Here is a 111,950-nt window from a genome sequence, read left to right as displayed (position 1 = left end):
CGGTGTGCAGGAGGACGTCCGGCAGACCGTCCGGTCGCTGCGCGAGGAGCTGACGCAGGCCGCCCGGACGATGCGGGACCAGGGCAAGACCACGTCCAAGGAGGCGTGGAAGGAGACCACCGAGCGCCAGAAGGACGAGTGGCGCCGGCAGAAGGAGTACTGGCGCGAGCAGAAGCAGGCGTGGAAGGAGGAGTGGCGGCAGAACTGGGACGACGCGTGGAAGACGGCGACCGGCACCCGCGAGGACGTCGCCCGCCTCAAGCTGGAGCGCCTGCTCCGCGGGTTCGTCGAGGACGTCCGCAAGGGCGCGAAGAAGGCCCGGCTGGACGACGACGACCTCGCCGCCGCGGAGGCCCTTCTGAACGAGACCCGCGACCGGCTGAAGAACGAGATCTTCCGCAGGGACGAGCCGTGACCGGAGACCCGGCCACGGCTCCCGGCCTCACGGCGTAAAGACGATCTTGCCGAAGAGGTCGCCCTCGTCCATCGCGGCGAAACCCTCGCGTGCCCGGCTCAGCGGCAGCGTGCGGTCGATCAGCGGCCGGGTGCCCGTTTTGACCAGAAACCGCGCGAGCCGCTCCAGCTGGTCCCGCGTCCCCATGGTGGAGCCGACGACCTGGAGCTGCAGGAAGAACACCCGGTTCAGCTCCGCCGGCGGCACCTGCCCGCTGGTCGCGCCCGACACCACGACGCGCCCGCCGGGCCGCAGCGACTTCAGCGAGTGCGACCAGGTCGCCTCCCCGACGGTCTCGATGACGGCGTCCACCCGCTCCGGCAGCCGCGCGCCCGTCTCGAACGCGGCGTCCGCGCCCAGCTCCTCGGCCCGCTTGCGTTTGGCCTCGCTGCGGCTGGTCGCGTAGACGCGGTAGCCGGCCGCGGCCGCCAGCGCGATCGCGGCGCTCGCGACACCGCCGCCCGCGCCCTGCACCAGCACGGACGCACCGGGCTGCAGCCCGGCCTTGTCGAACAGCATCCGGTACGCGGTGAGCCATGCGGTCGGCAGGCAGGCCGCCTCGGCGAACGACAGCCCGGCGGGCTTCGGGACGAGGTTGCGGCGCGGCACCGCGACCTTCTCCGCGAGCGTCCCGGGGTGGATCTCCGACAGCAGCGACCGCTTCGGGTCGAGGGTCTCGTCGCCGCCGCCCCGCGCCGGGTCACCGATGACCGAGTGGACGATGACCTCGTTGCCGTCCTCGTCCACTCCGGCCGCGTCGCAGCCGAGGATCATCGGGAGCCGCTCGGCGGGCAGGCCGACGCCCTTCAGCGACCACAGGTCGTGGTGGTTGAGCGCGGCGGCCTTCACCGTGACGGTCGTCCAGCCGTCCGGTACCTCGGGATCGGGCCGCTCCCCCAGCGTCAGCCCGTTCAGCGGATTGTCTGCGTCGATCTGTGTGGCCGTGACAGCGAACATGAACGCACACTAACCGTCCGCCGGAACGGCACGCGGCCCGCCCCCCGGACCGGGGGGCGGGCCGCGTGCTCCGATCTCACAGGACCTTGGACAGGAAGTCCTGCGTGCGCGGGTGCTGCGGGTTGGTCAGGACGTCCCGCGGCGTGCCCTCCTCGACGACGACGCCGCCGTCCATGAAGACCAGCGAGTCGCCGACCTCACGGGCGAAGCCCATCTCGTGGGTGACCACGACCATGGTCATGCCGTCGAGGGCGAGCTGCTTCATGACCTCCAGGACCTCGCCGACCAGCTCGGGGTCGAGCGCGGACGTCGGCTCGTCGAAGAGCATCAGCGCGGGCTCCATGGCCAGTGCCCGGGCGATCGCCACCCGCTGCTGCTGCCCGCCGGACAGCTGCGCCGGGTAGCTCTGCACCTTGTCGCCGAGCCCGACCCGCGTCAGCAGGGCGAGGGCCCGCTCCCTGACCTCCGCCTTGGGTTGCTTCTTCACCCGGCAGGGGGCCTCCATGACGTTCTCCAGCGCCGTCATGTGCGGGAACAGGTTGAACCGCTGGAACACCATGCCGATCTCGCGGCGCTGCGCCGCGACCTCCCGGTCGCGCAGCTCGTACAGCTTGCCGCCCGACTCCCGGTAGCCGACCAGGTGGCCGTTCACCCAGAGCCGGCCACCGTTGATCTTCTCCAGGTGGTTGATGCAGCGCAGGAACGTCGACTTGCCGGACCCGGACGGCCCGACGACGCACATCACCTCGCCGGGCTTCACCTCCAGGTCGATGCCCTTCAGCACCTCCAGCCGGCCGAACGACTTGTGCACACGCTCGGCCTTGACCATCAGGCCGCCGCTCGCGGCCGCGGCCGCGGGCTCCTCGGGCTCCTCGGGCTCCTTGGAGAGGGAGTCGCTCACGATGTCCTCGTCTCCGCTCACTGGCCACCTCCTCCGCCGCGGAAGCGGAGCCGCAGCCTGACCTCGGCCCCCTTGGTGGTGCCCCTGCTGTAGTGCCGCTCCAGGTAGTACTGCCCGATCATCATGACCGAGGAGATGAGCAGGTACCACAGGCAGGCCATCACCAGCATCGGGATGATCTTGTAGGTGCTGGCGTAGATCGTCTGCGCGGTGAAGGTGAGCTCGGAGTAGGGGACGGCCGCGACCAGCGAGGTGTTCTTCAGCATCGAGATCGCCTCGTTGCCGGTCGGCGGGACGATGACGCGCATCGCCTGCGGCAGCACGATCCGCCGCATCGTCTGCATCCGGGACATGCCGAGCGCGCTCGCGGCCTCCTGCTGTCCCTCGTCCACGGACAGGATCCCCGCACGGACGATCTCGGCCATGTACGCGGCCTCGTTGAGGATCAGTCCCAGCGACGCCGCGATCGCGGCGTTGACCAGTTCCTGCGTCTTCCACGTCTCGAACTCGGGCCCGAAGGGGATGCCGATCCCGACCGTCGGGAACAGCGTGCCGATCGCGCCCCAGATGAGCAGCTGCGTGTAGAGCGGCGTGCCGCGGAAGAACCACAGGTACACCCACGCCGCGCCGCTCAGCAGCGGGTTGGCCGACAACCGCATCAGCGCGAGCACGATGCCGAGCACCACGCCGCCTGCCATCGCGGCGAGGGTCAGCCAGACCGTGTTGCGGACGCCCTTGAGCACCGCGTCGGAGAACAGGAACTTCCACTGCTCCGACCATTCGAGCGCCTTGCTGGTCAGCAGGAAGTGCACGAACATCGCGACCAGCACGACGATGACGGCCGCGCCGAGCCACCGGCCCGGGTGCCGGACGGGGACGGCCTTGATCGCCTCCGGCCGTCCCTTCTCGACGTCGTTGTCGACCGTCATGCGATCAGCCCTGCGCGGCGTTGATCGCCGGCTGGGTCACAGCACCGCTTTCCACGCCGTTCTCCTCCAGGATCTTCTTGTAGGTGCCGTCGGCGATGAGCGCCTGGAGGGCTCCGAGCACGGCGTCCTTGAACTGGCCGGAGTTCTTGCCGAACGCGTAGCCGTACGGGGCGGTGTCGTAGACCTGGCCGATGATCTGCAGCTTGCCGGTCTTCTTGACCGCGCCGCCGACGATCGGCGAGTCGGCCGCCATCCCGTCCACCTTGCCGGCGACCAGGTCGTTGTTGACCTCGGTCTGCTGCTTGCGGACGACCGGCTTGATGGCCGGCTTGCCCGCCTCGGTGCACTTCTTGCTGCGCGCTGCGAGGTCGTCGACCTGCACGGTGCCCTGCTGGACGCCGATGCTCTTGCCGCACGCGTCGTCGGGGTTGACGCCCTTGGGGTTGCCCTTGAGGGCCGCCCACGCCGTCCCCGCCGAGTAGTAGCTGACGAAGTCGACGGCCTTCTCGCGCTCCTTGTTGTCGGTGAAGGAGGAGACGCCCGCCTCGTACTTGCCGGACTGGACGCCGGGGATGATCGTGTCGAAGCCGGCGTTGTGGTACTCGGTCTTCAGGCCGAGCTTGGCCGCGACGGCGTTGAAGAGGTCGACGTCCCACCCGACGATCTTCTGCGAGGCCGGGTCGACGGACTCGTTGGGCGGGTACGACGCGTCCGTGCCGATCGATATCTTGCCATCGCTCTTGATGGCGGCCGGGACCATCGCCGCGAGCTTGCTGTCCACGCTCGTGTTCGAGGCCGCGGAGCCGCCCGAGTCGTTGCTGTCGCCGCATGCGGACAGCGCGAGGGCGCCCGTCAGCACGAGCGCGCTCGCCGCGACGGCGCGGCGGCGCAGAGAACCGGTGGTCACTGGTCCCCCTCCAGGTGGTTTGGTCGGATCCGCGTAGATCCGAAGGCTAGGTGCATAGTTTGGCGTATAACGTCCCTGATCTGGATAAAGGGTCCGAAACAATCACGCAACGACGAAGCTCCAGATCAGTACGCGGTCCCCGGATGTCCTCCACGTAGCGCGACCGACCCGCTACCGTTCGGGCACGGTCACGTGACGGTCACCACCACCCCGTCCCCCGGGCGCGCAGAATCCCGTGTGGCACAATCGGACAACGGGTGACCCCCGTGCGTCGCGAGATGACCACCAGGTGACCGGCCACCAGACCACCACCACCGCGGCGGCATCGCAAGAAAGCCAACTTTCACTGACAGGGGTCGCTGTGGCTGCTGAGCCCATTCATACCGAACCGCCCTCACTGGAGGACGATCCGGCCTTCCCGCTGCACCGCGGCGGCAAGCTGGAGATGCGGTCGACCATCCCGGTCCGCAACAAGGACGATCTTTCGCTGGCCTACACCCCGGGCGTCGCCCGGGTGTGCACCGCGATCGCCGACAACCCCGAACTCGCCTACGACTACACCTGGACGTCCAAGGTCGTCGCCGTCGTCACCGACGGCACCGCCGTGCTCGGGCTCGGCGACATCGGCCCCGCCGCCTCCATGCCGGTCATGGAGGGCAAGTCCCTGCTGTTCAAGGAGTTCGCCAACGTCGACTCCGTGCCGATCGCGCTGAGCTGCACGGACGTCGACGAGATCGTCGACACGGTGATCCGGATGGCGCCGAGCTTCGGCGGCATCAACCTGGAGGACATCAGCGCGCCCCGCTGCTTCGAGATCGAGGACCGGCTGCGCGCCGCGCTCGACATCCCCGTCTTCCACGACGACCAGCACGGCACCGCGATCGTGGCGCTCGCCGCGCTCACCAACGCGGCCCGCTTCATCGGCAAGCCGCTGTCGGAGCTGCGCGCGGTCGTGGCCGGGGCGGGCGCGTCCGGCATCGCGGTCTCGCAGATCCTGATCGAGGCCGGCATCGGCGACATCGCACTGTCCGACAGCAAGGGCCTCATCCACGAGGGGCGGGACGGCCTGAACCCGGTCAAGGAGCGCATCGCCGCGATCACCAACCGGTCGCATCTGAAGGGCTCCACGGAGGAGGCGCTGCGCGGCGCCGACGTGTTCATCGGCCTGTCCGGCAGCACCGTCCACGAGTCGTGCGTCGCGACGATGTCGGAGAACGCGATCGTCTTCGCCCTCTCCAACCCCACCCCGGAGGTCCACCCGGAGATCGCCCGGCGGCACGCCACGGTGGTCGCGACCGGCCGCAGCGACTTCCCGAACCAGATCAACAACGTGCTGGCGTTCCCCGGCATCTTCCGCGGCGCGCTGGACGTCCGCGCCCACTCGATCACCGAGGGCATGAAGCTGGCGGCGGCGAACGCCCTCGCCGGCATCGTCGGCGACGACCTGACCGCCGACTACGTCGTCCCCGGCCCGTTCGACGATCGCGTCGCCCCGGCGGTCAGCGCCGCCGTCGCCGCCCAGGCCCGCAAGGAAGGCGTCGCCCGCATCTGACCACCGGCGGCCCGTGTTCCACACCCCGGAACACGGGCCACGGCGGCTCGTCAGGCACCGCGTTTGAAGAGTGCCGCCGGAAGGGGCCAGTAGCGGGCCACGACGCGGCCCACCACGAGGGCGTCGGGGACGGGCCCGAAGTCCCAGCTGTCACGGTTGCCGGGGGCGCGCTGGTTGTCGCTCTCCAACCACCAGCCGCCTTCGGCGCGGTAGGCCGCCCGCTTGACGATCAGGAGTTCGGCACGCTCCGGATGCCGCGCTACGAGGAGGTCGCCGGGCGCGGGGCGGACCCCGGTGCGGACGATGAGCCAGTCCCCCGGCCGCAGACCCGGCAGCATCGAGTCCCCCGTGACCTCCACGGTCCGCGGCTTCGGCGCTGCGCCCAGCGCGAGAACGGCCGCGCCGGCAAGGGCCCACGGCACCGGGTGGCGCGGCCTCCGGATCCGCATGATCCTCCTCGTTCGCCCGCATACTTCGGCGGGCGGCGGTCACAACTCTGCTGGAAGGGTTCCGGACCGGGTGCGGTCCGGGTCTTAGGCCGAAATACCGAGCGCCCTGCCCGGACGGGCCCAGGGCTACAACGGTAATGTCGGTGACCTGAGCATGATCCGCAACGAGGGAAGGGATTCGCAGGTGTTGCTCAAGCTTCTGCGCCCGAAGACCATGGTGTCTGCGCACTGCGACCTGCCGTGCGGCGTCTACGACCCGGCGCAGGCCCGGATCGAGGCCGAGTCGGTCAAGGCGATCTGTGAGAAGTACGCGGCGAACGAGGACCCGGAGTTCCGCGCCCGGGCGATCTTGATCAAGGAACAGCGCTCCCAGCTGGTCAAGGAGCACCTGTGGGTGCTGTGGACCGACTACTTCAAGCCGCCGCACTTCGAGAAGTACCCCCAGCTCCACCAGCTGTTCAACGAGGCGACCAAGCTCGCCGGCGCCACCGGCACCAAGGGCAGCATGGACCCCAAGGTCGCCGATGACCTGCTGAGCAAGATCGCGGAGATCGACAAGATCTTCTGGGAGACCAAGCAGGCCTGACCGGCCCGAACGCCGAGGCCCAGCCCGAAACGGGCTGGGCCTCTGCCATGTGCTAGGAGCGGGCCGCCTTGGTGAGGGCGTCGCCGGCGAGGCGGTAGACCATCCACTCTTCCTGGGGACGGGCGCCCAGGGCCTTGTAGAAGCCGATGGCGGGTTCGTTCCACGCCAGCACCGACCATTCGACGCGTTCGTAGCCCCGGTCGTCGGCGATGCGGGTGAGTTCGGTGAGGAGGAGCTTGCCGTAGCCGTGGCCGCGGACGTCCGGCTCGACGAACAGGTCCTCCAGGTAGATGCCGTGTGTACCGTTCCACGTCGAGAACGTGAGGAACCACACGGCGAAGCCCACGACGCGGCCTTCGTGCTCGGCGACGAGCGCGAAGACCTTGGGGTCGTCGCCGAAGAGACGGTCGAGCAGCTGATCCTCGGTGGCCTTCACCTCGTGGAGGGCACGCTCGTAGTCGGCGAGCTCGTGGATCAGCCGCAGGATGGCCGGGACATCGTCGGGGGTCGCGTAACGGATCACAGGTGGCAGGCTATTCGAGCGATGCAAGTGGCACGTCCGGGTCGGCCCACCGGTCGTTGGGGACGATCGGGTACCAGCCGGGCCGCCCCGGGTCGCGGTCGTAGGGGTAGCCGCCGAGTTCCTTGTACAGCTCGGCGTACTCGGCGAGCTTGTCACGATCCAACCGGACACCGAGGCCGGGACCGGTGGGAACGGGAATCCGGCCGCCGGTGTACCGCATCAGCCCGCCCTCGATCACGTCGTCGGCGAGGTGGTGGTAGTGCGCGTCGGCGGCGTAGGTGAGGTTGGGCAGGACGGCGCCGAGGTGCAGCATCGTGGCGAGCTGGATGCCGAGTTCGCCGGAGGAGTGCACGGCCACGCCGATCTGGAACGTCTCGCACACGCCGGCGGCCTTCACGCAGGGCCGGATCCCGCCCCAGAAGGTGGTGTCGAGCAGGACGACGTCCGCGCTGCGGCGCAGCACGTTGGCGGCGAGCTGCTCGAAGTTGACGACGACGGTGTTCGTGGCGAGCGGGATGTTCACGCGTTCGCGGACGAGCCGGAGCCCCTCCAGGCCGAGGACGGGGTCTTCGAGGTAGTCGTTGGGGAGGTCCTCGATCGCCTTCCCGAACCGCAGGCCCTCCTCCAGGCTGAGGACGGAGTTCGGGTCGTAGCGGAACCGGTCGCCGGGGAACGCCTCCGCGAGCGCCTTGTAGCACTCCAGTTCGTGGCCCGGCGGGAACACGCCGCCCTTGAGCTTGTGGACGCCGAAGCCGTGCTGCGCCTTGAGGGCGCGGGCGTGCTCCACGAGCTGCTCGGGCGTGCGGACCTCCGTCGATCCGCCGGCGCCCGGGTAGCGGTAGAAGAGGTAGGACGCGAACGGGACCGAGTCGCGGATGCGGCCGCCGAGCAGGTCGTACACCGGGACGCCGAGGTGCTGGCCGACGAGGTCCAGGCAGGCGAACTCGATGGCGGCGAGCATCTGGGTGCGGTTGTTGTAGAGGCTCGCGGTCGGGTTGGCGATCTTGAAACGGAGGGTCTCCAGCTCGAACGGGTCGTGCCCCTCCAGATGCGGGGCGAGGGCCTGGAACGCGGCCTCGGCGCTCTGCCCGCCGCCGCCCATCTCGCCGAGCCCGACCAGGCCGTTGTCGGCCTCGACCTCCACGATCGTCCGCACGAAACGGCCCCAGTGCGCGCCGTTGCTGTGCAGCAGCGGCGCCTCCAGCGGCACGGTGACCGTGGTGGCGCGGATATCTGTGATCTTCATGTGTCCCCGATTCGTCCTCATCGCCGAACGGTGACGGTGACGACGCCGCACGCGGGCAGCCGTACCGTCATCGTGCCGTCCCGGACGGGCAGTTCCGCCGGGTCACGCTCCGATCCACCGCTCAGCAGGGCGCCGGTGGCGCCCGGCACGTGCAGGCTCGTCTCCACCGCGGCGGCGGCGAGCGACTGGAGCCGGACGGCCAGCCCGTCGCCGTCGCGGGCGCGGCCCAGCGAGGTCACGAGGACGTCCGGGTCGTCCACGCGCAGGAACGTCCCGGACTCCGTCGCGGGCGCGTCGCCGGTGGCGAGGGTCGCGACGAACTGGTCGGTGATCCCGGATGCCGTGCGGGCGCCGAGCCTGCGTCCCGACCCGGCGGGGCCGGACGCGAACGCGTACCGGAAGGTGGTCTCGCCCTGCTGCTGGGACGGGAAGTTGGTGTCCCAGATGTTGTTGAGCGCCCACGAGTAGACGGTGCCGTCCTCGTTGTCGAGCGTCGGCGGGAACGGCGCGTACGGCATGTGGATGGAGCCGAACTGGACGAGCGGCGCCTCCAGCGTCGCCCATGCGACGGTCAGCTCGGGGTCCTCGAACGCGACCCAGTGCCGGATCGGGCGCATGTGCTCCGCCGATCCCGGGACGCTCGGGACGGCGGTGCCGCCGACGCCGCCGGTCAGCTCCCAGGCGGCGGGCGGGCCGTCCACGGCGAACGGGAACGCGAAGAACACCGCCTCCTTGGCCGCGGTCGGCTGCTTGCCGAGCTGGTACCGGACGTCCACGCGCGGCACGCCCGCGTACAGGTCGATCGTCGTGCGCAGCCAGTCGACGCCCTTGCCGTGGAGTTCGACGACGAGCCGCTCACCGGCAGGGGTGCGCTCGCACGTTGCGACGGTCGCGTGCGTGGCGACGGCCCTGTCTCCGAGCATCGTCTTGTCATGGACGAGCATGTGCCCGGACATGTGGTTGAAATGCGGCGCGGTCGCGTACCGGTCGTAGACGTACTGCCCGAACCCGGCGACGGCGTCGGCGTTCACCAGTTCGCGGCCGGTGACCTTGTCGAAGACCGAGCCGATGTGGCCTTCCTTGAGGTCGTAGGTGACGCGGTAGAACTCGTTCTCGATCGTGCCTTCGGTGCCGAGGTCGACGGGCTCCGGCGTCTCCGTCCCGGCCCGGACGACGTCGACGCGCACGTGCCCGTGGCCGGGGACGTCGGGCACGACGGCCTCGAGGTGGCGGCCGATGGGACGGGTGGGCCACTCGTCCGGGTCGACCTCCTCCTCGCGGTGCGGGACGGGCTCGCCGGTGCGGGCGTCCACGAGCGTGATCGGGACGTCCACGGAGACGATGTCGCGGGGCAGGAACGCGCGGGCGACGTCGGTGCGGGCGGCCGTGCCCGGGTTGACCACGAGGAACGAGGCGAGCGCGTCCGGCGCCGCCCCGAAGGTCGCGCCGAGGCGCCGCGCGCCGGCCTGCAGCAGGTCGAGAGCGTCGTCGTGGGCCTGGTAGCCGACCTGCGACTTGCGGGTCCACTGCAGGCCGCCGGAGTCGCCGCCCTCCTCGGCGTCCTCCCACGGGTTCGCGGCGCCCCAGGTGTGCTCGTCGAACAGCGCGGCCCGGTCGTAGGCCTCGTCGATCGCCGCCGGGGCCCCTGTCCGGTCACCGCTGCGGTCGTCGGCGAGGGCGTGCAGCGTCTCGGCGGACCGCAGGACGTTCTGGGCCCGCCGGACGTAGCCGAGCGGGCGGGCGCCCGAGCCGAGGCCGTCGGCCCACCAGTCGGTCCAGTCGCCCTCGTGGGTCTGGAGCCGGTCGCCGTGGTGCTCCTCGACGTACTCGAAGAAGTCGGCGTTGGTCGCCATCCGCAGCCGCGGGTAGGCCCAGGTCTCGTTCCAGCGGTGCGCGATGTCGGCGGGGACGATCGACGGCCCGGCGTTGTCGGCGTGCGCACCCTGGACGCGCAGGTGGACGGCGTCCAGGAAGTCGGGGTCCTTGGCCGCGCCGACCTGGCCCGGCGCGGCGTACCAGCCGAACGTGCCGGGCCCGTACGGGTAGGGCCGGTCGGCGAGGGAGCCGAGGTAGCGAGGCAGCAGGTCCTCGGCGAGGTCATAGCCGTCGACGAGCCCGACCGTGTTGCCCTCCATGTAGGCCATGCCGTGCGGGGTGTCGGTGAACCAGACGATCAGCTCCCCGCCGCCCGGCGACCGCCACCGGAACGGCCTGGCGAGCCGGTCGCCGCCCGTGATGTACGGGACGGACCGTCCGGCCCAGTTGTGCGCGGCGGCGAGGTACCGGACGCCGGCCGAGTTCAGGGCGTCCACCGTCCCGGCGACCGCGCCCGGGATGTCGGTGTGCATGGCGGAGCGGACCTCGATGCCGTACTTGCGCCGCAGGTCCTCGACGAAGCGGAGCTGCCGGTACAGCTCTTCCGTCGAGCACGCCTCCGTGTGCAGTTGCATCGGGAACGCGGTCACCTCGATGTTGCCCGCGCGGACCCGCTCGGTGAACTCGGCGACCTGGTCGTCGGGGCGGGTCGCGAGCCAGCGCAGCGCCGGCATCGACGACTCCACCGACCAGCGGAACCGCGCGTCGTCCGGCCGCCCGTCTGTCTCCCGCGTCAGCCGGAGCGCCGCGTCGAGGTAGTCGAGGTGGTGGCGCAGGACGGTGCCCTGCGTGTCGGTGTAGCCGATGTCGAGATGCGAGTGGTGGACGACGAAGACGTTCCACCTGCGCTGCGGGGTGATGTCGAGCGGGGCGGCGCCGACCAGCCCGTCCGCGTCCCGGACCTCCAGGGTGACGCGGCGCGGGCCGTCCACCTCGGGGACCAGCAGGGTCAGCGTCTCGCCCTCGCCGGTCGCGGAGGCCACCTCGGCGTCCCCGTCCTTGAGGGCGACCTCGACCCGGCCGCCGCCGGAGAGCGTCACCCGGACGGCCTGCCGGAGCGCGCCGTCCTCACCTCGCTTGAACAGCGGCAGCACGGCGGCTCGGACGCACAGCCCCCGCACCGCGAGGACCTCGGTGGACGTGTCCTCGCGCAGCGCGGCGCGGATCCCGTCATAGTCAGGGGAGCCGAGGCTCGCCTGAAGCAGACGACTGGTCATTGTTATGCGTCAATCTTTCTCTGGGCGAGCACTAGAACTGGGCGAGGGTCAGGCCGCGGGCGAAAAGCCGCTGTGTCGCGAGGAACAGCACGACGGTCGGCAGCGAGACCACCAGGCCGGCGGCCAGCGCGATCGGAACGGGCGTCCCGGCGTACACGTCGGTGGTCAGCGCGGACAGCTCGGCCCACACCGGCCGGACGGTCTGCGACTGCGAGAGCGTCAGGCCGAACAGCAGGTCGTTCCAGACGAAGGTGAACTCCAGGATGAACACGGCGGCGAGGGCCGCCGCCGACAGCGGCAGGTAGATCCGCCAGAAGATGCGGAACGTGGACGCGCCGTCCAGCCGCGCCGCCTCGAAGATCGAGACGGCGACGTTGCCGAAGAAGTTGCGCATCACCAGCGCGGCCAGCGGCACGTTGATCGCCGAGTAGATGACGATCAGCCCGAGCCGGTTGTCGTAGAGCGACACCTTGCTGTAGCCGACGAACAGCGGGACGAGCAGCATCTGGAACGGCACCACGGTCCCGGCGAAGATCACCACGAACCAGGCGAAGCCGTGCCTGAGCCGCAGCACCACGATCGCGTACCCGGCGAGCGCACCCATGAGCACCGCCAGCGCTGGGGAGACGATGCTGTACAGCAGCGTGCTCAGCAGCGTGTCGCCCACGGCCGTGCGGTCCCATGCCTCCGCGATGTTGCCGAACAGGCCGATCGACGACGGCGGCTTCACCGCGTCCGACGGGTCGTAGTCGCCCGCCGGCCGGATCGCGTTCGCGATGATCAGATACGTGGGGAACAGCCACGCCACCCCCAGCACGGCCAGCACCCCGCGCCGCACGTTCAAGCTCACACGGTTCATGGGGCTTCCTCCCTCCCGACCTGACGCCGCAGATAGATGTACGAGGCCAGGCCGGTGATGGTGGTGAGCAGCACCGCGACCGCCGACCCGTAGCCGTACTCGTTGGCGACGAACACGTCCCGGTACATGGTCACGGCCAGCGTCTCGGACGAGCGGCCGGGCCCGCCCTGCGTCATCACCCACACGATGTCGAAGTTCTTCAGCCCGGCGACGAGCGCGAGGCCGAGGACGACGGTGGTGATCGGCCGCATCAGCGGCCAGGTGACGTGGCGGAACATCGACCAGCCGGACGCGCCGTCGATGCGCGCGGCCTCGATCGGGGCCCGCGGGATCGACTGCAGGCCGACGACGAACAGCAGCATGTTGACGCCGAGCTGCTGCCACGTCCACACGACGATCATCGCCATGGTGTTGCCGGGGCCGTCCTGCAGGAAGGCGGTGTCACCGCCCGGCATGCCGAGCAGCGTGAGGATCTGGTTCGCCATCCCGTCGGGCTGCAGGATGAAGCCCCAGATCACGCCGAGACCGGCGCCCGACATCGCGTACGGCAGCAGGAACGGCAGCCGGAACCACGCGCCGCGCTTGAGGTCGTAGGACAGGACGGCGACGAGCAGCCCCAGCCCCACCGGCAGGACGATCGTCCCGACGACCCACAGCAGCGTGTTCCGGATCGAGGTGAGGAGGGCGTCGTCCTCGAAGAGCCGCCGGTAGTTGTCCAGGCCGCTGAACTCGGGCGACGCGAGCCCGTCGTAGCTGGTGAAGCTCAGGTACGCCGTCCACAGGAAGGGCAGGTACAGCAGGACGGCGACGAACAGCAGGGCCGGCGAGATGTAGAGGTGCCGGAACGTGCCGTGCAGCGCGAACCCCTGACGGCGCCGGCCGCGCGCCTTGCGGCGGCCGGCGCCCGGGGGCGGCACCACCGTCAGCTTCGGACGGTCGGTGGTGGCCTTGTGCATGCTCATTTCGGAGGATCAGCTTCCGGCCTTGTGCGACTTCCAGTAGTCCTCGTTCACCTTCTGGATGCTCTTGAGGACGTCCATGTAGGTCTCCGGCTTGTTGAGGAACTTGTCGAACCCGCTGAGCGCCTCGGTGAGCACGGGCGCGGGCGCGGCCTCGAAGTAGCGCAGGACGAGCCGGTTCCCGTTCGACGCGGCCTCCTTGGTGACCGCGGTCAGCTCGGGGTCGGCGACCTTCACCTTCGGGTTGCCGGACACGTCGCCGCGCGCGTTCGCCCACTTCTCCTGCGCGGCGGGCGTGATCCACCACTTGAGGTACTTGCTGCTGGCGGCCGGGTCGGGGGCCTTGCGCAGCGAGCACAGCGGGCCGCTCTCGAAGATCAGCGACCGCTTCGGCAGCGCCGGGTTCGTGTTCGGGACGAAGAAGAACCCGTAGTCCTTCCCCTGCTTGAGGCCGCGCTGGGTCATGCTCGTGTTGAACCACGTCCCGCTGATGACCATGGCGGCGTCGCCCGACTTGAAGTGGTCGGCGGGGTCGGCCTTGTCGCCCGGCTTGGAGAACCAGCCCTTGTCGATCATCGACTTCCAGCGCTCCATCACCTGCACGACGCCGGGGTCGGTGTAGGACGCCTGGCCCTTCGACAGCCGCTCGTACAGATCGGGGTCGGTGCCGGCGAGGAGCTGCTCGAACCAGGCGAACGAGAACAGCGAGGTCGGGGTGGTGTGGTTGAAGGGCACCTGGCCCTTCGACTTGAGCGTCTGCGCGACCTTCTCCAGCTCCGCCCACGTCTTCGGCGGCTGCAGGTCGTACTTGGCGAAGATCTTCTTGTTGTAGAACATGCCCCAGTAGGCGGTGTTCAGCGGGACGCAGTACTGCTTGCCGCCGACCGTGTAGTACGTCTTCAGGTCCTCGGTCAGGTCGCCGCTCTTGATGGCGTCCTGCCAGATCTTCGTGGTCTCGGCGACCTGGTTCTGCTTGACGATCTCCTCCAGGCGTCCGCCGGTCGACCAGGTGAACAGGTCGGGCTTGACGTTCGTGCGGAAGGAGGTCTTGATGAACGCGGTGTAGGTCGGCTCGTCGGTGTAGCCGACCGGCGTCATGTCGAGCCCGGTCTCCTGCTTGCCGAGGGCTCCCATCTGCTCGAAGAAGGGCTTCCAGGCGCCCTTGTCGTTGTAGAGCTTGAGCTCGGACTTGCTCCCGCCCGAGTCGCCGGACCCGCAGCCGGCGGCGAGCAGGACCGCACTCGCGGTGAGCGCGGTCACCCGGAGTCGCGTGGACGGCACCATGGTGAGCCTCCTTCATCGGGCGCCGATGCCCGATCGGGGTGGTCGAAGGACTGAATCAGGGAATGGTGAACCGGCCGCACGGCGCGCGCCGGGCGGCGGGGGTGCGGCCGCTCAGGCCAGCCGCTGCTCTATCACTTGCTTGATGTCGGCGAGGTGCGACCGCATGAGGGACTCGGCGTCCCGCTCCGCGCCCGACTCGATGGCGGCGAGGATCGCCGTGTGCTCCTCGAAGTCGCGGACGCGGTCGTCGAAGATGCGCTGTATCTCCCGCTGCTCGGACGCGTGCACCGACAGCAGCGAGTCGATGACCTCGCAGAGCACGGAGTTGCCGGCGACGCCGGCGACCTCCCGGTGGAAGGTCATGTTGGCCCTGTGCAGGCGTACTTCCGCGTCCTGCGCGTCGCCGCCGAGGTCCGCGCTCGCCTGGTCGAGGATGGCGTGGAGGAGTTCGACGTCGGCGGGCCCCGACAGCCGTGCCGCCCGGCCGGCCAGCGGCGGTTCGATCAGCAGCCGGGCGTCCAGCAGCTGGAGCAGCCGGTCGGCCTCCAGCTCCCGGACGTTGGGGTTGGGGATGACCACGCGTTCGAGGTCGGCGCCCACATAGATCCCGGAGCCGTGCCGGAGCTGGATGGCCCCGGTCGCCTCCAGCCGGCGCAGCGCCTCCCGCAGCGTCGGCGTGGTCACCGCGAAGCGCTGCGACAGCTCGCGCGCCGACGGCAGCCGGTCACCGGCGCGCAGGCCGTCCGACCTGATGAGATCCAGCATCCGCTCCGTGAGCGCGTCCGCCAGGCTCGGCCGGGCCACATCCTGTGACATCGCCACCTCGTTCCGCCAAAGAAGTAAAGTCATCTAATCACTTAGCGACTGCGCTGTCCAGCCTCCCGGTGAGACATCGCCGCAGGACGGCACGCTGTTCCTCGAACGCGAGCCGTCCCAGCCGCGCCGACAGGATGCCGTCGAAACCGTGGCAGGCGCCGGGCACATGGTGAAGCTCGGTGGGGACGCCCGACACGATCAGCCGGTGCGCGTAGCCGAGCCCCTCGTCCCGCAGCGGGTCGTACTCGGCGACCAGCACGTAGGCGCGCGGCAGCCCGGACAGGTCACCGGCCCGCGCGGGGGCCGCATAGGCGGGGACGTCGGCCCGTCCGCCCAGATAATGCCGCCACATGTGCCGGACATCGGTGCGGTTGAACAGCGGCGGCTCGGTGAAAGCCCGCATCGAGGGGGTCTCCATCCGGTCGTCCAGGACGGGATAGAGCAGCATCTGGAACACCAGCGGCGGGCCGCCCTCGTCCCGCGCGCGCAGCGCCACGGCCGCCGCCAGCGCGCCGCCCGCGCTCCCCCCGCCGACCGCCACCCGCTCCGGATCGCCGCCGAACCCGCTCGCGTGCTCGTGCGCCCACACCGTCGCGGCGTAGCAGTCCTCGAACCCCGCCGGGTACGGATGCTCCGGCGCGAGCCTGTAGCCGACCGACACGACCGCGATCCCGTCTTCGGCGAACTCCAGGCATCGCCCGTGCTCGTTTTCCAGTTCTCCGGTCACGAAGCCGCCGCCGTGGAAGTACACGAGCACGGGCGCCGGACGCGCCGCCTCACGCGGCCGGTAGATCCGCACCCGGACGGGTCTCCTGTGGGGGGACGACCCCCCACACCCCCCGGAAGGGCCCTCAGGCGCACCGGGCGGACCCGGGATCGTCCGCTCCTCGACGCCGGAACCGTCTCCGGCGGGGGGTTCGGCCAGCGCGGCGGCGAGGTCGCGCATGGACGCGCGGGCCTTGATCGGGTCCGCCAGGCCGACGTACGGCAGGCCGTCGAGGGCGGCGGCCAGTTCGGGGTCCAGGGTCATGGTCCGGGCCTCCTGGGGTCGTGGACGGGACGCGCCCCCGGGCGGGAGGTCACCCGGGGGCGCGTGGGAGCGGTACCGCCGTGGACGGAACGGCGATGCCGCGGCTCGGGGGGACGGGCTCAGCCGGAGACCGGGAGGCTGATGTACCGCGCCCGGTAGATGCTCACGTCCCGGTAGTTGTCGTTGGTCGGGCCCTTGGTGGCGTCCAGGCTGTTCACGTTGTAGGAGATGACCAGGCTGCCGTTGGACGACAGCGACGCGTGCTGGTGGGCGTTGTAGGTGAAGATGTCCGGGTCGCCGTACGAGCCGAACTGGCCGGTCTCGGGCGTCTGGTAGACCGTCTGCTCACCGGTGAAGGGGCCGTGCGCCGCGCACGACAGCAGGACGTCGATCTCGGCGCCGAACGCGATGTTCGCGTCCTGGTTGACCATGATGTAGTGCGAGCCGCGCTTGGCCACGCTGAACTCGTTGGACACGCCGCTCATCAGCCGCGCCGAGTCCGTCTCCACGGCAGACCAGCCGCCGGCCGTCCGGTACTGCCACGTTCCGCGCAGGTCCGTGCCGCTGACGCGCGCGATGTGCAGGTACTTCGTGTTCACCTGCGTCTCGGGATCGATGTAGTCCTCGGTGCCGTAGATGTAGGTGAAGCCGCCGTCCCGCAGGAGCGCCGACCCCCACTGGGTACCGGACGCCGACGGCATCGCCTTGACCTGCGTGGGCGTGGACAGGTTGCCGCTGGGGAAGCGGGCGAGGACGTTGTCCTTGAACTTCATGTCCCACCCGGTGCCGTTGTCCGGATCGGGGTCGTAGTACTCGCGGTAGAGCTGCTGGACCTCCGAGCCGTTCTGGGTGAGGTCGCCGGCCCAGTACCAGTGGGCGGACTGCGCGGGCGGCATGACGGCCTTCGGCGCGGAGGCCGTCCCGCCGTGCACGGTGGTGAGCGCGCCGCCCGTCGCCTGGACGACGAACGAGTTGTTGATGAACGGCGTCGTCCCGCCCTCTTCGATGACGACCGGGCGTGAGCCGTTCGCGTTCACCTGGCCGAGGAAGGTGTCGGAGTAGGCGTAGACGATGCGTCCGTCCGAGAGCTTCAGCGAGTAGGTCGTGTCCGCGCCCGTCCAGTCGTCCAGGAGTGTGTTGCTGTTGCCGTACGAGGTGAACTTGCCGTTCAGCGAAGTGTTCTGCGTGGCCGTGCCGAACGTCGGCGGGGCGTGCCCGGAACAGGTCGGCGCGGCCGCCTGCTCATTGGAATGGGCCGTGTGGCCCTGGCCGCGGGCCTTCTCGTGGCCCTTTCCGATGAACGGGCCGCGCCCGTTCGACGGGCCGTGGCCGTGCGTGTCGGCGATCGCCGGCACGGCGGGGGCGGCCGCGAGACCGGCGCCGAGCAGCAGCGCGGAGGCGAGGGCCGCGGCGCGCGTGCGGCGCCGTCCCGCGTGAACGGATGAGGGCCGATCGGGTGATGAAGGACGGGACTCCTGCATGGAAACCTCCGCGAGGTCGCTGTCACACGCCGCTCGTGCGCCCCACATCATGAGTCATCAAATGACTTGGTGTCTAGATCTTCGAGAAATCAGGTCCGGGTTTCCGGCAGCGCGGCGGGGTTGCGGGCCAGCAGGCCCCCGTCGACGCGATGCTCGGCCCCGGTCACGAAGGACGAGCGCGGCCCTGCGAGGAACGCCACCACCTCGGCGACCTCCGCCGCGGTCGCCACCCGGCCGAGCGGATGCGCCCGCCCCCACTCGGCGACCTGCGCGTCCTGGCCCGTCTCCCCGCGGAACAGGTCGGCGGCCCAGCGCAGCATCGGGGTGTCCACCGAGCCCGGGCAGACCACGTTCGCGCGGATCCCGTCGGCCGCGTGGTCCAGCGCCATCGCCCTGGTCAGCGCGTTGATCGCGGCCTTGCTCGCGCTGTAGGCGGCGACCCGGTCCTGGGACACGAACGCCTGCACCGAGGACATCGTGACGATCGTCCCGCCGCCCCGGCGGCGCAGCTCGGGCACGGCGGCGCGGCAGGCGAGGAAGACGCCCTTGACGTTCACGCCGAGCACCTCGTCCCACAGCTCCTCGGACGTCTCCTCGACCGTCCCGTACCGCTGGACGCCCGCGCAGGTCACCACCACGTCGAGGCCCCCGTGCCGGGACACCGCCGTCCCGACGAGGTCGTCCATCCGCGCGGCGTCGGTCACATCGGCCTGGACGCCGGTGACCTCCAGGCCGTCCGCGCGCAGTTCCTCCTCGGCCCGCCGGACCTCGTCCTCGCCGAGGCCGCAGAAGACCACGGCGGCGCCGTCCCGCGCGAGCCGTTCCACCACGGCCCGGCCGATGCCCAGCGACCCTCCGGTCACCACGGCGACCCTGCCCTCGAACTCCGTCATTGATCTCCTCCGATGACGCCCGCGCGCAGCCACAGGCTCCTCGTGGCGTGCGGGCCGAGCCTGAGCGCGGTGCCGTTGGCGACCGCCGCCGCCAGGCCGTCCGTCGGGTGTCCGGCGAACGGCTCCAGGCCCATCACGTACGCGCGCCCCCACCACGGATGGCCGGTGGTCGCTCCGGACTCCTGCCACAGCCACAGGTGCGGGAGGACCGCCGCGTCCCAGCGCACCCGCATCCCGAGCCCGCCGTCCGGATCGACGACCTCGTAGCGGCCCTCGTCCAGGCCGGTGAGGTAGACGATCTCACTCGGCGCACCGTACTCGGGGACGACGCCGAGATCGACGACCCCGCCGCCGTCCGCCGGAACGCGCGGCCACGCGTGCGGCCCTCCCGCCCGGACCCGTCGTCCGCCGGGGGCGATCGCGGTCTCGTGCGGGACGACCCGGACGCCGTCCGGGAGCCTGATCCGGTGCCCGGGACGCAGGAAGGGCGCGCCGAACACGATGTGGTGCCCCCACATCGCGCGCAGTTCCACCCCGGACTCGTTGGCCAGCTCCTCCTCGACGACGAGCTCGGCCTCTCCCGACCGCAGCCGGAGCGTCTTGGTCACCCGGAGCGGCATCCGGCGCGCCCGCACGGTCAGCCGGACGGCGACCTCCCCGGCGCCGTCGGCCACGATGTCGGCGTCCCAGGGCAGGCCCGCCACCTCGCCGTGCTGAGCGAACGCGGCTCCCTCGTAGGTGCTCGGCGCGCCGCCGTTCGGCAGGACCTCCTGCCATCCGCCCTCATAGCCGTCGAGGAACGCGGCGACATCGTCGGTGGCACCGCCGGCGACGTCCCGCGGGTTGCGCAGGCCGTCCGGCGAAAGCCACACGAAGTCCATGTCGCGCGGCTTGTAGCAGAACTCGGCGATGTCGCCGCCCTTGCCCGCGAGGACGGTCACCCGCAGCAGCTCGTTCTCCAGCACCAGGGCGTCCAGGCCCGACCAGGTGATCTCGTGGACCCGGGCGCCCCAGTTGCGGGACGGCCGGTGCCGGCGGTAGCCCATCAGCTCCAGTGCTCCGCGCCGTGGAAGGCGAAGTCCTGGCCGGGGACGTACATGGGGCGCGGCTGGTACTCGTTCACGCCCGGATCGCCGCGCAGCAGCAGCGCCGACGGGAACGGCAGCGGCTCCTGGGTGATCCTCGTCGACGTCGGGATGTACCGGATGGTCAGCCCGCAGCGCCGGTAGGGCGAGTCGTTGGCGTTGCTGCCGTGCATGATGTTCGGGTGGTGCACCTCGACGTCGCCGGGTTCGAGGACGAGGTCCACGGCATCCGACTCGTCCACGCCGACCGCGCTCTCCACACCGAAGACGGCCTCGGCGTCGTCACGTTCGCGGACCTCGTGCAGCTCCTCCTTGTGACTGCCCGGAATGACGCGCAGGCAGCCGTTCTCCGGAGTCGAGCGGTCGATGGCGAGCCAGAGCGTCACGACGCGCATCGGGTCGAGCGGCCAGAACGCGCCGTCCTGATGCCAGAGGACGGCCTTGCCCGTGAAGGGCGGCTTCGAGATGTAGGCAGAGGCGAACAGGGCGATGTCGGGTCCGACGAACCGCTCGGCGACGTCCAGGAGGCGGTCGTCGGAGACCAGCCGCACCCAGAACGGGTCCTGTGCGACCAGTTCGGTGGACAGGTCCTCGCCGGTCCGCTCCGGGTAACGCCGCTGCAGCCAGCGGACGTGCTGGTCCGCCTCGGCGATCAGCGCCGGGTCCAGCACGTTTCTGAAGATCGCGTACCCGTCGTCGGCGTAGCCTCGCATCGGATCGTCCATGGGCGTCCCTTCTCCGTCGGCGCGACACCCCGAAGTCTTAGTCATCAGATCACTTGCTGTCTAGATGTATCGTCTCCTCTGGCCGACCGAGGAGAGGAGCCGCCGTGCGCACACCGGACGACCGTCCCGCCCGGATCGCCCTGATCGGCGAATGCATGATCGAACTGAGCCATGTCGCCCGGGACCGGCTCGCGGTCGGCTACGCCGGGGACGCCTTCAACGTCGCCGCCTACCTCGCGCGCAGCGCGGCCCCCGGCACGGCCGACGTCCAGTTCGTCACCCTCGTCGGCGACGACCCGTACAGCACGGAGATGCGGGAGTCCTGGGCCGCCCGCGGCGTCGGATCGGAGCACACCCGCGCCGTCCCCGGCGGCCAGGCCGGCCTCTACCTGATCCGCACCGACGCGCACGGCGAGCGGACGTTCCACTACTACCGCTCCCGGTCGGCCGCCCGCGGCCTGTTCGGCCCCGCCCAGCCGGCCGAGATCGACGAGGCCGTCGCGGCGCACGACGTCGTCTACCTGTCCGGGATCACCCTGTCGATCATGACCCCCGGCGCCCGCGCCCGTCTCCTCGCGGTGCTGGACGAGACCCGCCGCCGCGGCGGGCTGGTCGCGTTCGACGGCAACTACCGTCCCGCCGGCTGGCCCTCCCCCGAGGCCGCCGCCTCCGCCATGTCCACCGTCCTGGCCCGGACCGACATCGCCCTCCCCACCCTCACCGACGACCGGGCCGTCTTCGGAGACCGGACCGCCGCCGACACCGTCGGGCGGCTGCGCTCCGCCGGAGTCGGCGAGATCGCCGTCAAGATCGGCGCCGACGGCTGCATGATCGCCGACCGCACGACCGCGGAGGCCGTCCCGGCCCTCCCGGACGTGACCGTGATCGACACCACGGCGGCGGGCGACGCGTTCAACGGCGGCTACCTCGCGGCCCGCCTGGCCGGCGCCGGCCGCCGCCGGGCGGCCGAGGCCGCGAGCGCCCTGGCCGCCGAGGTGATCACCCATCGCGGCGCCCTCCTCCCGGCCGATGCGGAACACCTCCTTCCCCCCGCCGCGGACATTGGTGAGAAAGCCACGCGCGGCGGAGTCTCGTTGCACGCCTCGCAGGCGGTAGTTTCGAATGCAGCGGGACCATCCTGCGAGGGAGTGACGTGACAGAGGAAACCGCTGCAATGCCGGCCAGTACGAAGTTGTCCGTCCGCGACGTGGTGACGGTGAAGCTGCCCGCCGCGAGCGCCTACCTGTCCGTTCTGCGGACCGCCACCGCGGGTCTCGCGGCCAGGCTGGACTTCACGCTGGACGAGATAGAAGACCTGCGCATCGCCGTCGACGAGGCGTGCGCGATGCTGCTCGCCCAGGCCCTGCCGGGAACCGATCTGACGTGCGAGTTCGAGCTGACCGGGGACGCCATGCGCATCTCCGTGTCGGTCCTCACGGTGGACGGCGAGGAGCCCAGCCGCGACACGTTCGCCTGGACCGTCCTGTCGTCCCTGGCGGGCGAGGTGGACGCCCGGGTGGGCTCCGACGACCGGGTCACCGTGACGCTGCAGAAGCGGCGCGGTGCGGCGGGGGCCCCGTGACGGAGAAGACGACGACGGAGCAGACGACGGTCGCCGGGGCGAGTACCGAGCGGTCGGAGAGCGCCGTGCCCGACCGCGCGCGGGCCCGCGCCCTGTTCGAGCGGCTCGCCGTGCTGCCGGAGGGCGACCCGGAGCGCCAGCGCATCCGCGACCAGCTCGTGGAGCTGCATCTGCCGCTGGTGGAGTACCTCGCCCGCCGGTTCCGCAACCGCGGCGAATGGCTGGACGACCTGATCCAGGTGGCCACCATCGGCCTGATCAAGTCCATCGACCGGTTCGACCTGGAGCGCGGCGTGGAGTTCTCCACCTACGCCACGCCCACGATCGTCGGCGAGATCAAGCGGCACTTCCGCGACAAGGGCTGGGCCGTGCGCGTCCCGCGCCGGCTGCAGGAGCTGAAGCTGTCGCTGACGAAGGCGATCAGCGACCTCGCCCAGCGCGAGGGCCGGGCGCCGACCGTCAGCGAGCTGGCCGCGCACCTGCAGATGAGCGAGGAGGAGGTGCTGGAGGGCCTGGAGTCGGCGAACGCCTACTCCACCGTGTCCCTCGACGCCCCCGACTCCGGCGACGAGGACGCCCCCGCGGTCGCCGACTCGCTCGGCATGGTGGACGAGTCGCTGGAGGGCGTGGAGTACCGCGAGTCGCTCAAGCCGCTGCTGGAGAAGCTCCCGGCGCGGGAGAAGAAGATCCTTCTGCTGCGGTTCTTCGGCAACATGACGCAGTCGCAGATCGCAGCCGAGCTCGGCATCTCCCAGATGCACGTGTCCCGGCTGCTCGCCCGCACCCTCGCACAGCTCCGCGAGGGTCTGACCGCCGACGAGTGAGAACGTCAGGGCCCCGGGTCCGTTCCGGGGCCTCGGCCTGCCCGGTCAGTCCTTGGTGGGCTGTTCGTTCAGGCGGTCCTTGAGCCGCCGCCCGAGGGAGCGCGGCTCCTTGCCGGCCGGTTCACCGGCCGCGGCGGTCTTCGCGGGTACGGCTTCCTCCCGCACGTCGCCGTCACCGTCGTCCTGCCCATCGTCCTGGCCATCGTCCTCGTCGTGGTCCTCGACGAGCCACGCGGTGCTCGGCGGGCTGAGCACCGCGATCAGCGCGAGGATCGCGACCACGCCCATCGGGATCGCGATCCCGGGACGCTCGCTCTGCCACAGCGACCAGGCGACCGGCAGCGCGAACAGCTGGGTCAGCACCGCGGGCGCGCGGCTCCACTGGTCGGCGCGCAGCAGCCCGCGGGCGCAGGCCAGCATGCCGAGGCCGCCGGCGAGGGCGAGCACGGTGACCCCGATGGCGCTCGCCGGGTCGACGGCCGCGCCGGTGGCCGTCTCGACGCCGGTGTAGGCGCCGAATCCGACGGCGGCGAGGCCCTCCGCGGCTTCGAGGGCGGCGGCGGCCTGCACGGTGATGGGACGCTTGGTCACACCCCGAAACCCTACTCGCACGGTGCCGCGGCCCGTCCCCCGGGCAAACCGCCGGAGAACGCATCCGGAACGATCGATACCCTGACGCCGTGCGCGCCATGCTCATCGCCAACCCCAAGGCGACCTCCACCTCCCGGCGGGCCCGCGACATCCTCATGCGGGCGTTCACCGGCGACCTCGACCTCGTCCTCGCCGAGACCGGCCACCGCGGCCACGCGACCGAACTGGCCCGGCAGGCGGCCGTGGACGGCTACGACGTCGTGATCGCGCTCGGCGGGGACGGGACGGTCAACGAGGCCGTCAACGGCCTCCTCGCCGACGGCCCCTCCCCCGACCTGCCGGCACTGGCGGTGCTGCCGTCCGGGAGCGCGAACGTGTTCGCCCGCGCGCTCGGCCTGCCCGACGACCCGATCGGCGCGACGAAGGCCGTGCTGGAGGCCCTGCGGGCCGGACGGCACCGCACGGTCGGGCTCGGCACGGCCTGCCACCCGGGCGGCACCGAGCGGTACTTCACGTTCTGCGCTGGCGTCGGGCTGGACGCGGAGGTCGTCCGGGAGGTCGAACGGCGGCGCGAGGCCGGAGTCCGCGCCGACCCGTCGCTGTATGTGCGGACGGCGGTCCGGCATTTCTTCTCCGGAACGGACCGGCGGCGTCCCGCGCTCACTTTGGAACAGCCCGGCCGCCCGCCGAAATCAGGCTTGTTCCTGGCGTTCATCTCCAATACGTCGCCGTGGACTTTCATGGGTCGGCTTCCCGTGAATCCGAGTCCGAAGGCGACCTTCGGGCGCGGCCTCGACGTGTTCGGAATACGTTCCCTGGAGGTCGGCCCGACGCTCGGCGCGCTGGCCCAGATGCTGACGGCGCGCACCCGCCCCCTGCAGGGCAGGCACGTGGTGAACGTGCACGACGCGGCGGAGGTCACGCTGCGCGCGGAGCGTCCGGTGGCCTTCCAGCTGGACGGCGACTACCTGGGCGAGCAGCACAGCGTGACGTTCCGCTCGGTGCCGAAGGCGATCCGCATCGTCATTTGAGGACGCTCGGGCCGCCAGGTGAGAGCCAAGCAACACGTTCGTCTCGCGGGTGTGACACATGCGACACCCATACTTTGAGAATCCTTTCTCAAAGGTCTTGCGTCGACCCTGCCCTCCTGAAACGCTCAAAGTGCGCCAGCCGACAGAGGCCCCAACGCCGCCGGTCGTCTGCTCGCGGCGCCGCCGAACAATCACCCCTGGACCTGGCCACCGCCACCCTGGGCGTTCGCGACATGTGAAACCGTTCACAAAAGTGGAGTGTCTCCACCACCTGACGAAGGAGTGGACCGCATGGACTGGCGCCACCGCGCAGCCTGCCGTGACGTGGACCCCGAGCTGTTCTTCCCGATCGGCAACACCGGGCCCGCGATCCTGCAGATCGAAGAGGCCAAGCAGGTATGCCGGCGCTGCGACGTCAGCGACGCCTGCCTCCGCTGGGCACTGGAGTCCGGCCAGGAATCCGGCGTCTGGGGCGGCATGGGTGAAGACGAGCGCCGCGCCCTGAAGCGTCGCGCCTCCCGCGCTCGCGCCCGCGCCCGCATCTGAACCGCCCCCGCACCCGCCCGCGGCACCGCCTCCGAACCTCCCGGCCGGAGAGCACGACGCCGCGACCGCGACACGAAAGTGCCCGCCGCCCCCGAGGCCGCGGGCACTTCGCGTTTCCCGGCTAGATCCTCCCCGGGCGGTGGTTGTGGTCCAGGGGGATGTCGACGACGACCTCGGTGCCGCCGCCGTCGCGGGGGCTGAATTCCAGGCGGCCGCCCAGTTCCCCGACGATCAGCGTCCGGACGATCTGGAGCCCGAGGCTGTTGCTGCTCTCCACGTCGAAGTCCTCGGGGAGCCCCACGCCGTCGTCGGCGACGACGGCCACGAGCCGCCGGCCGGACGGCGGCTCGCCGCCGCTCTCGTCCGCGGGCGTCCGGGGCTCGTCGGCGCCGGGCGCGGACCACTCGCCCCAGAGCGGCACGCCGCCCGGCTCACGGGGCGGCTCGCCCTCGCCGTAGCGGTGCGCGACGACCTCCAGCGTTCCGAACCGGTGCGCGAGGCCGTGCTCCAGGGCGTTCTGCAGCAGCTCGGTCAGGGCCATCGCCAGCGGCGTGGCGATCTCCGCGGGCAGGACGCCGAAGCTGCCGGTCCGCTTGGGCTCGACCTTCGTCTCCGGTGTGGACACCTCGCCCGCCATCGTGATCACCCGGTCCGCGATGTCGTCGAAGTCGATCAGCTCGTCCGGGGTGTGCGACAGCGTCTCGTGCACGATCGCGATGGATCCCACGCGCCGGACGGCCTCGTCCAGCGCGGCCCGGCCCTCCGGGATGCGCAGCCGCCGGGCCTGCAGCCGCAGCAGCGCCGCGACCGTCTGCAGGTTGTTCTTCACCCGGTGGTGGATCTCCCGGATGGTGGCGTCCTTGGTCATCAGCTCCCGGTCCCGCCAGCGCAGCTCCGTCACGTCCCGGCACAGGACGATCGCGCCGATCCGCGTCCCGCCGACGACCAGCGGGATCGTGCGCAGCTGCATGATCGAGCCGCGCGACTCGACCTCGACCTCGCGCGGGGCGCGGCCGGACAGCACGACGCTGAGCGCCTCCTCCCGCGGCTCGCCGGTGTCGCACAGATCCGCGGTGACCTGGCCGAGCGCCTCGCCGACCAGGTCGGCCGGGAAGCCGAGCCGCCGGTACGCCGACTGCGCGTTCGGGCTGGCGTAGGTGACCTTGCCGGAGCGGTCCAGCCGCATCAGCCCGTCGCCGACCCGCGGCGAGCGGACCATGTTCGGCTCCTCGCCCGGCACCGGGAACCGTCCCTCGGAGATCATCGTGGCGAGGTCGCTGGCGCTCTGCAGGTAGGTCAGCTCCAGCCGGGACGGGGTGCGCGCCGAGCTGAGGTTCGTGCTGCGCTGGATCACCCCGAGGATCTTGGCGCCGCGCCGCACCGGGATCGACTCCTCCCGGACGGGGATGCCGCTGCCCCACTCGGGGTCGCCCTCCCGGACGATCCGGCGCTCCCGCCACGCCACGTCGATCAGCCCGCGCCGGCCCGTCCGGACGACCTTGCCGACGAGGTCCTGCGGGTAGGCGGTGGGCCCGGTCGTCGGCCGCATCTGCGCGATCGCGACCCAGCCGGGGACGGTCGCGCCGGTGTCCAGCGCGCCCCGCTTGCCGCGGTCCGCGCGGGACGTCCCGCCGGCGGGCAGCGTGTCCGCGGACCGCAGCGGCACCCACAGCAGCAGGTCCGCGAACGACAGGTCGGCCAGCAGCTGCCAGTCGGACACCAGCGCGTGCAGCCACTCCAGATCCGTCTCGGTGAGGTCGGTGTGGTCGCGGACCAAATCGGTCAATGTAGGCACGCGACCATCATCGCCCATCGGCTTTGGAGCGGGGGCCGCTGCCCCGCACCCTGCGCGACCTGGCAGGATTCCCGCATGACCGGAGAAGGAGACCCCCTGGCCCGGCTCCGGCACGCGGCCGCCCTGCGCGCCGAGGCCGGGCTGCGCAGGACGCTGCGGCCCCGTCCCGACGGGCTCACCGACCTGGCGTCCAACGACTATCTCGGGCTCGCCGGCGATCCGCGGCTGGTCGAGGGCGCGGTCGCCGCCGCCCGCGCATGGGGCACCGGCTCCACCGGCTCACGCCTCGTCACCGGGACGACCGGCCTGCACGCCGAACTGGACCGGCGGCTCGCCGCGTTCACCGGCAGCGCCGCCGGCCTGGTGTTCTCCTCCGGCTTCCTCGCCAACCTCGGCGCCGTCACGGCCCTCGCCGGACCCGGCACGCTCGTGCTGTCCGACCAGGTCAACCACGCCTCGATCGTGGACGCGTGCCGGCTGTCGCGGGCCCGCGTGGTGATCGTCCCGCACCGGGACACCGCCGCCGTCGAGCAGGCCCTCGCCGAGCGCGAGGAGGACCACGCCCTCATCGTCACCGACGCCGTGTTCTCCGTGGACGGCGATCTCGCGCCGCTGCGCGCCCTGCACGCGGCCGCCCGGGCACACGGCGCGCTGCTGGTGATCGACGAGGCGCACGCGCTCGGCGTCGTCGGCGACCACGGAAGGGGCGCCGCGCACGCCGCGGGCCTCGCGGGCGAGCCGGACGTCGTCCTCACCCTCACGCTGTCGAAGTCGCTGGCCTCCCAGGGTGGCGCGGTGCTCGGCGCGCCCGAGGTGATCGAAACGCTGGTCGACACCGGGCGGTCGTTCATCTTCGACACCGGGCTGAACCCGCCCGCCGCCGGCGCCGCCCTCGCCGCCCTGGAGATCCTGGAATCCGACCCGGAACTCCCCGGCCGGGCCCGCGAGCGGGCACTCCGGCTGGCAAACCTCGCGGCCGGTTCCGGCCTGGAGACCACCGACCCCGCGGCGGCCGTCGTCCCCGTCTTCCTCGGCGAGCCGCACGCCGCCGTCCGGGCCGCCGAGATCTGCGCTGAGCACGGCCTCCGCGTCGGCTGCTTCCGTCCGCCGTCCGTCCCGAAGGGCCGCGCGTGCCTGCGCCTCACCGCCCGCGCGACGCTGGACGAGTCGGACCTCACACGGCTCCGGGCGGCCCTGGCGGAGGTGGCCTCTTCTACCGGCCGTAGTCTTCACACATAACATCGGGGAGAACCCGTGATGAACGTGAGGAGATGCCGTGACGGAGGTCAGGGGCGGGCCCCGGCACGGGGGCGGATTCGAGCACGGATTCGACCGGGCCTCGCTCGGCGACATCGGCAGGCGCCACCCTAACCAGGCGCCCCGGATTCCCAAGTACTACAAGCTCAAAGAGCTGCTCGTCGAGCTGATCCTCTCCCTGCCGGCCGGCAGCCCGCTCCCGCCCGAGCGCACGCTCGCCGAGAAGTACGAGACCTCTCGCACCACCGTCCGCCAGGCGCTCGCCGAACTCGTCGTCGAGGGACGCCTCCAGCGCATCCAGGGCAAGGGCACCTTCGTCGCCAAGCCGAAGGTCGCGCAGGAGCTCCAGCTCGTCAGCTACACCGAGGACATGCGGCACCACGGGCTGCGCCCCGAGACCCGCATCCTGGAGGCCGGCTACGTCAGCGCCGACGAGCGCCTCGCCGCACTCCTCGGCATCCGCCCGGGCGGACGGGTCCTGCGCGTCCACCGGCTCCGCCTCGCCGACGGCGAGCCCATGTCGATCGACACCTCCCACCTCCCGGCCCGCCGCTTCCCCGGCCTGCGCCGCGAACTCCCCCGCCACCACTCCCTGTACGAGACGCTCGCCACCGCCTACGAGGTCCACCTGACCGAGGCCGAAGAGACGATCGAGACCGTCCTCGCCACCCCCCACGACGCGCAGCTCCTGGGCGTGGACGTCGGCCTCCCGATGCTCCTCCTCTCCCGCCACGCCTTCGACGCGACAGGCCAGCCCGTCGAATGGGCCCAGTCCCTCTACCGAGGCGACCGCTACAAATTCACCACCCGCCTCAGCCGCTGACCCCCCGCGCAGCCCCAGGTCACGCGGCATCTAAGGGTCTTCGACCACAAGTTCGAAGGATCTGACTACGCTGGGTACGAACCTTCTCTACGATGACCGGGAGCAGATCGTGAGGGAAAGGTCGCAGAACGTGACAAAGACCGTGGTTTCCAGCCTCGACGGCCTGTCCAACGACACGCTGTTCGGCATGTGGGCGCGCGGCGAAGTCGAGGACCTTCTCGATCTTCCGTACGAGGGAATACGGGTCGAGATCATCGGGGGTCAGATCGTCGTGTCACCGGCACCCAGCTTGGCGCACGCCGGCGTCCTGAGCGACATTGGCGAGGCGTTCACGGTGGCCTCGGTGAAGGAGCCCGACTTCCCATGGGTGACCAGGCAGGTCGTCAACCTCTACCGGGAGACAGCGGGCAAGGGCTGTATCCCGGATCTCATAGTGCTGGACGCGGACGTCCTGGGCGCGACCGTAGAAGCCGACGCCTTCGGAGTGGCACCCGATGAGATCGAGATGGTGGTCGAAGTCACCTCCCGCAGCAATTCCGAGCAGGACCGCCCGCCGATCACCGGACGTCGGCTCGCGGACCCCAACAAATGGTCGCGCTACGCCAAGGTCGAGATCCCTTACTACCTTCTCGTGGATCGATCGCCGAAGGAGGCCAAGACGACCCTCTTCTCCGTCCCGGACCGGTCCACCGGCGCCTACCTGCTCCGGGAGTCGTGGAAGTTCGGAGAGACGATCCGGCTGCCGGAGCCGTTCAACATCGAGATCGAGACCAGCCGTTGGCGGCCATGGAAGTAGAGAACGAACCCGAAACCACGACTCCGCCCATGGCGACGACCGTCGACCAGCGGACGCGGATCGTGATTCACGGAGTGGCCTACCCTCAGGATCCCCGGGGCATGACCACCGAGGAAATTCGGGAACACCTCTTCCTGCCGGAGGAGGCAGCCATTGAAGTCCTCGACCACGAGGATGAGGGAGCCCTCACCGAGGTCGGCATTTCCTGGGCGAAAAGCGTCGACGGCAAGGTCGTCCAGGACCACATTCGCCGAATCATCCGGGAACGAATGATTCACATCGTGTGAACGGGTGGCCGCGTGGGCACACGTTCACCTCCAGTGTCACAGGGTCCCTTCAGGCTCACAGGGTCTGGCTCAGGGCCTTGATGGGCATGTGGAGGTCGGTGAGGAGGTCCAGGTCCTTCTGGGCGGGGCGGCCCAGGGTGGTCAGGTAGTTGCCGACGATGATGGCGTTGATGCCGCCGAGCATGCCGTCGCGGGTGCCGAGGTCGCCGAGGGTGAGTTCGCGGCCGCCCGCGTAGCGCAGGATGGTGCGGGGCAGGGCCAGGCGGAAAGCGGCGATCGTCTTGAGCGCCTCCGTGCCCTCGACCAGCGGGTAGCCGGCGAACGGGGTGCCGGGACGGGGCGCGAGGAAGTTCAGTGGTACCTCGTCGGGCTCCAGCTCGGCGAGCTGCGCGGCGAACTCGGCGCGCTGCTCAATGGTCTCGCCCATGCCGACGATGCCGCCGCAGCACACCTCCATGCCGGCGTCCTTGACCATGCGGAGCGTGTCCCAGCGCTCCTCCCACGAGTGGGTGGTGACCACGTTCGGGAAGTGGGAGCGGGCCGTCTCAAGGTTGTGGTTGTAGCGGTGGACGCCCATCGCGGCCAGCTCGTCCACCTGCTCCTGGGTGAGCATGCCGAGCGAACAGGCGATGTTGATCTCGACGGCGTCGTTGATCGCCTTGACGCCCTCGCGGACCTGCGACATCAACCGCTCGTCCGGGCCGCGGACGGCGGCGACGATGCAGAACTCGGTCGCGCCGGTCTTCGCGGTCTCCTTCGCGGCCTCGACCAGCTCGGGGATGTTCAGCCACACCGACCGGACGGGCGACTCGAACTTGCCGGACTGCGAGCAGAAGTGGCAGTCCTCCGGGCAGCCGCCGGTCTTCAGCGACACGATGCCCTCGACCTCGACCTCCGGCCCGCACCAGCGCATCCGGACGTCGTGGGCGACCGCGAGCAGGTCCTCCAGCCGGTCGTCCGGCAGGGTCAGCACCTCCAGGACCTGGTCTCGCGACAGGCCCTGGCCCTCGTCCAGTACCTGGCGGCGGGCGATGTCGAGGATGTCCGTCACGTGTTCTCCTTGTCGGGGCCGAAGCTGTCGCGGAAGGCGGCGGCGTCGAAACCACCGCCGAACGAGGGGGCCAGGCCGCGGTGCGCGGCCAGCAGGAACTCCGCCGGGTCCAGGGCGCCCGCACCGGCGGGCAGCGCGCCCGACAGCGGCCGGGCCGCGATGGTCTCCAGGTCGCGGATGTTGCTGCGCATGGCGAGGTCCGGGTCGTCCGGCCAGGCGCCGATCACCACCCCGGCGAGCTGCACCCCGCGGTGCGCCATCGCCTCCAGGGTGAGCGCGGTGTGGTTGAGCGTGCCGAGGTCGGGGCGGGCCACGACGACGACGGCGGCGCCGAGCCAGCGCGCCAGGTCCGCGATCGTGGTGCCCTCCTCGTCGTAGCGGACGAGCAGCCCGCCCGCGCCCTCGACCAGCACCAGGCGCCGGCTGCTCGCCAGTTCCTGGACGCGTTCGGCGACGTCCGGCAGCCGGACGGGCGGGACCCCGGCGCGGCGCGCGGCGGCGGCCGGGGACAGCGGGTCCGGGAACCGCGCGAACTCGTGCACGTCGTCCAGCCCGGCGAGGCGGCGCACCTCCGCGAGGTCACCGGGCTCCCCGGCGCGGGCGCCCGTCTGGCCGGGCTTGACGACGGCGACCGGTGCGCCGCGCACGGCGGCGACCGCGGCCAGTGCCGCGGTGACGACGGTCTTCCCGACACCCGTGCAGGTCCCGGTGACGATGAGCACGCTCACAAGGCGGCACACTAGCGCGGGCCCTCGACCCGGTCCGCCGCCGGACCCCACAGTCTTCGCCCGGGAGATTTTGTAACCGGCGGAACCCGGGCAGGCGCCGTGGCGTCCAAGCGTCATGGCCGGTCCGCACACACGCTCCCGCCGGGTGCCGGCACTCGCCTGCGCCGCCATGGCCGCCGCGGCCCTGACCGCGTGCGGCGACGACTCCGGCACGGCGGCGCCCGCGTCCCCCGCACCCACCACGTCCACGACGTCGTCGCCCCCCAAGGACTCCCCCACGGGCGAGAAGCTCGTCCTGCGCTGGCGCAAGACCGGCGGCATCGCCGGTCTCGGCCGCCCGGGAAGCCTCCCCGAGTTCTCCCTCTACTCCACGGGACGCGCGGTGGCCGCGTCCCAGAACACCGCGTCCCGGAACCCCCAAGGCAAGCCGACCGAGTACCGGCTGAAGCCGGACGCGGTGCGGCGCCTCCTGGACGAGGCCCGCGCCGCCGGCCTCGGCCGCTCCCACACGGTGGGCTCCGGCCAGGTCGCCGATGCGATCACCACGGTCGTCACCGTGGGAGACGCGACGACCCGGGTCGTCCAGCCCGAGTCGCAGGCGGGCCCGGAGGCGCGTTTCCTCAAGAGGCTCGACCCGGCCGCCTGGTCCGCATCCGACCAGGCGGCCAAGCCGAGGCCGTACACGCCGGCGAAGACGGCCGTGCTGGCGGGCCCGGCCACGGGGGGCACCGTCAAGAACTGGCCGCTGGAGCCGCTCGGCAAGGGCTCCCAGGTGGGGGCCGCCATCTGCACTGTCGCCCAGCCCAAGAAGATCCCGGCGACCGGCGGCGACGTCGCCTGGCGCAGCGAGGGCAAGACCTACTCCGTCCGCCTCCGCCCCTTCCTCCCCGGCGAGTCGTCCTGCCAGGACCTCACCTGACCTGGTTACCGACCACCGAGCCGCAGGGCGAGGTACACCGAAATGCTCGACGCGGCCGTCGACGACCCTTCGTCGGAGGAGACCGCATACCTGCTCAAGAGCCCTGAGAACGCGCTTCGTATGCTGGCGTCCTTCAAACACCTGGAACTGGGCGGCGGGGAGTGAGACTGTGATCGTTCGGGTGGCTCGGACGGACGAGTACGAGCTGGTCGGCGAGCTGACCGTCGAGGTCTACGTCCACGGCGGGCTGGTGAATCCCGCGTCGCCGTACGTGAGCACGTTGCGGAACGCCGCCGACCGGGCCGCCAACGCCGAGTTGCTCGTCGCCGAGGTCGAGGGCGAGGTGGTCGGCGCGGTCGCGTACTGCCCGCCGGGAAGCCCCTACGCGGAGCTGGCCGGGCCGGACGAGGCGGAGTTCCGGATGCTCGCCGTCCGGAAGACGGCGCGTGCCAGTGGCGTCGGACGTGCCATGGTCCGTGCCTGCGCCGAGCGGGCCCGGACGGCGGGGCTCGCCGGGCTGCGCTTGTCGACACAGCGGAACATGGACTCCGCCCAGCGTCTCTATGAGCGCATGGGGTTCGTCCGCACCCCCGACCGGGACTGGGCGCCCGCCCCCGGCGTGGACCTGCTGACCTACGCGCTGTCCTTCTAGGAAGCGTTCGCCATCGCACCGTGGACGGAGCAGCGGGCCGTCCAGCCCAGCGGCGTGACCTGGACGATCATGCGGCGGCGGCAGTGCGCGCAGTAGCGGGGCGGTTCCATCTCGCGGGCGGCGCGGCAGGACGCGTGGTCGCCCTCGGGGGCCGGGTCGCCGCAGCGGTCGCAGTAGATCGGGTCGTTCGGAGGCACGGCGTCACCCTACGCGGGCGCGCATGCGCCCGACGATCCCGGTGTCGTAGCCGCCGTCCGCGAACTCGGGACGGTCGAGGAGTTCGCGCAGGAAGCGCAGGTTAGTCGGCGGCCCCTCGATGCGGAACGCGTCGAGGGCGGCGCGGGCGCGTGCCAGCGCGTGGGCGCGGTCGTCGCCGTGGACGCACAGCTGGGCGAGCAGCGGGTCATAGGAGGAGGTGACGGTGTTGCCCTCGGCGTATCCGGCGTCGATGCGGATGCCGTCGCCGACGGGCTCCTCCCACACCGTGATCTCGCCGGTGCCGGGCAGGAACCGCCGCGGGTCCTCCGCGTGGATGCGGAACGCGATCGCGTGGCCGCGCGGCGCCGCCTCGGTGAAGGAGACGGGCTCGCCGGCGGCGACGCGGAACTGCTGCTCCACGAGGTCGATGCCGGTGACCGTTTCCGTGAGGGGGTGCCCGGCGTCCAGGCGGGTGTTCATCTCCAGGAAGAAGAAGTTCTGCGTGACCGGGTCGACGAGGCATTCCACGGTTCCGGCGCCGCGGTAGCCGACCGCCTCGCCCGCGCGGACGGCGGCGGCCAGCATCCGTTCGCGCAACTCCGGGGTGATGCCCGGTGACGGTGTCTCCTCGACGACCTTCTGGTGGCGGCGCTGGACGGAGCAGTCGCGCTCGCCCAGCGCGAGGACGGTGCCGTCGGCGAGGCCGAGGATCTGCACCTCCACGTGCCGGGCGCCCTCCACGAACCGCTCCAGCAGGATGTCCCCCTGCCCGAAGAGCCGCTCGGCGCGGGTGCGGGCGGTCTCGAACGCCTCGCGCAGCGACTCCGCTTCGTGCGCGGCGGCCAGGCCGATGCCGCCGCCTCCCAAGGCGGGCTTCACCATGACGGGGTAGCCGATGCGCTCGGCCTCCTCGACCGCCGTCGCGGCGTCCGGGACGGGCTCCCAGACGCCGGGCGCGACCGGGACGCCCGCCTCCTTCATCAGGTTCCGGGCGTTGATCTTGTCGCTCATCCGCGCGATGGCGAGCGGCGGCGGGCCGACCCAGACGAGGCCGTTCCCGGCCACCTGCCGGGCGAACACGGCGCTCTCGGCGAGGAACCCGTAGCCGGGGTGGACGGCCTGCGCGTTCGTCCGGCGCGCGGCCTCCAGCATCGCGGCGGTGTTCAGGTAGCCGCGGGACGGGTCGGCGGGTCCGATCAGGACGGCCTCGTCCGCCTCCGCCACGAAGGGCAGGCCGTCGTCGGCCTCCGAGTACACCGCGATGGCCTTGAGCCCCATCGAGCGGGCGGTGTGCACGATCCGTCCGGCGATCTCCCCGCGGTTCGCCACGAGCACGGACTCGAACACCTGCGGACCCCCTCGGGAATCGGGCGGGACCGGGCGTCCCGACCCGGCCGAGACTAGTGGGGGCGGCCCCGTCGTGTCCGGCCGTGGGGCCCACAAGTGCCGGTCCGTTGGTTGTGGCGGCTCACCCCCGCGTTACGCGGGGGTGAGGAGGCCGGCGTCCACGACGGCCCTGCCGAAGGGCCGGGCCAGTTCGGCGAGGCGCTCGCAGCCGTCCTCGCCGAGGGCCGAGTAGGCGGGGAGTGCCAGCGCGTCGGTGCGGTCCTCGATGTGCCGGCGGAAATCCTCGCCCTCGGTGGTGAGGGATTCGCCGTCCAGCAGGCCTCGGCCGCGAAGACGCTCGACGGTCGCGTCCCATTCGGCGGCGGGCCACGCCCGGGTGGCCTTCAGGAACGGCGTGGGGATGGTGCCGGTGGCGGCGTGCAGGACGAGGGCCTCCAGCGGGGTTACGCCCTCGGCGGTCAGGACGGCGACGTGCCCGTCGCCGCGGAACTCACGCAGCAGGGTCTGGGCCCACCAGAGCCGGAGGATCGGCTCGTCCGGCCAGGGCAGGGCCGCGTGCGCCGCGTAGAGGGGCCGGCCCTGGGCGTGGTCGCGGGCGCCCTCGGCGGCGCGGCGGGCCAGGGCGAGCGTCTCCTCCAGGCCGGAGAGCCGGTCGACGCCGGCGCGGCGGAGGGCGGCGCCCGCCGCCTCCGCCCGCGCGGCGAGCAGCTGCTCCGGGGTCGCCTTCTCCCAGGCCGCCGGGAGTGCGCGGCGGACGACGGCGGGGTTGAAGTTGTAGAACGTCGCGATGACGACCTCGGCCGAGGCGCGTCCGAAGGCCGCCGCGCGGGACGCGAAGTAGCCGGCCCGTGCGTCCAGGCCGAGTGCGGCGTACCGCTCGGGCGCCTCCGGCACGAAATAGATCATGCCGTGCACCGGTTCCAGCCGCCGCCATGCCTGCCGTGCAGCTCGCATCCGCCGCCTCCGTGTCGCCATGTCGCGGTGTCGCCGCGCGCTGTGGTCGACCGGACGGCGGGGGAGCATACCGACCGGTCGGGATGCGAATCTAATTCTAGTCGCGACCGCCGTCAACACTCAGTGGCAGTGCCCCGCCTCCGCCCCGGTGGAAGGCGCGGGCCCGACCCCATGGGCCGGGCGCGGGCGCAGCGAGAGGATCTCCGCACCACCGACAGCGCGATCTTCGCGCAGGCACGGGTTGCTCGCCGTGACCAGCCCGTCGAGGGGGAGTCCGGGCGGCGCAGTGGCCGCCGACGAACCGTTCCTAAACAGTGTTCGGGAGTGGGTCTTGGGTCCACAGCCCGGTACTGCGCGCGTCCCGAACGGTGTTGGACGCGCTGGTTGCCCGCGTTCGTTGAGCATGGCCCGCCCGGCGGCGCGCATCGTGTGCACGGTCCGTGGCAGGGTGGCGGGTTCCCTGACGTCCCGAGGCGCCGGTCGGGCCTGGACGGTCCGATGCCCCTGCTCATCACTCCGGTGAACAGGGGGCGGTGCCGTCCGTCGCCGGATCGGATGTCCCTGGGCGCGTCGCCCGATCGCGATGCTCGCCGCATCGTGCCGGGTGGTCTTTCGGGTCGTACTGGTGAGCGGTCTCTGCCAGTGCTGGGCGCCCCACTTACTGGTGTAGGCGGGGTCGACGGCGATTATCGTGATGCCTGTGGCGTCGGCCATCGAGGTCAGCCGGGCCCGCAGCCGCCCGGTCGGCATGCCGCAGATCAGCTGCCTGAACCGTTTGCGGCGGCCGTGCTTCTCCCGCGTCTTTTCCTTGGCAAAGTCCAGGTCCTCGACCGCGATCGCGCGCACACCGCAGGTTCTGGCCCAGCGCAGCAGCCTCGTGAGGGTGTGCCGGACCTGCGCGTCACGATGGCCGGACGAGCCGGACAGGTCATAGCCGAAACGGCGCGGATCGCCGACGGGATTGCCGTGTACGTCCAGCCGCCAGGCAGCCAGATGGTCGGCATTGGTATCCACCCCGATCACCCCCTCGGCCAGTGCGGCGGCCATGGGGACGGGCGGGGTTCGGGGGATCTGCCAGGAGGCGGTAAGGTACCAGCGGCCCCGGGACACACCCAGATGGATGCGGTAGGCAACCGCCCGGTCGTCCGCCACCCGGTCGGCCCACTCGGTACCCCGATGCGCGAAGGCGACGCGGGCGGCCAACACGTACCGGCCGTGCGGGACGTTGGCCAAGTGCGCCAGCGGGGCCGGAAGCCTGATGGACACCTCGCCGCCGGGAGTGACGCGGATGGTCTCGTTGCCGTACCGCTTGCCCGACTCCCCGTCGGCCTGCAAGAACCAGCGTTCGGCCTCCCATCTCTCGCGCCACTGGTTCTCGGTGAGTTGCGCATCATCCAGATGATGCCGGTTGCGGGCCAGGCGTTTACCGCCCCGCACCACGTGCACCACACCGGCCTCGAAGTCGGCGCGCTCGGCCGCCAGCCGTTCGCGCAGCACCCGCAGGCGGCGGGACTTGGCGAACCACTCCTGCCGGGACCGGTAGCCGCCCGGCGCCCGTTTGGTGCCCTTCTCGCCGACCGGCAGTGACAACCGGCGCTCGATCGTCTGCACACCCGCCTGCAGGGACTGGAGGTGGGCGTACTGGCAGCGGCGGGCCAGCGCCCACTGATCATGGGACGCCTTGGTGATCGACCCGGCCCACCGCGCCGACGACGCGCCCGTCAGCCCCCGCTTGCGGACCGCCCAGGTAGCATTGCAGTGCTCCACCCCATCGGTGCACCTGGCCTTGAGGTCACGCGAAGCCAACGACCCCAGATGGCCGCCGACCAGCCGCAGCACCTGTTCGTCACGCGCGGTCACGCCCTTGAGCCGGTCCCGGACCGCCACCCCGCATGGCCCAGCGGCAACGAAGGGCGGATCGATCGCACGCAACCCCGACTCAGCCACACCCGGCCGCCTTCGGCGAGGTCCGACCGGACCGCCCTTGCGGTGCGGCGGCCACCTCATTGGACAATCCCGGACAGTGACATGGCGGCTACTTTATGTTCTGGACATCGAACACGCAATCGACCACGCGGCAAACGACGAACCCGCCCGCTTCCGGCCGCCGGTCTACGTGACCATCTGGAGCTGACCGGGGCCGCACGGTGTCGTGCGGCCCCGGTGCCCCGGATCAGCCCGCCGCGATGATCTTCTCGGCGACCTGCGCCGGGACCTCCGCGTAGGCGGCGAACTGCATGGTGAAGACGCCGCGGCCGGACGTCATGCCGCGGAGGTGCCCGACATAGCCGAACATCTCCGACAGCGGGACGAGGGCCTGGACGATCCACGCGCCCGCGCGTTCGCCCGTCCCCTCGATCCGGCCCCGGCGGGCGTTCAGGTCGCCGATCACCGAGCCGAGGTACTCCTCGGGGGTGGTGACCTCGACGGTCATCACCGGTTCGAGCAGCACCGGGGACGCGCGGCGGACCGCCTCCCGGAACGCCAGCGAGCCGGCGATCTTGAAGGCGAGCTCGGACGAGTCGACGGGGTGGAAGTCACCGTCCAGCAGGGTGACCCGCACACCCGTCATCTCGTGCCCGGCGAGGACGCCGGTCTGCATCGCCTCCTGGCAGCCCGCGTCCACGGACGGGATGAACTCCTTCGGGATCCGCCCGCCGGTGACCTGGTTGACGAACTCGTACCCGTCCTCGATGGGTTCGAGGGAGATCTGCACCTTCGCGAACTGGCCCTTGCCCCCGGTCTGCTTGCGGTGCGTGACGTCGACCCGCTCCACCGCCGACCGGACCGTCTCCCGGTAGGCGACGCGCGGCCGGCCGACGTTCGCCTCGACGCGGAACTCCTCCTTCATCCGGTCGATGAGGATCTCCAGGTGGAGTTCGCCCATGCCGCCGATGACGGTCTGCCCGTTCTCGTCGTGGACCTGGAACGACGGGTCCTCCTCCGAGAGCCGCTGGATGGCGACGCTCAGCTTCTCCATGTCGCCCTTGGACCTCGGCTCGATCGCGACCTCGATGACCGGGGCCGGGAAGTCCATGGACTCCAGGATCACGGGATGGGCGTCGTCGCACAGCGTCTCGCCGGTGGTGGTCTGCTTCAGGCCCATGACGGCGACGATGTCGCCCGCGCCCGCCGACTCGATCTCCTCCCGCGTGTCCGCGTGGATGCGGTAGATCTTGCCGATCCGCTCCTTCCTCGACTTGACGCTGTTCAGCACCGGCGCGCCCGACTCCAGCCGCCCGGAGTAGATCCGGACGAAGGTGAGCCGGCCCAGATGCCGATCGCTCATGATCTTGAACGCGAGCGCGGCCAGCGGCGCGTCGTCCGGCACGTCGGCGACGTCCAGCGGCGACGGCAGGTACCGCACGACCGCGTCCAGCAAGGGCTGGACGCCCTTGTTCTTGAACGCGCTGCCGCAGAGCACCGGGGTGACGGCGGACGCGACCGTGAGCCGCCGGATCGCCGCGTGCAGCTGCTCCTGCGACGGCTCCGCACCGCCCAGGTACAGCTCCATGACCTCCTCGTCGTGCTCGGCGACCGTCTCGACGAGCGCGGCCCGCCATCGGCGGACGTCCTCGGCCATGCCGGACGTAACGTCCACGACCGCGTGGCCGTCGTCCGACCAGACGTGCGCGCGCCTGGACACGAGGTCGACGACGCCCGCGAACCCGGCCTCCGCCCCGATCGGCAGCTGCGTGACCAGCGGAACGGCCCCGAGCCGTTCCCGGATCATGTCCACGCACCGCAGGAAGTCGGCGCCGGCCCGGTCGAGCTTGTTCACGAAGCAGATCCGCGGCACGCCGTAACGGTCGGCCTGCCGCCACACCGTCTCCGACTGCGGCTCGACGCCCGCGACACCGTCGAACACGGCCACGGCCCCGTCGAGCACCCGCAGGCACCGCTCGACCTCGATGGTGAAGTCGACGTGCCCGGGCGTGTCGATCAGATTGATCGTGTGCTCCATCCCATTGACGGCCCAATGGCATGTCGTGGCCGCCGACGTGATGGTGATGCCCCGGTCGCGTTCCTGCTTGGTGTAGTCGAGCGCGGTGTTCCCGTCGTGCACCTCGCCGATCCGGTGCGACACACCGGTGAAGAAAAGGATCCGCTCGGCGGTCGTCGTCTTACCGGCGTCGATGTGCGCCATGATCCCGATGTTGCGGACCTTGGTCAGTGCAAGGGTCGAGGTTGTCATCGGGGATCCTCCTCATCTCTCTGATGACGACCGCCGCCGGACAAGATCGTCCCTTAACGGCAAGGTGACGGTAACGGCAGGAAGGGGAGGACCGCGACGGGTTTTCCGGCTATGTGGCGATCTCGCGGAGGGTCCGGATGACGCTCTGGAGGTGGGCCCGGGCGGCCCGTTCGGCGGCGGGCGGGTCGTGCGCCGCTATGGCGTTGATGATCTCCAGATGCTGCGGGAGGGAGACCTGGGGGCGGCCCGGGTGCATGGCCAGCCGGAACTGGTGGCGGACGTTCTGGGCGCGGAGGCGTTCGAGGACGCCGGAGGCGGTCCCCTGACCGCTGATCTCGCGGACGCGGCTGTGGAGGCGCTCGTTCAGCCGGGAGTAGCCCATGACGTCTCCGGAGGAGACGGCGGCGCGCATCTCATCGCCGATCGCCTGGAGGCCGGCGATGTCGGACGGGGTGGCGTGTTCGGCGGCCTTGGCGGCGCACAGGCCCTCGATCACCATCCGGACCTCGGAGATCTCGACGGCCTCCGTGAGCGAGACGGCGCGGACGCGGGCGCCGCGGTTCTGGACGCGCTCGATGAGGCCCTCGTTGGCGAGCTCGACGAGGGCCGCGCGGACCCCGGCGCGGCTCGCGCCGAACCGCTCGGACAGGTCGGCCTCGATCAGCCGCTGGTTCGGGACGAACTCGCCGGTCAGGATCGCCTCCCGGATCCCGGCCACCACGTCGCTCACGGGCTCCCCCAGATTGTCGCCAATTTTGTCGCTGATCTAGGGTAGCCCGTGGCAGGGGGATCCCGGTCGCGGAGGAGGGACGATATGGCGGTTGTCGCCGTTCTGGGGCTCGGTGAGGCGGGCGGCGCGATCGCGCGCGACCTCGTCGCGGCGGGAGCGGTGGTGCGCGGATACGATCCGGCCGTCGCGGCGTCCGGCGGGATGGTCCAGGCCGGGAGCGAGGCGGAGGCCGCGGAAAGCGCCGGTCTGGTGCTGAGCGTCAACAGCGCGCACGACGCGGTGGCGGCGCTGAAGGCCGGGATCGGCGGGGTCGGGGACGGCGTCGTGTGGGCCGATCTGAACACCGGGTCGCCGGGGTTGAAGCGGGAGCTGGACGCGATCGCGGGGCAGGGCGGGGTCCGGTTCGCGGACGTGGCGATCATGGCGCCGGTACCGGGCCGCGGGCTGCGCACGCCGATGCTGGCCTGCGGGGAGGGCGCCCGCGACGTCGCCGCGATCCTCACCCCGTCCGGTGCGGAGATCGACGTGCTGGACGCGGAGGCCGGCGTGGCCGCCGGACGCAAACTGCTCCGCAGCGTGTTCTTCAAAGGGCTGGCCGGCTCGGTGGTGGAGGCGCTGGAGGCCGCGCGGGCGGCGGGCTGCGAGGACTGGCTGCGCGAGAACATCGTCGCCGAGCTGGCGGCGGCCGGTGAGCACACCGTGGACCGGCTCGTCGGCGGGACGTACAAGCACGCCGTCCGCCGCGCCGCCGAGATGGAGGCGGCGGCGACCATGCTGGACGAGCTGGACGTCCCGCCGGCGATGGCCGCCGCCAGCCGCGACCTGCTGAGGCGCCTCTCCGGCTGACCTGCCTCCAGCCGGCTCCCTAGCCGACCGGCGGGGTTCCGTGGGTGTGGAACGACTCGATGGTCTTCAGGCCCCATGCCTGCCCCTTGGCGCGTTCCGCCTCCGTCCAGGTGATCGTCTTCCAGTCGGGTGCGAGGACCAGCCGGGCGCACGGGTTGCACAGCTCGACGCGGTTGCCGCCCGGCTCGTAGACGTAGAGGAAGAACGTCTGCTGGATGGCGTGCTTGTGCGGTCCCGTCTCGATGAAGACGCCGTTGTCGAGGAAGATGTCGGCAGCGCGGAGGATGTCCTCACGGGTGTCTGTGGCGAACGCGATGTGGTGCAGGCGGCCGTTGCTGCGCGTCCGGTCGCGGGTGTAGACGAGGTCGTAGGACTTGTTGGTGAAGGTGACCCAGCGCCCGGCGATGGTGCCGTCGTCCAGCCGGATCTGCTCGGTGGGATGCCCGCCCAGGACGTCCCGCAGGAAATCGGTGCTGGGCTCGACCTCGGCGGCCAGGAAGTTCACGTGGTCGAGGCGGCGGACGCAGACGCCGAGCGCCGGGTACGCCTGCGCCTGGTTCTTCAGGGCCGGCGCCAGCTCGGGCGGCGCCTGGTACCACTCCGACTCCCAGTAGATCTCCAGCTCGTGTCCGTCGGGGTCGCGGAAGATATAGGTCGGGCCGATGCCGGGGTCGCCGTCCCGCCAGCCGATGCCGAGCCCGGCCGCCTCGATCGCCGCGACGCGCCGGTCCAGGGCCTCCTGCGAGGACGCCCGCAGGCCCGTCCGCCGGATTCCGGACGTGCTGTGCGCGGTGAGCTTGAGGGTGTGGTGTTCGTAGTCGTCCCACGTCCGCAGGTACACCGAGTCGCCCTCGGCGCCGACCTCGGTGAGGCCCATGACGCGGGTGAAGAACCACAGGCTCCGGTCCGGTTCGGGCGTCAGCAGCTCGACGTGGCCGACGTGCGCGATCTCGTGCTTGATGGTCACAGGGAACTCCGGGGGAAGACGGTGCCGTCGAAGAGCTTGCGGGCCGTCCGGACGATTCCGGCCCGCCGGACAGTCGTGCCGTCGAGCTCGACCGTCACGTCGAGCCGTCCGGTGGGGTGCTCGATGCTCATCGGCGCGCCGGGCGGCGGAGGCTCGGCGAGGTCGTGGCCGACGGCGCCGCCGATCAGCGCGGCGGTCGCGACGGTGACGGCGCCGAGCACGCCGATCGAGGTGTGCGTGCGCAGCGGGATGAAAGTGCGGGTGCAGATCGTCCCGCCGTCGCGGGGCGGCGCGACCAGCGTCGTCTTGGGCACCGAGGAGGCCGAGACGTCGCCGAGGCCCATCAGCTCACCGGCCTGGAGCCGCAGCGACTGGATCCTGTCCCGCAGATGGGACAGGTCGGTCTCGTACCCGGTGACGCCGAACGAGGACGCGGCGGCGACCACGACCGGCATCCCGTTGTCGGCGCACGTGACCTCGACGCCGTCGATCACATCGCGGAGACGCCCGGTGGGCAGCAGCGCCCCGCAGGACGACCCTTCCGTCCCCGCGAAGTCGAGGTCGATCCGTGCGGCCGTGCCGGGCACCCCGGAGATCTCGGTGCCGCCCTCGTAGCCGACGGCTCCGCCGGGTGTCGGGAACGTCGCGGTCGCGACGCTTCCGGAGTTGAGCATCCTGATCCGGACGCTCGTCTCGTCCGGCTTCGCCGCGACCAGGCCGCGCTCGACCGCGAACGGGCCGACGCCCGCGAGCAGGTTCCCGCAGTTCTGCCGGTCGGAGACCGTCGCCTCCTCCACGCCGGGCTGCAGGAACAGGTAGTCGATGTCGGCGGCGCCGTCGGCGCTCGCCGAAACGACCGCGACCTTGCTCGTCAGCGGGTGCGCCCCGCCGACCCCGTCGATCTGCCGGGGGTCCGGGCTGCCCATGATCCGCAGCAGCAGGTCGTCGCGCTCGGGGGCGGCGGACGGCAGGTCCCCGCCCAGGAAGTAGGCCCCCTTGGACGTCCCACCGCGCATCAGCATGCAGCGCACGCCGTTCACGCGTCGTACTCGCCGTACTCGACGTACTCGATGCCCATCCCGGGCAGCCGGTCCCGCAGCCCGTACCGGTCGAGGCCGAGTTCGCCCTTCCGGAACGCCGCCCGGGTGGCGGCCTCCTTCTCCTCGCGGGCGCGTGCGGCGCCGGCGGCCTCCCGGACCGACGCGCGCGGGACGCACATCACCCCGTCGTCGTCGGCGAGGATCGCGTCGCCCGGCCGGATCACCTGCCCGCCGATCGTCACCGGGACGTTCACCGCGCCCGGTGTCGCCTTCACCGTCCCCTGCGCGCTGACGGCCGCCGACCACACGGGGAAGCCCATCGCGCGCAGGTCGGCGACGTCCCGCACCCCGGCGTCGATGACGAGCCCGCGCACTCCCCGGTACTGCAGCGCGGTCGCGAACAGCTCGCCGAACATCCCGTCGGTTGACGGCGACGTGGTCGTCACCACCAGCACGTCGCCCGGACGGCACTGCTCGACCGCGAGGTGGATCATCAGGTTGTCGCCCGGCCAGGACAGCACCGTCACGGCGGAGCCGGCGATCCGCGTTCCCGCCTGCACCGGGCGCAGGGACGGGCCGAGATACCCCGTGCGTCCGGTCGCCTCGTGGACGGTCGCGACCCCGTACGTGCCCAGCTCGTCCAGCGCGGCGGCCTCGGCCCGCGGAGGGTTCGTGACGACGACCGTCCTCACGCCAGCACCCCCGTCGTCTGCGGGTACAGCCGGACGTACGCCTCGGCCATCGTGTCGTGCGGCAGGCCCAGGTTCGGGCCCGCGTTCCGCTTCAGCTGGACGCCCCGCCGCTTCGCCAGATCGGTGTAGTAGTCCCACATGTGCACCTGCGCCGGAAGGCGCTCCATCGCCTTGCGCTTGCGCTCGAACACCGGCGTGATGTCCAGCAGGACGTCCGGTTTGAAGTCGCACTGCTCCGGCTGGTGCGGCTCGAAGAAGAACACCGGCGGGGCGCCCAGCGGCTCGCCCGGCGCCTCGTACCCGATGGCCTGCGCGAGCACCCGCGCCTGCAACGCCATCCGCGCCGCGGCCGGATGGTCGCCGTTGTACGGGTCGGCGAGCGTGTGCGTCAGGACGACGGCCGGCTCGAACTCCCGGTACACCCGGACGAGACGGTCGACCAGCTCGGGCGTCTCGCGCAGCGGGTAGTCCCCGGCGTCCAGGAACTCGATCTCGGCGCCCAGTTCCGCCGCCGCGGCCTCCGCCTCGCCCCGGCGCAGCTCCTTGATCTCCTCCAGGCCCTTGCCCTCCCGCCAGGCGCGGGCCGACTCGCCGCGCTCGCCGTAGCTCAGGCACACGACCTTCGCCCGGTCACCGCGCGAGGCGGCCAGGGCGATCGCGCCGGCGGCGCGCCACACGAAGTCGCCCGCATGGGCGCTCACGACGAGCAGGGGGCTGGGCGGGGCAGAAGTACTCATGGCCCCACCCTCCAGCCTTGTAACCCAAATTGTCAACAATTCTGCAAACATTAGGGCGGCGGGTGCGGGCGTCGAACACGGAAGCCACCGCGCGGCTCGGCGGGGGATGTGACGAGCCGCGCGGTGGCCGGTTCCGGGGGCTTACCCCTTGGCGGGGTTCAGCGCGGCCAGAGCCGCGGGGGTGAGCTTGGCGGCGCGTTCCCGTTGCGGGAAGCGGCCGACGTCGATGCGGGCGACCTCCTTGGCCGTCCGGTAGTCGATCACGGAGATCTGGTCGTCCTCGGCCAGCGAGACGAAGCAGTCGTGGCCGTTCGGGCTCGTCTGCGTCCAGTACGGCAGGGCGTCGGTGGCGTAGTGGACGGTGCCGTCCGTGGTCAGGCCGGGACGGGACACGATGGAGACGTAGTCGTCGATCGTCCCCGCCATGCACAGCTTGGTCTCGTCGGCGTTCATGGCCATGCCGTGGTGCGCGGAGTTCTGCGGGTAGTCGTCCGGCTTCATCTTGGCGGCCTTGTCGCTGAACGGCATCTGCACCGTCCGTGTGGTCTTCCCCGCGGTCAGGTCGTACTCGATGAAGCCGTTGAGGTAGGACAGCTGCGCGAACATCGTCTTGTTGTCGCGCGTGAACACCGCCGGGCGGATCCCGTAGTCGAAGGTGTAGGTGCGCAGCGGCTTGAAGGTCGCCGCGTCCACCGCCGTCACGGCCTTCGACCCTTTGAGCGCGTTGAGGAGTTTCGGCAGAGAGGTGATGCCGATGCTGGAGTTGTAGAGGATCCGGCCGTCCGGCGAGTAGTCGTTGGCGTGCGGGTAGGTCCCGGTGGCGAAACTCGTTTCCAGCGACCCGGTGGCGGTGTCGATGACCTCGGCCTTGCTCGCGGTGGTGGCGCTGACGACGAACCGTTTCCCGTCCGGGGAGAGGGCGGCGTGGTCGGCCTTGAACCCCTCGGTCTTGTGCCGCCACAGCATCCGCTTCGTGGCGATGTCGAACGCGACGGCGTCCGACAGCGCGCCTCTGGACACGTAGATGGTGGCGCCGTCCGGTGACACGGCCATGTCGTCGACGAGCTTGCGGTAGCCCTGCGCGGCGTTGACGGCCTCGTAGCCGATGCGCTCGGCGGGCGTCATCGCGTCCAGGCGTTCCTGCAGATCGGGGACGACGTTGATGGAGCCGAGGTTCGCGTAGGTGCCGGTGTCGATGAAGCTGACGGTGCCGCCCTGGCCGTTGCCGACGGCCATGACGTCCCGGAGCGCGGCGGCCTTCGCGGGCACCGCACCGGTCATCGCGGTCGCTGCCAGGACGGCGCAGCCGAGCAGCGCGGTACGCCTCCGGAGACTTCTGGAAGGCATGTCGTCCTCCTGGGGGTGGGGTCTCCAGTTTGAAAACGGCCGTGTTCAACCTTGTGGTTACTGGACAGTAAGCCAGGGTGATGTGCGGCACAAGACCCAGTTGCGGGAAAATGCCGTCCGGGCGAGCGGAGGGAACGACGTGGCGGGCAGGCGCGCGACACCGACCGGCAGGTACGGCGGCCGGTCGGCGGCCGAGCGGCGCGCCGAGCGCCGCCGCCGGTTCCTGGACGCCGGGCTGGAGATGTTCGGCCGCGGGCCCGGCTACCGGGGCACCACCGTGGCCGCGCTGAGCGAGGCGGCGGGGCTGTCCACCCGCCAGTTCTACGAGGAGTTCAGCACCCTGGAGGACCTGCTCGCCGAGCTGCATCTGGAGGTCAACGACGCGGCCGAACGGGACGTCGTCGCCGCGCTCCCGTCCGTCGAGGGCCTCGGCCTCGCCGAGCGCACGGCCCGCCTCTTCCGCGCCTACGCCGCCAGCATCACCGGCGACCGGGCCCGGATCCGGATCGCGTTCGTCGAGATCGTCGGCGTCAGCCCGCGGATGGACCGGCAGCGGCTCACCCGCCGCGCCCGCTGGGTCGAGTTCATCTGCGCCGAGGCGGCCGCCGCCGCCGGCCGCGGCGAGATCGCCGACCGCGACTACCGGATCGCCGCCACCGCGTTCATCGGCAGCATCAACGGACTCCTGCACGACTGGAGCGCCGGCTGGGTCGACGCGACCCTCGACGAGGTCATCGACGAGCTCGTCCTGATGCTTCTCGGCCGGCTTCGCGCACCGGGGTGACGATGCCGAGGCGTGCGCCGGCGGGGTCGGTCATGACGGCGAACCGCCCGGGCCTGATGTCGGTCGGCGGAAGGTGGATGCGCGCTCCCAGGCCGGCGGCCCGCGCGGCGATGGCGTCGCAGTCGGACACCCAGAAGAACGGGACCCAGTGGGGCTCGAAGCCGGCCGGCCCCAACTCCGCCAGGGGGACCATGCCCGCCACGGTCCAGTCACCGATCTTCCAGTTGGTGTACGTGGGCGTGTAGTAGGAGCGGTCCACGGCCTTCCAGCCGAAGACGGCGCCGTAGAAGCGGCGGGCGCCCTCGGTGTCGTGGGCGGCGAGTTCGACCCAGCACATGGCGGACGGTTCGTCGACGACATCGGCGCCCTGGAAGTCGTACGGCAGCCAGAGCGCGAAGTCGGCGCCCTCCGGGTCGCAGCAGTGGGCCATCCGCCCGAGGTTGGCGGCGTCGCCGGGTTCGCTCAGCTCCTGGCCCCCCATCGCGCGCACGGTCTCCAGCGTGGCCTCCATGTCGTCGGTCCGGAAGTAGCAGGTCCAGGTCGGCTGCATGGAGTCGTCCGCGAGCGGCTGCATGCCGGCGACCGCCGGACCGCCCACGTCGCGCAGGGTGAAGACGTAGTACTCGCCGAGCGAACCGGTCAGCGTGTAGGCGTACCAGCCGAACACTTCGCAGTAGAAGCGCTTGGACGCGCGCACGTCAGGGCTGGCCAGTTCGGCCCATGTCGGGTAGCCGGGGGCGTGTGCGGTCACCTCGGGCATCGCCGGATCCTCGAAGCTCGCATACCACCACGCTAAGGACGCGGACGCAATCTACGGCCACGCAAATCACCAAGATCACCCAAACGTTGGACCTGCGCGGACGCTCACCACGGTCTGCAGGAGACCCCAGACGAAATGGGCGGCGTAGGTGGCTCCGTCCGGCCCGGTGAGGGTCGCGTGCCAGCGGCTCGGCACCTCGCCGTCCTGGTGCGCCACGGCACCGAACCGCTCGTCGACGTCCCCGACGACGCAGGACCAGGGGACGAGGTCGTGGACGCTCTTCAACCGCGGCACGGGGACGCCGTCGTCCCGGACGAGCCACTCGTGCATGACAGCGCCGTCCGGGCCCATCATGATCTCGAAGCGCAGGCCGGGCCAGAGGGACAGCGGCGGCCACCACGCCACCTCGCAGGCGACGTCGCCGATCGGCCGCTCCTCGACGGCGGCGGGCGGGCCGAGGACGGCCTCGTAACGGCGGCGTCCGCGCGGAAACGTCCGGGACCGCACGATGCGCTGCCAGCGCGCGTTGACGCTCCGCATCTCCGTGCGGGACGCATCGAGCGAACGCATCGCGTCCTCGACGAGACCCGGCTGGTAGTCGGCCATCCGGCGGAGCAGCACGAGCTGGAACTCCCGCCGCGCGAATCCCTTCATCTCCGGTCACGCTACCGGGCGTCCGCGACGCCGCCCGGTTCAGGACTTGCGGGCGCCGATGGCCTTGGCGATGGCGGGCCAGCTGCGGGACAGCTCGACGCGCCAGTACTTCCAGTTGTGCATGCCGGGCCCGTACAGGTGGGACGTGACCGGGACGCCCGCCCGCTTCGCGGCCGCGACGAAGTTGTCGTTCATGATCCCGGCCAGCTGCTCGCCGATGCGTCCCGCGTCCTGCGGCGGGGTGTTCGGGTTGTCGTAGGGGCCAGGCTGACCGTTGCCGGACGAGACGTAGACGCCGACGCCCTTCAGCTTGGACACCATGACGGCCGCGTCGTGCGCCCGCCAGTTCCCGCGCGCGGTGATCGGGTCACCCCAGATCGCGGTGCCCGCCTGCCGGTTCACCGAGGTCAGGATGAGCGGCATGCCGGGGGCGGTGATGTTGAGGGCGCCGCTGTAGGACGCGGCGTACTTGAACAGGCGGTGCCGTTCGGCGTAGGTGATGGAGCCCTGCCCGCCGGACGACAGGCCGATCGCGGCGCGCACCGATCCCGCGTGGAAGTTGCGCTCCATCAGCGGGATGACCTCGCGGATGTGGAAGGTCTCCCACTCGGGGATGCCGCCCTTCCCGCCGTTGTACCAGTTGGTGTACGACCCGTTGGAGCCGCCTTCAGGCATCACGACCATCGCGTTGTACGGGCCGACGACCTGCTCGATGTTGGAGTCCTTCGTCCAGGACGTGTAGTTGTTGTTGCCGCCGTGGTAGGCGTACACGGTCGGCCACGTCTTGCTGGTGTTGGACTTCCAGCTCTTCGGCACCATCACCCGGGTCTTCACCGCGGCACCCAGCGCCGGCGAGGCGATCGTCACGTCGAAGATCCGCGAGCTGATCTTCTTCACGCCGGTGATGGCGGCGCCGTCCGGCGCCTTGGCGTACTTGCCGGACGCGGCACCGCCGGGCATGTGCGGCTTCTTGCCGTGGCTGCCGGTGTCGGTGTCGGGGTCGCCGGAGCTCGGCGTCCCGCCCGTCCCGAACGGGTTGCTGTTCAGCGGAACGTTCGGAAGCTTCGCCGCGGCCGGCGACTTCGTCGGCGACGCGGAGGTCGCGCCGGGCGCCGACGGCTGCGTCGCGGGGCCGAACGAGGGGATCGGCTTGGAGTTGCCGGAAGCCTCCGACCTGCCCTTCGGCACGCCCACGCCCGCCTGCGCGAGCCCGACCATGACGGCGGGCAGGAGCACGGCCGCCGCAGCGGTTCCGAAGATGGCGATCTTCCGGTCGGTACGCTTTTTCATGGACTCCCCAGCCGTCCGGGCCGCCCCGGCCCGGCGCTCCGTTCGCCCGACGAAACTACTGTCCCGGACGTCACACCCGCAAGTATTGGCATCGAATGCAATAAAGGCGAGATGATCCGTGACGCTGCGCTACCGGACCCGTACTACTTTTTCGCCTGCACGGAACGGATCGACTGGGCGTGCCGGAACACATCGCGCGGGTCCCAGTGCCGTTTGACCTCCTGGAGTTTCGCGTAGGCGTCCTTGTAATAGAGGGTCTCCCACGACTGGCCGGACCCGTTCCAGCGTCCGTCGTTCAGATCGGCGTCGGGATAGCCGATGTAGCAGCCGTCCGTGGTGTCGCCGTCCGCGACGGGCACTCCGCCGGTCGCGGCGAACGTCGCCTTGTAGATGTCGCGGATCCAGGCGATGTGCGTGTCCTCGTGGACGTCATTCTGCGTCCAGTACACCTGGTACTGCAGTTTCAGAATGGAATCGCGCTGCCGCGACGCCGTCTGACGCAGCGGCTTGTTGACGGCGCCGCCGTACGAGTCGACCTGGATGAGCGCCTGTTTGTTCACGTAGTCGCTGTACTTCTCTTTGCCGAGATAGGCCCACATCGCATTGATCTGCTGATCGGTGAACGGTTTCCGCAGGTAGGCGGACTTGTACTTTCCGCAGCGGATCTCGCCGCTGGAGTTCAGCGCCTGTGTCGCGGTCAGCCACGGCATCGTGCGCGGAATGTCCATGTGCACGAAGTGCTCGCCCATCACCGACCGCATCCTCGTCGCCGCCGGGCCGATCCGCCCGTCGAGCGCGGCGACGAAGTCGGTCATCACCTGCGGCCCGTCCGGGTCGTCGGCGTCCACCTGCGCGAGAAGCCCGATCTGCTCGTTGCTGACGTGGTTGAGCTTCAGCATCGCGAACAGTTTCCCGGACGCGGTGGACGGATTCTGGTGGTCGCGGAAGTACTCCCCGTAGGACCTCACGAGCATGGCGAACTCGTCCTTGGTGAAGTCCTTCCAGTCCCACGCCAGCCCGGACAGCAGAACGTGTTCCGGCGGCTGCGGCAGCCCCCGGAACCAGAACCGGGTGACGAGCCCGAAGTTCCCGCCACCGCCTCCGGTGTGCGCCCACCACAGGTCGCGGAGCACCTGTTCCTTGGAGTCGCGTTTCGCCACCACGAGCTCGACGTTCCCGTCCTTGTCGACGACCGCGACCTCGACCGCATAGAGGTAGTCGACGGTGAGCCCGTGCTGCCGCGACAGCAGCCCGAACCCGCCCGCCGGAACGTGGCCGCCGAGCCCCACCGAGTAGCACGAACCACCCGGCAGCGCTTTGCCGCTGATCGGATACAGATGGCTGTAGACGTGCCAGTTCGTCGCCCCGGCCTCCACGCAGTACGCCCGCATCGCGCCGTCATAGGACACGTCGCACATCGGGCTGACGTCCAGGATCACCCGCACGTCGTCGCCGCAGACGAAGTCCTCGTAGCAGTGCCCGCCGGACTTCACGGTGATCCGCGTCCGGGCCGGGTTCGCCGGCTTCTCGTGCACCGCCTCTGCGAGCGCGGCCCGCGCCTCCTCGGGCGTCCGCAGCAGCCGCACGTACTCCGGCTCGGCGATCCACCGCTGGTTGAACCCGCGGCTCAGCGCCGGATACCGCTTGTCACCACACCGGACGACCGTGCTGGGCAGCGCCGAGATCTCACTCATACGGCCAACGTCTCCGCACCTCGGGAAGATACCCGCAGAACCCTTCCCGCCCATCCCGCGTGTAGTCGACCAGTGACACTGCGATGACGAATGGTCCTCGCGGGTCATGGGTCGAGGTGGGGGGCGTCGTCGCCGGGGAGCGGGAGGCCGGTGCGCCAGAGGGCCTCGAAGAGGGGCGTCCAGCAGGGGTTCCTCGCGGGCGCCCTGCAGCAGTTGCAGGTAGCGGCGGGCGACGGCCGCCCGTCCGCTGACCACCTCGACGAGTTCCTCCGGGTGCGGAGCGGCTTCAGCGAGGAGCGGGCCTATGGCGGCGCGGCTCCGCGCGATCTCCTCTTGGCGGCTTGCGACAAGGGCCTCGACGGCCACATGGGGCGGTGTGGCGAGAAGGCGCAGCGGGCGGCCGGCGAGGCGGGTCACGAGGCCGAGTTCTTCGAGGCGCGGCAGCAGGCGGCGCAGACCGGGGCCTATGAGGTCACGTTGCCCACCGGGGACGCGGTGCACGTCGCGGACGGCGGCACGACGGTGACGCCCGGGCCGGGGCGCGACCCCGCGTTCTCGGTCAGGCACAGCGGCGGCGACCTCTATGTCGTCCCGGACGACAGGCTGGCGGACGACCCGGAGCGCTACAACGTGACGGCGCTGCACGAGCACCGCCGTCCCGCCGCACCGGAACCGAAGGCGTCCGGTGGGCTCGTCACCGTCCACGTGAAGAGCATCGCGCGGGACGGGCGGCCGGGGCTCCAGACGTCCTTCGACGACGGCGCGACCTGGGCGGACGTCCCGCTGAAGGCCGGCATCGCCCACCTCCGCGGACAGGGAACAGTGCCACTCAGGATCGGCGCCGAGGACACGAACGGCAACAAGGTCGCCCCAGGAGATCATTCGCGCCTACGAGCTCCACTGACCCCCGCGACCGGGCTCGGATGCCGGCGCGGTCAGCCGAAGCGTTCCCGGAGGGCGGGGAGCAGATCCGCCTCGGCCCACGTCCGGAAGTCCTTCTGGTGGTCCGGCCCGGACTGGCAGAACGAGATGTGGGTGAAGCCCGCGTCCGCCCACTGCTGGACGGCCCGGAGGTAGTCCTCCACGTCGTTCCCGCACGGGACGGACTCGGCGACGTCGTCGGGGCGGACGGTCTTCGTCGCGGCCTCGAAGTTCACCGGCCCGGGAAGCTCCGCCATCACCTTCCACGCCGACGCGGAGAACTTCCAGACCCGGTGCGCGCGTTCCTTGCACTCGTCGTAGTCGTCGCCGTACGAGACGGGGATCTGGCCATAGACGGGCTTCCCGGCTCCCCCGCCGTCCCGGAAGACGCCGACGGTCTCCGCGACGGGCTGGTCGGAGATGAGCAGGTCGGCGTGTTCGGCGGCGAGCCGCCCGGCGCGCGGGCCGTAGGCGGCCATGCCGATCCGGACGGGCTCGGCCGGCAGGTCGTACAGCTTCGCGGAGTCGACGCCGAAGTGCCGGCCCCGGTAGTTGACGTAGTCGCCGGAGAACAGCGCGCGGATGATCTCGACGGCCTCGGCGAACATCTCGTGCCGGACGTCCACCGACGGCCAGCCGCGCCCGACGACGTGCTCGTTGAGGTTCTCCCCCGAGCCGAGGCCGAGCGTGAACCGGCCGTCCGACAGCACACCCATCGTGGCCGCCTTCTGCGCCACCACGGCCGGGTGGTACCGCATGATCGGGCAGGTCACGAACGTCATCAGCGGGATGCGGTGGGTGGCCTGCGCGAGCGCGCCGAGCACCGACCAGGCGTAGGCGGAGTGGCCCTGGCTCTCCAGCCACGGGAAGTAGTGGTCGGAGATGACCGAGTAGCCGAACCCGGCCTCCTCCGCCTCGACGAGGTCGGTGACGAGCTGTTTGGGCGGTGTCTGCTCGCAGAGCAGCGTGTATCCGAACTCCATGTCAGTTCCCCAGCAGGTCCATGAGGTCGTCGGCGTGCTCTTCCTCCTCGGCGAGGATCTGCTCCATCAGCCGGCGCGTGGTGACGTCGCCGTCGCCGAGCCACCGGATGATCTCCTGGTAGGACTCGATGACGATCCGTTCGGCGACGAGGTTCTCCCGGAGCATGCCCTTCAGGTCGTTGTCGTCGAAGGTCTCGTAGGTGGTGTGGGCGCGTTCGGCGATCGTCTTCGGGTCGAAGTCGGGGTCGCCGCCGAGCTGGCTGATGCGTTCCGCCGCGCGCATCGCGTGGTCGCGCTCCTCGTCCGCGTGCTCGCCGAACTCCGCCGCGACCTGCGCGCGGTCGATCCCGGTCGCGCTGATCGCGTGCCGCGAGTACCGCATCCAGCAGACGATCTCGGTGGCGAGGACGTCGTTGAGGACGCCGATGACCTCCTCGGCGCTCCTGCGGTAGCCCTCGGTCACCGGGCCGTCGGTCATCTTCTGGCGTGCGCGGTCCCGGATCGCGGCGACGTCGATGCTGAAGCTGTTGCCGGCCATGCTCTCCTCCTGATCAGCGCGGACGTAGCCCTCCTACCCAGCAGGGGCCGCTCATGCGTCCGGGCCCCCGGCGGAGGGCCCCGCGGAGGCGACGCGAAGGAACCGCTGATCAGCCCACACTTGGCCACAGTCCGTCACATCTGCTATACGTAGAGCTACCTCGCTTCGACCTGGGGCGAGGGAAGGGACATCCGGTATCCACCTTGAGATCCGGGCGTGACAAGGAAGAAAAGGAACCACATGAAGTCCTTCAGCTACACCGAACTGGACAAGCTGGCCGGCGAGGTTCTGCCGGAGCGCGCCGTGCTGTCCACCCTGCTCGTGGCCAACGGCGGCAACGACAACGACAACCTCAACCTGAACCACGGCGGCGGCCACGGCGACGGCACCACTGCGGTCGTGAGCACCTGCCAGAGCCAGCAGACCCGCGCCGACAGCGGCCTGCTGCAGCTCATCGGTCTGCACGCGCAGAACGACGCCAGCTCGCTCACCTGCACGCCGAGCACCGCGATCTCCGGCCACTGAGCCGAGCGCATGTAACCGCGGGCTTCGGCCCGTGATCGGAAGGGCTGGCGGTCTCTCGCCAGCCCTTCCCCCTTCCACCACACGTGAAAGCGAACAAATGAGCGCTTCCAACCCACAACACCTCACCTACGCGGAACTCGACCGGCTGACCGCGGAGGTCCTGCCGCGGCGGCTCCTGCTGTCCGCCGTCATGGGCGGCGGCCACCGCGGCCACGGCGGCGAGTCGGAGGTGTACTACGCGTGCCAGGCAACGCAGTCCGCCGGCACCACCGGGCTGCTCGGCACCGGCCTGCTCGCCGAGGCGCCGCACTCCACGATGACGTGCGTGCCCGCCGTGGTGATCACCCACGACTCATGACCGCGCCCGCCGCCCTCACACTGCCCTCCCTCGTGGAGGGCGCCGAACTCGTCGGCGAGTTCAAGAACTCCGGCTACCGCGAACCGCCGCAGCTCGTCTGCCTGCCCAACCGGCAGCTCGTCCGGCTGCCGCCGCTGCTGTTCCTGGTCGTCAGAACGCTGCACGAGCACCGGGACCTGACCGCGACGCAGGACACCGTCACGGCGCTCGACACCGTCGCCGACGCCGTCAGCCAGGAGGCCGGCGCAAGGCTGTCCGCCGAGCAGATCGTCTATCTGGTGGACCGCAAGCTCGCCCCGCTCGGCGTCACCACCTACAGCGACGGCTCCGCGCCGCCCATCGTCAAGGCGGACCCGTTCCTGGGGCTGAAGTTCAAGCTCGCCGTGTTCCCCGAGTCGGTGACGTGGGTGCTCGGCGGCCTGTTCTCCTGGCTGTTCCGCCCCCCGGTGATGGTCCTCATGATCGCCGCGTTCCTGGTCAGCGAGGGGTGGATCCTCACCTCCCGGTCGATCGCGGACGCGCTGTCGTTCGCGATCCTCACCCCGGTCAGCATCCTGCTGGTCATGGCCCTCGGGATCGCGTCGTGCGCGTTCCACGAGATCGGGCACGCCACGGCCTGCCGGTACGGCGGCGTCCGTCCGGGCGTCATGGGCTGCGGCATCTACCTCGTGTGGCCCGCCTTCTACACCGACATCACCGAGTCGTACCGGCTCGGGCGGGCGGGGCGGCTCCGCACCGACCTCGCGGGCGTCTATTTCAACGCCATCTTCGTCGTCGCGTTGACCCTGCTGTACCTGCAGACGGGATTCGAGCCGCTGCTCGCCGCCGTCCTTTACGTCAATCTTGAGATGATGCAGCAGTTGCTGCCGACGTTGCGGTTCGACGGGTACTACATCATGTCGGACCTGATCGGCATCCCGGATCTGTTCAAGTACATCGGGCCGATCCTGCGCCGCACCCTGCTGCGGCGCCCCGCCGACGTCCGGCTGGACGACCTGAAGCGCTGGCCGCAGATCTTCGTCACGTTCTGGGTGCTGACGGTGATCCCGCTGCTGGTGTTCCAGCTCGGGCTCATCATCACGCAGGTCCCCGCCCTGGTGGCCAAGGACTGGGGGATGATGCGCAGGCTCGCGTCCGCCGCCTCGGACGGGGCGGGCCCGCTCACGCTGGTCACCTCCGGGCTGCAGATCGTCCTGCTCGTGCTCCCGCTGATCGGCGTGGCGTTCATCCTGTACAGCGTGGGCCGTCAGCTGGTGCGGCGGGCCGTGCGCTACGTGAACGCGCCCGTCCGCGAGGCCGCGCCCGGGGCCTGAGCCCCCACGCTCGGACGCGCCGGGTGCCGCACAACGGCACCCGGCGCGTTCCCATACTCCCGGAAATGCATTTTATAAACTTTTGCGGTAACGCTTCGAAGGGCCCGTGAACGGGGATCCACGCGGTGTAGGGAGAGAATGGCCGTATCACGGCGCTCCCCCCTTTTCGAGGGCCGGCCCACCCATGGCCGGTGTTCCCGGAAGGCCCCGCGTTGCTCCATCGCCTCACCCCCGCCGCATGGCTGGGGGCCTTCGTGCTGCTCCTCCCCCTCGTGTTCGCGGATCGCTCCACGGCGTCCGCCGAGGCCCGCGCCGAGGTCGTCGCCGAGACGGCCGTCGCGTCCCGGACCGTGGATCTCACCGTCGCCTCACCGGCCATGGACGGCCGCGAGAAGGTGCGCCTGCTGCTCCCGCCCGGCTGGTCGCGGCACGCCGGCCGCACCTGGCCCACGCTGTGGCTGCTGCACGGCGGCGTCGACGACTACACCGCCTGGACGCGTGACACCGACGTCGCCGAGCTCACCGCCCGCAGCGGCGTCATCGTCGTGATGCCCGACGGCGGCCGCTGCGGCAATTACTCCGACTGGTGGAACTACGGGCGCGGCGGATCGCCGCGCTGGGAGACGTTCCACATGACCGAACTGCTGCGCATTCTCGAACGGGACTACCGCGCCGGGAGCGAACGCGTGATCGCCGGAAATTCCATGGGCGGGCTCGGCGCCATGCTCTACGCGGCCCGTTTCCCCGGGATGTTCGAGGCCGCGGCGGCCTTCAGCGGATACGTGGACACCCTGCACGACCACCGGCCGGGCGACAGCTCGACCGGCTGGGGGCCGTCCTTCGCGTGCCCCGGCACCGACTGGCGGCGGGTGTGGGGCGACCCCGACGCGCAGGCCGCGATCTGGCACGCGCACAACCCGACCGATCTCGCCGGGCGGCTGCGCGGCGTCCGGCTGTGGGTGGCGAGCGGCAACGGCAGGCCCGGGTCCCTCGGCGGACTGCCGATCACCGACCCGGTGGAGGCCGCGGCGAACGACCACGCGCACGCGTTCGTGGACCGGCTGCACGCCCTCGATATCCCGGTGACCGCCCGGTTCTTCGACGGGCAGCACGACTGGCCGTACTGGCAGCGCGACCTGCACGAGGCGTACCCGATGCTCATGGACGCCCTCGGCGGGCGGGGCTGATCAGGTCTGCCGCACCACCTGCTCCGCGTCCGTGCGCGCGGACGTCCCGTGCCATTCGAGGACGAGAACGGTCGCGTCGTCGTCCAGGCGTCCCGCGTGGTGCTCCAGGATGCTGTGGACGAGGCGCCGGAGCGTCTCGGGGACGGCCATTCCGGCTGCGTTGTGGCGGATGATGAAGTCGACGAACCGGTCGAGGCCGAACTCCGCCTTCTCCGGGTCCCGGGCCTCCACGATGCCGTCGGTGTAGAGCAGGACGCGGTCACCCGGTTCGAGCTGCTCCTCGCAGACCCTGGCGGGGACTCCGAGATCGGTGCCGAGGGGGTGGCCCGGCTCGCATTGAAACGTGGTCACCCACCGCCCTCTGCGGATGACCACCGGCGCGGGATGCCCGTGCAGGACCCATGAGAGCATGCCGGTCCGCAGGTTCAGGTCCGCCAGCACGGCGGTGACGAACCTGCCGGACGCGTCGCGCTCCAGCAGCACCTCCTCGATCCGCCGGCCCACGTCCCCGAGGACCGTCCCCTGCAGCCGGCTGTTGCGGCCCGTCGCCACGGCCAGGTTGGACGTCAGGCCGGCCGCGGTGTCGTGGCCCATGGCGTCGAAGACGCTGAGATGGACGATGTCGCCGGCCAGGGCGTAGTCGAAGGCGTCGCCGCCGAGCCGGTACGCCGGTTCCAGGGCCGCGCCGATCGCCACCTGGTCGTTGGCGAAGGTCAGCGGCGGCATCATCCGCCATTGCATCTCGGCCGACACGCTCATCTCGCGTGTCCGCACCAGCCGCGCGTAGCCGTCGCTGTACGGCCCCTTGCTGACGATCAGCAGTGCCACCAGGCTCGCGAGATACTCGGTCTCCTGCCGGGCCTTCTGGTCCTCCCGGGGGATGGTGACCCGGAGCACGCCCATCCGCTCGGTGCCGTCGAGGATCGGCGTCCAGTACTGGCAGGTCCCGTCGTCGAACACCTGTCCCATCACCGGCCGCACGGTCTGGAACGCGCGGCCCGCCACGGTCCGGTCGATCTTGAGCTCCGCCTCGGCCCCGGCGTCCGGGCCCCTGCCCGGCAGCGACCGGAGCACCGTCTGCTGCAGGTCCACGACGTAGATCACCACGTCCTGGAGGCCCGCCTTCGCGGCGGGACCGGCCACCGCATCCGGCAGTTGCTCCATCGACATCAGATGGCTGGCCGCCAGCAACTCTCTCAGCATCGGCTCGCCGCCCCACGGTCTCGGCGCTCTGGGCCCCGTCGCGGTATCTCCAGGTCACGGGCCTACCCGGTACGTCCCCCGATATGTCGGACGGCCGCCGATGCTAGGAACGGGCCGGGGACGGCGTCTTGGGCAGCATCGCGGCGATCTCGGGCTTCAGCAGGGCCCGGACGCTCGCGTAGGAGGCGCCGAAGTCCAGGTCGCCGCAACCGTCACTGCCGGCGGCCAGGTAGGAAAGCTGGAACTCCCCAGATGTGAAGAACGCGCTCAGGCGGGGCGGATCGTACTCGGCTCCACCGATGCCGCCCTTGCGGGGGGAGAAGTCGGCCAGTTCGAACCGCCCGTCGGGTGAGCAGTCGGTCCACTGCCGCTGGCCTTCCTGGAACGGGTGCTGCTTCATGAGCGTCTGGAGCCGGGCCAGGCCGCCGGCGGTGAGCGTCCCGGGCAGGAAGACGTCGGCGGCGGTGAGCCTGCGGCCCGTGCGCAGGTCCACGGTGACGACCTCGCCTCCGGGCGACCCGTCCGCCTGCTGGCACCAGTCGGAGAGCATGAAGTAGCGGACGGACACCAGCCGCGGGCCGCGCAGCCCGAGCCTTGTCTCCGTGCCCACCTTGATGGGCTTCCCCTGGCAGTTGGCGTCGCTTCCCTTCGCCATCGCGATGAGGCGGTCCAGGGGTCCGCGAAGCTCGGTGTTGATCCGGCGTTCCAGCGCCGGGTTCTTCAGCCCGCTGACCATCGGGTACTGCGCGTTCTGGATCTGGATCGCCGGGTTGGTGAGCGTCCGGTTGTCGGAGACGAGCTTCACGACGGCGACCCGGGCGGGCGGCGGCGGCGACTTGTGGTCCTGGACGGCGTAGACGGCCCCGCCCGCCGTCGCGGCGACCACGGCGGTGCCGGCGACGGCCATCGTCCCCTTGCCGGCCGCCGTGGCGAGGAAGCCCTTGCCGACGGCCGTTCCGGCGGTCCCGGCGCCCGACCCGGCGCCCCCGGCGCCGGCTCCCCCGGCGCCGGCTCCGGAGGCGCCCACAGCGCCCGCGCCGCCCGCACCCGCCGCCGCGGACGCGCCCGGGGTGACGGCGAGCGCTCCCAGCGGGAAAAGCGCGGCCAGGGCGACCGCGGCGGTGGCCAGGGCGCGGACGCCCCGCTGCTCCCAGTCGCTCCCGTAGGCGCCGACGGCGGTCGATTCGAGCCACGTCACGAACGCCGCCGCGCCGGGCGGCCGCTCCCCCGGGTCCTTGGCCATCCCCTGCAGGACGAGCGTGCGCAGCGGCTCGGGCACGTCCTGGACCTCGACCGCCGCGCTGAGGTGCTGGTTCATCAGGACCGCGCGCTCGGACGTCGTGAACGGCCGCCGCCCGGTGACGCATTCCAGGAACACGCAGGTCGCGGCGTACACGTCGGTGGCGGGGGTCGCGGGCTCGCCGCGCCACTGCTCCGGCGCCATGTAGACGGGGGTGCCCGCGAACGACCCCTCTCCGGCGAGAACGGCGACGCCGAAGTCGACCAGCTTGCTGAGCCCGTCGGAGCGCACCACGACGTTCGCCGGCTTGTAGTCGCGGTGGACGACCCCGACGGCGTGCGCCGCCGCGAGCCCGAGCAGCGACCCTTTCAGGACGATCAGCGCCGCCTCCGGCGTCAGCGCGCCGTGCTCGAGCAGCACCTCCTTGAGGGACACGCCGTTGACCGCCTCCATCACGATCGCGGCGCCCTGCTCGCCTTCCACGAACTGGAAGAGGCGCGCCACGTACGGGCTGGTCAGCCGGCCGAGCATCTGCGCCTCGGCCCGCAGTCCCGCGACCGCCGCGGTGTCCCCGCCGGCGAGGTACTTGATCGCGACCGGCGTCCCGGACTCGTCGTGGTGGGCCAGGACCACCCGTCCCTGCGCCCCGCGCCCGAGCTCACGGTCCTCGGTGAACCCCGTCAGCCGCCATTCCATCCCGTGCTCCCGCCGCTCCTCGATCACGCTTCACAGGACGGTGACGCCGCTGCGTACCGAAAGGTTCGCGCAAGGTGCGGACTACCGCCACCCCCGGCGCGGCCAGGGCCCGGGAGGGCCGCGCGGTGAGATGGGACACATCGCCGCCGGCGCGGGCTCCGGCCCGGGACCGTTCGAAGGCACAGGTCACGGGCCGGGCTTATCGTTTTCTGACAAACCGCAACGGAAAAGCACGGTCATGAATTCGCCGGAGGAATGTGCTAAAACCCGTCTGAGGTTCGCCGACGCGAAGGGATCTTCATGGGCGCAGCGGAGGCTCTCGTCCAGGTCGTCGACACGGAGTGCTATCCGCTGGCCGCGCCGGACGGCGCCGGATGGGAGTCCGTCGTTTCCCGCACCCGGGCCGAGCTGGCGAAAACCGGATGCTGCGTGCTGCCCGACTTCATTCGCCCCGCATTGCTCGACGCGTTGCGCACCGAATGCGCGACGATCGCGCCGCATGCTCATTACGACGTCGAAACGGTGAACGCCTACAACATCGATGTTCGCACTCCATTGCCCGACGGCCATCCGGGGCGGATCACCGTCGAGCGCGGCAACGCGTTCGTCGCCCGCGACCGCATCCCCGCGGACTTCATCGTCCACCGGCTTTATGCGAGCGGGCTCTTCCAGCGCTTCGTGGCGAGCTGCTTCGGGCTGCCGAGGGTGCACGAGCTGGCCGACCCGCTGTCGGGGCTGTGCCTCAACGTGGTCAACCCGGGGATGGGGCATCCCTGGCATTTCGACACCAACGAGTTCACGGTCAGCCTGCTGACGCAGGAGCCGGAGGACGGGGGCGTCTTCGAGTACTGCCCGAACATCCGGTCGGCGGAGGCGGAGAACTTCGGCGACGTACGGCGGGTGCTGACCGGAGGCGGCGGGGATCTCGTCCGCCGGCTGACGCTCCGGCCGGGTGACCTGCAGCTTTTCAAGGGGCGGTACTCGCTGCACCGGGTCGGCACGGTCCGGGGGGACACGGCGCGGCACACGGCGATCTTCGCCTACAGCGAGCGCCCGGGGGTCATCGGCAGCGTCGCGCGCACGAGGCAGCTCTTCGGCCGCGTCCTGCCCGAACACCGGGCGGCGGAGGGCCGCGCCGTCCGGGTCGACCGGCTGCTCGACTAGGAGGCCGCTGTTGCGCGTCGACGCGACTGGGAAGATCTCACTCGACCACATCTACACCCGCCCCGATCCGCGCGACTACTTCGGCACGCTGCGGGAACTCGACTACAACATCCCGGACCTGGCCAAACCGCACTTCCAGCGGCTCATCGCCGAATACCGGGAGGTGCACCGGGTTCCGGCCCCGACCGTTCTGGATATCGGCTGCTCCTATGGCATCAATGCGGCCCTGGTGAAATACGGCCTCACCATGGGCGATCTGTACGACCGCTACGGTGGTCCCGACGCCGTCCGGCACACGCGCGCCACGCTGCTGGCCCGAGACCGGGAGTTGGTCGGTTCCCGTGCACGTACGAACCAGGTGCGTTTCCTGGGCCTGGACGCCTCGGAGAACGCCCTTTCCTACGGACTCGAAGCGGGCTTCCTCGACGGCGCCGTCCACGCCGATCTGGAGAGCGGCGAGCCGACCGAGGAGCAGCGCGCGCAGCTCGCCGCAACGGACCTGGTCATTTCGACGGGCTGCCTCGGATACGTCACCGAGCGCACCATTTCCCGCGTCGCCGGGGCGCACCCGGAGCGCAGGCCGTGGATGGCGCACTTCATCCTGCGCATGTTCCCGTTCGACCCCGTCGCCGAGGCCCTCGCCGCCGCCGGGTACGAGTCCGTCAGGCGCGGCGGCCTGTTCAGGCAGCGCCGGTTCGCGACCCGGGAGGAGCAGGCCCTCGTCCTCGACCGGCTCTCCGACGCCGGCGTCGATCCGAGCGGTCTGGAGACCGGCGGCTGGTACTACGCGCAGCTCTACATCTCCCGCCCACGTGGCCGACCATCGAACGCGAGGAACGACTTGAACGCCCGTGAAGAACTCTCGTCCCGCACCTTCGGCAACGAGGAGCGCCTGCCGCGGGTGCCGCTGCCCACGCTCGACGCGACCTGCGAGCGGTTCATGGAGTGGTGCGGGCCGCTGCTGACCGAGGACGAGCGGGAGCGGACGGAGTCCGCGCTGGCCGCCTTCGCCCGTCCGGACGGGCCGGGCCGCACGTTGCACGCGGCGCTCGAACGCTACGAGGCGAGCGAGGGCGTGCACAGCTGGCTGGACACGTTCTGGCCGTACCGGTACCTGGGCCGCCGCGACCGGATCGCACTGAACGCGAACTTCTTCTTCTTGTTCAAGGACTCCCCCGAGGGGCAGGTCGAGCGCGCGGCGGGGCTGATCGCCGGAGCGCTCGACTACAAGCTGCGGCTGGACCGGGAGGAGGTCCCGCCGGTCGTCCAGCGCGGCCGGCCGCTGTCGATGGTGCAGAACAAGTTCCTGTTCTCGGCGACGCGGATCCCCGGCACCGGGCAGGACACCGTCCGCGTGCCCTACACGGACGAGTGGCCCGGCCCGTCGGACGCCCGCCACATCGTGGTGTTCTTCCGCAGCAACATGATCCGGATGGACGTGCTGGGCCCGGACGGGCGCCCGCACACGCTGGACGAGCTGCGCACGGGCCTCGGCACGATCATGAAGGCGGAGGCCGCGCTGGAGCCGTCCGCCGGGCATCTCACCACCAGGGCCCGCGCCGAGTGGGCGGCGAGCCGCGCGGCGCTCCTCGCCCTCGGCAACGAGAAGGCGCTCGACGACGTCGAGACCGCGCTGTTCTGCGTGTGCCTGGAGGACTTCGTCCCCGAGAACACCCTCGACGCCTGCGACCAGCTGCTCCACGGCGACAGCGGAAACCGCTGGTTCGACAAGGCCGTGTCGTTCGTCGTGTTCGGCGACGGCACCGCCGGCATCAACGTGGAGCACTGCGGCCTGGACGGCACCACGATCCTCAGCTTCGTGGACGCGCTGCTTAGCGCACCCCCCGAGAAGCCGTCGCAGCGGTCGGGCGCCAGGTCGCAGGGCCTCCCGGCCATCGAGCCGATCGACTTCGTCCTGGACGACTCCGTGCGGGGCGACATCCAGGACGCCGCGTCGTCCTTCGCCGCCTACGGCGCCGCGACGGCAACGACGACGGTGTCGTTCGACGGCTTCGGCACGGATGAGATCAAGCGGCTGAAGATGTCGCCGGACGCGTTCGTCCAGATGGCCTACCAGCTCGCCCACAAGCGCGCGAAGGGCCACGCCGGCGCCACCTACGAGTCGATCGCCACCCGCCAGTACCGGCACGGACGCACCGAGGCCATGCGCGTCGTCACCCCCGAGGTGCTCCGCTTCGTCGAGATCATGGACGATCCGGCGGCCGGTCCCGCGCCTCGCCGGGACGCGTTCCGCGCCGCCGCCGACGCCCACGTCCGCCGCGCGAAGGAGTGCCAGGCCGGGCAGGCGCCGGAGCAGCACCTGTGGGAGCTGCAGCTGATCCAGAAGCGGCGCGGCGCCGAACTCGGCGTGACCGAGCAGCCGTCACTGTTCGAGACGCCGGGCTGGACGGTCATGCGGGACGACTACCTGAGCACCAGCTCGGCGCCGTCGGTCAACATCCAGTACTTCGGCTTCGGATCGACCAGCGAGCAGTGCATCGGCGTCGCCTACGTCCTCCTGCCCGACCGCTTCAACGTCTACCTCAGCACCCCGCAGGCGGTCGCGGACGCGATGCGGGTGTTCGCCGCCGGCCTCCGCGAGGCCGTCCGCGAGCTGCGCGAGCTGCTGCGATGATCAGCGGCCGGGCCGCGCCGGCCGCTGCGCCCGCCCGATCGGGTACAGCCAGCGCCGGAAGGCCCGGCTCAGCGCCGGCATGACGAAGAAGGTGATCAGCGGGATCACGACGACCGGGAACACCAGCGCCTTCAGCGGCAGCGGCCACGGCTTCGTCAGCGGCGTGACGAACGCCTGCAGGAGCAGGCTGAGCGGGTAGACCGCGCAGAACGTCACCGCGATCATCTTGACCTTGGACGGCGGCGGGACCGACTCGCCGGGCAGGTCGAACCATGTCTCCAGCCCGGTCGTGTCCTGCCGGTGCTCTTGGGCGATTCCGCGGACCCGCTCGATCCACGCCGCGCGTTCGTCGGAGCCCAGCCAGTCGTCCAGCCGCGCCTGGCCGGAGAAGTTCACCACGGTGTAGTACCGGTACCGCGACCCCTCGGCGCGCAGCCACGTCGCGCCCTGATGCCCGGAGTACCGGGTCGCGACCTCATGGAGCCCCTCGGCCCACTCCTCGAAGTCGCGTTCCCGGCCGGGCCTGACGTCCCAGGTGAACACGATGGTGACGGGCTCAGTCGCCGTTTCTCCCATACACGCCTTTTCACCGGCTCAGCCCGTTCCATGCGGAACCGCCGAGTGTGCAAGGCCACGAACAGGGCCATCGGGCGAGGCCGTCGAACGGGCCGTCGAACAGGGCCGCCGAACGCGGGACCCGGCCGCCGCGGGAGCCGCCGGGTCCGCGTCAGGTGGTGGCCAGGGCCTCGGTGGGGCTGAGGCGGGACGCCCTGATCGCCGGGTACAGTCCGGCGACCGCGCCGATGAGCAGGGTCGCGGCGACGCCCCCGAGGACCGCCCAGGCCGGGATGACGACGGGCCACCCCTGATAGAGGGCGTAGATCGAGGTCACGATCATGCCGATCACCGCGCCGCCGAGCCCGCCGAGCGCCGAGAGCAGCAGCGACTCGGAGAGGAACTGGGCGCGGATCTGGCCCCGGGTCGCGCCGAGGGAACGGCGCAGCCCGATCTCCGACCGGCGCTCCAGCACCGAGATGACCATCGTGTTGGCGACCCCCACGCCGCCGACCAGCAGCGCGACCGCGCCGAGGCCGAGCAGCAGCCCGGTGAACGCCTCGCCCGCGGCCTTCTTCGCCGCCAGCGCGTCCGACGGGCGGGACACCTGCACCTCGTTCGGCGCCTCCGGGTTCACGGTCGCGCCCAGCACGTCCCGGACGTCCTCGACGCTCGCGTCCTCCAACCGGGTGTAGATGGTGGTCGGATGCCCGTCGAAGCCCAGCCGGGCCTGCGCGGCGGGCCAGCCGACCAGCGCGGCGGTGTCCAGCTCGGGGGCCAGCGCCGCCGGTTTCAGGATGCCGATCACGGTGAACCAGCGTCCGCCGATGAGCACCTGGACGTCCGGCGCCGCGTGCCCGATCCCGAGGCGTTGCGCGGCCGTCGAGCCGAGGACGGTCGCCGGGAAGCTGCCGGTCGCGGCGTTCAGCCAGACGCCGTTGCCGAGCTCGGCACCCGTCGCGGACCGCAGGTCGGTGCGGGCGGCGTAGGTCGCGATCCCGTTGGTCTCGGTCTCGGGGATCTTGCCCGTCCGGTAGACCTTCGCGTCGTCCAGCAGGCCGATCGACGACACCTGCCGGACCGGGGCGATCCGCGACACCATGGCCTCGGACTCGAACGGCAGCTGCGCCTCCTCACCGGTCAGGGTGCTGCCGGGCGAGACGGTCAGCAGGTTGGTGCCGAGCGAGGCCAGGGCGCGGTCGAGGTCGGCGCGGGACGAGGACGACACCCCGACGACCGCGACCATCGCGGCGATCCCGATCGCGATGCCGAGCGCGGACAGGAACGCCCGCATCGGCCGGGTCCGCAGGCCGACGGCGCCGACCTTGACCACGTCGCCCGGCCACAGCCGGGCGGGCTGAAGCGTCCCGGCCGTCATCGCGCCGCCCCGGTGAGGCGTGAGTCGTCCACCACGAGGCCGTCGCGCATCCGGACCCGGCGGGGCAGGCCCGCCGCGATCTCCCGGTCGTGCGTGATGATCACGACGGTGGTGCCGGCCGTGTTCAGCTCGCGGAGCAGCGTCATCACCCCGTCCCCGGACGCCGAGTCGAGGGCGCCGGTCGGCTCGTCCGCGAGGAGCAGGGCGGGCTCCCCGGCGACCGCCCGCGCGATCGCGACCCGCTGCCGCTCCCCGCCGGACAGCTCGTGCGGCTCGTGGTCCAGCCGGTGGCCGAGCCCGACCCGCTCCAGCGCCACCGCCGCCAGCCGCCGCCGCGCCGCCGGGCGCAGCCCGGAGTACAGCAGGCCGTCCGCGACGTTGTCGATCGCCCGGGTCCCGGCCGCCAGGTGGAAGTGCTGGAAGACGAAGCCGATGCGGCTCGCGCGGAGCGCCGACAGCTTCGCGTCCGGCAGCCGTCCGACGTCGTGGCCGTCGATGCTGATGTCGCCCGAGGTCGGACGGTCCAGGGTGCCCAGCATGTTCAGCATGGTCGTCTTCCCCGAGCCGGACGGGCCGACGATCGCGACCAGCTCGCCCGCGTCGACGTGCAGCGACACCCCGGCGAGCGCGTGCACGCCGCCGGGATACGACTTCGTCACGTCCCGCAGTGTGATCATTTCGGCACCCCCACGAGCGTGCCCTCGGCGATCCCCGCGCCGGTGATCTCGACCTTCCCGTCCGCGAACATGCCCGTCTCCACCGCGACGTAGGACGACGTGGCGCCCTTGACGACCTCCACGCCGAAGCCGCCCTCACTCAGCGCGACCAGCGCGGAGACCGGCACTGTCAGGACGTCCTTCCGCTCGCCCGCGGTGAACTCGACGTCCACCGAGGCGAGGGCGTAGGCGGCGGCCGCCTTCTTCGCCTTGGCGGAGTCGAGCCAGATGGTGACCTCCACCTTCGTCGTCGGATCCGCGCCCTGCTCGGCGGGCTCGATCACGGTCGTGACCTCGTCGATCTCGGCCGTGATCGTCCTGTTCTGGGGCAGCGTCACCTCGACGCGGGCACCCTTCTTCGCCAGCCGCTGGTCGGCGGTGTCCAGCTCGACGGTGACGGCCTGCGTCGTCCCCGTGTATTCGAGCATCTTCTTGCCGGGTGCGGCCGGCTCCCCCGGATTCGCCGCGACCGACTCGATCCGGACGGGACCGTTCGCGTAGGCGACCCGTCCGACGTCCACGATGCCGGTCTCGGCCACGCCGATGTCGTCCTGCCATTCCCGGACGGCCTCGGCGGTGTCGGACGTGTACTCGTCGTCCACGGTGAAGCCGTCGTAGCCGAGCGCGCTGAGGTTCTTCTCGAACCGCTCCACGTCCGACCCCTCGGTCCCGGCCTGCAGCGGCCGGTAGGACGGCTTGGACCCGTACATCAGCACGACCGGGTCGCCGTCCACCTCGTACAGCCGGTGGCCCCGGGTGATCACGTCCCCGCTCTCGGGAAGCTTGGTGATCGTGCCCTTCGTCTGGTTGGTCGCGGTCAGCGTCGGGCCGTAGCCGAGCTGCCCGTCCTCGGTCTGGGCGTCGCTGAGCGTCTGCTTCGCCACCTTCGTCGTGCTGGGCGGCAGGCCCGTCGCCCGGCCGCCGCCGTCGCCGCCGCCGCTGCCGAACGCCGCCACGGTCGCGACGCCGCCGACCGCGATGATCGCGGCGACGGCCAGGGCGATCTTGAAGCGCGGCCGGCGGCGGCGCGCCCGGCGTCCCTCCTCCTTGGCCGGCGCGCGTTCCGCGGTGGTCTCCCCCATCACTTCCCGCCGCCCTGCAGGACCTTCTGGCACGCCTCCTGCGCCTTCTCCAGGTCGGGGTCGTTGCCGACGGTGTTCCTGTCGATCCGGATGCCGGGCTGGTTCGGGTCGGGGTCCGGGAACTTCTCCACGCCGTTCTGGCGCATGCACTTGGCGAACTCGCGGGCGCGCTCCTGCTGCTTCGGGTCGGGCGCGCCGGTGCGGTTGGCCATGGGGTTGTACTGCCGGCACGCCTCCATGGCCTTGTCGATGTCCTCCTTCTTGCCCTTGGTCTTGATCTGGATGCCCCCGCCGGGCTTCGGGTCCTCCATGTCGACGCCGTGCTCGCGCATGCACTGGGCGAACTTGACGCCCATCTCGTCCTGGCTCAGCTTCGGGCCGCCGCTCGCGCCGCCGTTCTTCGCGCCGCCCACCGAGGCCACCCCGCCGTCGCCCTTGTCGTCCGACCCGCAGCCGGTCAGCGCCAGTGTCAGCGCGAGCGGCAGCGCCGCCAGAATCTGCAGTCGCATGTCTTCCTCCTCGTCGCCGGCCGGAGACGTTCCGGCCGCACGAGGAGTGATGCAACCGGGCGAAGCGTTTCCCCTGTGTTTCCGCTTCCGGGCGGGCTGCCCCTTACGGAAACGAAACACCGAGCCCGGCACCATCGGCGATCGGAGGAGGCTTCATGAGAGTGCTGGTGGTGGAGGACGAACGGCTGCTCGCCGACGCGATCGCCGAGTGGCTGCGGGACGACGCGCACGCGGTCGACCTCGCCTACGACGGGGCCGCGGCCCTGGAGCGCGTCTGCGTCAACGACTACGACGTGGTCGTCCTGGACCGCGATCTGCCGCTCGTCCACGGCGACGAGGTGTGCCGGGAGATCGTGCGGGACGGGACGACGGCGCGGGTCCTGATGCTCACCGCCGCGGCGGAGGTCACCGACCGCGTCGACGGTCTCGGCCTCGGCGCCGACGACTACCTCACCAAGCCGTTCGCGTTCCCCGAGCTGGCCGCCCGCGTCCTCGCGCTCGGCCGCCGGTCCCGTCCCGCCGCGCCGCCCACCCTGCACCGCGCGGGCATCACGCTCGACCCGGCGCGCCGCGAGGTCTTCCGGGACGGGCGGTACGTGCCCCTCGCGAAGAAGGAGTTCGCCGTCCTCACCGAGCTGCTCCGCGCCGACGGCGCCGTCGTGTCCGCCGAGCAGCTCCTGGAGAAGGCGTGGGACGAGCACGCCGACCCGTTCACCGGGGCCGTCCGCCTCACCGTCCTCAAGCTGCGCCGCAAGCTCGCCGACCCGCCCGTCGTCGAGACCGTCAAGGGAGCGGGGTACCGGATTCCATGAGGCTGTCGCTCCGCGCGAGGCTGACCTTCACCTACGCCGGCGTGTTCCTCGTCGCCGGCCTGGTCCTCCTCGGCGTCACCTACGCCCTGTTCAACCAGCAGCTCTCCCGTACGGGCACCACCAAGGTCCTCGCGACCCGGCTGAACCCCGGGCCCGCGTCCACCGGCGCCCCGCAGAACGTCCAGGCCGCCCCGAAGGACGCCCAGTCCGCCGCGGAGGCCCGGCTGCTGGCGGACTCCGAGCACTGGATGAAGAAGCAGCGCGAGGAGCTGCACGACGCCGCCGTCACGTCCCTCGTCACCCAGGGCTCCATCGCGCTGCTGGTCGTCGGCGGCGCCGCCGCGGGCTTCGGCTGGCTCATCGCCGGCCGGGTCCTGACCCCGCTGCACCGCGTCACCGAGACGGCCCGCCGCATCGCCGGCTCCCCCGCCGCGGACCGCGGCCTGCACGAGCGCATCGCCCTCCGCGGGCCCCGCGACGAGGTCAAGGAGCTCGCCGACACCTTCGACTCGATGGTCGAGCGCCTCGACCGCTCCTTCGACGGGCAGCGCCGCTTCGTCGCCAACGCCTCCCACGAGCTCCGCACCCCGCTCACCCTGGGCCGTGCCCTGGTCGAGGTCGCGATGCACCGCGAGTCGGCGTCCCCGGACGTCCGGCAGCTCGGCGAGACCCTCCTGCAGATCAACTCGCGCCACGAGCGCCTCATCACCGGCCTGCTGCTGCTGGCCCGCTCGGAGAACGAGATCACCGCGCGGGCCCCCGTCGATCTCGCGGACGTCGTCGGGCACGTCGCGTCCCAGACCGCCGCCGAGGCCAAGGACGCCGGCGTCACCGTCAGGACGGCCACCGCCGAGGCCATGACGATGGGCGACGCCCTCCTCCTCGAACGCGTGGTGCAGAACCTCCTGGAGAACGGCGTGCGCCACAACACCGAATCCGGCTGGGTCAGCCTGTCCTGCCGCACCGAGGACGACCACGCCGTCCTGGAGGTGGCCAACTCGGGCCCGGCCGTCCCGCCCTACGAGATCCCGGCCCTGTTCGAACCCTTCCGGCGGCTGGACAACGACCGCATCGTCACCGCCAAGGGCGCGGGACTGGGCCTCTCGATCGTCCAGTCCATCGTCCGCGCCCACGACGGCACCGTGACCGCCGAACCCCGCAAGACCGGCGGCCTCCACATCACCGTCACCCTCCCCGCGGCCCATGCGGGGAGGGCGGACACCGGGGAGCTCAGCAGGTCCCGAGCATCGTGGTGAGGGCGCTCTTCTCGGCGCTGTCGACGGTGAGGTCGTAGTACCACTTCACCTGGATCCAGGCGCGGGCGTAGACGCAGCGGAAGGAGCTCACGGACGGCTGCCACTCGGCGGGGTCCTTGTCGCTCTTCGCCTGGTTGACGTTGTCGGTGACGGCCCACAGCTCGGGCCCGCCGAGGTCGTTGGCGTAGGTGCGGCGGCGGTCCGTGGTCCAGGCCCAGGCGCCGGACGCCCATGCCTCGGCGAGCGGCACCATGTGGTCGATGTCCAGATCGGACGCGGCCGTCCAGGTGGCGCCGTCGTAGGGCGAGTACCAGGAGCCGGACGTCGCGGCGCAGGACGAGTCGGTGACGACGTTGGTCCCGTCCCGCTTCAGGACGGTCTCGCGCGTGTTGCACGACCCGGAGATCGTGATCCAGTGCGGGAACAGGTCGCGGTCGTAGGTGCTCTGGTGCGATTCGGCGGCGACCGTGAGCGTGGAGAGCCGGGACGTGGCCGTGGCGGCGGACGGGATGTTGGGCGGGGTGGCGGACGCCGGCGTCTCCAGGACGCCGATCAGTGCCGCGCCCAGGAGGGCCGGAAGCGAGAACAGGAGCAGACGTCGCATCGGGGGGAGCCCTTCTGCGGCCGTTCCCGGCCAGGGCCGGGGGCGCCCTGCGGGGGCGGGAACGGTGGCACTGCGACAGTGTCATTTACGGCAAATGCCAATAAATGTCACAATTCCCCAGCCGTGGCCCGGGCATTGGTCGGAAGCTGCCGTACGCCCCCACGGCCCTTTTCCTGACCTGCGGCGACCCTCACTCGGGCGGGAACAGCGCGGCCACGAAGGCGTTCCGGAACTTCCCCGCCGGATCGATTTTGCTCGCCAGCCGAGCAAAATCGCCGGCCCGCTCGTAGCGGGCGATGATCTCCGCGGCGGGCATGGTTGTGATCTTGCCCCAGTGCGGCCGGGCGCCCAGCGGCACGAGCCTCTTCTCCAGCTCCGCGACCACGGGCAGCACCCCGCCGGGGTCGTCGCGCCACGTGAAATGGAGGGTCACCGTGTCCCGGCCGTACGCCGGGCTCAGCCATAGATCGTCGCCGCGGACGGTGCGGATCTCGGAGATGTGCAGAACCGGCGCGACCCGCCCGGCGATCGCGCGGACCGCGGCGAGGGCCGCCGGCGCCGCGTCCCGGGGCAGGAACCATTCGGACTGGAGCTCGTCGCCCGCACTCGGGGTCATCTGCGGGCGGAAATGGGGAAGGCGCTCGTGCCACGGGCCGGGAATTCCCAGCTGGACGGTGCAGAACGCCGGCGCCATGCCCGGCACCGGATGCTCCGGCCCGGGGGCCTCACGCCCACCGGCCCAGGCCGGCTCGGGACGGCCGGTGCGGCGCTTGAGCCACACCCTGGCCTCGCCGCTGCGCCAGTCGGTGAACGCGCTGACGCTGTAGGCGGCGCCGAAGACCTCGTCGAACCGCGCCGCCAGATCGTCGAGCGGCACCTCCAGCCGGACGCTCTGCTCCACCTCGAACGCGGGCTCGACGTCCAGCGTCAGCCGGGTCACGACCCCGAGCGCGCCGAGCGAGACGACCGCGCCCGGAAAGGCGTCGTCGGTGCCGCGGCGGAGCTCGAAGAGGTCGCCGTCCGGGCCGGCGAGCTCCAGCGCGGTCACGGCCGCGGCCAGGGAGCGGAGGCCGTCGCCGGACCCGTGCGTGCCGGTGGCACACGACCCGGCGACGGAGATGTGCGGCAACGACGCCATGTTCGCCAGCGCGAGCCCGTTCCGGTGCAGCTCGGCGGCGACGTCCGCGTAGCGCATCCCGGCCCCGACGGTCACCCTCGAACGCGCCGTGTCGATCTCGACCATGGGCGGCAGCCCGTCGAGGAGGACGAGATCCCCCGTGGTGGCGGCGACGCGGCTGAACGAGTGCCCGCTCCCCAGCGCCCGCACCCGCCCGCTTCGCGCGACGACACGGCGCAGTTCGTCCACGGACTCCGGCCGATACGTCCGCGCGGCCCCGTACACGACGTTCCCCGCCCAGTTGGCAAGGCGCTCATGCGTCATCGGCTCCGCCTCCCGGCCGGCCCGGCCGGGCGACACGCCACGGCCTCACGGTGATCCACACCGGCACCGTACGTCCCCGCTCGGCCCGTGTGTGCATTTGTCCGCAGTGCTAGCAGATCGTCCCAGGTTACGGTGAGCTCAGGTCGATCTAACCGCGGAGGGCCCGGCATGACGACCTATCTCGGCGGGGCGAGAGCCGGAGGCGACCTGGTCTCGGGCGACAAGCACGTTCACATGGCCGCGGCGCCCGACGTGGAGGAACCGCCTCGGCAGCTTCCCCTCGACGTTCCCGGATTCGCCGGGCGGCACGCGGTCCTCGCCCAGCTCAACGCCCTCGTGCGAACGGCCGGCCCGGCCCCGGTGATCATCGCGCTCACCGGCATGCCCGGCATCGGCAAGACGGCGCTGGCGGTGCACTGGGCGCACCTGGTCTCCGACCACTTCCCCGACGGGCAGCTCTTCATCGATCTGCGCGGCCACTCCAGACGGGGCGCGCTCCCACCGCGCGAGGCGCTCGGCCAGGCGCTGCGGACGCTGCGGGTGCCGTCCAGCCGGCTGCCGGTCGACGAGGACGAACTCGCCGCGCTCTACCGCTCGCGGCTGGCCGACAAGCACGTGCTGATCGTCTTGGACGACGCCGCGAACGCGCAGCAGGTCCACCCGCTGCTGCCCGGCACGTCGTCCTGCGTCGTCGTGGTGACCGCCCGGCGGAAACTCACCGCCCTCGTGGCGAGAAGCGGCGCCCGGGCGACGGCACTGGACCTTCTGTCGGAAGAGGAGGCGTTCGAACTGGTCGGCGAGGTCGCCGGGCACAAGCGGACCCTGGAGGAGCCGGACGCCACCGCGGAACTCGTCCAGATGTGCGCACGGCTTCCGCTGGCACTCCGCGTGGCCGCCGCGAACCTCGCCACCCGCCCCCAGCAGTCGGTGGCCGACACCGTGCACGCCCTGGCCGAAGGCGACCGGCTGTCGAAGCTGGCCCTGGGCGAGGACCCGGGCGAGGCCGTCGGCGCCGCCTTCGACCTGTCCTACCGAAGCCTTGCCCGGGAGTTGCAGCGCGCCTTCCGGCTCCTCGGGCTGGTGGAGGGGCCGAACGTCGCGCCGCAGGCGGTGGGGGCGCTGCTGGGCACCACACCGGAGGCCGCCCAGCGTCTGCTCGACCGGCTGGAGACCGCCGGGCTCGTCCAGGAGATCGAGCGCGGCCGCTACCACCTTCACGACCTCCTTCGCGAGTACGCGCACAGCAGGGCGTTCAAGGAGGACTCCTCCCTCGTCCGGACGGCGGCGATACAGCGGCTCGCGATGTGCTACCTCACCACCGCCCAGCAGGCCGGGCGGTTCCTCGACAGGTACCGCCGGACGATCCGCCAGGAGCTGACCGCGCCGCCGGTGGACCCGGACCCTGCCGAACGGGCCCGCCACCTCGAATGGTTCGCCGCCGAACAGCAGAACCTGACCGAGCTCGTCCGGCAGGTCGCCCGCCTCGAATGGAACCAGCTGACCTGGGAACTGGCCGACGCCGTCTACGACTTCTTCGAGCTGCGCCGGTACTGCCACGAGAACCTGGAGGTCCACCGTCTCGGCCTGGAGGCCGCCCAACGGGGAGCCAACCCGCTCGCCCGCTTCTTCATGCATCACCACATCGCGGTCATCTATCGAGAGCTCGGCCAGACCCAGGAGGCGCTCCTGGAGGCCGCGTCATCGCTGCGGCTCACCATCGAGACCGAGGACCGCTACGGCGAGTCGGCCGTTCTGGACAACATGGCGCGGACGCACCTCCAGCTCAGCGACTACAGGATGGCCCTGGAACTCGGCAGGCAGGCACTGGACATCCGCCGGGAGATCAGCGACCGGCATGCCGAGGCGACCACGCTCGACACCCTGGCCCGGGGCTACCAGGGTCTCAGCGAGTACGACGAGGCCTACGGGTGCGCCACGGAGGCCCTGGAGATCCGTAAGGAGATCGGGGACCTGCGGGGCGAGGCCGAGACGCTCGACAACCTGGCCAGGATCTACTACGGACCGGGCCGGACCAGCGAGTCGCTCGCGTCCGCCGAACGCGCCCTCAAGATCCGCAGAGAGATCGGGGACCGGCACGGCGAGGCCAATGTCCTGAACGCCCTCGGGCTCATCGAACTCAACACCGGCCGGCTCGACGGGGCGCGTCGCGCGGCGAAGCGTTCGCTCCGGCTCTGCTACATGATCGGTGACAGGCGCGGCAGCGCCGGGTCCCTCGACCTGCTCAGCAAGGTGTACCTCCAGATGGGCCTGGCCGAGAAGGCGCTGCGGACGGCCGATCGCGGCCTGAGCCTGGAGGACGATGTCGGGCACCGCTTCGGGAAGGTCGTCACGCTGCGCAACCTGGGCGAGATCCTCCTGCGCCTGGACCGGCCGGCCGAGGCGATGATCCAGGCCCGGCGCGCGAGGGACCTCGCCGCGCAGATCGGCGTCCGGCACGAGGAGATCAAGGCGCTCAGCCTGCTGGCCCGGATCTGCGACGCGGTCGACGCGCCGGACGAGGCCGCGGCCGCCCGCACCGAGGCCAAGACGATCACCCACGAGGTTGAGAAGCTTCTTGGGAACTCTTAGCCGCGGGGATATTTGGGTTCTGCACAATCAATGGGGCCGGTGTGGTGAAATTGCCGTCCGGGCCTAAGCGAGGCACGGACGCAATCACCTGGGACGTGCCTTGCTCGATCCGAATGACCGTTTTCTCACTTGTCGTGGGATTCTCAGATGGCATTACGGCCACCAGAACCCCGAGTTCGACGGTCCTCCGCGCCGGCACTACAGCCTGCACTATACGTATCGGAATGGCGACCGGATGTATGTGGCATCAAAGGTGCGCAAGGAGCGTGGGCGGGTTCCATTCCACCGCCAGTTCGCCATCCTGCGCGCACTGGGAGACGGCGACCCGCAATCAGTGGTGCGGCCACCGGTCCGCCCTCGCCGGGGTGGCCGTGACTGGGTGACGGGGCTGGGCAATCGCTGGTTCGTCCGCTCCTATACCGAACACGATCAAAGCCCCGACTGGCTTTCGTCATCACTGGTCAGGGACACCGCCCGGAAGCTGGCGATCGTCCATCGGACATCGAGCACCATGGATGCCGCCGTCCTGCGCACTCCCGCGCACAACCTGCGGGTTTACGACTGGCCGCTCTTGGACGTCCTCGGGCAGAGCGACGCCGTGGTCAGCGATATGCGGACACGAGACCGCATTCCCAGACACATCGACATGGTCAGTGCCGGGCTCGACCGGCTGCGGGCCGAGCGGCGGAGCCTGGATCTCGGACCCGAGGGGCTCACGCACCACGATCTGCGGACCGAGAACATCCTGGTGCGGGACGGTGGGGTCGTGGAGATCGTCGATTGGGACCGGGCGCACTGGGACGTCCAGTGGTATGACGTGACCTTGGCGGCCCTTCATCTGGCCAACGGGTGGCCGGACGCTCCGCGCTGGGATCTGACGGACGTTTTCCTTGACGCCTATCGGTCCGAGTCCGGCACCGGGCTCTCGGCGGACGCACTGGCATGGCTGTTCCGCTTCACGGCCATCCGGAATCTCGCCGTTTCGCGTTCGCCGGACAAGTGGGCCCGGCTTTTGCCCGGAGTCGAGGAACGGTGGGGGGACGGCGGCCTAGCGTTCGTGAATGATTTTGTCGCCGAGGACCAGGTCGCCCCGGACCTGAACGTCGCCGCTGAAGATGGTGGCGCCGTTGGGGCCGTCACCGTCGGGTGAGCGCGGCGCGGGGGCGGCGGGACGGTCGCCTGCGCCGGCCAGGTACATCCAGGCGTCGGTGGTGGTCTCCTTGACCGTTACCGAGACGCGTTCGAAGGCTCGCGGATCGATCGGGCCGTGCAGGTGCGCGACGAAGGCGTCGTAGACGAACGGTGAGACGATGAAGCCCAGGTCGGCGCCCGAGGCGGCGAGCGCCGTCTTCAGGACGGGGGCCTCCAGCAGGCGGGCCGTCTGGATGATGACCTGGCCGCCCAGGCCCTCGGCGTCCGGGATGACCGGGCCGACGTGCAGGGCGACGCGGAGCTGGACGCGGACGGCGTGGCTCGCGCGGTAGTTGTGCCCGCGGAGCGCCGCGGCCAGGTGGCCGGCGAGCGGGTCGACGAGGGACGCGGTGGGGACGGCGGGCGAGACGACGACCAGCGCTCCGTCGCCGCGGTCCTCGCGGTAGAGGTCCGCGGACGCGACGCCCGAGGCGTCCAGCGCGGACAGCAGGACACCGTAGGTGACGTCGCGGACGACCCTGCGGTCGTCGTCATCGCGGGAGGGGTCGCCGAACCCGGCGACGTCGCAGAAGAGGACGGAGCAGTTCAGCCCCGACCAGGTCGCGAGGGCGCCCGCGGGGGCGCGGTCGAGCGGTGCGTCCACGGTACGAGTGAACGCCTCAACGGGCCCGCCGTCCATGTCATGGGACACACATGGGGAGTACGGAACGCCCGGCTAGTGGGACACGCCGCGGGCGCCGTGACGGCGGAGTTCGCGCGGGCTGACGCCGAAGCGCTGCCGGAACGCGTGGCTGAGCGCGCTGGCGGAGGAGAACCCGGTGGCGTGCGCGAGGTCGGTGATGGTGACGTGCCGGTCGAGCGGGTTGCGCAGCCGGTCCCGGACGAGCCGCAGCCGCTCCTCGCGGATCAGCTCGCGCGGCGTGGTCCCGGCCCGCTGCAGCGCGAGCTGCACCTGGCGCAGCGACCAGCCGAGGTCCTGCGCCATCGCGGCGCCGGTGAGGCCGGGGTCGGTGGCGTGCTCGCGGACGTAGCGGCGCACGACCGCCTCCACCTCGGCGAGATGGCCGGGCGCGGGCGGATGCTCGCCGCCGCCGAGGAGCAGGCACAGCAGCTCGGTGATCCGGTCGCAGGCGGCGTCGAACTGCGGCTCGGTGAGCGCCCCGCGTTCCTCGCCGACGGCCCGCACCATGTCGGCGACGACGCGGCCGAGGCCAGTGGACAGGTCGAGCCCGGTCACCGGGAGGGACGGGGCGCTCAGCCGGCCGTCCATCTCGTGCGCGGGGATCGTCATGACGAGCGCGCGGGCGGGCCGCGGCTGGACGACCCGGAACGGGGCCGCCGGTGCGATGAGACCGCCCGTCCCCGGCCGGAGCCGGGCCTCCCGGCCGTCCTGGAGCATCAGCATCTCGCCGTGCAGCGGCAGCAGGAACCGGTAGCCGCGGTCGCGGCGCGCCTGCCCCGCGGTGCGGACGTACTCGGCCTTGTCCGCCAGGTAGAGGACGAGCCGGTAGGCGGCGCCCTGCCAGGCCGGCCCGCCGAGCACGTCGTCCACCGCAGGCCTCCGTCCGCGGCCGGGCAGGCCCGGCGTGAAGATCGCTCTCGCGTGAGAGTAGTACGATCGCCGTCGCCGAATCAGCCGAATACCCCGGAAAGTAGTGCGATTCAGACGGTGGGTGATCTTCCAATGCGCTCGGCGGCAAGTTCTCTGCGCGCGGGCACAAGCACCGCACCGGACACCCGTCCTACGGTGCCGAAACTGCGGCGTATCCGCGCCGTCCGAAACCCCCCACCAGCCACGAGACGGGCCGCCGGGTGTCGTGGAAACCGGCCGGTCCACCTCACCCGAATCCCTGCAGGGAGGATCTGATGGAGCAATTCCTCCTGGCGGCGGCGTTCGTCGTCGTGGCGGCCGCCGGCATCGCGGCCGCCGTCCAGCTGGTACGGCAGCGGCAGGAGACGGCCGGGCTCCGCGCGCAGAACGCCGTCCTGGCCCGCGGTCTCGACCTGCGCGAAAGGGAGCTGCGGCACCTGGCGGACGTCCGGCTGCCCGAGCTCATGGAGTCCCTGCACAACCCCGGCGTGCGCGTCGCCGGCCCGCTGCACGACCTGGACCGCGAGGCGCCCGCCTACGGTCAGGCGCTGCGGACCGTGATGGAGCTGTTCGCCGGCTCGGCCGCGCGGGTCCGTGAGCGGGCCGACCTGTCCGCCAAGTCGACGCTGCGGGCGATGATGCGCGCCGTGCAGAGCCTCGCCAACGAGCAGCAGCTCGCCATCTCGCACATGCAGGAGCGCCACGACGACCCGGACGTCCTGGAGGGCCTGCTCCGCATCGACCACATGAACGCCCAGCTCGGGCGGCGCGCCCAGGCCACCGCGGTGCTGTGCGGGTCGTGGCCGGGCCAGCAGCGCTCGGCGTCCTCGATGAGCGACGTGGTGCGCGGCGCGACCGGCCGCATCCGCGACTATCTGCGCGTCAACCTGCAGGGACCGCTGAACACCGCGGTGACCAGCCGGGCCGTGGAGCCGATCGTGCTGACCCTCGCCGAGCTGCTGGACAACGCGGCCCGGCACTCGCGTCCCGACACCACCGTCGAGGTCAACTTCCAGGCCACGCACAACGGCGTCGCCATCATGATCGACGACGCGGGCGTCGCGATGGACGTCGAGGAGATGCAGCGCGCGTCCGAGCTGCTGTCCGGCGACGCCTCGGTCGACATCCACCGGCTCGGCGACCCGCCCCGCGTCGGGTTCGCGGTCGCGGGCGTCCTCGCCGCCCGGTACGGGTTCCGGGTGTCGGTCGACACCCGCTCCCCCTACGGCGGCGTCCGCGCCGTCGTGTTCGTGCCGACCGCGCTGCTCGCCGCCGTCCCGGACCAGCGCAGGGCCGAACCGTCCGCCGCGCCCCGCCCGGCGGAGGAGCAGTCCGCGTCCACCGGGGCCGAGGCCCCCTCCACCCCGGGCGGCCTGCCCAAGCGGAGTCGTGTCGCGGTCGCCGAACGTCCCGCCGGGACGGCCGGCGAGGACGCCGGCACCGGCACGCGGGACACCGGGGAGCATCCGGCGGCCAGGCCGGCCCGTGACACCGCCGCCGGCCTCGGCGCCTGGCAGCGCGGAACCCGGTCCGGCCGCGCCGCCGCATCGCCCGACGACGACGGCCCGGGCATCGAGAGCAAGGATCTGCGGCCATGAACGAGGGATGGAACGGCGCGATGGACCACGGTACGAACCGGCTCGGCTGGATGCTGGACGACGCGCTGCGGATGCCGGAGACCCGCTACGCGATCCTGCTGTCGGCCGACGGCCTGCTCATGGCGCACTCCGAACGGATCAGCCGGGACGAGGCGGAACGGCAGGCCGCGGGCATGGCGGGCCTGCAGTCGCTCGCCCGCAGCACCGCCGAGTTCTGCGGGGACGCCGACACGACCTGGCGGCAGACGGTGAACGAGTTCGACGACGGGTACGTGTTCCTCGTCGCCGCCGGGCCCGGCGCGTACCTGGCGGTGTCGGCGACACAGCACGTGGACATGGAGACCGTGTCGTTCCGGCTCCAGGAACTCGTGCAACGGCTGGGCAAGGAGATGACCAGCCCGCCGCGTCCCGGGGCGGGCCGTCCCGCATGACTCCGCGCCGGAATGAGCGGTCCCTCGTCCGCCCGCACGTCGTCACCGGCGGGCGCGCGCACCCGACCCGCAACGTGTTCGACCTCGTCACCCTCGTGATCGCCACCGGCGACCTGCCGCGCACCGGCCTGTCCCCCGAGAAGCTCCGCATCGTCGAGCTGTGCCGCGGCGGCGCGCTGTCGGTCGTCGAGATCTCCGGGCATCTGAGCCTGCCCGTCGGGGTCACCAAGGTGCTGCTCTCCGATCTCGTCGACAGCGGGCACCTCACCACCCGGGCCGCCGCGCCCGCCGCCCAGCAGTCGAAGGTCCGGCTCCTTCAGGAGGTGCTCGATGGACTCCGCGCTCGCCTCTGACTCGCGCTATCTGCGGGAGAGCGTCCGGACGGCCGTCAAGATCCTCATCGTGGGGCACTTCGCCGTCGGCAAGACCACCTACGTCGGGACGCTGTCGGAGATCCGCCCGCTGCGCACCGAGGAGCGAATGACGCAGGCCGGCGCGTCCGTGGACGACCTCGCCGGCCTCAGGGACAAGACGACCACCACCGTCGCGATGGACTTCGGCCGCCTCACCCTCAGCGACGACCTCGTCCTGTACCTGTTCGGCGCGCCGGGGCAGCAGCGCTTCACCCGGCTGTGGGACGACCTGGCGCGCGGCGCCCTCGGCGCGCTGATCCTGGTGGACACCACCCGGCTCAAGGAGTCGTTCGCCGTCATGGACATCGTGGAGAAGCAGGGCCTCCCGTACGCGGTGGCCGTCAACCACTTCGACGGCTCGCCGGTGTTCCCGGACGCGGAGATCCGCGAGGCCCTCGACCTCGCCCCGGCGACACCGCTCGTCACCTGCGACGCCCGCGACCGCAGATCGTCCACCAAGGCGCTGATCTCGCTCGTCGACCACCTGCTCACCCTGGACGAGGGAGAGACGCCATGACCACCGGCCACGTGCGCACCGAACCCGAGCGGATCGCGCTGTACGGCCAGGAGTTCGCCAGGGACCCGCAGCGCGCCTACGCCCGGATGCGCGCCTACGGCGACCTCGCGCCCGTCGAACTGTCGCCGGGCGTCCCGGCCACGCTCGTCCTCGGCTACGACGCCGCGCTGGAGATCCTGCGCGACCCCGGCACGTTCCCGCGCACCAGCGAGGTGTGGGAGGCGGCGGTCGGCCCCGAGTGCCCGGTGCTGCCGATGATGATGGCGCGGCCCAACGCCCTGTTCACCAACGGCGCCGTCCACGCCCGGCTGCGGTCGGTGATCGTCGACAGCCTGGACCGGGTCGACCCGGTGTCGCTGCGCGAGTACGTCCAGCGCAACGCCGACACCCTCATCGACCGGTTCGCCGGCGACGGCAAGGCCGACCTCATCGGCCAGTACTCCCGGACGCTGCCGCTGCTGGTCTTCAACGAGATGTTCGGCTGCCCGCACGACATCGGCGACAAGCTCGTCCGGGGCATGAGCGCCATCTTCGACACCGTCTCCGCCGAAGAGGGCAACGCGCTGCTCGGGGAGGCCACCGGCGAACTGGTGGCGTACAAGCGCCGGAAGCCGGGCGCGGACGTGACGTCCTGGATGATGAGCCACCCCGCCGGGCTCGACGACCTGGAGATGGTCCACCAGCTCATCCTGCTGGTCGGCGCCGGCACCGAGCCGGAGCAGAACCTCATCGCCAACGGCATCCGGCTCCTGCTGTCGGACGAGCGGTTCGGCGGCGACCTGTCCAGCGGCAGCCTGCCCGTCGACGACGCCCTCGACGAGATCCTGTGGACCGACCCGCCGATGGCCAACTACGGGACGACCTTCCCCCGGCAGGACATCGACTTCCACGGGTACCACCTGCCCGCCCACCAGCCCGTGCTGGTCAGCTACGCGGCGGCGAACACCGACCCGTCCCGGGCGACGGCCGACCGCAAGGGCAACCGGGCCCACCTGTCCTATGCGGGCGGGCCGCACACCTGCCCGGCCAAGGGCCACTCCCGGCTCATCGCGTCCGTGGCGATCGAGCAGCTCCTCGACCGGCTGCCCGACGTGGAACTGGCCGTCCCCGCGGACCGGCTGGAATGGCGGCCCGGCCCGTTCCACCGCGCGCTGACCGCGCTTCCGGTCACGTTCCCGCCCGTGTGGGACCGTCCGTAGCCGCACCCTCCGACGCGGCGCGGAGCGCTCCGACGACGGCGGTGAGCTGGGTGATCAGGCCGGCCACGCTGGTCTGGTCGACGCCGTTGACGGTGACGGTGCGCAGCTCGTCCGGCTTGGGCAGGGCCGCCATGATCTGCGGCAGCGCGGAGATGAGCCGCGTCTGGACGGCCGCCGGCGTCCGCTCGTTCTCCAGCGCGGCGCGGGCGCCGTCCCGCTCCAGGTCGAGGAGCGCCTGCTCGTGCCGGGACCGGGCGCGCAGGTCGGCGACGGCCAGCTCGCCCTCCGTCCGGAGCCGCGCCAGCTCGTGGTCGCGCTCGATCCGCAGCCGTCCCGTCTCGGCCTCCTCCTCGTGCCGCTCCCGCTCCATCCGCAGCGCGTGCCGCGTCGTCTCCGTCTGCAGCTCGGCGACCTCACGGGCGTCGTCGTGCTCGCGCCGCGTACGGCGCGCCTTCTCCGTCGCCTCGGTGTCGAACAGCTGCGACTCGTTGCGGGCGCGCAGCTCGGCCAGCTCCCGCTCGTGCTCCAGCCGCTGCGTCTCCTTGATCCGGGCGGCGGCCATCTCGCGCTGCGCGACCGCCTCCTCGGCCTGCAGCTCGGCCAGCCGCGCGATCTGCCCCTGCTCGGCCCGGTACGGCTTCTGCAGGTTCTCCCAGAGCCGGGACGAGCTGACCACCGCCTCCTTGATCTGCACGGTGACGATGCGCAGGCCGAGGCCCTGGTCGCTGTTGTCCTCGCCCTCGGCCACCGCGCGCAGCCGGGCGGTCAGCTCCTCGATGATCGGCTGCTTGTCGCTGAGGACGTCCCGGACCCCCATCGTGGAGACCTTGTCCTTGATCGCCGCCTCCGCCTGCTCGCGGAGCTGCAGGTTGACCAGCCGCATCGGGTCGTCGGCGTCACCGAAGTCGAGCTTGCGGTAGGCGACGCCGAAGTCCTGGATGATCCACTGCACGTAGCCCTGGACGAGCACGCCCTGCAGCTCGCGGCAGATGCAGTACGCGTTGATCAGGATCGTTTGCGTCGCGCCCGGCACCACGAGGAACGAGTCGGTGGACGGGTTGAACCGGAACGAGACCCCGAGCCCGACGTGCAGCGGCTCGGGCCGCCCCCGCCGGGTGTGCACGACGAACGCGTTCGGCGGGACGAGCACGTTCTTCCACCGCCAGAACCCGCTGATCCGCACGTCCACCGGGCCGGGCGCCGGACGGTCGCCCGCCCCGCCGCCGAGCGCCCGGTCGCGTTTGGCCAGCGGGCCCGGCGGCGGCGGAACCGCGCCGGGCGCGGCGGGCGGCGCCGGCTGGGAGCGCCGGGCCCTCAGGTCGTCCTCCAGAACCGCCTGCTGCGCGACGACCTTCTCCAGATATGTGTTTCCCTGGTCGGGGGCGCTCATCTCGCTCCTCGGGATCGGCTTGGCCGATACATTAATGAACCCCTCGGGCCGGTGTGCGCGTATTTCCGGCCGTGACGACACATGAGGCGACACGGGCCTGCGAGGCGGCACCGGAACCCCGGACCGACAAGCCGATGCTCGTCATCGGCGCCGCGGCGATCGCGCTGGTCGTCCTCGCGCTCGTCGTGCGGCTGGGCGGCGCGTTCAGCGAATCCGCGACGCCGGGGCTGTCCCAGTCGGGGGCGCTGGCCAAGGTCGGCCTCTCGGTCGCGAAGCTCGGCGGCGACGTCGCCGCCGTCCTCACCGCGGGGTGGCTGCTGGTCGCCGCCGTGTTCGTCCCCGGGTCCTCCGAGGCCGGCCGGCGCTGCCTGAGTGCCGCGTCCCTGACGGCGATGGCCTGGGCCGTGTGCACCCTCGCGCTGATCGTGTTCAGCGTCCTGGACCTGTTCGGGACCGGCCTCACGGGCGTCACCGGCGACATGATGCGGACGTTCCTCATCGAGCTGCCGCAGGGCCGGGCGCTGCTCCTCGTCCTCGCCGTCGCGGTCGTCCTGTCGGTCGCGGCGAGCACGCCCCGCGCCGGCGGCGGCGCCGGCTACCTGCTCGCCGGGGCGCTCGCCGGGATGCTGCCGCCGCTGTTCACCGGGCACGCCGCGAGCGGCGCGAACCACGCGCTCGCCGTCTACAGCCTCGTCGCCCACGTCGCGGGAGTCGCGCTGTGGATCGGCGGGCTCGTCGCCCTGGTCACCGTCGCGCCGTACGTCCGCGACCGGCTCCCCGAGGTCGTCGGGCGCTACAGCGGGCTGGCGCTCGTGTCGTTCGCCGTCGTCGGGGTCAGCGGCGCCGTGAACGCCTGGGTGCGGCTCGGCGGCGTCCACCTCGGCTCGCGGTACGGGATGCTGGTGGTCGCGAAGGGCGTCGCGCTCGCCGTTCTCGGCGGGCTGGGGTGGTGGCACCGTCGCGCCACGATCCCCGCGCTGCGGGACGGCAGGGGCGCGCGGCCGTTCCTGCGCCTCGGGACCGTCGAGATCCTGGTCATGACGGCGACGATGGCGCTCGCCACCGGGCTGTCCCGCACGCCCCCGCCGGAAAATCTCCCCGACACGACCAACCCGGTCACGCTGCGCCTCGGGTTCCCGCTGCCCGGTCCCGCCGGGCTCGGCCCCTACCTGACGGACTGGTGGATCGACCCGCTGTTCTTCGTGCTGATCCTGGCCGGCGCCGGCCTGTACGGGGCGGGCGTCGCTCGGGTGGGCGACTGGCCGTGGCGGCGGATCGCCTCCTGGGACGCCGGGCTCCTTGTTGTGCTGCTCGCCACGTGCGGCGGGCTCTCCCGGTACAGCATGGTGCTGTTCAGCGCCCATGCCCTGCAGCACGTTCTCGTCGGTCTGGTGGCGCCCGCGCTGCTGCTCTACGGGGCACCGGTCCAGCTGGCGCTCAAGGCGACGCGGGGCGAGAGCCGGCGGCTGGTCGCGGCCGCCGCCGGATGCCGGGGGGTGCGCGTGCTCGGCCACCCGGTCGTCTCGTCGCTGCTGCTCCTGCTCAGCCTCTACGCGTGGTACCCGTCGCCGCTGTTCGGGCCGTCCCTCGGCAACCACGCGCTGCACTCGCTCGCGATGGTCGCCTTCCTGGTCGTCGGCCTGGCGTACTTCCACGGGACGACCGGCACGCTGATGCCGTTCGCCGTCCTGCCGCTCCACGTCATCGCCGGGACGGCGCTGATGCGGGACGGGACCGTCTTCGGCCACTGGTACGAGTACCTGGGCCGCCGCTGGGGCGCGTCACCGCTGGACGACCAGCACCACGGCGTCCTGCTTCTCTGGACGGCCACCGCCGCCGTCACGATCGCCGTCGCGGTGGCCTACGAGCTCTACTGGCGGGGACGCCGGTCCACCACGCGGCTGAGCGCCTCCACCACGGTCGGGTCGTACTCGGCGGCCGAGTCCAGCCGCAGCCTCTCCAGCACAGCCGCGCCCCGGTCCCGGTCGGCCGAGTCGCCGACCAGGTCGTCGTAGGCGTTGGCGACCTTGATGATGCGGCCGGCGAGCGGCGGCGGGATCGGGCGCTCCCCCGAGTCGCCGGACGGCTCGCGTCCCGCCCGGTAGGGGTGCGACGACAGCTGGACGATGTGCGCGACCCTGTCCAGCACACCCGTCTGTTTGATCACCTCGGCGCCCAGCTCGGCGATGCGGCGCTGCTCGGCCGGGGACGCCAGCACGGTCGCGCCGCCCGGGATCGGGTCGCCGAGGGACAGCTGCCCGATGTCGTGCATGAGCGCCGCGTACTCCAGTTCGAGCAGTTCCTCCTCCGACATCCCGAGCTCGCGCCCCATCTGCACCGCGAGCATCGACACCCGGCGCGAGTGGCCCGTCTCCACATAGCCGCCGACCTCGGTGACCCGGGACAGCGCCCGGACGGTCTGCAGGTACGTCGCGCGGATCCCGGCGTACCGGCGGAACGCGAACTGCGTCACCAGGATCGGCACCGTGAAGATCAGCAGCGCGGCCTTGCCCATCGCCGTCGTGGCGACCGCGATCAGCATGGCGGTCGCGCTGGTCGCGGCGCACAGCGCGATCTTCGCGTCGATCTCGTCGCGCAGCGCGATGCCGAACCGCGCCCGCACGGCCTCCGCCCGGATCATCGCGGCGATCAGCACGTCGGTGAAGCAGGACGCGGCCACCACCAGGCCCATCAGCGCCAGCAGCAGCTGCCAGGCGAGGCCGAGGGACAGCAGGGGCCGGAAGCACAGCGCGACGACCGCGACGGTGAACAGCCGGCGCGCCATCGCGTCCGGCCGCGGCGACCGGCCGACCGCGATGTGCGGCAGCGAGCCGACCAGCATTCCGACCGCGGTGACCGCGACGACCTGCAGCGCCGAGTGCTCGGCGGCGACGACGCCGAGCGGCGCGTCCGGGGGCGCGCCCTCCGGGCCGACGCCGACCAGCAGCGCGTACCCCATCGCGCCGGCGCCGGCGATCGGCGCGACCTCCCGGTTGCCCGGCATCACCATGCGGAACAGCTCGCCCAGCGCGACCAGCACGCCGAAGATGATCGCGATGTCGGGCTGCGCCAGCCCGACCGCGGCGACCTCGGCGATCGCGACGATGACGAACAGCCCGGCGGTGGCGATCAGCAGCAGCTGGCCGGAGTCGATGGTCTGCCACGCGGCCCGCTCGCGGCCGCGGATCTGACTGCTCATGGACGTCCCGTCACTGGCGCACTTCGTCGCCGCCGGCGACCCGCAGGGGGGTGCTCGGGTCGTCGTGGTCCTGCTGGGTGGTCTCGACGACGTCGTCGTCCGGCAGGACGACCGGCCGCGGCGGCTCCCAGCCGTCCCGCTCCAGCGCCCGCAGGAACGCCTCCACCATCGCCGGGTCGAAGTGGTCGCCCATCCCGCGGCGCAGCTCCTCGACGGCCTCCTCCTTGGTGCGCGCGGCCCGGTAGGAGCGGTTGGAGGTCATCGAGTCGAACGCGTCGGCGACGGAGATGACCCGGGCGAACTCGGGGATCTCGTCCCCGGCGAGGCCCATCGGGTAGCCGCGGCCGTTCATCTTCTCGTGGTGGTGCATGATGCCGGCGAGCGCCTCGTCCAGGAACCCGATCTCCCGGACGATCTCCAGCCCGCGCATCGGGTGCAGCTGGATCGCGGCGAACTCCTCCTCGGTGAGCGAGCCCGACTTCTGCAGCACCTTGGTGGGGACGCCGAGCTTGCCGACGTCGTGCAGCATCCCCGCGTACCGGATCGCCTCGACCCGGTCCGCGCGCATCCCGATCTCCTGCGCGATCATCACCGAGCCGCGGGACACGCGCTCGGAGTGGCCGCGGGTATAGAAGTCCTTGGTCTCGACCGCCTGGCACAGCGCGGCGAGGGTGGCGGCGTGCGCCTGCTGCTGCGCGTACGCCTGGTCCATCGCCCAGCGGGCGATGAACAGCGGGAGCAGGACGAGGACGGCGGCGAACGGCCCGACCCGCGGCCACAGCCCGGCGATCAGCAGCCCGACCATGCCGTAGCCGAGGCAGCCGACGGCGAGCTGGCCGCTCTCGTGCAGCAGCTCGCGGGGCGCGGCCTGCCGGCTGAGCAGCAGGACCCCGGCCATCAGGGTCAGGTTGACGAGGACGAAGGTGACCAGGGCGCCGAGGAACGGCCCGATGACGTTCTCCACCCAGCGGGCCTGCTCGGGATGGAACCGGTCACCACCGAGGAGGTCGAACACCGTCCCGGCGACGAAGCCGCTGAGCGCGAACTGCGCGCCGTTGAAGACCCTCTTGACCGGGGCGAAGAACCGCTGCCCGGTGACCAGGGCGCACAGGCCGAGCAGCGCGGCGCCGACCGGGCCGAGCAGCACCACCGAGGCCAGGCTCGCGGCGAAGCTCAGCGACACCCTGGCCCGGGTGATGTTCAGCCGTGCGGGCGCCGAGTCGCAGATCAGGAAGAGCAGGGCCAGGACGGCCAGCTTCGTCCAGTCGAGATCCGCGAAGGACGACGTCGCGATGAGGCCCGCCGCAAGGGCGACCACACCACAGACGTACGCCCAGGCAGCGAGAGGTAGTCCACGCATTTGCCGCCCCTCGGGGAGTGACGAATGGCGGGCCGCCGCCGGGCTCACACGTGCCTGCCGGCACCTAGACCCAGGACACGCCCTTGGTCATCATCAGCGACGACGCCGGGGCGCCCGGGCGTCCGCCGCGTTCCTCCGGCATCACGCGCTTGAGCATGGCTCCTTGCCTCCCCCCAGCCGAACCGGGCCGTCCGGCCTCACGGCCGGCCACCGGGACCGGTGCGGTCCAGGTTTCCCGGGCGAGCACATACCCCGAATTCACCGGAGTGCACGCGCTCCCGTCGCTGATTTCGGCACAAGCCTAACGCGAACTGCCCAGGTCACACAGGCGTGCGGGAAAACGTGAGCAAAGCGTGAGTCATTCGTCACCTTAAGTGATCAATTGTCGCGGCCGAATACTCGCGCCGCACCCGCACAATCTGTCTGCACAACCAGAATGCACGTGCATCCGCGAATGCACCCTCATAAACCCAGGAAGGAGCCCCAAAACGGCATCTTGCGGGATTAGGACAAGGGGGCCATTCAGCCGTGCGCGGCGTCCCGCTCCCGCGCCCAGGCGACCGTCTCGGCGAGCCCCTCGGGCAGGCCGACCCCCGGACGCCAGCCGAGCGCCTCCCGCGTCTCCCGCGGGTCGACGGACATCGCGGGCAGGTCGCCCAGCCGGGGCGGCGCGAACTCCGGATCGTCCGGCGCGCCCGCCGCCTCGGCGACGAGCGAGTGCAGGTCACGGTCGCTCGTCTGCACGCCGGTGCCCACGTTGAAGCGCCGCCCGCCGCCCACGTCCCCCGCCGCGCGGGCGAACGCGTCCACGACGTCCAGGACGTAGACGTAGTCGCGGGTCTGGGTGCCGTCGCCGAACACCTTGGTCGGACGGCCGGACAGCAGCGCGTCCGTGAAGATCGAGATGACGCCCGCCTCGCCCTCGGGCGTCTGCCGCGGCCCGTAGACGTTCGCCAGCGTCAGCGTCGTGAAGTCGATGCCGTGCAGCTGCCGGTACATCCCGGCGTAGACCTCGCCGGACACCTTTGACGCCGCGTACGGGGAGGCGGGCCGCAGCTCGGCGTCCGGGGGGACGGGCAGCGCGTCCGGCACCCCGTACACCGCGCAACTGGAGGTGAACACGACCTTGCGCCCGCCGGCCGCCCGCGAGGCCTCCAGGACGTTGGCCGTCCCGACCACGTTGGTGCGGGCGTCGCCCAGCGGATCGGCCACGCTGAGCCGGACGCTGACCTGGGCTGCGAGGTGGCAGATCACCTCGGGGCGCCGGACCGCCGCCTTCTCCACGAGGGCCGGGTCGGTGACGTCCATCTCCCACAGCTCGAGGCCGGGGCGGACGTTGGCGCCGGACGACATGTCGTCGACGCCGATGACCTCGTGGCCGTCCGAGAGGAGCCTGTCGACGAGATGGGAACCGATGAATCCGGCCGCGCCGGTGACGAGTGCGAGCACACCGGCAAGATACCGGCGGTCAGGCGTTCTCGGTCTTGCCGGCGCTTCCGGACGACTGGATGTCGCCGCAGATCTCCTCGATGCGGCCGAGCACCTTGGCGCGCAGGTCGGTCGGCGCCTGCTCGCAGCCGCAGGACTTGTTCACGAGTTTCTTGACGGCCTCTTCGAGCCCGTACTCGCGAAGGCAGGGGCCGCACTCGTCGAGGTGCTGGCGTACCTCGCCGCAGCCGCCCTGGTCGAGCTCACCGTCGAGATAGGTGTAGACCCGGGCGAGGACCTCGTCGCACGGCGTCTCGTGGTGGTTGCCGCAGCTCATGCTGACCCCCTGCTCGCACGGGTGAGCCCGCGCTCTTCAGCGTAGTCCTCCAGCATGCCGCGCAACTGGCGCCGGCCCCGGTGCAGACGGGACATCACCGTGCCGATGGGCGTGCCCATGATCTCGGCGATCTCCTTGTACGCGAAGCCCTCGACGTCGGCGAGGTAGACGGCGATGCGGAACTCCTCCGGCAGGTCCTGCAGCGCCCGCTTCACGTCGGAGTCGGGCAGGTGCTCCAGCGCCTCGGCCTCCGCGGACTTCAGCCCGCTGGAGGTGTGCGACTCGGCGCGCGCGATCTGCCAGTCCTCGATGTCCTCGGTGGCGGCCTGCTGCGGCTGGCGCTGCTTCTTGCGGTAGGAGTTGATGAACGTGTTGGTGAGGATGCGGTAGAGCCACGCCTTGAGGTTGGTGCCTTCCTTGAACTGGTGGAAGGACGCGAACGCCTTGGCGAAGGTCTCCTGAACGAGGTCCTCGGCATCCGCCGGGTTGCGCGTCATGCGCAGCGCGGCCGAATAAAGCTGGTCCAAGAACGGGAGCACGTCGCGCTGGAAGCGCTCCTGGCGCTGCTCCACGGTCTCCGTGGTGCCCGGTACCTGACCCACCCCCTCGGCTGTGATGGCGCCCTTGCCCATGACCGGGCTGCCCTTGACAGGGCCGGCGGCGCCGTTTCCCACAGACGATATCGGTCCGCGCGGCCTGCTCACGCGGGCGGGTGCCCGCGCGTCGCCGCGGGGCGCCGCCGTACCCGCCCTCGACTGCTGATCGGCGACGGCTGTGGTCATCTGGTTCGCACCTCCGCTGTACTGGGCTGTGAGACGGTGCAACACCGGAACTCCCCCGCCGATTCCCGGGCGATTCCCCGGCGGGGAAGGCCTGCCGGACATCGGGTCGCAGCAGCCCGTCCCTCACTCAGGGTGATGACCGGCCCTGGACGGGGAAAGATGTGACATACACGGCTAGAACAGGAGCAATTGGTGCACTCGGTGCCTTCGGCGCAACCTTCCGAGCCCACCGTCGCCAGCCTGCGTGACACCTCCGGAGACGGGTCGGCGGACGCCCTGGCGCGTTACTGGACGTTCTACCGGGCGGTGGCGGACGCCCAGCTCGCCCGGTGGCTGCCGCGCAGGCCGTCCCGCGTACTGGACGTCTCGGGCGGTCACGGACGCAGCGCGGCCCAGGCCGCCGCGGCCGGTCACGCGGTGCTGGAGGTGCGCGACCCCGAACGCCGCGCCCGGCCCGCGCCCGGGCGCCCGGCCGAGGGAACGATCCCGCTGATCGGCGACTCCGGGACGCTCTCCTACCTCGCGGACGCCTCGGTGGACGCCGTCGTCGCCGAGAACCGCGTGCTCTCCCGCCACCTGGCCACCGAGACCACCATCGCCGAGATCGCCCGCGTGCTGCGGCCCGGCGGCCGCGTCCTGGTCTGCGTCGACTCGCTCACCCTCGGCATGGCGCTGCTGGCCGAGCGGAACTACTGGGCGCACCTGTCGGACGTCCCGAGCGCCGAGGTCGTCCTCGTGCCCTGGCCGGACGGGACGATCACCCGCTCCTTCTCGTCCCACCAGCTCCGCGAGCTGCTCGCCGACGCGGGCTTCGAATGCGAGTGGATCAGGCCCCGCACCGTGCTGTCCCCGTCGACGGTCGAGCACGTCCTGGGCGAATCCCCGCGCGCTCTGCCCCGCCTCGTCCGCACGGAGCTCAACGCCCAGCAGACCGACGAGTCCCTGGGCATCCACCTGCTGGCCAGCGCGCGCCGCTAGGCGGGGTCACCGGCGGTCGTGCTTGGTCTGGCACGGGATGCAGCGGGCCGCGTCGGGACGTACCTCCAGGCGCCCCTCGGGGACGGGCCGGCCGCAGCCGACGCAGCGGCCGTAGGTTCCGGCGCCGATCCGCTCCAGGGCCGCGAGCACCCCGCCGCGGTGCCGTTCGAGCGCGTCCAGGGCCGCCTCCACACGCTCGTGGGCGGTGAGGCCCGCCCCGGCGTCCGCGGCGGACGCGTCCCGTTCCGGGCTCTCCCCGCGGAGAATGGCGATGGAGCGGTCGAGATCTTCCAGCATGCCTCGAAGGCGGGAACGGGCGGCGGCGGCGTCCACGGTGCGGCGAACTCCTCCCGGTAAAGCCCCCGTCAGAACAGGCTGTCGGAATGGTTGCCGAAACTATCCCCAGAAATCGCCGGTTCTATGAGTTCCGGGCCGTTGTTTCGCACGCTGTTGACCGCCTTTGACACCGGGTAGGCGTCCATTGTCCCGGCCATGGCCGGGACCAGCAGGCCGCGCACCTGCTCGGTGTCGGTGAGCGCCGGATCGAGCCAGGCGTCCCAGCGGTCCGGCTCGACGATCATCGGCATCCGGTCGTGGATCCGGCCGAGGTCGTCCGGCGCGTCGGTGGTGATGACGGTGCACGTCCACAACCACTCGTCCTCGGGGGACTTCCAGAGTTCGTAAAGCCCGGCCATCGCCATGACCGCGCCGTCGCCGGGGTGGATGAAGTACGGCTGCTTCTGCGGCTTCTGCTTGGCCTTCCTCTCGCCCTCGGCCGGCTCCGGCGCGCCGCCCTGGTCCTGGATCGTGTACCACTCGAAATAGCCGTCCGCGGGCAGCAGGCAGCGCCGCCTCGCGAACGCGCGGCGGAACGACGGCTTCTCGTGCACCGTCTCGAAGCGCGCGTTGATCATGCGCGAGCCGATCGACAGGTCCTTGGCCCAGGACGGGACGAGCCCCCAGCGGACCGTCCGCAGCTGCCGTACCGCGGCGGCCTCCTCCGGCTCGTCCTTGGGCCGCCGCGTCAGGACGACGGGGACCTGCTTGGTGGGCGCGACGTTGTAGTCGGGCTGGATGTCCCCGTCGACCGCGTCGAGCTGTACCTGGAACTCGTCCAGCAGCTCCTGCCGCGCACGGGTGGTGGCATAGCGTCCGCACATGGGTCCCATCCTGCCGCGCTTGAGGCGCGGCGCGCTGGGCATGTAGCGGGTCATGCGACCCATCACGACCATGGCCCGCTCGTTCGTGGCGGCGCCGTACATCATGACCGGCCTGGACGTCCTCCGAGACCCGCGGGAACGCGCCGAGCGGGTCGGCCCGGCCGTCAAGCCGGTGGCCGACCGGATCGACTGGCTGCCGAAGGACGCCGAGACGCTCGTCCGGATGGAGGGCGCGCTCAGCGTCGGCACCGGCGTGCTGCTGCTCACCGGGAGGTTCCGGCGGCTGACCACGCTGCTGCTCGCCGCGCAGCTGGTCCCGGCCCTGGCGACCGAGCATCGCTACTGGACCGAGGACGACCCCGACCGCCGCGCAGGCGAGCGCTCGCACCTGCTGAAGAACGCCGGCATGTTCGGCGCGCTGCTCATGGTGGCGACCGAGCCGCGCCGCCCGCCGCGGACCGCGGAACTGCGTCGCGCGGCCCGCGAGACGCAGATCAAGACCGGCGCCGAGGCCAAGGCGCTGCGCCGGGAGGCCGCCGCCACGCTGCGGGAGGCGCGCCGGGAGGCGGCCCGGCAGGTGCGCATCGCCCGCGCCGAGGGCGGGCGCAAGGCCGCCAAGCAGTCCGCGAAGGCGGCGAGGTCCGGCAAGACCGTCAGGACGCGCACCGCGTTCAAGGCCGGCCGGCTCGCCCGGGGCGGCTCGGACGTCCGGGCCGCGGCGACCGCCCGCGCCGGAAAGGCGGCGAAGGCGGGCAAGTCCGCGGGCAAGTCGATCAAGGCCGGTACGGCGACGCGGACGGCCCAGGCCATGAAGGCCGGCAAGACGGTCAGAACGGGAACCGCCGTGCAGGCGGGCAAGGTCCTTCAGGCGGTCAAACGCTGACTTTCCAAAGAGAACCTTAAAAGAACCTCAAAGGCGTTGAACCGCGGACCCGGGCGGTCCCGTACTGCCTGGTGACCGCCTTCCACCACGACGGAGACGCCCCGGCCATGGCAGTTCCCGGATCGACCGGTCGCCAGAGCGGCGGGTTGCGGAGCCTGCTCCGCCGCCCCGGCCCGGCGCGACCCGCCCAGCAGTACGACGCGGCCGTGCAGGACGAGGAGATGGTGGCCGCGCTGTACCGCGAGTACCATCGGCCACTCCTCGCGTTCGTCCTCCGGCTGACGGGCGGTGACCGCCCGTGGGCCGAGGACGTCGTGCAGGAGACCATGATCAGGGCATGGCGCAGCGCGGACCGGCTCGACGACCGGACGTCCTCGCTGATGCCGTGGCTGGCCACGGTCTCCCGGCGTATCGTGATCGACAACCGGCGGCAGCGCGAGGTCCGGCCGCCGGAGGTCGGCGACGGCCCTCTGGAGAACCTGCCGATGGCGGACGAGATGGACGCGCTGCTTCGCAAGGTCGTGGTGACCGAGGCCCTGGACTCGCTGTCGCCCGCGCACCGGCAGGCGCTGACCGAGACGGTGCTGCGCGACCGGACGGTGAACCAGGCCGCCGAGTACCTCGGCATCCCGGTGGGGACGGTCAAGTCCCGCGTGTACTACGCGCTGCGCGCATTGCGCGTCGCCTTGGAGGAGAGGGGGGTGACGTCTTGAGTTCCCAGGTCGAGCACACCGATGTCGGCGCCTACGCGCTGGGCCTTCTCGAAGACGGCGACCGGCGGGAGTTCGAGGCGCATCTGCGGGAGTGCGGATCGTGCCGCGCCGAGCTGGCGGCGCTGTCCGGGACGGCCGACGCCCTCTCCGGGCTGGCACCCGCCGCCGAACCCGGCTGGGAGGCGGGCGCGGACCGGCCGTCCACGGCCCCGGCGCCGGTGATCGACATGGTGCGCCGCCGGCGGCGGGCCGACCGGCGGTTCCGGCGCGGCGCGTACGTCCTCGGCGCCGCCGCGGCCGGTGTGGCGCTGGCCGCGGGCGTCGGCATCGGGACCGCGCTGAACGACGAGGGCTACGACCAGAAGCCGCCGGCGGCGCAGGCCATCGCGGGCGACAGGTTCCACGCGACGAACGCGAGCACGGGCGCGTCCGGCACCGTCGGGCTCGTCGACAAGGGGTGGGGCACGCAGGTCGGGCTGGAGCTGCGCGGCATCAAGGGGCCGCTGAAGTGCCACCTGGAGGCCGTGGGCAAGAACGGTGACCGCAGCGTCGTCGCCGGCTGGAGCGTCCCCGACAAGGGGTACGGCGTGCCTGGCTCGCCGAAGCCGCTGATCATGCAGGGCGGGACGGGGCTCGGCCGCGGCCAGATCGACCATTTCGAGGTGCGGCTCGACAGCGGCGGGACGCTGCTGACGATCCCGCTCTGATGCCGGTCCCGCTCTGATGCCGGTCCCGCTCTGATCGCCGTCGGGCCGGTGGCGGCCGGCCGGATAACCTTGGGGCATGTCCTCTCCGCACTGGTCCGCCCCGGTCGCCCATGCCCCGGTGGACGCCGTCGTGCCGCTGCCCGGCTCGAAGTCGATGACCAACCGGGCGCTGATCCTGGCCGCGCTGGCCGAGGCGCCGGTCTGCGTCACCCGGCCCCTGCACAGCCGCGACACGGAATTGATGGCGGACGCCCTGCGCGCGCTGGGCGTGGGCATCGGGGAGGACGCCGCGGACTGGCAGGTGACGCCGGAGCGGCTGGCCGGCCCGGCCCGCGTCGACGTCGGGCTCGCCGGGACGGTGATGAGGTTCCTGCCGCCGGTCGCGGCGCTGGCGTCCGGTGAGGTGTCCGTCGACGGCGACCCGCGCGCCCGCGAGCGGCCGATGGGCCCGATCATCTCGGCGCTGCGGGCCCTCGGCGCCGAGATCGACGACGGCGGGCGGCGGGCGCTGCCGTTCACCGTCCGCGGCTCGGGCTCGGTGAGCGGCGGACGTGTGACCATCGACGCGTCGGCGTCGTCCCAGCTGGTGTCGGGGCTGCTGCTGGCCGCGCCGCGGTTCGAGAAGGGCGTGGAGGTCAGGCACGAGGGGCCGCCGGTGCCGTCCGCGCCGCACCTGGCGATGACCGTCCGGATGCTCCGCCAGGCGGGCGCCGAGGTCGAGACGGAGCACAACGTCTGGCGCGTGGCGCCCGGTCCGCTGCGCGGCGGCGAACGGGTGATCGAGCCGGACCTGTCGAACGCGGCGCAGTTCCTCGGCGCGGCGCTGGTCACCGGGGGGCGCGTCACCGTCCCGGACTGGCCGTCCGACACGACGCAGCCGGGCGACGCGCTGCGCGGGCTGCTCGCCGCGATGGGCGCCGGGGTGTCGCACGGGCCGGACGGCCTGACGGTGCGCGGCGCCGGCGGGTTCTCCGGGCTGGACGCCGACCTGCACGAGGTCGGCGAGCTGACCCCGGTGCTCGCGGCCCTCGCGGCCCTGGCGGACTCGCCGTCCCGGCTGACGGGCATCGCGCACCTGCGCGGCCACGAGACCGACCGGCTCGCCGCGCTGGCCGCCGAGATCAACGCGCTCGGCGGCGACGCCGCCGAGCTGCCGGACGGCCTGGAGATCAGGCCGAGGCCGCTGCGCGGCGGCGTGTTCCACACCTACGACGACCACCGCATGGTGATGGCCGCGGCCGTTCTCGGCCTGGCCGTTCCCGGCATCGAAGTGGAGAATCCGGGCACCGTGGGCAAGACTCTTCCGAACTTCACCCGGCAGTGGGCGTCGATGCTGGCGCCCGCCTGACAGCAGGGACCGGACCACTGGCACGACGAGTGCACGACTATGACGAGGACGACGTCCGGGTGCGGCCCGGGCGCCGCGGGTCGCGGCCGCGCACCCGCCGTCGTCCCGCGCACGAGGACGCCTCGCCCGGGTTCGTGATCGCGGTGGACCGGGGCCGGTACCGCTGCCTGGCCGATCCCGGCACCGGCGACGAGCGCGCCGTGACCGCGATGCGGGCCCGCGAGCTCGGCCGCAAGGGGGTCGTCGTGGGCGACCGCGTGGCGCTGGTCGGGGACGTCTCCGGCGAGCAGGACACCCTCGCCCGGATCGTGCGGGTCGAGCCGCGCACGTCGTCGCTGCGCCGCACCGCCGACGACACCGACCCGTTCGAGCGGATCATCGTCGCGAACGCCGACCGGCTCGTCATCGTGACGGCGCTGGCGGATCCCGAGCCGCGCCCGCGGATGATCGACCGGCAGCTCGTCGCCGCCTACGACGCCGGGATGGACCCGCTGCTCTGCCTGACCAAGGCCGACCTCGCCGACGCGGACGGCCTGGTCGCCGAGTACGCGCCGCTCGGCGTCCCGTACGTGGTGACGCGGCGCGGCGGCGACCTGGACGGGTTGCGCGGTCACCTGACCGGCCGGACGAGCGTCCTCGTCGGCCACTCGGGGGTCGGCAAGTCGACCCTGGTGAACGCCCTCGTTCCGGACGCGGAGCGGGCGGTCAGCCACGTCAACGCGGTCACCGGCCGCGGCCGGCACACGTCCTCGTCGGCGATCGCGCTGGAGCTGCCCGGCGGGGACGGCTGGATCATCGACACCCCGGGCGTGCGCAGCTTCGGTCTCGCACACGTCGACCCGGAGAACGTGATCAACGCGTTCGAGGACCTCGCGGAGGGCGCGGCCGAGCGTTGCCCGCCCCACTGCGACCACCTGCAAGAGAGCTGCGGGCTGGACGGCTGGGTCGAGGAGGGCCACGCCAGCCGCGCCCGCCTGGACTCCCTCCGCCGCCTCCTCGCCAGCCGCGAGGGTGAGGCCGAATAGCCCGCGACGGCAGGCCGTCCCGTCGGTATGGTCGCCTCTATGTCCCGGTTGATCGCAACGCGTTACGAGCTGGTGGAGGTGCTCGGCCGCGGCGGGATGGGCGCCGTCTGGCGGGCCCGCGACCGCACGCTCGGCCGCGAGGTCGCGATCAAGGAGGTGTCGCTGCCACAGGGGCTGGACGACGCGCAGGTCGAGCGGATCTACGCGCGGACCTTCCGGGAGGCGCGGTCGGCGGCGCGGCTCGACCATCCCGGCATCGTGACCGTGTACGACGTCGTGGAGGAGGACGGCCGCCCCTGGATCGTGATGCAGCTCGTCCGGGCGGAGGGCCTGGACGCGGTCATCGCGCGGGAGGGGCCGCTGCCGCCGGGCCGGGTCGCGGCGATCGGCCTGGACCTGCTGGACGCGCTGGGCGCCGCGCACGCCGCCGGAGTGGTGCACCGGGACGTCAAGCCGGGGAACGTGCTGATGCCGCGCGGCCGGGCCGTCCTGACCGACTTCGGGATCGCGACGATGGCGGGCGACGAGACCCTCACGCAGGCGGGGGCCATCGTCGGGTCGCCCGCGTACCTGGCGCCCGAACAGGCCCGGCACCAGAAGGCCACCCCGGCGTCCGACCTGTGGTCGCTGGGCGGGACGCTGTACGCGGCGGTGGAGGGCCGGCCGCCGTACCGGCGCCCGGACGTGTGGGGCGTGATGGCGGCCCTGCTGTCGGACGACCCGGACCCCCTCCGGCTCGCCGGGCCCTTGGCACCCGTCCTCCACGGGCTGCTGCGCAAGGACCCCGAGCAGAGGATGCGCCCCGACGAGGCCGAGGGGATGCTCCGGCAGATCGCGAACGGTGCGCCGCTCCACACGCCGTCCGCGGCGCCGCCTCACAACGTGACGCTGCAGCCGCCGGCCGTCCCGCCGACGGTCGAGTCGCCCGCGTCCCCGCCGGCGGTGCCGCCGCGCGGGCGGCGGGGGATGCCCTGGCCGCTGCTGGTCCCGGCGGGGATCTTCACGGCCGCGCTGGTCGCCGCCGTGGTCGCGATCGTGGTGTTCGCCAACGGCGGCGACAACGACGGCGAAAAGACCGGCGAAACCGGCAAGAACGGGGTGCCCGCCGGGTACGAGCTGTACCGGGGCTCGGCCTTCGAGGCGGCCGTTCCCCAAGGATGGAAGCAGGAGCCCTCGGGTGACGACGTCACCTTCCGCGACCCTGCCCCAGGCGTGACGCTCGGGTTCGCGATCCAGCGCATCGACTCCGCCGAAGCCGACCCCGGGGACGCTCTCGCCTCCGCGGTCAACGGCATGAAGAGCGACACCTCTCAGTATCCCGACTTCAAGCAGGAGAAATTCACCCGGAACATCTCTTACCTGGGCGGGCAGGCGGCCGAGGCACAGTTCACCTTCACCAAGGACGGAAAGCCAGGCCGGGCGCGGGTGCGTGTGTTCAAGTTCGACAACGCGATGTACCAGGCGATCCTGGCCGGCGCGCAGAAGGACTGGGACCAGCGCGTCCGGTACTTCGAGACGTTCCTCGGCACATTCCGGGCGCCGTCCTGAAAAGCAGGAGTTGCACCAACTCGTGAGCGATCGCCGGGACAATGACGGCATGGAGCGGCGAGCGGTCCTCAAGGCGACGATCCTCGGCACGCTGGCCGTCGCGGGGTGTTCGGAGGAGAAGCCGAGCCCGGGCGCCCACCGGCCCTCGCCGTCCCGGCCTGCCCCGACGGGTCCGGCCGACTGGAACGCCCTGGAACGCGGCCTGGACGGCAGGCTGATCCGGCCGTCCGATACTTCCTACGCCGCGGCCAGGCGCCTCTACATCCCGCGCTACGACCGCGTCCGCCCGGCGGGCATCGCCTACTGCGAGACGCCACAGGACGTCTCCGAATGCCTTGCGTTCGCGACGTTGAAACGGATGCCGGTCGCGGTGCGTTGCGGCGGCCACAGCTACGCGGGCTGGTCGACGGGCACGGGCCTTCTCATCGACGTCTCCCCCATGGACACGGTGAAGCGTGACGGCGACCACGCCGTCGTCGGCGCCGGGACCCGCCTGATCGACGTGTACGACAAGCTCGCCGACGACGGTGTGAGCGTCCCTGCCGGAAGCTGCCCCACGGTAGGTGTCGCGGGCCTGACGCTGGGCGGCGGCCTGGGCGTGACATCGCGCGCGTACGGGCTGTCGTGTGACGTCCTGGAGTCGGTCCAGGTCGTCACAGCGGACGGGCGTGTCGTCACCTGCGACGCGCAGCGGAACGCGGACCTGTTCTGGGCGTGCCGCGGCGGAGGCGGCGGCAACTTCGGCGTCGCGGCCTCGTTCACGTTCCGGACGCACGAGGTCGGCGACGTCACGCCGTTCAGCCTGCGCTGGCCATGGTCGAAGGCCGCCGACGTGATCCGCGGCTGGCAGCGGTGGGCCCCGGCCGCGCCCGGCGAGGTCTGGACGAGCCTCCACCTGGACACCGAACCCGACCAGGGCACCCCGAGCATCGAGGTCACCGGGGTGGCGCTCGCCGACGCGGACGGGCACATGAACCGGCTGTCGGCCGCCACGAACGCCGACCCCGCCTCATCGAGCGCGCAGAGCCGCTCCTACATGGACGCGATGAAGTTCATGGGCGGCTGTGCGGGCCAGACCGTCGGGCAGTGCCACGAGCAGGGCTCGCTGCCCGGCCAGAATCCCGCCGGGGCCTTTCCCCGGACCGACTACTCCGGAAAGTCGCACGTCGCCTACAAGCCGCTCCCCGACGACGCGATCAGCGCCCTCCTGGACCGCTTCGGCAAGGGCAACGATGTCCGGAACCGGTCGGTGCTCATGGACGCGATGGGCGCCGCCATAGCGCGCGTAGGGCCGGGCGACACCGCCTTCCCGCATCGCAAGGGCCTGTTCTGCGTCCAGTACCTCGCGCCCGACGACGCCTGGCTGTCCGCCACCCACGGCGCTATGGAGCCCTACATCGGCGGCGCGGCCTATGTGAACTACATCGACGCCGGCCTCAAGGACTGGGCGCACGCCTACTACGGCCCGAACGTGGACCGCCTCAGGAAGGTGAAGGCGGCCTACGACCCCGGCCGGCTGTTCCGCTTTCCGCAGGCCGTCTAGCCCCTCGACTCCTCGAAAAGGCTCCGCGCCTTCGCCTCGGCCTCGTTCAGCGCCTGGACGTGCCGGGGCGCGAGTTCTTCCACGCACCGGGTCATCTCCTCGGTGACCTGGCTGAACGCGCTCTCCTCGGCGCCGCGCAGCGCGGCCCGGACGGTCGCCGACCGGGCGCCGAGCGCGGCCCACTCCAGCTCCAGCCGCGCGACGGCCTCGTCGAACGCACGGGACGTCTCGGCCCCGGCGGTCTTCAGCTCGTCCGGGACCGGGCCCCGCCCGGCCTTCCGCGCGTGGCTAGAGAGGGTCGAGATCCGGCTGGCGAGGGTCAGGCCCTCGCGGGCCAGCGGGAGCACGTCGTGGATCAGGTCGGTGACCGCCTTGGCCAGTTCCTCGACCCGGGTCAGCAGGATCTGCGTCGCGCCCTCCAGCGCCCCGGAGGTGCGCTCGGCGACGCGCTCGGCGACGTCCTGCTGCTGCCTGGACAGCACCGGGACGATGTCGCGGTCGAGGAGCCGCCGCAGTTCCCGTTCCCGCGCGCCGCCGCCGCCGGGGCCCGCCCGGTCGGCCCAGTCCGCCCAGACCCGCTCGATGCGCTCCTCCCCGGACGCGGCGATCTCGCCGGTGATCTCGTCCAGGGCATCGCCCACCCGGGCCTTCAGCCGTTCCACGCGCCCGTACAGCGCCTCGCGTTTGAACGGGTCGTTGAGCTCGTTGAGCTGCGCCTGCAATCGACGGGACACGTCGATGGCGTGCTCTGCCAGGGGGACGAGGCGGTCGGCGAGCTCGTCGAGCGTTTCCGCCCGGCGTGGGTCGGTCAGCTCGGCCACCCACTCGGGAAGGTCGTGCGCCATGGCCCCCATGCTGCCATCACCCGTCCCGCGAAACGGCTCATCGCGCCCGGCGCGCCACGTCCGGCCGACCGAAAAGCCGGATCGAGCCGGGTAAGTGTGTCTGGACAGGCGGTGATCAGGGTAGCGTTGCACGCCGTGGCGGGCTATTCCGATGACCTGCGTCTCGCGCATGTGCTGGCGGACGGGGCCGACGACATCACGACCAGGCGTTTCCGCGCTCTCGATCTCGCCATCGAGACCAAGCCGGACCTGACGCCGGTCAGCGACGCCGACCGCAGCGTCGAGGAGCAGATCCGCGGCACCCTGAAGCGGGCCCGCCCGCGGGACGCGGTGATCGGCGAGGAGTACGGCAAGACCGGCTACGGCAACCGCTGCTGGATCATCGACCCGATCGACGCGACGAAGAACTTCGTCCGTGGCGTCCCGGTGTGGGCGACGCTGATCGCCCTGATGGAGAACGACGAGATCGTCGTCGGCGTCGTGTCGGCGCCCGCGCTCAACCGCCGCTGGTGGGCGGCCCGCGGCGGCGGCGCCTGGACGGGCCGCAGCCTCACCCGCGCCACCCGCATGAACGTGTCGGCCGTGGGCGATCTGGCCGACGCGTCGCTGTCCTTCTCCAGCCTCAGCGGATGGGAGGAGCAGGGCCGCCTCACCCATTTCCTGGAGCTGACCCGGTCGGTGTGGCGGACGCGGGCGTTCGGCGACTTCTGGTCGCACATGATGGTCGCCGAGGGCGCGATCGACGTCTCCGCCGAGCCCGAGGTGTCCCTGTGGGACCTCGCCGCGCTCCAGGTGATCGTGGAGGAGGCCGGCGGCATGTTCACCGACCTGACCGGCGTCCCCGGCCCGGACGGCGGCAGCGTGGTCTGCACCAACGGCAGGCTGCACGCCGAGGTCCTCCGCACCCTGGGCGGCGGGCAACTGTCGCTGCGGATCTGACGGGCCCGGAACTGGCTGCGGATCTTACGGGGCGCGGCCTGGCCTTCGGCGAGACTCGCGACATATCGTGGAACAGCGGTCGCGGGACGGCCGTTGACATGATGGGCGGCCCGTAAACGGAGGTACCAGATGTCGACCCAGACAAAGCTCGTGATCGGCGGCGTCGTCGTCGGCTTCCTGACGCTGTTCGTGTTCCCCTGGTGGCTCAGCGCGCTGATCATTCTCGGAGTCCTCGGCGCACCGCTCGTCGGGTACATGATGCTCGACCCGTCCCAGCGCAAGCGGGTCCGCGCGCAGGGACGCAAGCGGCTCGGGAGCTGACGCACCACACCGTCGCCGGGGGCCAGAGGGGGCGGCCCCCAGAGTGAGCGGAGCCCGCGCCGTTAGGGTGCGGGTGTGGCGGAGACACGGGCCGGCGTCGTCGGCGCGGGCATTCTCGGGCTGGCGATCGCGCGCCGGCTGGCGGAGACGCGTCCGGACGTGAAGGTGACGGTCCTGGACAAGGAGGACCGTGTCGCGGCCCATCAGACGGGCCACAACAGCGGCGTCGCCCACGCGGGCCTCTACTACGAGCCCGGCTCCCTGAAGGCGACGCTGTGCAGGCGCGGAATCGGCCTGCTCAAGGACTACTGCGCCGACCGGAACCTGCCGTACGAGGAGTGCGGCAAGGTGGTCGTGGCGCGCGACGCCGCCGAACTGGCCGCCCTGGACGAGATCGAGCGGCGCGCGACGGCCAACGGGGTTCCGGGGCTGCGGCGCCTGACGGGCGGGGAACTGCGCGAGATCGAACCCCACGCGGCCGGGGTCGCCGCCCTGCACTCCCCCACCACGGCCATCGCCGACTTTCCGGCGGTGGCCCGTTCACTCGCCGAGGACGTGACCAAGGGTGGCGGCGAGGTCCGGCTCGGCTTCGAGGTCGTCCGCATCGGCCGGGCGGGCGACCGCGTCACGGTCGCCTCCCCGCACGAAGAGCTGACGTTCGACCGGCTGGTGGTCTGCGCGGGCCTCCAGTCCGACCGGGTGGCGCGGCTGGCGGGCGACTCCCCGGCCCCGGCGATCATCCCGTTCCGGGGCGAGTACTACCGGCTCGTCCCGTCCAGGACGGACCTCGTTCGCGGCCTCATCTATCCCGTCCCCGACCCCCGCTACCCGTTCCTCGGAGTGCACTTCACGCGCCGTGTGGACGGCGGCGTGGACGTCGGCCCCAACGCCGTCCTGGCCCTGGCCAGGGAGGGCTACCGGCGGCGCGACGTCCGCCCCGCGGACCTGTGGGAGACCCTCCGCTGGCCGGGCTTCCGTCACCTCGCCCGGCAACACTGGCGGACGGGCGCAAGGGAGCTCTACGGCTCGGCGGTCAAGCGGGCGTTCGTCGCCGAAGCGCGCGGCTTCGTCCCGGAACTGACCGCCGCCGACGTCGTCCCGGCACCCGCCGGAGTCCGCGCCCAGGCGGTGGACCCCGACGGCTCCCTCGTCGACGACTTCCGCATGGGACGTCTCGGCCCTGTCACCACCGTCCGCAACGCCCCGTCCCCGGCCGCGACGTCCTCTCTGGCCATCGCGGAGCACGTCACCGAGGGGTTCTAGTCCCAGAGCTTGCGGTCATCGCCGTGCGGGTCGTTGACGACCTCGTCGGCCGGGCCGTCGAAGACGTTCACCAAACGCGTGGACGGGTCGAACCGCGCCCAGCCGGGGTCTCCGGCGACGGCGAAGTCCACCCAGGCGCGGTGCATCCGGTCGGCGAGCGCCTGCGGCGGGTTCGGCCCGGTCAGGCCCTCGCGCTCTCCGGTGAGGTTGTCGAACACGAACCCCAGCTCCAGCGCGTGGCAGGCGCCGAGGTCGTGGTTGGGCGACCGCCAGGCGAACTCGTACATCCAGGTCCGCCCGCCCGATGCGGCGTGCCCGGCGGCGGCGCGGTCGGCGGGGATGCGGAACAGGCTGTCGGTGATGATCGTCGCCATCAGCTCGCCGGCCGTCATGTCCGGGTGGTGGTCGCGGTAGGCGGCGGGCAGCCCGGACGGGACGCCCATGCCCGCGGTGACGAAGCCCAGCACGTCGTCGGTGAGCTGGGCGGCGAGACCGGTCGGCATCAGGAAGAACCGGAACTCCTCGGACGTGTAGCCGATGAGCAGATCCACGTCGCTTCCGGCGCCGTCCGCGATGGCGTCCTCGGGGCGGCGGGTGAGCAGCTCGCCGTCCAGCACCGGGGTCAACGACATCCCTCCCGCCGCGGTGGTGACGCCCCAGCGGCCGGGGTCGGGCACCATGGAGACCTCGGCGGCGACGGCGTTCTGCACGGGGATGATCGCGGCTGGGTCGAGCGCGGCGAACGCCTCCGCGGTGGGCTCCACGCCGAGCCGCGCGGCCATCTCCGCGGTGACGAGCATCGCGTCGGCCGGGTCCTGGGCGATGGCGCCGGCGCCGCTCTGCGCGATGGCGCGGTGGAAGAGCCCGAGGTCGAGGGAGAGCAGGGTGGTGACGCTCATCCCGCCGGCCGACTCGCCGAACACCGTGACCCGGGAGGGGTCGCCGCCGAAGCCCGCGATGTTGTCGCGGACCCACTCCAGCGCGAAGATCTGGTCGCGCAGCCCCCGGTTGAGCGGCGCGCCGGGCAGATTCGCGAAGCCCTCGACGCCGAGCCGGTAGTTGATCGTCACGCAGACGACGCCGTCGCGCGCGAAGTTGTGGCCGTCGTACACGGGCACGGCGCCGGACCCGTTCCGGAAGGCGCCGCCATGGATCCACACCATGACGGGCAACCCCGGGCCCCCGGGCTCCGGCGACGCGTCACCCAGCGGGGACGACCCCCCTGTACCTCCCGAGAAACACGGCGTCCAGACGTTCAGGTTCAGGTAGTCCTCACCCGGGATACCGGGGTCCGGAACGAGCGTGTCGAACGGCCGGGGGTAGCCCGGCTTGGGGGCGGTCGGCCCGTATTCGACGGTGTCGCGGACGCCGTCCCACGGCTCCGGCGGGCGCGGCGGCCGGAAGCGGTTCGGCCCGAACGGCGGCGCGGCGTAGGGGATGCCGAGGAAGGCGGTGATGCCGTCCCGCACCGTGCCGCGAACCTTCCCACAGGACGTCTGAACGACCGCTGCCATGCCGCCGCCTCCGGCTCTAGAACGAAATTCGATGACCAGGAGCGTACGGGACGGGCGCAGGCGGCGGAACGTCCGGCGTCAGCCGTTTCCGGGGCGCAGCATCCGGGTGAGGTAGTCGCGGGCGAACGCGCGGATGGCGTCCTCGTCGTCCAGGGTGAGCCCGCCGCCCGGCAGGAGCAGCAGCGACACCGCGAGGCGCAGCAGCACCTCGGCGACGGTGTCGTGGTCCTCGGCGTCGCCGGGGCGGGCGCGGCGCAGCCGGTCGGCGAGGATGTCGCGGGCGGCGAGCATCACCGCGCCACCGTTCATGCTGAGCTGCGGCAGGAACGCCTCCGGCTCGCTCGTCAGGACGCGCGTCATGAGCGGGTGGGTGCGGGCGCTCTGCAGCCCGACGACGAACCCCTCGACCACCGCGTCCTCGGGGGACGCCAGATCCTCGGTGGCCTCGGCGATCGCGGTGAGGAACCGGCGGCACTCGCGCAGGATCACGGCCTGGAGCAGCTGCTCCTTGTTGGTGAACCGGCGGTAGATCGTGGTGCGCGCGACCCCGGCCCGCTTGGCGACGTCCTCGACGCTGACCCTGCGCAGCCCGTAGCTCTCGAACTCCGCGAGCGCGGCGTCGAGGATGCGGGTGTCGAGATCGTCGGCGTCGGCTTCCGGGGTCGCGAGCCGGTCCCGCAGTGTCGCGTCCGTGGTCATAGCCGCACCCTAGCCCTCCGGGGCGCCCGGTTCGCCGCCGCCGCATGCAACACAGTTACAATAATCGTCGTTCTGTAGTTCTGTCTCGGACTCCGGCGGTGCACATGACGGACCAGGCCGACGCGCGACCCCCGGCTCCCCTCGGGCCCGGCTCGCTGACCTGGCGCTACTTCGGCGACACCCGGATGGTCCTCGTCGGGCCGCGGGCGGCCGTCCTGCAGAACATGCTCCCCGCGCTCGGCCAGGGCGTCCTCGACCATTCGGTGTTCTTCTCCGACACGTTCGCGCGGGTGAAGCGGTCGGCCGGGCCGATCCTGGACACGGTGTACGGCGCGGAGCGGTCCGCCGAGACGGGCCGGAGGGTCCGCGACTACCACCGCGACATCAAGGGGACGATGCCGGACGGCTCCCGATACCACGCGCTCGATCCCGAGACCTACTACTGGGCGCACGCGACCTTCCTCGACAACATGCTGTACGGCGTCGAAACGTTCATCGGGCCCCTGGACGAGGCGGAGAAGCACCAGATCTACGAGGAGTCCAAGACCTGGTTCCGGATGTACGGGGTCAGCGACCGGCCCATGCCGGACGGCTGGGAGGCGTTCCAGGCGTACTGGAAGCGGATGCTGGACGAGGGGATCGTCCCGCACAAGACCGCCCGGTACGGGGTCGGCTACGTCACGAAGGGCCTGCCCGCCCCCGCGAAGGTCCCGGCACCGGTGTGGCGGACGGTGTCGCCGCCGCTGAACGCGGTCGCCCGGTTCATCACGGTCGGCGGCCTCCACCCGCGGATGCGCGAACTGCTGGATCTCCCGTGGACCGCCGCCGACGAGCGCCGGTACCGGCGGTTCGCGGCAACCGTCCGCGCGGCGAACCGCGTGTGGCCGCTGCTCCCCGAGGCCGTCCGCTACCTCCCCCAGGCCCGCCGTGCCTTCCGCAGGGCCCGGCGGGCGGCCGGGGCCGCCTAGGACCCGGTGCGGATCCTGGCGTCGTACGCCTTGCGGACCTCCGGGTCGTACTCCAGGAAGATCTTGTCGAGCCCGTAGCGGCGGGCGACGGCCCGCCTGACCCGGTCGGGCAGCAGCGCCCCGAGCCGGGCCTGCCTTCCGAGCTTCTTCGGGACGACGACCTGCGGGCGCGGGCGGCCGATCAGCTCGACGACGGCGGCGGCGATGTCCTCGGGCTCGCAGTTGCGCTGGCCCCTCGGGCTGCTCGTCCCGGCGACCAGGTCGGTGTTGGTGAACGTCGGCAGGACCGCGCTGACATGGACGCCCCGGTCCCGCACCTCCAGCCGGGTCGCCTCGGTGAACGCGACGACGGCGGCCTTGCTGGCGTTGTAGAGCGCGAGGCCCGGGGTGAACATCACGCCGGCGAGCGAGGCGACGTTGATGATGTGGCCCGAACCGCGCGGCAGCATCCGGCCGAGCGCGAGTTTGGTGCCGAGCATGACGCCGTGCAGGTTGATGTCGACGCAGCGGCGGGCGTCGGCGTCGCTCTCGTCCGTGACCGGCCCGATCGGCATGATCCCCGCATTGTTGATCAGGACGTCGGGCGGCCCGGCGGTCTCCTCGGCCCGGTCGAGGAACGCGGTGAACGACTCGCGGGAGGTGACGTCCACGGCCAGGCCGGTGACGCCGAGCGACTCGGCGGCCTCCTTGACGGCGGCCTCGTCGATGTCGCCGATGACGACCGTGGCGCCCTTCGCCTTCAGCGCGCGGGCGGTGGCGAGGCCGATCCCCCGCGCGGCCCCGGTGATGACGACGACCTTGCTCATGAGCTCTGCTCCAGACGGTCGAGACGAACGGGCAGGCCGTCCTTCGGCGACGGAAGGGACGTGGTGTCCAGCGGCCATTCGTATCGCGCGGGCACGCTCCACCGATACCGCTGAAGCACCTGGTGCAGGATCGTCTTCACCTGCATCCCGGCGAAGTGCATCCCGATGCACTTGTGCGCGCCGCCGCCGAACGGCGACCACGCGTACTTGTGGGCCTTGTCCTCGCGGCGTTCCGGGGAGAACCGCCCGGGGTCGAACTCGTCCGGGTCGGTCCACCAGTCGGCCATGTGGTGGTTGCTGAGCATCGGCACCACGACGGTCGTGCCCACCGGGATGTGGAACCCGAGGATGGAGGTGTCCTTGACGACCTTGCGCGGCAGCGCCGGGACGGGCGTGACCAAGCGCATCGACTCCTTCATCACCATGTCGATGCCGGTGAAGGCGTCCAGGTCGTCGAAGCCGGGCTGCGCCGTGCCGAGGTCCAGTGACTCCTCGCGCAGCGTTTCCTGCCATTCGGGGTGCTTGGCCAGGTAGTACGCCATGGTCGTCAGCGTGATGGTGGTCGTGTCGTGCGCCGCCATCAGCGCGAAGATCATGTGGTTGACGACGTCCTCGTCGGTGAACCGCTCGCCGTCGTCGGTCTCGGCCTGGCACAGCGCCGCGAACAGGTCGTCTCCACCGTCGCGGCGCTTGGCGGGCAGGTGCCGATGGAAGAACTCCTCCAGGACCTTGCGGGCCCGCAGACCGCGGTGCCAGCGCAGGCCGGGGACGGGGTAGCGGACGTAGGCCGTCCCCGCGCGGACGGCGTCGATGAACGCGCCGTTGATCCGCGCGCGTTCGGCGTCGTCCAGCTCGACGCCCATGAAGACGTCCGCCGCGAGGTCGAGCGTGAGCTTCTTGACGTGGTCGTAGACCTTGAATCCCTGGCCCGGCTCCCACGACTCGACGCCCTTGACGATGCCGGGCGCCATCGCGTCCATGTAGGCGCGCAGCCGGGGGCGGGTGAACGCCTGCTGCATGATGCGGCGGTGGTGCAGGTGCTCCTCGAAGTCGAGGAGCATGATGCCGCGGTTGAAGAACGGGCCGATGAAGTAGCTCCACGCGGGCCCGTTCGCGAAGGCCTTGTCCCGGTTGACCAGGACGACCTCGGCAGCCTCCGGTCCGTGGACGGTGACCGTCCGCTGGCCGAGCAGCCATCCCCAGGAGACCGCGCCGTACTCGGCGTACCGTTTGCGGGCCATCCCGATCGGGTCGCGCATCACGGCGAGCGTGCTGCCGATGTACGGGACGCCGGGCACGCCGGGGACCGGTTTCAGGCCGCTGCCCTGCGGCGGCGGCGCGAGGACGCTCGTCATGAACCCTCCGGAGGCGTGCAACAAAAAATCGAATTCTGTTGCTTTGTTCTTAACGTAGCGGGCGCCGGTAAGTCCAGGCTTATGGCCCGTGACTTGGCCGTCAGCGGGCCTCACGGGCGGCCGGCGCCCTGAGCAGCCGCCGCCGCGCCGCCTCCGTCAACGGCCGGTAGGCGCCCGCCTTGTCCCGGTAGTACGCGCGTCCGTCGCCGGCCGGCGGGACGCCCTCGTCCCGCAGCGGCGCGGTCCGCAGCCGCCGTCCGGCCGTGACGGGCACCTCGTCCACGACCCGGACGATCGAGGGCCGCAGCCCCGGCTCCACCCGCAGCAGCGCCTCCGACAGATCGACGGGCTTGAGCTCGGCGACGTCGCGCAGGCTCACGGCCGCCGCCGCCAGCTCCGCGTCCCCCACCGGGATCCCGTAGACCGCCACGCTGTCGACATAGGGCAGGTGGCCGAGAGCGTCCCGGATCGGCTCGGGCGGGACGATCCCGTCGGCCGTGCGGATCAGCTCGGTCTCCCGCCCGGCGAGCCAGTAGTCGCCGCCGGCGTCGCGCCGGAACAGGTCCCCGGTGATCGTCCAGGCGTCCTCGGGCCGGAAGACGCCCCGCACGGGGCGGGCCGCGGTACCGAGGGCCGACAGCCGCACCCGGGCGAGCAGCATGCCGATCTCGCCGGGCTCGCACTCGACGGCGAACCCGTCCGGCCCCTCGTCGAGCCGCCCGCGCTCCAGGTCGTACCGGGCGAGCCGCACCTCGGCGCTGCCCGGCAGCGGCCGGCCGAGCGACCCGGGCTTCTTGCCGCTCAGGTTGACCAGCACCGACTCGCCCTCGGTCGAGGCGTAGAACTCCAGCACCCGGGCGGGCGCGAACCGTTCCTCGACCCGCCGCCACAGGTTGCGCGGCATGCCGGAGCCGATGAACAGCCGGACGGCGTGGTGCCGCTCGGCCGGGTTCGGCGGCGCGTTCACGAGGTCGCGCAGCAGCGTCCAGGTGTAGGAGGCGACGGTCACGCCATAGCGGCGGGCCTCGTCCCAGAACGTCTCCGGGTCGTAGGCGCTGGCGAGGGCGAGCCGCGCACCGCCCGCGACGGCGCCGCCGAGGCTCATCAGCAGCGCGGACGGATGCTGGAGCGGCGTGATGCTGTAGACGGTGTCGGACGAGGACAGGGCGGCCGAGGACGCGGTCCCGAACGCCGACAGGGCCCACCGCCGGTTGGTGATCCGGCTCGCCCGCAGCTGCTCCCCGTCACCGCGGAACACCACGAAGGCGAGATCGCCGGCACGTCCCGGATTCGGCCGGTACCACCCCGGCACATCGACCCGCTCCGGGTCGATGGTCTCCATGTCCGTCAGCGACCCGCGCTCACCGCGGCCCGCCGCGCCCAGCAGATAGGTCCGGACGCCGTCCAGGTCCGCAGCCCGCGCGGCGTGCTCGGGGTCGGCGATCACCCGGGTGACCTGCCCGAGCCGCGCCTCCGCGGCGAGGTCGCCGTCGGGCCGCAGCAGCACCGCGACGGCGCCGAGCCGGTTGAGCGCGGCGACCAGCGCGAGCGCCGTCGGCCGGGTGCCCATGAGCACGCCGACGGCGTCGCCGCGCCGCACCCCGATGTGGATCAGCCCCCGCACGACGGCGTCGATGCGGCGCTTGGACGCCTCGTACGTGTAGGGCCGCCCGCGGTAGAGGAAGAACACCTCGCCGGGCCTGCGGCCGGCCTGCTCGTCCAGGAGCAGCCCCATGGACATGCGGGTGTCGGACTGGATGCGTTCCAGCCGCGCGAGCCTCGGCAGGTTCTGCGCGGCCTCGCCGGACAGCTGCCGGGTGCCGTGCACGGCTCGCGACGCGGTGCGGTAGGCCGACCGGGCGGCGCTCGCCCCGACGCCCATCGCGAGCTGCAGCCCGTATCCGGCGGGGCCGCCGGGCAGTCCGGCGGGTGCGGCCTCCTCGTCCCCGGTGACGGGCGCGACGATCTCGGGGAGGCCGCCTTCGCCCGCCCGCCATCGCGCCCAGGCCGCCACCGCGGGCCAGGTCCGCGCGATCGCGAGGCTGCCGACGACGAGGCCGAAGTGCCCGGCGCGCAGGGACGCCTCGTACACCTGGGCGCGCGGCGCGGCCCGCCTGATCCCGCGCACCATGGGCGGCGGCGCGATCTCGTCCACCTCGCCGACGAAGGTCAGGACGGGGCAGGTGATGTCGGCGAGCGTGACGAGCCGGTCCCCGATGACGAACCCGCCGGTCAGCATCCGGTTGTGCTGGATGAACTGCCGGATGAACTCGGCCAGCGCCGGGCCGGGCCACGACACCCAGCCCTCCCGTTCCAGGAACCGCCGCTGCCGCTCCCGCGGGGCGAGCCGTTCCCGGTCGTGCAACTGCAGGATGAAGTCGATCCGCG

Annotated in this window: 107 protein-coding genes and 1 pseudogene (2 of these 108 only partly in view); 45 read left to right on the top strand and 63 right to left on the bottom strand. The window is 71.7% G+C overall.

What is annotated here, in order from left to right:
* Positions 1–415, top strand: the 3' portion of a protein-coding gene (locus ACQPXG_RS11975; protein ID WP_433467725.1) for a PadR family transcriptional regulator. Its footprint begins 311 nt before the window's first position; 415 of the gene's 726 nt are visible here — the last part of the coding sequence; its start codon lies off the left edge, out of view; the stop codon is at positions 413–415.
* Between the two features lie 27 nt (positions 416–442).
* Here the strand turns inward: ACQPXG_RS11975 and ACQPXG_RS11970 are convergent, their stop codons facing one another.
* The 4 genes from ACQPXG_RS11970 to ACQPXG_RS11955 form a co-directional block, all read right to left on the bottom strand.
* Entirely contained in the window at positions 443–1,411 is a 969-nt protein-coding gene (locus ACQPXG_RS11970) for a zinc-binding dehydrogenase (RefSeq protein ID WP_433467724.1), read from the bottom strand.
* Positions 1,412–1,487: 76 nt separating this feature from the next.
* Positions 1,488–2,240 (bottom strand): amino acid ABC transporter ATP-binding protein, encoded by a 753-nt coding sequence (locus ACQPXG_RS11965; protein WP_433469945.1) that lies wholly within the window; start codon positions 2,238–2,240, stop codon positions 1,488–1,490.
* A gap of 89 nt (positions 2,241–2,329) precedes the next feature.
* Positions 2,330–3,241, bottom strand: coding sequence for an amino acid ABC transporter permease (locus ACQPXG_RS11960; protein WP_433467723.1), 912 nt, complete (start codon positions 3,239–3,241; stop codon positions 2,330–2,332).
* 4 nt (positions 3,242–3,245) lie between these two features.
* A complete protein-coding gene (locus ACQPXG_RS11955) occupies positions 3,246–4,148 on the bottom strand; it encodes an ABC transporter substrate-binding protein (RefSeq protein ID WP_433467722.1) in 903 nt (300 codons plus the stop codon).
* Positions 4,149–4,509: 361 nt separating this feature from the next.
* Between ACQPXG_RS11955 and ACQPXG_RS11950 the strand changes: the two genes are divergently transcribed.
* On the top strand, positions 4,510–5,700 hold the full coding sequence (locus tag ACQPXG_RS11950; RefSeq protein WP_433467721.1) for an NAD(P)-dependent malic enzyme: 1,191 nt from the start codon (positions 4,510–4,512) through the stop codon (positions 5,698–5,700).
* Positions 5,701–5,750: 50 nt separating this feature from the next.
* On the opposite strand, the gene sodX is transcribed toward ACQPXG_RS11950, so the two are convergent.
* Positions 5,751–6,149, bottom strand: a complete 399-nt coding sequence (gene sodX, locus ACQPXG_RS11945; RefSeq protein WP_433467720.1) for a nickel-type superoxide dismutase maturation protease — start codon at positions 6,147–6,149, stop codon at positions 5,751–5,753.
* Between the two features lie 184 nt (positions 6,150–6,333).
* Here sodX and sodN point away from each other — a divergent pair, with 184 nt between their 5' ends.
* Positions 6,334–6,735, top strand: a complete 402-nt coding sequence (sodN, locus tag ACQPXG_RS11940; protein WP_433467719.1) for a superoxide dismutase, Ni — start codon at positions 6,334–6,336, stop codon at positions 6,733–6,735.
* Between the two features lie 52 nt (positions 6,736–6,787).
* On the opposite strand, the gene ACQPXG_RS11935 is transcribed toward sodN, so the two are convergent.
* From ACQPXG_RS11935 to ACQPXG_RS11880, 12 genes are all read right to left on the bottom strand, one after another.
* Complete coding sequence (locus tag ACQPXG_RS11935; RefSeq protein ID WP_433467718.1) at positions 6,788–7,258, bottom strand: N-acetyltransferase family protein; 471 nt, start codon at positions 7,256–7,258, stop codon at positions 6,788–6,790.
* Positions 7,259–7,268: 10 nt separating this feature from the next.
* Positions 7,269–8,504, bottom strand: coding sequence for an enolase C-terminal domain-like protein (locus ACQPXG_RS11930; protein ID WP_433467717.1), 1,236 nt, complete (start codon positions 8,502–8,504; stop codon positions 7,269–7,271).
* 17 nt (positions 8,505–8,521) lie between these two features.
* Complete coding sequence (locus ACQPXG_RS11925) at positions 8,522–11,596, bottom strand: glycoside hydrolase family 38 C-terminal domain-containing protein (RefSeq protein WP_433467716.1); 3,075 nt, start codon at positions 11,594–11,596, stop codon at positions 8,522–8,524.
* 31 nt (positions 11,597–11,627) lie between these two features.
* Positions 11,628–12,455, bottom strand: a complete 828-nt coding sequence (locus tag ACQPXG_RS11920) for a carbohydrate ABC transporter permease (protein WP_433467715.1) — start codon at positions 12,453–12,455, stop codon at positions 11,628–11,630.
* On the bottom strand, positions 12,452–13,417 hold the full coding sequence (locus ACQPXG_RS11915; RefSeq protein ID WP_433467714.1) for a carbohydrate ABC transporter permease: 966 nt from the start codon (positions 13,415–13,417) through the stop codon (positions 12,452–12,454). The genes ACQPXG_RS11920 and ACQPXG_RS11915 overlap by 4 nt, the downstream gene beginning before the upstream one ends.
* Before the next feature lie 9 nt (positions 13,418–13,426).
* Entirely contained in the window at positions 13,427–14,698 is a 1,272-nt protein-coding gene (locus ACQPXG_RS11910; protein ID WP_433467713.1) for an ABC transporter substrate-binding protein, read from the bottom strand.
* Between the two features lie 111 nt (positions 14,699–14,809).
* Positions 14,810–15,514 (bottom strand): FadR/GntR family transcriptional regulator, encoded by a 705-nt coding sequence (locus tag ACQPXG_RS11905; RefSeq protein ID WP_433467712.1) that lies wholly within the window; start codon positions 15,512–15,514, stop codon positions 14,810–14,812.
* Positions 15,515–15,551: 37 nt separating this feature from the next.
* Entirely contained in the window at positions 15,552–16,544 is a 993-nt protein-coding gene (locus tag ACQPXG_RS11900; RefSeq protein ID WP_433467711.1) for an alpha/beta hydrolase, read from the bottom strand.
* 119 nt (positions 16,545–16,663) lie between these two features.
* Positions 16,664–18,025 carry a DUF4185 domain-containing protein gene (locus tag ACQPXG_RS11895; RefSeq protein WP_433467710.1) on the bottom strand — a complete coding sequence of 454 codons (1,362 nt, stop codon included), beginning with the start codon at positions 18,023–18,025 and terminating at the stop codon, positions 16,664–16,666.
* Between the two features lie 89 nt (positions 18,026–18,114).
* Entirely contained in the window at positions 18,115–18,918 is an 804-nt protein-coding gene (locus ACQPXG_RS11890; RefSeq protein ID WP_433467709.1) for an SDR family NAD(P)-dependent oxidoreductase, read from the bottom strand.
* Positions 18,915–19,964, bottom strand: a complete 1,050-nt coding sequence (locus ACQPXG_RS11885) for a DUF4432 family protein (protein WP_433467708.1) — start codon at positions 19,962–19,964, stop codon at positions 18,915–18,917. The genes ACQPXG_RS11890 and ACQPXG_RS11885 overlap by 4 nt, the downstream gene beginning before the upstream one ends.
* Positions 19,964–20,728 carry a phytanoyl-CoA dioxygenase family protein gene (locus tag ACQPXG_RS11880; RefSeq protein ID WP_433467707.1) on the bottom strand — a complete coding sequence of 255 codons (765 nt, stop codon included), beginning with the start codon at positions 20,726–20,728 and terminating at the stop codon, positions 19,964–19,966. The genes ACQPXG_RS11885 and ACQPXG_RS11880 overlap by 1 nt, the downstream gene beginning before the upstream one ends.
* Positions 20,729–20,832: 104 nt before the next feature.
* On the opposite strand from ACQPXG_RS11880, the gene ACQPXG_RS11875 reads away from it, so the two are divergent.
* The 3 genes from ACQPXG_RS11875 to ACQPXG_RS11865 all read left to right on the top strand — a co-directional run bounded on the left by ACQPXG_RS11875 (position 20,833) and on the right by ACQPXG_RS11865 (position 23,134).
* Complete coding sequence (locus ACQPXG_RS11875) at positions 20,833–21,885, top strand: sugar kinase (protein WP_433467706.1); 1,053 nt, start codon at positions 20,833–20,835, stop codon at positions 21,883–21,885.
* Positions 21,882–22,310, top strand: coding sequence for an anti-sigma factor (locus tag ACQPXG_RS11870; RefSeq protein WP_433467705.1), 429 nt, complete (start codon positions 21,882–21,884; stop codon positions 22,308–22,310). The genes ACQPXG_RS11875 and ACQPXG_RS11870 overlap by 4 nt, the downstream gene beginning before the upstream one ends.
* Positions 22,311–22,375: 65 nt before the next feature.
* On the top strand, positions 22,376–23,134 hold the full coding sequence (locus tag ACQPXG_RS11865; RefSeq protein ID WP_392901449.1) for an RNA polymerase sigma factor SigF: 759 nt from the start codon (positions 22,376–22,378) through the stop codon (positions 23,132–23,134).
* Between the two features lie 45 nt (positions 23,135–23,179).
* Here the strand turns inward: ACQPXG_RS11865 and ACQPXG_RS11860 are convergent, their stop codons facing one another.
* Positions 23,180–23,725: a hypothetical protein gene (locus ACQPXG_RS11860; RefSeq protein ID WP_433467704.1), complete on the bottom strand. Its 546-nt coding sequence runs from the start codon at positions 23,723–23,725 to the stop codon at positions 23,180–23,182.
* Positions 23,726–23,814: 89 nt separating this feature from the next.
* Here ACQPXG_RS11860 and ACQPXG_RS11855 point away from each other — a divergent pair, with 89 nt between their 5' ends.
* Together ACQPXG_RS11855 and ACQPXG_RS11850 are read left to right on the top strand one after the other, a co-directional pair.
* Positions 23,815–24,756 (top strand): diacylglycerol/lipid kinase family protein, encoded by a 942-nt coding sequence (locus tag ACQPXG_RS11855; protein WP_433467703.1) that lies wholly within the window; start codon positions 23,815–23,817, stop codon positions 24,754–24,756.
* A 291-nt stretch (positions 24,757–25,047) separates the two neighbouring features.
* Positions 25,048–25,302 carry a WhiB family transcriptional regulator gene (locus tag ACQPXG_RS11850; protein ID WP_433467702.1) on the top strand — a complete coding sequence of 85 codons (255 nt, stop codon included), beginning with the start codon at positions 25,048–25,050 and terminating at the stop codon, positions 25,300–25,302.
* A gap of 121 nt (positions 25,303–25,423) precedes the next feature.
* Here ACQPXG_RS11850 and ACQPXG_RS11845 read toward each other — a convergent pair whose 3' ends face one another.
* Positions 25,424–27,097: a histidine kinase N-terminal domain-containing protein gene (locus ACQPXG_RS11845; RefSeq protein WP_433467701.1), complete on the bottom strand. Its 1,674-nt coding sequence runs from the start codon at positions 27,095–27,097 to the stop codon at positions 25,424–25,426.
* Between the two features lie 75 nt (positions 27,098–27,172).
* Here ACQPXG_RS11845 and ACQPXG_RS11840 point away from each other — a divergent pair, with 75 nt between their 5' ends.
* From ACQPXG_RS11840 to ACQPXG_RS11825, 4 genes are all read left to right on the top strand, one after another.
* Entirely contained in the window at positions 27,173–28,336 is a 1,164-nt protein-coding gene (locus ACQPXG_RS11840) for an 8-amino-7-oxononanoate synthase (protein ID WP_433467700.1), read from the top strand.
* 112 nt (positions 28,337–28,448) lie between these two features.
* The gene (locus ACQPXG_RS11835; protein ID WP_433469944.1) at positions 28,449–29,177 is read left to right on the top strand and encodes a GntR family transcriptional regulator; all 729 of its coding nucleotides are present in this window, start codon (positions 28,449–28,451) and stop codon (positions 29,175–29,177) included.
* Between the two features lie 130 nt (positions 29,178–29,307).
* Entirely contained in the window at positions 29,308–29,973 is a 666-nt protein-coding gene (locus tag ACQPXG_RS11830; RefSeq protein WP_433467699.1) for a Uma2 family endonuclease, read from the top strand.
* 29 nt (positions 29,974–30,002) lie between these two features.
* Complete coding sequence (locus tag ACQPXG_RS11825; protein ID WP_433467698.1) at positions 30,003–30,260, top strand: hypothetical protein; 258 nt, start codon at positions 30,003–30,005, stop codon at positions 30,258–30,260.
* Positions 30,261–30,315: 55 nt separating this feature from the next.
* On the opposite strand, the gene bioB is transcribed toward ACQPXG_RS11825, so the two are convergent.
* Positions 30,316–31,311 carry a biotin synthase BioB gene (gene bioB, locus ACQPXG_RS11820; RefSeq protein ID WP_433467697.1) on the bottom strand — a complete coding sequence of 332 codons (996 nt, stop codon included), beginning with the start codon at positions 31,309–31,311 and terminating at the stop codon, positions 30,316–30,318.
* Positions 31,308–32,039 carry a dethiobiotin synthase gene (gene bioD / locus ACQPXG_RS11815; RefSeq protein ID WP_433467696.1) on the bottom strand — a complete coding sequence of 244 codons (732 nt, stop codon included), beginning with the start codon at positions 32,037–32,039 and terminating at the stop codon, positions 31,308–31,310. Before bioD ends, bioB begins: the two co-directional genes overlap by 4 nt.
* Positions 32,040–32,184: 145 nt before the next feature.
* Between bioD and ACQPXG_RS11810 the strand changes: the two genes are divergently transcribed.
* From ACQPXG_RS11810 to ACQPXG_RS11800, 3 genes are read left to right on the top strand one after another with little or no spacing between them, the layout of a single operon-like run.
* Positions 32,185–32,958: a hypothetical protein gene (locus tag ACQPXG_RS11810; protein WP_433467695.1), complete on the top strand. Its 774-nt coding sequence runs from the start codon at positions 32,185–32,187 to the stop codon at positions 32,956–32,958.
* A gap of 42 nt (positions 32,959–33,000) precedes the next feature.
* Entirely contained in the window at positions 33,001–33,123 is a 123-nt protein-coding gene (locus ACQPXG_RS11805; protein ID WP_433467694.1) for a hypothetical protein, read from the top strand.
* A gap of 4 nt (positions 33,124–33,127) precedes the next feature.
* Positions 33,128–33,610, top strand: coding sequence for a GNAT family N-acetyltransferase (locus ACQPXG_RS11800; RefSeq protein WP_433467693.1), 483 nt, complete (start codon positions 33,128–33,130; stop codon positions 33,608–33,610).
* Here ACQPXG_RS11800 and ACQPXG_RS11795 read toward each other — a convergent pair.
* From ACQPXG_RS11795 to ACQPXG_RS11770, 6 genes are all read right to left on the bottom strand, one after another.
* Entirely contained in the window at positions 33,607–33,807 is a 201-nt protein-coding gene (locus tag ACQPXG_RS11795; RefSeq protein WP_433467692.1) for a hypothetical protein, read from the bottom strand. The two genes, ACQPXG_RS11800 and ACQPXG_RS11795, sit on opposite strands and share 4 nt — an antisense overlap.
* A gap of 4 nt (positions 33,808–33,811) precedes the next feature.
* Positions 33,812–35,155 (bottom strand): acetyl-CoA carboxylase biotin carboxylase subunit, encoded by a 1,344-nt coding sequence (locus ACQPXG_RS11790; protein ID WP_433467691.1) that lies wholly within the window; start codon positions 35,153–35,155, stop codon positions 33,812–33,814.
* 132 nt (positions 35,156–35,287) lie between these two features.
* On the bottom strand, positions 35,288–36,109 hold the full coding sequence (locus ACQPXG_RS11785) for an SCO6745 family protein (protein WP_433467690.1): 822 nt from the start codon (positions 36,107–36,109) through the stop codon (positions 35,288–35,290).
* A gap of 120 nt (positions 36,110–36,229) precedes the next feature.
* Complete coding sequence (locus ACQPXG_RS11780; protein WP_433467689.1) at positions 36,230–37,969, bottom strand: IS200/IS605 family accessory protein TnpB-related protein; 1,740 nt, start codon at positions 37,967–37,969, stop codon at positions 36,230–36,232.
* A 313-nt stretch (positions 37,970–38,282) separates the two neighbouring features.
* Positions 38,283–40,304 carry an elongation factor G gene (fusA, locus tag ACQPXG_RS11775; RefSeq protein ID WP_433467688.1) on the bottom strand — a complete coding sequence of 674 codons (2,022 nt, stop codon included), beginning with the start codon at positions 40,302–40,304 and terminating at the stop codon, positions 38,283–38,285.
* Positions 40,305–40,413: 109 nt separating this feature from the next.
* Complete coding sequence (locus ACQPXG_RS11770; protein WP_433467687.1) at positions 40,414–41,034, bottom strand: GntR family transcriptional regulator; 621 nt, start codon at positions 41,032–41,034, stop codon at positions 40,414–40,416.
* Between the two features lie 84 nt (positions 41,035–41,118).
* Here ACQPXG_RS11770 and ACQPXG_RS11765 point away from each other — a divergent pair, with 84 nt between their 5' ends.
* Positions 41,119–41,880, top strand: a complete 762-nt coding sequence (locus ACQPXG_RS11765) for a DUF1932 domain-containing protein (protein WP_433467686.1) — start codon at positions 41,119–41,121, stop codon at positions 41,878–41,880.
* A 19-nt stretch (positions 41,881–41,899) separates the two neighbouring features.
* On the opposite strand, the gene ACQPXG_RS11760 is transcribed toward ACQPXG_RS11765, so the two are convergent.
* The 5 genes from ACQPXG_RS11760 to ACQPXG_RS11740 form a co-directional block, all read right to left on the bottom strand.
* Positions 41,900–42,847 (bottom strand): catechol 2,3-dioxygenase, encoded by a 948-nt coding sequence (locus tag ACQPXG_RS11760; RefSeq protein ID WP_433467685.1) that lies wholly within the window; start codon positions 42,845–42,847, stop codon positions 41,900–41,902.
* Positions 42,844–43,887 (bottom strand): 4-oxalomesaconate tautomerase, encoded by a 1,044-nt coding sequence (locus ACQPXG_RS11755; protein WP_433467684.1) that lies wholly within the window; start codon positions 43,885–43,887, stop codon positions 42,844–42,846. Before ACQPXG_RS11755 ends, ACQPXG_RS11760 begins: the two co-directional genes overlap by 4 nt.
* Positions 43,884–44,579, bottom strand: coding sequence for a 4-carboxy-4-hydroxy-2-oxoadipate aldolase/oxaloacetate decarboxylase (locus tag ACQPXG_RS11750; RefSeq protein ID WP_433467683.1), 696 nt, complete (start codon positions 44,577–44,579; stop codon positions 43,884–43,886). The genes ACQPXG_RS11755 and ACQPXG_RS11750 overlap by 4 nt, the downstream gene beginning before the upstream one ends.
* The gene (locus tag ACQPXG_RS11745) at positions 44,576–45,316 is read right to left on the bottom strand and encodes a PIG-L deacetylase family protein (protein WP_433467682.1); all 741 of its coding nucleotides are present in this window, start codon (positions 45,314–45,316) and stop codon (positions 44,576–44,578) included. Before ACQPXG_RS11745 ends, ACQPXG_RS11750 begins: the two co-directional genes overlap by 4 nt.
* A 141-nt stretch (positions 45,317–45,457) precedes the next feature.
* Positions 45,458–46,663: a YncE family protein gene (locus tag ACQPXG_RS11740; RefSeq protein WP_433467681.1), complete on the bottom strand. Its 1,206-nt coding sequence runs from the start codon at positions 46,661–46,663 to the stop codon at positions 45,458–45,460.
* A gap of 139 nt (positions 46,664–46,802) precedes the next feature.
* On the opposite strand from ACQPXG_RS11740, the gene ACQPXG_RS11735 reads away from it, so the two are divergent.
* Positions 46,803–47,447 carry a TetR/AcrR family transcriptional regulator gene (locus tag ACQPXG_RS11735; RefSeq protein ID WP_433467680.1) on the top strand — a complete coding sequence of 215 codons (645 nt, stop codon included), beginning with the start codon at positions 46,803–46,805 and terminating at the stop codon, positions 47,445–47,447.
* Here ACQPXG_RS11735 and ACQPXG_RS11730 read toward each other — a convergent pair.
* The 6 genes from ACQPXG_RS11730 to ACQPXG_RS11705 all read right to left on the bottom strand — a co-directional run bounded on the left by ACQPXG_RS11730 (position 47,395) and on the right by ACQPXG_RS11705 (position 54,287).
* Positions 47,395–48,207 (bottom strand): VOC family protein, encoded by an 813-nt coding sequence (locus tag ACQPXG_RS11730; RefSeq protein WP_433467679.1) that lies wholly within the window; start codon positions 48,205–48,207, stop codon positions 47,395–47,397. The genes ACQPXG_RS11735 and ACQPXG_RS11730 overlap by 53 nt on opposite strands.
* A 75-nt stretch (positions 48,208–48,282) precedes the next feature.
* Positions 48,283–48,861, bottom strand: a complete 579-nt coding sequence (locus tag ACQPXG_RS11725) for a hypothetical protein (protein WP_433467678.1) — start codon at positions 48,859–48,861, stop codon at positions 48,283–48,285.
* Between the two features lie 39 nt (positions 48,862–48,900).
* Positions 48,901–50,151 (bottom strand): alpha/beta hydrolase-fold protein, encoded by a 1,251-nt coding sequence (locus ACQPXG_RS11720; RefSeq protein WP_433467677.1) that lies wholly within the window; start codon positions 50,149–50,151, stop codon positions 48,901–48,903.
* Positions 50,152–50,294: 143 nt separating this feature from the next.
* Positions 50,295–51,845: an FAD-dependent oxidoreductase gene (locus tag ACQPXG_RS11715; protein WP_433467676.1), complete on the bottom strand. Its 1,551-nt coding sequence runs from the start codon at positions 51,843–51,845 to the stop codon at positions 50,295–50,297.
* Between the two features lie 935 nt (positions 51,846–52,780).
* Positions 52,781–53,749 (bottom strand): TIGR03557 family F420-dependent LLM class oxidoreductase, encoded by a 969-nt coding sequence (locus ACQPXG_RS11710; RefSeq protein ID WP_433467675.1) that lies wholly within the window; start codon positions 53,747–53,749, stop codon positions 52,781–52,783.
* Between the two features lies 1 nt (position 53,750).
* Positions 53,751–54,287 carry a ferritin-like domain-containing protein gene (locus ACQPXG_RS11705; protein ID WP_433467674.1) on the bottom strand — a complete coding sequence of 179 codons (537 nt, stop codon included), beginning with the start codon at positions 54,285–54,287 and terminating at the stop codon, positions 53,751–53,753.
* Positions 54,288–54,527: 240 nt separating this feature from the next.
* Here ACQPXG_RS11705 and ACQPXG_RS11700 point away from each other — a divergent pair, with 240 nt between their 5' ends.
* From ACQPXG_RS11700 to ACQPXG_RS11685, 4 genes are all read left to right on the top strand, one after another.
* Positions 54,528–54,812, top strand: coding sequence for a hypothetical protein (locus ACQPXG_RS11700; protein WP_433467673.1), 285 nt, complete (start codon positions 54,528–54,530; stop codon positions 54,810–54,812).
* Between the two features lie 97 nt (positions 54,813–54,909).
* Complete coding sequence (locus ACQPXG_RS11695) at positions 54,910–55,170, top strand: hypothetical protein (protein ID WP_433467672.1); 261 nt, start codon at positions 54,910–54,912, stop codon at positions 55,168–55,170.
* Positions 55,167–56,483, top strand: coding sequence for a hypothetical protein (locus ACQPXG_RS11690; RefSeq protein WP_433467671.1), 1,317 nt, complete (start codon positions 55,167–55,169; stop codon positions 56,481–56,483). The genes ACQPXG_RS11695 and ACQPXG_RS11690 overlap by 4 nt, the downstream gene beginning before the upstream one ends.
* Before the next feature lie 212 nt (positions 56,484–56,695).
* Positions 56,696–57,670, top strand: coding sequence for an alpha/beta hydrolase (locus tag ACQPXG_RS11685; protein ID WP_433467670.1), 975 nt, complete (start codon positions 56,696–56,698; stop codon positions 57,668–57,670).
* Here ACQPXG_RS11685 and ACQPXG_RS11680 read toward each other — a convergent pair whose 3' ends face one another.
* On the bottom strand, positions 57,671–58,873 hold the full coding sequence (locus tag ACQPXG_RS11680; protein WP_433467669.1) for a PP2C family protein-serine/threonine phosphatase: 1,203 nt from the start codon (positions 58,871–58,873) through the stop codon (positions 57,671–57,673).
* Between the two features lie 103 nt (positions 58,874–58,976).
* Positions 58,977–60,836 carry a serine/threonine-protein kinase gene (locus tag ACQPXG_RS11675; protein ID WP_433467668.1) on the bottom strand — a complete coding sequence of 620 codons (1,860 nt, stop codon included), beginning with the start codon at positions 60,834–60,836 and terminating at the stop codon, positions 58,977–58,979.
* Between the two features lie 273 nt (positions 60,837–61,109).
* Between ACQPXG_RS11675 and ACQPXG_RS11670 the strand changes: the two genes are divergently transcribed.
* Both ACQPXG_RS11670 and ACQPXG_RS11665 read left to right on the top strand, forming a co-directional pair.
* A complete protein-coding gene (locus ACQPXG_RS11670) occupies positions 61,110–61,973 on the top strand; it encodes a HalD/BesD family halogenase (RefSeq protein ID WP_433467667.1) in 864 nt (287 codons plus the stop codon).
* Positions 61,974–61,983: 10 nt separating this feature from the next.
* The gene (locus ACQPXG_RS11665; RefSeq protein ID WP_433467666.1) at positions 61,984–64,608 is read left to right on the top strand and encodes a choline/carnitine O-acyltransferase; all 2,625 of its coding nucleotides are present in this window, start codon (positions 61,984–61,986) and stop codon (positions 64,606–64,608) included.
* On the opposite strand, the gene ACQPXG_RS11660 is transcribed toward ACQPXG_RS11665, so the two are convergent.
* From ACQPXG_RS11660 to ACQPXG_RS11640, 5 genes are all read right to left on the bottom strand, one after another.
* The gene (locus ACQPXG_RS11660) at positions 64,609–65,184 is read right to left on the bottom strand and encodes an antibiotic biosynthesis monooxygenase (protein ID WP_433467665.1); all 576 of its coding nucleotides are present in this window, start codon (positions 65,182–65,184) and stop codon (positions 64,609–64,611) included. It lies immediately after the preceding gene.
* Positions 65,185–65,335: 151 nt separating this feature from the next.
* Positions 65,336–66,541, bottom strand: coding sequence for an ABC transporter permease (locus ACQPXG_RS11655; protein WP_433467664.1), 1,206 nt, complete (start codon positions 66,539–66,541; stop codon positions 65,336–65,338).
* Entirely contained in the window at positions 66,538–67,218 is a 681-nt protein-coding gene (locus ACQPXG_RS11650; RefSeq protein WP_433467663.1) for an ABC transporter ATP-binding protein, read from the bottom strand. The genes ACQPXG_RS11655 and ACQPXG_RS11650 overlap by 4 nt, the downstream gene beginning before the upstream one ends.
* Positions 67,215–68,339 carry a peptidoglycan-binding protein gene (locus tag ACQPXG_RS11645; protein WP_433467662.1) on the bottom strand — a complete coding sequence of 375 codons (1,125 nt, stop codon included), beginning with the start codon at positions 68,337–68,339 and terminating at the stop codon, positions 67,215–67,217. The genes ACQPXG_RS11650 and ACQPXG_RS11645 overlap by 4 nt, the downstream gene beginning before the upstream one ends.
* Positions 68,339–68,848 carry a hypothetical protein gene (locus ACQPXG_RS11640; RefSeq protein WP_433467661.1) on the bottom strand — a complete coding sequence of 170 codons (510 nt, stop codon included), beginning with the start codon at positions 68,846–68,848 and terminating at the stop codon, positions 68,339–68,341. Before ACQPXG_RS11640 ends, ACQPXG_RS11645 begins: the two co-directional genes overlap by 1 nt.
* A 155-nt stretch (positions 68,849–69,003) precedes the next feature.
* Between ACQPXG_RS11640 and ACQPXG_RS11635 the strand changes: the two genes are divergently transcribed.
* Together ACQPXG_RS11635 and ACQPXG_RS11630 are read left to right on the top strand one after the other, a co-directional pair.
* Positions 69,004–69,660, top strand: coding sequence for a response regulator transcription factor (locus ACQPXG_RS11635; protein ID WP_433467660.1), 657 nt, complete (start codon positions 69,004–69,006; stop codon positions 69,658–69,660).
* Complete coding sequence (locus ACQPXG_RS11630; RefSeq protein ID WP_433467659.1) at positions 69,657–70,916, top strand: sensor histidine kinase; 1,260 nt, start codon at positions 69,657–69,659, stop codon at positions 70,914–70,916. The genes ACQPXG_RS11635 and ACQPXG_RS11630 overlap by 4 nt, the downstream gene beginning before the upstream one ends.
* Here the strand turns inward: ACQPXG_RS11630 and ACQPXG_RS11625 are convergent.
* Positions 70,891–71,520 carry an HNH endonuclease family protein gene (locus ACQPXG_RS11625; protein WP_433467658.1) on the bottom strand — a complete coding sequence of 210 codons (630 nt, stop codon included), beginning with the start codon at positions 71,518–71,520 and terminating at the stop codon, positions 70,891–70,893. The two genes, ACQPXG_RS11630 and ACQPXG_RS11625, sit on opposite strands and share 26 nt — an antisense overlap.
* Before the next feature lie 190 nt (positions 71,521–71,710).
* Positions 71,711–72,961, bottom strand: a complete 1,251-nt coding sequence (locus ACQPXG_RS11620) for an FAD-binding protein (protein WP_433467657.1) — start codon at positions 72,959–72,961, stop codon at positions 71,711–71,713.
* A 168-nt stretch (positions 72,962–73,129) separates the two neighbouring features.
* On the opposite strand from ACQPXG_RS11620, the gene ACQPXG_RS11615 reads away from it, so the two are divergent.
* Positions 73,130–75,550, top strand: a complete 2,421-nt coding sequence (locus ACQPXG_RS11615) for a tetratricopeptide repeat protein (protein WP_433467656.1) — start codon at positions 73,130–73,132, stop codon at positions 75,548–75,550.
* A gap of 100 nt (positions 75,551–75,650) precedes the next feature.
* A complete protein-coding gene (locus tag ACQPXG_RS11610; RefSeq protein ID WP_433467655.1) occupies positions 75,651–76,700 on the top strand; it encodes a phosphotransferase in 1,050 nt (349 codons plus the stop codon).
* Here ACQPXG_RS11610 and ACQPXG_RS11605 read toward each other — a convergent pair.
* Both ACQPXG_RS11605 and ACQPXG_RS11600 read right to left on the bottom strand, forming a co-directional pair.
* Complete coding sequence (locus tag ACQPXG_RS11605) at positions 76,599–77,345, bottom strand: hypothetical protein (RefSeq protein ID WP_433467654.1); 747 nt, start codon at positions 77,343–77,345, stop codon at positions 76,599–76,601. The genes ACQPXG_RS11610 and ACQPXG_RS11605 overlap by 102 nt on opposite strands.
* A gap of 72 nt (positions 77,346–77,417) precedes the next feature.
* Entirely contained in the window at positions 77,418–78,254 is an 837-nt protein-coding gene (locus ACQPXG_RS11600) for a helix-turn-helix domain-containing protein (RefSeq protein ID WP_433467653.1), read from the bottom strand.
* A gap of 314 nt (positions 78,255–78,568) precedes the next feature.
* On the opposite strand from ACQPXG_RS11600, the gene ACQPXG_RS11595 reads away from it, so the two are divergent.
* Genes ACQPXG_RS11595 through ACQPXG_RS11575 form a run of 5 tightly spaced genes read left to right on the top strand, consistent with a single transcriptional unit; the run spans position 78,569 to position 82,451 of the window.
* Positions 78,569–79,891 carry an ATP-binding protein gene (locus ACQPXG_RS11595; RefSeq protein ID WP_433467652.1) on the top strand — a complete coding sequence of 441 codons (1,323 nt, stop codon included), beginning with the start codon at positions 78,569–78,571 and terminating at the stop codon, positions 79,889–79,891.
* Positions 79,888–80,322 (top strand): roadblock/LC7 domain-containing protein, encoded by a 435-nt coding sequence (locus tag ACQPXG_RS11590; RefSeq protein ID WP_433467651.1) that lies wholly within the window; start codon positions 79,888–79,890, stop codon positions 80,320–80,322. The genes ACQPXG_RS11595 and ACQPXG_RS11590 overlap by 4 nt, the downstream gene beginning before the upstream one ends.
* Entirely contained in the window at positions 80,319–80,675 is a 357-nt protein-coding gene (locus tag ACQPXG_RS11585; RefSeq protein WP_433467650.1) for a DUF742 domain-containing protein, read from the top strand. Before ACQPXG_RS11590 ends, ACQPXG_RS11585 begins: the two co-directional genes overlap by 4 nt.
* On the top strand, positions 80,653–81,252 hold the full coding sequence (locus ACQPXG_RS11580) for a GTP-binding protein (RefSeq protein WP_433467649.1): 600 nt from the start codon (positions 80,653–80,655) through the stop codon (positions 81,250–81,252). The genes ACQPXG_RS11585 and ACQPXG_RS11580 overlap by 23 nt, the downstream gene beginning before the upstream one ends.
* Positions 81,249–82,451 carry a cytochrome P450 gene (locus ACQPXG_RS11575; protein WP_433467648.1) on the top strand — a complete coding sequence of 401 codons (1,203 nt, stop codon included), beginning with the start codon at positions 81,249–81,251 and terminating at the stop codon, positions 82,449–82,451. Before ACQPXG_RS11580 ends, ACQPXG_RS11575 begins: the two co-directional genes overlap by 4 nt.
* On the opposite strand, the gene ACQPXG_RS11570 is transcribed toward ACQPXG_RS11575, so the two are convergent.
* On the bottom strand, positions 82,420–83,841 hold the full coding sequence (locus ACQPXG_RS11570) for an SPFH domain-containing protein (RefSeq protein WP_433467647.1): 1,422 nt from the start codon (positions 83,839–83,841) through the stop codon (positions 82,420–82,422). The genes ACQPXG_RS11575 and ACQPXG_RS11570 overlap by 32 nt on opposite strands.
* 134 nt (positions 83,842–83,975) lie before the next feature.
* Between ACQPXG_RS11570 and ACQPXG_RS11565 the strand changes: the two are divergent.
* Positions 83,976–85,658: pseudogene (locus tag ACQPXG_RS11565) on the top strand (cytochrome c oxidase assembly protein); the annotation flags it as partial.
* Positions 85,659–85,711: 53 nt separating this feature from the next.
* Here ACQPXG_RS11565 and ACQPXG_RS11560 read toward each other — a convergent pair.
* The 5 genes from ACQPXG_RS11560 to ACQPXG_RS11540 form a co-directional block, all read right to left on the bottom strand.
* Entirely contained in the window at positions 85,712–87,040 is a 1,329-nt protein-coding gene (locus ACQPXG_RS11560; protein WP_433467646.1) for an HD-GYP domain-containing protein, read from the bottom strand.
* Positions 87,041–87,050: 10 nt separating this feature from the next.
* A complete protein-coding gene (locus ACQPXG_RS11555) occupies positions 87,051–88,400 on the bottom strand; it encodes an HD-GYP domain-containing protein (protein ID WP_433467645.1) in 1,350 nt (449 codons plus the stop codon).
* A gap of 522 nt (positions 88,401–88,922) precedes the next feature.
* A complete protein-coding gene (locus ACQPXG_RS11550; protein WP_433467644.1) occupies positions 88,923–89,849 on the bottom strand; it encodes an NAD-dependent epimerase/dehydratase family protein in 927 nt (308 codons plus the stop codon).
* Between the two features lie 19 nt (positions 89,850–89,868).
* The gene (rsrA, locus tag ACQPXG_RS11545) at positions 89,869–90,165 is read right to left on the bottom strand and encodes a mycothiol system anti-sigma-R factor (RefSeq protein WP_433467643.1); all 297 of its coding nucleotides are present in this window, start codon (positions 90,163–90,165) and stop codon (positions 89,869–89,871) included.
* A complete protein-coding gene (locus tag ACQPXG_RS11540; RefSeq protein WP_433469943.1) occupies positions 90,162–90,797 on the bottom strand; it encodes a sigma-70 family RNA polymerase sigma factor in 636 nt (211 codons plus the stop codon). The genes rsrA and ACQPXG_RS11540 overlap by 4 nt, the downstream gene beginning before the upstream one ends.
* 342 nt (positions 90,798–91,139) lie before the next feature.
* Between ACQPXG_RS11540 and ACQPXG_RS11535 the strand changes: the two genes are divergently transcribed.
* On the top strand, positions 91,140–91,925 hold the full coding sequence (locus ACQPXG_RS11535) for a methyltransferase domain-containing protein (RefSeq protein WP_433467642.1): 786 nt from the start codon (positions 91,140–91,142) through the stop codon (positions 91,923–91,925).
* Between the two features lie 6 nt (positions 91,926–91,931).
* Here the strand turns inward: ACQPXG_RS11535 and ACQPXG_RS11530 are convergent, their stop codons facing one another.
* Entirely contained in the window at positions 91,932–92,222 is a 291-nt protein-coding gene (locus ACQPXG_RS11530; RefSeq protein WP_433467641.1) for a TraR/DksA family transcriptional regulator, read from the bottom strand.
* A gap of 68 nt (positions 92,223–92,290) precedes the next feature.
* On the bottom strand, positions 92,291–93,085 hold the full coding sequence (locus tag ACQPXG_RS11525; RefSeq protein ID WP_433467640.1) for an SOS response-associated peptidase: 795 nt from the start codon (positions 93,083–93,085) through the stop codon (positions 92,291–92,293).
* 52 nt (positions 93,086–93,137) lie between these two features.
* On the opposite strand from ACQPXG_RS11525, the gene ACQPXG_RS11520 reads away from it, so the two are divergent.
* The 7 genes from ACQPXG_RS11520 (at position 93,138) to ACQPXG_RS11490 (ending at position 100,852) form a co-directional block, all read left to right on the top strand.
* Entirely contained in the window at positions 93,138–93,968 is an 831-nt protein-coding gene (locus ACQPXG_RS11520) for a DoxX family membrane protein (protein ID WP_433467639.1), read from the top strand.
* Positions 93,969–94,075: 107 nt separating this feature from the next.
* Positions 94,076–94,681, top strand: coding sequence for a sigma-70 family RNA polymerase sigma factor (locus tag ACQPXG_RS11515; RefSeq protein WP_433467638.1), 606 nt, complete (start codon positions 94,076–94,078; stop codon positions 94,679–94,681).
* Positions 94,678–95,388, top strand: a complete 711-nt coding sequence (locus ACQPXG_RS11510; protein WP_433467637.1) for a zf-HC2 domain-containing protein — start codon at positions 94,678–94,680, stop codon at positions 95,386–95,388. The genes ACQPXG_RS11515 and ACQPXG_RS11510 overlap by 4 nt, the downstream gene beginning before the upstream one ends.
* Before the next feature lie 76 nt (positions 95,389–95,464).
* Positions 95,465–96,736, top strand: a complete 1,272-nt coding sequence (gene aroA / locus ACQPXG_RS11505; RefSeq protein ID WP_433467636.1) for a 3-phosphoshikimate 1-carboxyvinyltransferase — start codon at positions 95,465–95,467, stop codon at positions 96,734–96,736.
* Positions 96,737–96,765: 29 nt separating this feature from the next.
* Positions 96,766–97,761 (top strand): ribosome small subunit-dependent GTPase A, encoded by a 996-nt coding sequence (gene rsgA, locus ACQPXG_RS11500; protein ID WP_433467635.1) that lies wholly within the window; start codon positions 96,766–96,768, stop codon positions 97,759–97,761.
* Between the two features lie 39 nt (positions 97,762–97,800).
* Positions 97,801–99,309 (top strand): serine/threonine-protein kinase, encoded by a 1,509-nt coding sequence (locus ACQPXG_RS11495; RefSeq protein ID WP_433467634.1) that lies wholly within the window; start codon positions 97,801–97,803, stop codon positions 99,307–99,309.
* A 49-nt stretch (positions 99,310–99,358) separates the two neighbouring features.
* Positions 99,359–100,852, top strand: a complete 1,494-nt coding sequence (locus tag ACQPXG_RS11490) for an FAD-binding oxidoreductase (RefSeq protein ID WP_433467633.1) — start codon at positions 99,359–99,361, stop codon at positions 100,850–100,852.
* Here the strand turns inward: ACQPXG_RS11490 and ACQPXG_RS11485 are convergent.
* The gene (locus ACQPXG_RS11485) at positions 100,849–101,697 is read right to left on the bottom strand and encodes a hypothetical protein (RefSeq protein ID WP_433467632.1); all 849 of its coding nucleotides are present in this window, start codon (positions 101,695–101,697) and stop codon (positions 100,849–100,851) included. The two genes, ACQPXG_RS11490 and ACQPXG_RS11485, sit on opposite strands and share 4 nt — an antisense overlap.
* A gap of 135 nt (positions 101,698–101,832) precedes the next feature.
* Between ACQPXG_RS11485 and hisN the strand changes: the two genes are divergently transcribed.
* The 3 genes from hisN to lhgO all read left to right on the top strand — a co-directional run bounded on the left by hisN (position 101,833) and on the right by lhgO (position 104,220).
* Positions 101,833–102,636, top strand: coding sequence for a histidinol-phosphatase (gene hisN / locus ACQPXG_RS11480; protein WP_433467631.1), 804 nt, complete (start codon positions 101,833–101,835; stop codon positions 102,634–102,636).
* A gap of 129 nt (positions 102,637–102,765) precedes the next feature.
* Entirely contained in the window at positions 102,766–102,957 is a 192-nt protein-coding gene (locus ACQPXG_RS11475; protein ID WP_141577897.1) for a hypothetical protein, read from the top strand.
* Positions 102,958–103,032: 75 nt separating this feature from the next.
* Positions 103,033–104,220 (top strand): L-2-hydroxyglutarate oxidase, encoded by a 1,188-nt coding sequence (gene lhgO, locus ACQPXG_RS11470; RefSeq protein ID WP_433467630.1) that lies wholly within the window; start codon positions 103,033–103,035, stop codon positions 104,218–104,220.
* Here the strand turns inward: lhgO and ACQPXG_RS11465 are convergent.
* Together ACQPXG_RS11465 and ACQPXG_RS11460 are read right to left on the bottom strand one after the other, a co-directional pair.
* The gene (locus tag ACQPXG_RS11465; RefSeq protein WP_433467629.1) at positions 104,217–105,734 is read right to left on the bottom strand and encodes a carboxylesterase/lipase family protein; all 1,518 of its coding nucleotides are present in this window, start codon (positions 105,732–105,734) and stop codon (positions 104,217–104,219) included. The genes lhgO and ACQPXG_RS11465 overlap by 4 nt on opposite strands.
* 78 nt (positions 105,735–105,812) lie before the next feature.
* Positions 105,813–106,433 (bottom strand): TetR/AcrR family transcriptional regulator, encoded by a 621-nt coding sequence (locus ACQPXG_RS11460; protein WP_433467628.1) that lies wholly within the window; start codon positions 106,431–106,433, stop codon positions 105,813–105,815.
* Positions 106,434–106,537: 104 nt separating this feature from the next.
* Between ACQPXG_RS11460 and ACQPXG_RS11455 the strand changes: the two genes are divergently transcribed.
* Positions 106,538–107,401, top strand: coding sequence for an oxygenase MpaB family protein (locus tag ACQPXG_RS11455; RefSeq protein ID WP_433467627.1), 864 nt, complete (start codon positions 106,538–106,540; stop codon positions 107,399–107,401).
* Here ACQPXG_RS11455 and ACQPXG_RS11450 read toward each other — a convergent pair.
* From ACQPXG_RS11450 to ACQPXG_RS11440, 3 genes are all read right to left on the bottom strand, one after another.
* A complete protein-coding gene (locus ACQPXG_RS11450) occupies positions 107,398–108,207 on the bottom strand; it encodes an SDR family oxidoreductase (protein ID WP_433467626.1) in 810 nt (269 codons plus the stop codon). The two genes, ACQPXG_RS11455 and ACQPXG_RS11450, sit on opposite strands and share 4 nt — an antisense overlap.
* A complete protein-coding gene (locus tag ACQPXG_RS11445) occupies positions 108,204–109,562 on the bottom strand; it encodes a cytochrome P450 (protein ID WP_433467625.1) in 1,359 nt (452 codons plus the stop codon). Before ACQPXG_RS11445 ends, ACQPXG_RS11450 begins: the two co-directional genes overlap by 4 nt.
* Before the next feature lie 100 nt (positions 109,563–109,662).
* On the bottom strand, positions 109,663–111,950 hold the 3' portion of the coding sequence (locus ACQPXG_RS11440) for an AMP-binding protein (protein WP_433467624.1). The gene runs 664 nt beyond the window's last position; only the last 2,288 of its 2,952 coding nucleotides appear in the window; its start codon lies off the right edge, out of view; it ends in the stop codon at positions 109,663–109,665.

The sequence above is a fragment of the Spirillospora sp. CA-128828 genome (genome assembly GCF_050945415.1).
Taxonomy (GTDB): domain Bacteria; phylum Actinomycetota; class Actinomycetes; order Streptosporangiales; family Streptosporangiaceae; genus Spirillospora.
Note: the sequence above shows the minus strand (reverse complement) of the source record. Positions and strands in the feature narration are given on the sequence as shown.

Bases quoted from the DNA above. Each gene is read 5' to 3' on its own strand.
- ACQPXG_RS11970 (WP_433467724.1), bottom strand. From the start codon at position 1,411: ATGTTCGCTGTCACGGCCACACAGATCGACGCAGACAATCCGCTGAAC.
- ACQPXG_RS11965 (WP_433469945.1), bottom strand. From the start codon at position 2,240: ATGGTCAAGGCCGAGCGTGTGCACAAGTCGTTCGGCCGGCTGGAGGTG.
- ACQPXG_RS11960 (WP_433467723.1), bottom strand. From the start codon at position 3,241: ATGACGGTCGACAACGACGTCGAGAAGGGACGGCCGGAGGCGATCAAG.
- sodX (WP_433467720.1), bottom strand. From the start codon at position 6,149: ATGCGGATCCGGAGGCCGCGCCACCCGGTGCCGTGGGCCCTTGCCGGC.
- ACQPXG_RS11930 (WP_433467717.1), bottom strand. From the start codon at position 8,504: ATGAAGATCACAGATATCCGCGCCACCACGGTCACCGTGCCGCTGGAG.
- ACQPXG_RS11925 (WP_433467716.1), bottom strand. From the start codon at position 11,596: ATGACCAGTCGTCTGCTTCAGGCGAGCCTCGGCTCCCCTGACTATGAC.
- ACQPXG_RS11920 (WP_433467715.1), bottom strand. From the start codon at position 12,455: ATGAACCGTGTGAGCTTGAACGTGCGGCGCGGGGTGCTGGCCGTGCTG.
- ACQPXG_RS11915 (WP_433467714.1), bottom strand. From the start codon at position 13,417: ATGAGCATGCACAAGGCCACCACCGACCGTCCGAAGCTGACGGTGGTG.
- ACQPXG_RS11910 (WP_433467713.1), bottom strand. From the start codon at position 14,698: ATGGTGCCGTCCACGCGACTCCGGGTGACCGCGCTCACCGCGAGTGCG.
- ACQPXG_RS11905 (WP_433467712.1), bottom strand. From the start codon at position 15,514: ATGTCACAGGATGTGGCCCGGCCGAGCCTGGCGGACGCGCTCACGGAG.
- ACQPXG_RS11900 (WP_433467711.1), bottom strand. From the start codon at position 16,544: ATGACCCTGGACCCCGAACTGGCCGCCGCCCTCGACGGCCTGCCGTAC.
- ACQPXG_RS11895 (WP_433467710.1), bottom strand. From the start codon at position 18,025: ATGCAGGAGTCCCGTCCTTCATCACCCGATCGGCCCTCATCCGTTCAC.
- ACQPXG_RS11890 (WP_433467709.1), bottom strand. From the start codon at position 18,918: ATGACGGAGTTCGAGGGCAGGGTCGCCGTGGTGACCGGAGGGTCGCTG.
- ACQPXG_RS11885 (WP_433467708.1), bottom strand. From the start codon at position 19,964: ATGGGCTACCGCCGGCACCGGCCGTCCCGCAACTGGGGCGCCCGGGTC.
- ACQPXG_RS11880 (WP_433467707.1), bottom strand. From the start codon at position 20,728: ATGGACGATCCGATGCGAGGCTACGCCGACGACGGGTACGCGATCTTC.
- ACQPXG_RS11850 (WP_433467702.1), top strand. From the start codon at position 25,048: ATGGACTGGCGCCACCGCGCAGCCTGCCGTGACGTGGACCCCGAGCTG.
- ACQPXG_RS11840 (WP_433467700.1), top strand. From the start codon at position 27,173: ATGACCGGAGAAGGAGACCCCCTGGCCCGGCTCCGGCACGCGGCCGCC.
- ACQPXG_RS11825 (WP_433467698.1), top strand. From the start codon at position 30,003: ATGGCGACGACCGTCGACCAGCGGACGCGGATCGTGATTCACGGAGTG.
- ACQPXG_RS11805 (WP_433467694.1), top strand. From the start codon at position 33,001: ATGCTCGACGCGGCCGTCGACGACCCTTCGTCGGAGGAGACCGCATAC.
- ACQPXG_RS11785 (WP_433467690.1), bottom strand. From the start codon at position 36,109: ATGCGAGCTGCACGGCAGGCATGGCGGCGGCTGGAACCGGTGCACGGC.
- fusA (WP_433467688.1), bottom strand. From the start codon at position 40,304: ATGACAACCTCGACCCTTGCACTGACCAAGGTCCGCAACATCGGGATC.
- ACQPXG_RS11765 (WP_433467686.1), top strand. From the start codon at position 41,119: ATGGCGGTTGTCGCCGTTCTGGGGCTCGGTGAGGCGGGCGGCGCGATC.
- ACQPXG_RS11745 (WP_433467682.1), bottom strand. From the start codon at position 45,316: ATGAGTACTTCTGCCCCGCCCAGCCCCCTGCTCGTCGTGAGCGCCCAT.
- ACQPXG_RS11740 (WP_433467681.1), bottom strand. From the start codon at position 46,663: ATGCCTTCCAGAAGTCTCCGGAGGCGTACCGCGCTGCTCGGCTGCGCC.
- ACQPXG_RS11730 (WP_433467679.1), bottom strand. From the start codon at position 48,207: ATGCCCGAGGTGACCGCACACGCCCCCGGCTACCCGACATGGGCCGAA.
- ACQPXG_RS11725 (WP_433467678.1), bottom strand. From the start codon at position 48,861: ATGAAGGGATTCGCGCGGCGGGAGTTCCAGCTCGTGCTGCTCCGCCGG.
- ACQPXG_RS11720 (WP_433467677.1), bottom strand. From the start codon at position 50,151: ATGAAAAAGCGTACCGACCGGAAGATCGCCATCTTCGGAACCGCTGCG.
- ACQPXG_RS11715 (WP_433467676.1), bottom strand. From the start codon at position 51,845: ATGAGTGAGATCTCGGCGCTGCCCAGCACGGTCGTCCGGTGTGGTGAC.
- ACQPXG_RS11710 (WP_433467675.1), bottom strand. From the start codon at position 53,749: ATGGAGTTCGGATACACGCTGCTCTGCGAGCAGACACCGCCCAAACAG.
- ACQPXG_RS11705 (WP_433467674.1), bottom strand. From the start codon at position 54,287: ATGGCCGGCAACAGCTTCAGCATCGACGTCGCCGCGATCCGGGACCGC.
- ACQPXG_RS11700 (WP_433467673.1), top strand. From the start codon at position 54,528: ATGAAGTCCTTCAGCTACACCGAACTGGACAAGCTGGCCGGCGAGGTT.
- ACQPXG_RS11695 (WP_433467672.1), top strand. From the start codon at position 54,910: ATGAGCGCTTCCAACCCACAACACCTCACCTACGCGGAACTCGACCGG.
- ACQPXG_RS11690 (WP_433467671.1), top strand. From the start codon at position 55,167: ATGACCGCGCCCGCCGCCCTCACACTGCCCTCCCTCGTGGAGGGCGCC.
- ACQPXG_RS11680 (WP_433467669.1), bottom strand. From the start codon at position 58,873: ATGCTGAGAGAGTTGCTGGCGGCCAGCCATCTGATGTCGATGGAGCAA.
- ACQPXG_RS11670 (WP_433467667.1), top strand. From the start codon at position 61,110: ATGGGCGCAGCGGAGGCTCTCGTCCAGGTCGTCGACACGGAGTGCTAT.
- ACQPXG_RS11660 (WP_433467665.1), bottom strand. From the start codon at position 65,184: ATGGGAGAAACGGCGACTGAGCCCGTCACCATCGTGTTCACCTGGGAC.
- ACQPXG_RS11655 (WP_433467664.1), bottom strand. From the start codon at position 66,541: ATGACGGCCGGGACGCTTCAGCCCGCCCGGCTGTGGCCGGGCGACGTG.
- ACQPXG_RS11650 (WP_433467663.1), bottom strand. From the start codon at position 67,218: ATGATCACACTGCGGGACGTGACGAAGTCGTATCCCGGCGGCGTGCAC.
- ACQPXG_RS11645 (WP_433467662.1), bottom strand. From the start codon at position 68,339: ATGGGGGAGACCACCGCGGAACGCGCGCCGGCCAAGGAGGAGGGACGC.
- ACQPXG_RS11640 (WP_433467661.1), bottom strand. From the start codon at position 68,848: ATGCGACTGCAGATTCTGGCGGCGCTGCCGCTCGCGCTGACACTGGCG.
- ACQPXG_RS11635 (WP_433467660.1), top strand. From the start codon at position 69,004: ATGAGAGTGCTGGTGGTGGAGGACGAACGGCTGCTCGCCGACGCGATC.
- ACQPXG_RS11630 (WP_433467659.1), top strand. From the start codon at position 69,657: ATGAGGCTGTCGCTCCGCGCGAGGCTGACCTTCACCTACGCCGGCGTG.
- ACQPXG_RS11625 (WP_433467658.1), bottom strand. From the start codon at position 71,520: ATGCGACGTCTGCTCCTGTTCTCGCTTCCGGCCCTCCTGGGCGCGGCA.
- ACQPXG_RS11620 (WP_433467657.1), bottom strand. From the start codon at position 72,961: ATGACGCATGAGCGCCTTGCCAACTGGGCGGGGAACGTCGTGTACGGG.
- ACQPXG_RS11615 (WP_433467656.1), top strand. From the start codon at position 73,130: ATGACGACCTATCTCGGCGGGGCGAGAGCCGGAGGCGACCTGGTCTCG.
- ACQPXG_RS11595 (WP_433467652.1), top strand. From the start codon at position 78,569: ATGGAGCAATTCCTCCTGGCGGCGGCGTTCGTCGTCGTGGCGGCCGCC.
- ACQPXG_RS11590 (WP_433467651.1), top strand. From the start codon at position 79,888: ATGAACGAGGGATGGAACGGCGCGATGGACCACGGTACGAACCGGCTC.
- ACQPXG_RS11585 (WP_433467650.1), top strand. From the start codon at position 80,319: ATGACTCCGCGCCGGAATGAGCGGTCCCTCGTCCGCCCGCACGTCGTC.
- ACQPXG_RS11580 (WP_433467649.1), top strand. From the start codon at position 80,653: ATGGACTCCGCGCTCGCCTCTGACTCGCGCTATCTGCGGGAGAGCGTC.
- ACQPXG_RS11575 (WP_433467648.1), top strand. From the start codon at position 81,249: ATGACCACCGGCCACGTGCGCACCGAACCCGAGCGGATCGCGCTGTAC.
- ACQPXG_RS11570 (WP_433467647.1), bottom strand. From the start codon at position 83,841: ATGAGCGCCCCCGACCAGGGAAACACATATCTGGAGAAGGTCGTCGCG.
- ACQPXG_RS11560 (WP_433467646.1), bottom strand. From the start codon at position 87,040: ATGAGCAGTCAGATCCGCGGCCGCGAGCGGGCCGCGTGGCAGACCATC.
- ACQPXG_RS11555 (WP_433467645.1), bottom strand. From the start codon at position 88,400: ATGCGTGGACTACCTCTCGCTGCCTGGGCGTACGTCTGTGGTGTGGTC.
- rsrA (WP_433467643.1), bottom strand. From the start codon at position 90,165: ATGAGCTGCGGCAACCACCACGAGACGCCGTGCGACGAGGTCCTCGCC.
- ACQPXG_RS11540 (WP_433469943.1), bottom strand. From the start codon at position 90,797: ATGGGCAAGGGCGCCATCACAGCCGAGGGGGTGGGTCAGGTACCGGGC.
- ACQPXG_RS11530 (WP_433467641.1), bottom strand. From the start codon at position 92,222: ATGCTGGAAGATCTCGACCGCTCCATCGCCATTCTCCGCGGGGAGAGC.
- ACQPXG_RS11525 (WP_433467640.1), bottom strand. From the start codon at position 93,085: ATGTGCGGACGCTATGCCACCACCCGTGCGCGGCAGGAGCTGCTGGAC.
- ACQPXG_RS11520 (WP_433467639.1), top strand. From the start codon at position 93,138: ATGCGACCCATCACGACCATGGCCCGCTCGTTCGTGGCGGCGCCGTAC.
- ACQPXG_RS11515 (WP_433467638.1), top strand. From the start codon at position 94,076: ATGGCAGTTCCCGGATCGACCGGTCGCCAGAGCGGCGGGTTGCGGAGC.
- aroA (WP_433467636.1), top strand. From the start codon at position 95,465: ATGTCCTCTCCGCACTGGTCCGCCCCGGTCGCCCATGCCCCGGTGGAC.
- ACQPXG_RS11495 (WP_433467634.1), top strand. From the start codon at position 97,801: ATGTCCCGGTTGATCGCAACGCGTTACGAGCTGGTGGAGGTGCTCGGC.
- ACQPXG_RS11490 (WP_433467633.1), top strand. From the start codon at position 99,359: ATGGAGCGGCGAGCGGTCCTCAAGGCGACGATCCTCGGCACGCTGGCC.
- ACQPXG_RS11485 (WP_433467632.1), bottom strand. From the start codon at position 101,697: ATGGCGCACGACCTTCCCGAGTGGGTGGCCGAGCTGACCGACCCACGC.
- ACQPXG_RS11475 (WP_141577897.1), top strand. From the start codon at position 102,766: ATGTCGACCCAGACAAAGCTCGTGATCGGCGGCGTCGTCGTCGGCTTC.
- ACQPXG_RS11465 (WP_433467629.1), bottom strand. From the start codon at position 105,734: ATGGCAGCGGTCGTTCAGACGTCCTGTGGGAAGGTTCGCGGCACGGTG.
- ACQPXG_RS11460 (WP_433467628.1), bottom strand. From the start codon at position 106,433: ATGACCACGGACGCGACACTGCGGGACCGGCTCGCGACCCCGGAAGCC.
- ACQPXG_RS11455 (WP_433467627.1), top strand. From the start codon at position 106,538: ATGACGGACCAGGCCGACGCGCGACCCCCGGCTCCCCTCGGGCCCGGC.
- ACQPXG_RS11450 (WP_433467626.1), bottom strand. From the start codon at position 108,207: ATGAGCAAGGTCGTCGTCATCACCGGGGCCGCGCGGGGGATCGGCCTC.
- ACQPXG_RS11445 (WP_433467625.1), bottom strand. From the start codon at position 109,562: ATGACGAGCGTCCTCGCGCCGCCGCCGCAGGGCAGCGGCCTGAAACCG.